At 70.2% G+C, this 114,425-nt stretch carries 99 protein-coding genes, 4 tRNA genes and 3 pseudogenes (1 of these 106 running past the window's edge); 25 read left to right on the top strand and 81 right to left on the bottom strand.

From position 1 onward, the window contains the following. A protein-coding gene (leuA, locus tag J7I97_RS02060; protein ID WP_214930580.1) for a 2-isopropylmalate synthase crosses the window boundary here: on the bottom strand, positions 1-1,648 show its 5' portion. Its footprint begins 125 nt before the window's first position; the window shows 1,648 of its 1,773 coding nt (coding positions 1-1,648); the start codon lies at positions 1,646-1,648; its stop codon lies off the left edge, out of view. Between the two features lie 364 nt (positions 1,649-2,012). Here leuA and J7I97_RS02055 point away from each other — a divergent pair, with 364 nt between their 5' ends. From J7I97_RS02055 to J7I97_RS02040, 4 genes are all read left to right on the top strand, one after another. Next, positions 2,013-3,095, top strand: coding sequence for a M4 family metallopeptidase (locus J7I97_RS02055; protein WP_214930579.1), 1,083 nt, complete (start codon positions 2,013-2,015; stop codon positions 3,093-3,095). 55 nt (positions 3,096-3,150) lie between these two features. After that, a complete protein-coding gene (locus J7I97_RS02050) occupies positions 3,151-3,420 on the top strand; it encodes a protealysin inhibitor emfourin (protein WP_214930578.1) in 270 nt (89 codons plus the stop codon). Positions 3,421-3,473: 53 nt separating this feature from the next. Beyond that, positions 3,474-4,280 (top strand): GNAT family N-acetyltransferase, encoded by an 807-nt coding sequence (locus tag J7I97_RS02045; RefSeq protein ID WP_214930577.1) that lies wholly within the window; start codon positions 3,474-3,476, stop codon positions 4,278-4,280. 105 nt (positions 4,281-4,385) lie between these two features. Next, positions 4,386-5,054 (top strand): cyclopropane-fatty-acyl-phospholipid synthase family protein, encoded by a 669-nt coding sequence (locus J7I97_RS02040; protein WP_214930576.1) that lies wholly within the window; start codon positions 4,386-4,388, stop codon positions 5,052-5,054. 30 nt (positions 5,055-5,084) lie between these two features. On the opposite strand, the gene era is transcribed toward J7I97_RS02040, so the two are convergent. The 4 genes and pseudogenes from era to J7I97_RS02025 form a co-directional block, all read right to left on the bottom strand. Continuing rightward, the gene (gene era, locus J7I97_RS02035) at positions 5,085-6,035 is read right to left on the bottom strand and encodes a GTPase Era (RefSeq protein WP_214930611.1); all 951 of its coding nucleotides are present in this window, start codon (positions 6,033-6,035) and stop codon (positions 5,085-5,087) included. Positions 6,036-6,536: 501 nt separating this feature from the next. Further along, positions 6,537-7,016, bottom strand: a pseudogene (locus tag J7I97_RS40140) (WxL protein peptidoglycan domain-containing protein); the annotation flags it as partial. Then, positions 7,013-8,344, bottom strand: coding sequence for a WxL domain-containing protein (locus J7I97_RS02030; RefSeq protein ID WP_214930610.1), 1,332 nt, complete (start codon positions 8,342-8,344; stop codon positions 7,013-7,015). The gene J7I97_RS02030 and the pseudogene J7I97_RS40140, both read right to left, overlap by 4 nt. Before the next feature lie 160 nt (positions 8,345-8,504). Further along, positions 8,505-9,521: a GlxA family transcriptional regulator gene (locus tag J7I97_RS02025; RefSeq protein WP_214930575.1), complete on the bottom strand. Its 1,017-nt coding sequence runs from the start codon at positions 9,519-9,521 to the stop codon at positions 8,505-8,507. A 44-nt stretch (positions 9,522-9,565) separates the two neighbouring features. Here J7I97_RS02025 and J7I97_RS02020 point away from each other — a divergent pair. After that, positions 9,566-9,787, top strand: a pseudogene (locus tag J7I97_RS02020) (MFS transporter); the annotation flags it as partial. 176 nt (positions 9,788-9,963) lie between these two features. Here J7I97_RS02020 and J7I97_RS02015 read toward each other — a convergent pair. Together J7I97_RS02015 and J7I97_RS02010 are read right to left on the bottom strand one after the other, a co-directional pair. Continuing rightward, positions 9,964-10,329, bottom strand: a complete 366-nt coding sequence (locus J7I97_RS02015) for a hypothetical protein (RefSeq protein WP_214930574.1) — start codon at positions 10,327-10,329, stop codon at positions 9,964-9,966. Between the two features lie 14 nt (positions 10,330-10,343). Beyond that, entirely contained in the window at positions 10,344-11,597 is a 1,254-nt protein-coding gene (locus J7I97_RS02010) for a helix-turn-helix domain-containing protein (RefSeq protein WP_214930573.1), read from the bottom strand. 603 nt (positions 11,598-12,200) lie between these two features. Here J7I97_RS02010 and J7I97_RS02005 point away from each other — a divergent pair. The 4 genes from J7I97_RS02005 to J7I97_RS01990 are packed head-to-tail and all read left to right on the top strand — an operon-like array spanning position 12,201 to position 15,277. After that, positions 12,201-12,338, top strand: a complete 138-nt coding sequence (locus tag J7I97_RS02005; protein WP_214930572.1) for a hypothetical protein — start codon at positions 12,201-12,203, stop codon at positions 12,336-12,338. Between the two features lie 14 nt (positions 12,339-12,352). Next, positions 12,353-13,540 (top strand): cupin domain-containing protein, encoded by a 1,188-nt coding sequence (locus J7I97_RS02000; protein WP_214930571.1) that lies wholly within the window; start codon positions 12,353-12,355, stop codon positions 13,538-13,540. Next, entirely contained in the window at positions 13,537-14,442 is a 906-nt protein-coding gene (locus tag J7I97_RS01995) for an aldo/keto reductase (protein ID WP_214930570.1), read from the top strand. The genes J7I97_RS02000 and J7I97_RS01995 overlap by 4 nt, the downstream gene beginning before the upstream one ends. After that, positions 14,423-15,277: a hypothetical protein gene (locus J7I97_RS01990; protein WP_214930569.1), complete on the top strand. Its 855-nt coding sequence runs from the start codon at positions 14,423-14,425 to the stop codon at positions 15,275-15,277. The genes J7I97_RS01995 and J7I97_RS01990 overlap by 20 nt, the downstream gene beginning before the upstream one ends. A 71-nt stretch (positions 15,278-15,348) precedes the next feature. Here the strand turns inward: J7I97_RS01990 and J7I97_RS01985 are convergent, their stop codons facing one another. Next, positions 15,349-16,182: a recombinase family protein gene (locus J7I97_RS01985; RefSeq protein WP_214930568.1), complete on the bottom strand. Its 834-nt coding sequence runs from the start codon at positions 16,180-16,182 to the stop codon at positions 15,349-15,351. A 292-nt stretch (positions 16,183-16,474) separates the two neighbouring features. Here J7I97_RS01985 and J7I97_RS01980 point away from each other — a divergent pair, with 292 nt between their 5' ends. Further along, on the top strand, positions 16,475-17,188 hold the full coding sequence (locus J7I97_RS01980; protein ID WP_251058389.1) for a hypothetical protein: 714 nt from the start codon (positions 16,475-16,477) through the stop codon (positions 17,186-17,188). A 732-nt stretch (positions 17,189-17,920) separates the two neighbouring features. On the opposite strand, the gene J7I97_RS01975 is transcribed toward J7I97_RS01980, so the two are convergent. Further along, a complete protein-coding gene (locus tag J7I97_RS01975) occupies positions 17,921-18,295 on the bottom strand; it encodes a hypothetical protein (protein ID WP_214930567.1) in 375 nt (124 codons plus the stop codon). Between the two features lie 292 nt (positions 18,296-18,587). Further along, a complete protein-coding gene (locus J7I97_RS01970) occupies positions 18,588-19,994 on the bottom strand; it encodes a recombinase family protein (protein ID WP_214930566.1) in 1,407 nt (468 codons plus the stop codon). On the opposite strand from J7I97_RS01970, the gene J7I97_RS01965 reads away from it, so the two are divergent. Next, positions 19,981-21,231, top strand: coding sequence for an MFS transporter (locus J7I97_RS01965; protein ID WP_374195430.1), 1,251 nt, complete (start codon positions 19,981-19,983; stop codon positions 21,229-21,231). The genes J7I97_RS01970 and J7I97_RS01965 overlap by 14 nt on opposite strands. Here the strand turns inward: J7I97_RS01965 and J7I97_RS01960 are convergent. The 13 genes from J7I97_RS01960 to hrcA all read right to left on the bottom strand — a co-directional run bounded on the left by J7I97_RS01960 (position 21,199) and on the right by hrcA (position 33,144). Beyond that, positions 21,199-21,801 (bottom strand): hypothetical protein, encoded by a 603-nt coding sequence (locus J7I97_RS01960; protein WP_214930564.1) that lies wholly within the window; start codon positions 21,799-21,801, stop codon positions 21,199-21,201. The genes J7I97_RS01965 and J7I97_RS01960 overlap by 33 nt on opposite strands. A gap of 139 nt (positions 21,802-21,940) precedes the next feature. Further along, positions 21,941-22,294 carry a cytidine deaminase gene (locus J7I97_RS01955; protein ID WP_214930563.1) on the bottom strand — a complete coding sequence of 118 codons (354 nt, stop codon included), beginning with the start codon at positions 22,292-22,294 and terminating at the stop codon, positions 21,941-21,943. A 93-nt stretch (positions 22,295-22,387) separates the two neighbouring features. Then, positions 22,388-22,741 carry an MmcQ/YjbR family DNA-binding protein gene (locus J7I97_RS01950; protein WP_214930562.1) on the bottom strand — a complete coding sequence of 118 codons (354 nt, stop codon included), beginning with the start codon at positions 22,739-22,741 and terminating at the stop codon, positions 22,388-22,390. After that, positions 22,738-24,045, bottom strand: coding sequence for a hemolysin family protein (locus J7I97_RS01945; protein ID WP_214930561.1), 1,308 nt, complete (start codon positions 24,043-24,045; stop codon positions 22,738-22,740). Before J7I97_RS01945 ends, J7I97_RS01950 begins: the two co-directional genes overlap by 4 nt. Further along, positions 24,042-24,539 (bottom strand): rRNA maturation RNase YbeY, encoded by a 498-nt coding sequence (gene ybeY, locus J7I97_RS01940; protein ID WP_214930560.1) that lies wholly within the window; start codon positions 24,537-24,539, stop codon positions 24,042-24,044. The genes J7I97_RS01945 and ybeY overlap by 4 nt, the downstream gene beginning before the upstream one ends. Positions 24,540-24,552: 13 nt before the next feature. Next, complete coding sequence (locus tag J7I97_RS01935) at positions 24,553-25,599, bottom strand: PhoH family protein (protein ID WP_214930559.1); 1,047 nt, start codon at positions 25,597-25,599, stop codon at positions 24,553-24,555. A gap of 564 nt (positions 25,600-26,163) precedes the next feature. After that, positions 26,164-27,255, bottom strand: coding sequence for a PfkB family carbohydrate kinase (locus J7I97_RS01930; RefSeq protein WP_214930558.1), 1,092 nt, complete (start codon positions 27,253-27,255; stop codon positions 26,164-26,166). Positions 27,256-27,578: 323 nt separating this feature from the next. Next, the gene (locus J7I97_RS01925) at positions 27,579-28,484 is read right to left on the bottom strand and encodes a ribonuclease Z (protein ID WP_214930557.1); all 906 of its coding nucleotides are present in this window, start codon (positions 28,482-28,484) and stop codon (positions 27,579-27,581) included. 3 nt (positions 28,485-28,487) lie between these two features. Next, positions 28,488-28,847, bottom strand: coding sequence for a histidine triad nucleotide-binding protein (locus tag J7I97_RS01920; protein WP_214930556.1), 360 nt, complete (start codon positions 28,845-28,847; stop codon positions 28,488-28,490). Between the two features lie 123 nt (positions 28,848-28,970). Beyond that, positions 28,971-29,714 (bottom strand): 16S rRNA (uracil(1498)-N(3))-methyltransferase, encoded by a 744-nt coding sequence (locus J7I97_RS01915; RefSeq protein ID WP_214930555.1) that lies wholly within the window; start codon positions 29,712-29,714, stop codon positions 28,971-28,973. After that, complete coding sequence (locus J7I97_RS01910) at positions 29,711-30,802, bottom strand: nitronate monooxygenase (RefSeq protein ID WP_214930554.1); 1,092 nt, start codon at positions 30,800-30,802, stop codon at positions 29,711-29,713. The genes J7I97_RS01915 and J7I97_RS01910 overlap by 4 nt, the downstream gene beginning before the upstream one ends. Positions 30,803-30,990: 188 nt before the next feature. Beyond that, positions 30,991-32,127 carry a molecular chaperone DnaJ gene (gene dnaJ / locus J7I97_RS01905; protein ID WP_214930553.1) on the bottom strand — a complete coding sequence of 379 codons (1,137 nt, stop codon included), beginning with the start codon at positions 32,125-32,127 and terminating at the stop codon, positions 30,991-30,993. Continuing rightward, a complete protein-coding gene (hrcA, locus tag J7I97_RS01900) occupies positions 32,128-33,144 on the bottom strand; it encodes a heat-inducible transcriptional repressor HrcA (RefSeq protein ID WP_214930552.1) in 1,017 nt (338 codons plus the stop codon). It lies immediately after the preceding gene. Positions 33,145-33,307: 163 nt separating this feature from the next. Here hrcA and J7I97_RS01895 point away from each other — a divergent pair, with 163 nt between their 5' ends. Both J7I97_RS01895 and J7I97_RS01890 read left to right on the top strand, forming a co-directional pair. Further along, positions 33,308-34,033, top strand: coding sequence for an MBL fold metallo-hydrolase (locus J7I97_RS01895; protein WP_214930551.1), 726 nt, complete (start codon positions 33,308-33,310; stop codon positions 34,031-34,033). 28 nt (positions 34,034-34,061) lie between these two features. After that, the gene (locus J7I97_RS01890) at positions 34,062-34,859 is read left to right on the top strand and encodes a DUF3097 domain-containing protein (protein ID WP_214930550.1); all 798 of its coding nucleotides are present in this window, start codon (positions 34,062-34,064) and stop codon (positions 34,857-34,859) included. Between the two features lie 170 nt (positions 34,860-35,029). Here the strand turns inward: J7I97_RS01890 and hemW are convergent, their stop codons facing one another. The 3 genes from hemW to lepA all read right to left on the bottom strand — a co-directional run bounded on the left by hemW (position 35,030) and on the right by lepA (position 40,265). Then, positions 35,030-36,262: a radical SAM family heme chaperone HemW gene (gene hemW, locus J7I97_RS01885; protein ID WP_214930549.1), complete on the bottom strand. Its 1,233-nt coding sequence runs from the start codon at positions 36,260-36,262 to the stop codon at positions 35,030-35,032. Between the two features lie 32 nt (positions 36,263-36,294). Beyond that, the gene (locus J7I97_RS01880; RefSeq protein WP_214930548.1) at positions 36,295-38,187 is read right to left on the bottom strand and encodes a long-chain fatty acid--CoA ligase; all 1,893 of its coding nucleotides are present in this window, start codon (positions 38,185-38,187) and stop codon (positions 36,295-36,297) included. A 212-nt stretch (positions 38,188-38,399) separates the two neighbouring features. Further along, positions 38,400-40,265 carry a translation elongation factor 4 gene (lepA, locus tag J7I97_RS01875; protein ID WP_214930547.1) on the bottom strand — a complete coding sequence of 622 codons (1,866 nt, stop codon included), beginning with the start codon at positions 40,263-40,265 and terminating at the stop codon, positions 38,400-38,402. Positions 40,266-40,521: 256 nt separating this feature from the next. On the opposite strand from lepA, the gene rpsT reads away from it, so the two are divergent. Continuing rightward, positions 40,522-40,788, top strand: a complete 267-nt coding sequence (gene rpsT, locus J7I97_RS01870) for a 30S ribosomal protein S20 (protein ID WP_109778829.1) — start codon at positions 40,522-40,524, stop codon at positions 40,786-40,788. A gap of 280 nt (positions 40,789-41,068) precedes the next feature. Here rpsT and J7I97_RS01865 read toward each other — a convergent pair whose 3' ends face one another. After that, entirely contained in the window at positions 41,069-41,680 is a 612-nt protein-coding gene (locus tag J7I97_RS01865) for a TetR/AcrR family transcriptional regulator (protein ID WP_214930546.1), read from the bottom strand. A gap of 95 nt (positions 41,681-41,775) precedes the next feature. Between J7I97_RS01865 and J7I97_RS01860 the strand changes: the two genes are divergently transcribed. Beyond that, positions 41,776-43,185, top strand: a complete 1,410-nt coding sequence (locus tag J7I97_RS01860) for an MFS transporter (protein WP_214930545.1) — start codon at positions 41,776-41,778, stop codon at positions 43,183-43,185. Positions 43,186-43,441: 256 nt separating this feature from the next. Here the strand turns inward: J7I97_RS01860 and holA are convergent, their stop codons facing one another. Further along, a complete protein-coding gene (holA, locus tag J7I97_RS01855; RefSeq protein ID WP_214930544.1) occupies positions 43,442-44,434 on the bottom strand; it encodes a DNA polymerase III subunit delta in 993 nt (330 codons plus the stop codon). 91 nt (positions 44,435-44,525) lie between these two features. Between holA and J7I97_RS01850 the strand changes: the two genes are divergently transcribed. Next, on the top strand, positions 44,526-44,768 hold the full coding sequence (locus tag J7I97_RS01850; RefSeq protein WP_214930543.1) for a hypothetical protein: 243 nt from the start codon (positions 44,526-44,528) through the stop codon (positions 44,766-44,768). A 32-nt stretch (positions 44,769-44,800) separates the two neighbouring features. On the opposite strand, the gene J7I97_RS01845 is transcribed toward J7I97_RS01850, so the two are convergent. The 14 genes and pseudogenes from J7I97_RS01845 to J7I97_RS01780 all read right to left on the bottom strand — a co-directional run bounded on the left by J7I97_RS01845 (position 44,801) and on the right by J7I97_RS01780 (position 59,052). Next, on the bottom strand, positions 44,801-45,682 hold the full coding sequence (locus J7I97_RS01845; RefSeq protein ID WP_214930542.1) for a YceI family protein: 882 nt from the start codon (positions 45,680-45,682) through the stop codon (positions 44,801-44,803). A 136-nt stretch (positions 45,683-45,818) separates the two neighbouring features. Then, positions 45,819-48,041: pseudogene (locus J7I97_RS01840) on the bottom strand (ComEC/Rec2 family competence protein); the annotation flags it as partial. Positions 48,042-48,187: 146 nt separating this feature from the next. Next, positions 48,188-49,222 carry a ComEA family DNA-binding protein gene (locus J7I97_RS01835; protein ID WP_214930541.1) on the bottom strand — a complete coding sequence of 345 codons (1,035 nt, stop codon included), beginning with the start codon at positions 49,220-49,222 and terminating at the stop codon, positions 48,188-48,190. Positions 49,223-49,320: 98 nt separating this feature from the next. Then, positions 49,321-50,166, bottom strand: coding sequence for a DegV family protein (locus tag J7I97_RS01830; protein WP_214930540.1), 846 nt, complete (start codon positions 50,164-50,166; stop codon positions 49,321-49,323). A gap of 145 nt (positions 50,167-50,311) precedes the next feature. Beyond that, the gene (locus J7I97_RS01825; RefSeq protein ID WP_214930539.1) at positions 50,312-51,058 is read right to left on the bottom strand and encodes a hypothetical protein; all 747 of its coding nucleotides are present in this window, start codon (positions 51,056-51,058) and stop codon (positions 50,312-50,314) included. A 130-nt stretch (positions 51,059-51,188) separates the two neighbouring features. Continuing rightward, entirely contained in the window at positions 51,189-54,071 is a 2,883-nt protein-coding gene (leuS, locus tag J7I97_RS01820; protein WP_214930538.1) for a leucine--tRNA ligase, read from the bottom strand. 340 nt (positions 54,072-54,411) lie between these two features. Then, positions 54,412-54,484: transfer RNA gene (locus tag J7I97_RS01815), tRNA-Ala, on the bottom strand. A gap of 160 nt (positions 54,485-54,644) precedes the next feature. Continuing rightward, the gene (locus tag J7I97_RS01810) at positions 54,645-54,878 is read right to left on the bottom strand and encodes a hypothetical protein (protein WP_008738908.1); all 234 of its coding nucleotides are present in this window, start codon (positions 54,876-54,878) and stop codon (positions 54,645-54,647) included. A 143-nt stretch (positions 54,879-55,021) separates the two neighbouring features. Beyond that, positions 55,022-55,094, bottom strand: a tRNA-Ala gene (locus J7I97_RS01805). Between the two features lie 112 nt (positions 55,095-55,206). Next, on the bottom strand, positions 55,207-55,827 hold the full coding sequence (locus tag J7I97_RS01800; protein WP_214930609.1) for a histidine phosphatase family protein: 621 nt from the start codon (positions 55,825-55,827) through the stop codon (positions 55,207-55,209). Between the two features lie 74 nt (positions 55,828-55,901). Continuing rightward, on the bottom strand, positions 55,902-56,348 hold the full coding sequence (rsfS, locus tag J7I97_RS01795; protein WP_030297201.1) for a ribosome silencing factor: 447 nt from the start codon (positions 56,346-56,348) through the stop codon (positions 55,902-55,904). A gap of 108 nt (positions 56,349-56,456) precedes the next feature. After that, complete coding sequence (locus tag J7I97_RS01790) at positions 56,457-58,175, bottom strand: LCP family protein (RefSeq protein WP_214930537.1); 1,719 nt, start codon at positions 58,173-58,175, stop codon at positions 56,457-56,459. Positions 58,176-58,199: 24 nt separating this feature from the next. Next, a complete protein-coding gene (nadD, locus tag J7I97_RS01785; RefSeq protein WP_214930536.1) occupies positions 58,200-58,817 on the bottom strand; it encodes a nicotinate-nucleotide adenylyltransferase in 618 nt (205 codons plus the stop codon). A gap of 67 nt (positions 58,818-58,884) precedes the next feature. Continuing rightward, the gene (locus tag J7I97_RS01780) at positions 58,885-59,052 is read right to left on the bottom strand and encodes a hypothetical protein (protein WP_214930535.1); all 168 of its coding nucleotides are present in this window, start codon (positions 59,050-59,052) and stop codon (positions 58,885-58,887) included. Positions 59,053-59,194: 142 nt separating this feature from the next. Between J7I97_RS01780 and J7I97_RS01775 the strand changes: the two genes are divergently transcribed. Beyond that, on the top strand, positions 59,195-60,307 hold the full coding sequence (locus J7I97_RS01775) for a M48 family metallopeptidase (RefSeq protein ID WP_214930534.1): 1,113 nt from the start codon (positions 59,195-59,197) through the stop codon (positions 60,305-60,307). Here the strand turns inward: J7I97_RS01775 and J7I97_RS01770 are convergent. The 7 genes from J7I97_RS01770 to J7I97_RS01740 all read right to left on the bottom strand — a co-directional run bounded on the left by J7I97_RS01770 (position 60,291) and on the right by J7I97_RS01740 (position 66,924). Further along, on the bottom strand, positions 60,291-61,430 hold the full coding sequence (locus tag J7I97_RS01770; RefSeq protein ID WP_214930533.1) for a hypothetical protein: 1,140 nt from the start codon (positions 61,428-61,430) through the stop codon (positions 60,291-60,293). The genes J7I97_RS01775 and J7I97_RS01770 overlap by 17 nt on opposite strands. A 68-nt stretch (positions 61,431-61,498) precedes the next feature. Continuing rightward, positions 61,499-62,041: a hypothetical protein gene (locus J7I97_RS01765; RefSeq protein ID WP_214930532.1), complete on the bottom strand. Its 543-nt coding sequence runs from the start codon at positions 62,039-62,041 to the stop codon at positions 61,499-61,501. Between the two features lie 76 nt (positions 62,042-62,117). Continuing rightward, entirely contained in the window at positions 62,118-63,407 is a 1,290-nt protein-coding gene (locus tag J7I97_RS01760) for a glutamate-5-semialdehyde dehydrogenase (protein WP_214930531.1), read from the bottom strand. Positions 63,408-63,771: 364 nt separating this feature from the next. Continuing rightward, positions 63,772-64,185: a hypothetical protein gene (locus J7I97_RS01755; RefSeq protein ID WP_214930608.1), complete on the bottom strand. Its 414-nt coding sequence runs from the start codon at positions 64,183-64,185 to the stop codon at positions 63,772-63,774. An 81-nt stretch (positions 64,186-64,266) separates the two neighbouring features. Next, positions 64,267-65,394 (bottom strand): glutamate 5-kinase, encoded by a 1,128-nt coding sequence (proB, locus tag J7I97_RS01750; RefSeq protein ID WP_214930530.1) that lies wholly within the window; start codon positions 65,392-65,394, stop codon positions 64,267-64,269. A gap of 76 nt (positions 65,395-65,470) precedes the next feature. After that, on the bottom strand, positions 65,471-65,950 hold the full coding sequence (locus J7I97_RS01745) for a GtrA family protein (RefSeq protein ID WP_251058388.1): 480 nt from the start codon (positions 65,948-65,950) through the stop codon (positions 65,471-65,473). Continuing rightward, complete coding sequence (locus J7I97_RS01740) at positions 65,947-66,924, bottom strand: glycosyltransferase family 2 protein (protein WP_214930529.1); 978 nt, start codon at positions 66,922-66,924, stop codon at positions 65,947-65,949. The genes J7I97_RS01745 and J7I97_RS01740 overlap by 4 nt, the downstream gene beginning before the upstream one ends. A 158-nt stretch (positions 66,925-67,082) precedes the next feature. Here J7I97_RS01740 and J7I97_RS01735 point away from each other — a divergent pair, with 158 nt between their 5' ends. Both J7I97_RS01735 and J7I97_RS01730 read left to right on the top strand, forming a co-directional pair. After that, positions 67,083-69,953, top strand: coding sequence for a bifunctional glycosyltransferase family 2 protein/CDP-glycerol:glycerophosphate glycerophosphotransferase (locus tag J7I97_RS01735; RefSeq protein WP_214930528.1), 2,871 nt, complete (start codon positions 67,083-67,085; stop codon positions 69,951-69,953). After that, positions 69,950-71,137: a glycosyltransferase gene (locus J7I97_RS01730; protein WP_214930527.1), complete on the top strand. Its 1,188-nt coding sequence runs from the start codon at positions 69,950-69,952 to the stop codon at positions 71,135-71,137. Before J7I97_RS01735 ends, J7I97_RS01730 begins: the two co-directional genes overlap by 4 nt. 124 nt (positions 71,138-71,261) lie before the next feature. On the opposite strand, the gene galE is transcribed toward J7I97_RS01730, so the two are convergent. The 19 genes from galE to J7I97_RS01635 all read right to left on the bottom strand — a co-directional run bounded on the left by galE (position 71,262) and on the right by J7I97_RS01635 (position 98,280). After that, on the bottom strand, positions 71,262-72,263 hold the full coding sequence (gene galE / locus J7I97_RS01725) for a UDP-glucose 4-epimerase GalE (RefSeq protein WP_214930526.1): 1,002 nt from the start codon (positions 72,261-72,263) through the stop codon (positions 71,262-71,264). Positions 72,264-72,372: 109 nt separating this feature from the next. Further along, the gene (locus tag J7I97_RS01720; RefSeq protein WP_308369218.1) at positions 72,373-73,989 is read right to left on the bottom strand and encodes a glycosyltransferase family 2 protein; all 1,617 of its coding nucleotides are present in this window, start codon (positions 73,987-73,989) and stop codon (positions 72,373-72,375) included. A 66-nt stretch (positions 73,990-74,055) separates the two neighbouring features. Beyond that, entirely contained in the window at positions 74,056-75,501 is a 1,446-nt protein-coding gene (obgE, locus tag J7I97_RS01715; protein WP_214930525.1) for a GTPase ObgE, read from the bottom strand. Between the two features lie 170 nt (positions 75,502-75,671). Then, positions 75,672-75,926 (bottom strand): 50S ribosomal protein L27, encoded by a 255-nt coding sequence (gene rpmA / locus J7I97_RS01710; protein ID WP_008738950.1) that lies wholly within the window; start codon positions 75,924-75,926, stop codon positions 75,672-75,674. A 13-nt stretch (positions 75,927-75,939) separates the two neighbouring features. Beyond that, positions 75,940-76,260 (bottom strand): 50S ribosomal protein L21, encoded by a 321-nt coding sequence (gene rplU / locus J7I97_RS01705; RefSeq protein ID WP_015033583.1) that lies wholly within the window; start codon positions 76,258-76,260, stop codon positions 75,940-75,942. 263 nt (positions 76,261-76,523) lie between these two features. Then, on the bottom strand, positions 76,524-80,528 hold the full coding sequence (locus tag J7I97_RS01700) for an Rne/Rng family ribonuclease (protein ID WP_214930524.1): 4,005 nt from the start codon (positions 80,526-80,528) through the stop codon (positions 76,524-76,526). Positions 80,529-80,764: 236 nt separating this feature from the next. After that, positions 80,765-81,544, bottom strand: a complete 780-nt coding sequence (locus tag J7I97_RS01695) for a TIGR03936 family radical SAM-associated protein (RefSeq protein ID WP_214930606.1) — start codon at positions 81,542-81,544, stop codon at positions 80,765-80,767. 250 nt (positions 81,545-81,794) lie between these two features. Further along, positions 81,795-82,697 (bottom strand): hypothetical protein, encoded by a 903-nt coding sequence (locus tag J7I97_RS01690; RefSeq protein WP_214930523.1) that lies wholly within the window; start codon positions 82,695-82,697, stop codon positions 81,795-81,797. 134 nt (positions 82,698-82,831) lie between these two features. Further along, the gene (locus J7I97_RS01685) at positions 82,832-84,772 is read right to left on the bottom strand and encodes a TIGR03960 family B12-binding radical SAM protein (protein ID WP_251058386.1); all 1,941 of its coding nucleotides are present in this window, start codon (positions 84,770-84,772) and stop codon (positions 82,832-82,834) included. 87 nt (positions 84,773-84,859) lie between these two features. Beyond that, positions 84,860-86,383, bottom strand: coding sequence for a CYTH and CHAD domain-containing protein (locus J7I97_RS01680; protein ID WP_214930521.1), 1,524 nt, complete (start codon positions 86,381-86,383; stop codon positions 84,860-84,862). A gap of 94 nt (positions 86,384-86,477) precedes the next feature. After that, positions 86,478-87,677, bottom strand: a complete 1,200-nt coding sequence (gene rodA / locus J7I97_RS01675) for a rod shape-determining protein RodA (RefSeq protein WP_214930520.1) — start codon at positions 87,675-87,677, stop codon at positions 86,478-86,480. Between the two features lie 7 nt (positions 87,678-87,684). Beyond that, positions 87,685-89,862 carry a penicillin-binding protein 2 gene (mrdA, locus tag J7I97_RS01670; protein WP_214930519.1) on the bottom strand — a complete coding sequence of 726 codons (2,178 nt, stop codon included), beginning with the start codon at positions 89,860-89,862 and terminating at the stop codon, positions 87,685-87,687. A 13-nt stretch (positions 89,863-89,875) separates the two neighbouring features. Next, positions 89,876-90,589 carry a rod shape-determining protein MreD gene (gene mreD / locus J7I97_RS01665; protein WP_214930518.1) on the bottom strand — a complete coding sequence of 238 codons (714 nt, stop codon included), beginning with the start codon at positions 90,587-90,589 and terminating at the stop codon, positions 89,876-89,878. A 12-nt stretch (positions 90,590-90,601) separates the two neighbouring features. After that, positions 90,602-91,543 (bottom strand): rod shape-determining protein MreC, encoded by a 942-nt coding sequence (gene mreC / locus J7I97_RS01660; RefSeq protein ID WP_214930517.1) that lies wholly within the window; start codon positions 91,541-91,543, stop codon positions 90,602-90,604. A gap of 173 nt (positions 91,544-91,716) precedes the next feature. Then, complete coding sequence (locus J7I97_RS01655) at positions 91,717-92,736, bottom strand: rod shape-determining protein (RefSeq protein ID WP_008738981.1); 1,020 nt, start codon at positions 92,734-92,736, stop codon at positions 91,717-91,719. A gap of 296 nt (positions 92,737-93,032) precedes the next feature. After that, complete coding sequence (gene ndk / locus J7I97_RS01650) at positions 93,033-93,443, bottom strand: nucleoside-diphosphate kinase (RefSeq protein ID WP_214930516.1); 411 nt, start codon at positions 93,441-93,443, stop codon at positions 93,033-93,035. Positions 93,444-93,508: 65 nt separating this feature from the next. Further along, on the bottom strand, positions 93,509-93,874 hold the full coding sequence (locus tag J7I97_RS01645; protein ID WP_214930515.1) for a DUF4233 domain-containing protein: 366 nt from the start codon (positions 93,872-93,874) through the stop codon (positions 93,509-93,511). A 7-nt stretch (positions 93,875-93,881) separates the two neighbouring features. Further along, entirely contained in the window at positions 93,882-95,396 is a 1,515-nt protein-coding gene (locus J7I97_RS01640; protein ID WP_214930514.1) for a folylpolyglutamate synthase/dihydrofolate synthase family protein, read from the bottom strand. A gap of 262 nt (positions 95,397-95,658) precedes the next feature. After that, complete coding sequence (locus tag J7I97_RS01635) at positions 95,659-98,280, bottom strand: valine--tRNA ligase (RefSeq protein ID WP_214930513.1); 2,622 nt, start codon at positions 98,278-98,280, stop codon at positions 95,659-95,661. Positions 98,281-98,408: 128 nt separating this feature from the next. Between J7I97_RS01635 and J7I97_RS01630 the strand changes: the two genes are divergently transcribed. Next, entirely contained in the window at positions 98,409-99,329 is a 921-nt protein-coding gene (locus J7I97_RS01630) for a hypothetical protein (protein ID WP_214930512.1), read from the top strand. 781 nt (positions 99,330-100,110) lie between these two features. Here J7I97_RS01630 and clpX read toward each other — a convergent pair. The 5 genes from clpX to J7I97_RS01605 form a co-directional block, all read right to left on the bottom strand. Next, complete coding sequence (gene clpX / locus J7I97_RS01625; protein WP_214930511.1) at positions 100,111-101,397, bottom strand: ATP-dependent Clp protease ATP-binding subunit ClpX; 1,287 nt, start codon at positions 101,395-101,397, stop codon at positions 100,111-100,113. Between the two features lie 153 nt (positions 101,398-101,550). Continuing rightward, positions 101,551-102,219 (bottom strand): ATP-dependent Clp protease proteolytic subunit, encoded by a 669-nt coding sequence (locus J7I97_RS01620; protein ID WP_285441056.1) that lies wholly within the window; start codon positions 102,217-102,219, stop codon positions 101,551-101,553. Positions 102,220-102,288: 69 nt separating this feature from the next. Beyond that, positions 102,289-102,906: an ATP-dependent Clp protease proteolytic subunit gene (locus J7I97_RS01615; RefSeq protein WP_308369219.1), complete on the bottom strand. Its 618-nt coding sequence runs from the start codon at positions 102,904-102,906 to the stop codon at positions 102,289-102,291. 285 nt (positions 102,907-103,191) lie between these two features. Then, entirely contained in the window at positions 103,192-104,595 is a 1,404-nt protein-coding gene (tig, locus tag J7I97_RS01610; protein ID WP_214930510.1) for a trigger factor, read from the bottom strand. 164 nt (positions 104,596-104,759) lie between these two features. Continuing rightward, positions 104,760-104,836: transfer RNA gene (locus J7I97_RS01605), tRNA-Pro, on the bottom strand. A 190-nt stretch (positions 104,837-105,026) separates the two neighbouring features. Between J7I97_RS01605 and J7I97_RS01600 the strand changes: the two genes are divergently transcribed. Next, positions 105,027-105,097, top strand: a tRNA-Gly gene (locus J7I97_RS01600). A 70-nt stretch (positions 105,098-105,167) separates the two neighbouring features. Here the strand turns inward: J7I97_RS01600 and J7I97_RS38050 are convergent. From J7I97_RS38050 to J7I97_RS01580, 4 genes are all read right to left on the bottom strand, one after another. Beyond that, positions 105,168-105,812, bottom strand: coding sequence for a site-specific integrase (locus J7I97_RS38050; protein WP_308369220.1), 645 nt, complete (start codon positions 105,810-105,812; stop codon positions 105,168-105,170). A gap of 489 nt (positions 105,813-106,301) precedes the next feature. Then, positions 106,302-106,502: an excisionase family DNA-binding protein gene (locus J7I97_RS01590; protein WP_214930509.1), complete on the bottom strand. Its 201-nt coding sequence runs from the start codon at positions 106,500-106,502 to the stop codon at positions 106,302-106,304. 279 nt (positions 106,503-106,781) lie between these two features. Next, complete coding sequence (locus J7I97_RS01585; protein WP_214930508.1) at positions 106,782-107,489, bottom strand: hypothetical protein; 708 nt, start codon at positions 107,487-107,489, stop codon at positions 106,782-106,784. A gap of 94 nt (positions 107,490-107,583) precedes the next feature. After that, positions 107,584-108,975, bottom strand: coding sequence for an RNA-directed DNA polymerase (locus tag J7I97_RS01580; RefSeq protein ID WP_308369221.1), 1,392 nt, complete (start codon positions 108,973-108,975; stop codon positions 107,584-107,586). Positions 108,976-109,212: 237 nt separating this feature from the next. Between J7I97_RS01580 and J7I97_RS01575 the strand changes: the two genes are divergently transcribed. Continuing rightward, complete coding sequence (locus tag J7I97_RS01575; RefSeq protein WP_214930507.1) at positions 109,213-109,707, top strand: hypothetical protein; 495 nt, start codon at positions 109,213-109,215, stop codon at positions 109,705-109,707. A 139-nt stretch (positions 109,708-109,846) separates the two neighbouring features. Further along, entirely contained in the window at positions 109,847-110,137 is a 291-nt protein-coding gene (locus J7I97_RS01570; RefSeq protein ID WP_214930506.1) for a hypothetical protein, read from the top strand. A 189-nt stretch (positions 110,138-110,326) separates the two neighbouring features. On the opposite strand, the gene J7I97_RS38045 is transcribed toward J7I97_RS01570, so the two are convergent. From J7I97_RS38045 to J7I97_RS38040, 4 genes are all read right to left on the bottom strand, one after another. Then, positions 110,327-110,671 carry a hypothetical protein gene (locus J7I97_RS38045; RefSeq protein WP_251058384.1) on the bottom strand — a complete coding sequence of 115 codons (345 nt, stop codon included), beginning with the start codon at positions 110,669-110,671 and terminating at the stop codon, positions 110,327-110,329. Beyond that, the gene (locus tag J7I97_RS01565) at positions 110,668-111,396 is read right to left on the bottom strand and encodes a GntR family transcriptional regulator (protein ID WP_214930505.1); all 729 of its coding nucleotides are present in this window, start codon (positions 111,394-111,396) and stop codon (positions 110,668-110,670) included. The genes J7I97_RS38045 and J7I97_RS01565 overlap by 4 nt, the downstream gene beginning before the upstream one ends. Further along, positions 111,393-111,617, bottom strand: a complete 225-nt coding sequence (locus tag J7I97_RS01560; protein ID WP_214930504.1) for a hypothetical protein — start codon at positions 111,615-111,617, stop codon at positions 111,393-111,395. The genes J7I97_RS01565 and J7I97_RS01560 overlap by 4 nt, the downstream gene beginning before the upstream one ends. Positions 111,618-111,868: 251 nt before the next feature. Continuing rightward, on the bottom strand, positions 111,869-112,147 hold the full coding sequence (locus J7I97_RS38040; protein ID WP_308369222.1) for a hypothetical protein: 279 nt from the start codon (positions 112,145-112,147) through the stop codon (positions 111,869-111,871). Positions 112,148-112,225: 78 nt separating this feature from the next. Here J7I97_RS38040 and J7I97_RS01555 point away from each other — a divergent pair, with 78 nt between their 5' ends. After that, positions 112,226-112,984, top strand: coding sequence for a GntR family transcriptional regulator (locus J7I97_RS01555; protein ID WP_214930503.1), 759 nt, complete (start codon positions 112,226-112,228; stop codon positions 112,982-112,984). A gap of 838 nt (positions 112,985-113,822) precedes the next feature. Next, positions 113,823-114,017 carry a hypothetical protein gene (locus tag J7I97_RS01550; protein WP_214930502.1) on the top strand — a complete coding sequence of 65 codons (195 nt, stop codon included), beginning with the start codon at positions 113,823-113,825 and terminating at the stop codon, positions 114,015-114,017. The last annotated feature ends 408 nt before the right edge of the window (positions 114,018-114,425 follow it).

Raw genomic sequence — 114,425 nt, 5'->3', positions numbered from 1 at the left:
CGGCCGAGGCGCCCTCGCTCATGGTGTGCTCGGTGTAGTCCAGCAGGCGGGCGTCGATGCCGATGCCGGCCAGGGCGTCGAAGAACGCCGAGATCGGACCGTTGCCGGTGCCGTTCAGGACCGTGTCCACGCCGTCCACGACCGCCTCGACGGTCAGCGTGTCCGTACCGTCCTTGTCGGTCGAGGTCTGACCGGAGCGCAGCTGGATGCGGCCCCATCGCGCCGCGGCGTTCTCGGGGTTGGGCAGGTACTCGTCCTGGAAGACGGACCAGATCGCCGTCGGCGTGACCTCGCCGCCCTCGGCGTCGGTCTTGGCCTGGATGATCTTCGAGAACTCGATCTGCATGCGGCGCGGCAGGTCCAGCTTGTGGTCGTTCTTCAGGACGTACGCGATACCGCCCTTGCCGGACTGCGAGTTGACCCGGATGACCGCCTCGTAGGAGCGGCCGACGTCCTTCGGGTCGATGGGCAGGTACGGGACCGCCCACTCGATGTCATCGACCGTCTTGCCCTGGGCGGCCGCGTCGGCCTCCATGGCGTCGAAGCCCTTCTTGATGGCGTCCTGGTGGGAGCCGGAGAAGGCGGTGTAGACCAGGTCGCCCGCGTAGGGGTGGCGCGGGTGGACCTCCATCTGGTTGCAGTACTCGCTGGTGCGGCGGATCTCGTCGATCTGGGAGAAGTCGATCTGCGGGTCGATGCCCTGCGAGAACAGGTTCATGCCCAGCGTGATCAGGTCGACGTTGCCGGTGCGCTCGCCCTGGCCGAACAGGCAGCCCTCGATGCGGTCGGCGCCGGCCATCAGGGCCAGCTCGGCGGCGGCGACGGCGGTGCCGCGGTCGTTGTGCGGGTGTACGGAGATGCAGATGTGCTCGCGGCGGGTCAGGTTGCGGGCCATCCACTCGAAGCGGTCCGCGTGGGTGGACGGCGTCGAACGCTCCACGGTGGCGGGCAGGTTCAGGATGATCTCGCGGCCCTCGGACGGCTGCCAGACGTCACAGACGGCCTCGCAGACCTCCAGGGCGAAGTCCAGCTCCGTGTCCGTGAAGATCTCCGGGCTGTACTGGTAGCCGAAGGTGGTCTCCGGGCCCAGCAGCTTGTCGGCGTACTCCATGACCAGGCGGGTGCCGTCGACGGCGATCTGCTTGATCTGCTCCTTGGAGCCGCGGAAGACGACCCGGCGGAAGGTCGGGGCGGTCGCGTTGTACAGGTGCACGGTGGCGCGCTTGGCGCCGACCAGGGACTCCACGGTCCGCTCGATCAGGTCCTCGCGGGCCTGGGTCAGTACGGAGATGGTGACGTCGTCCGGGATCGCGCCCTCTTCGATGATGGAGCGTACGAACGCGAAGTCGGTCTCACCGGAGGAGGGGAAGCCGACCTCGATCTCCTTGTAGCCCATGCGCACCAGCAGGTCGAACATCTCGCGCTTGCGGGCGGGGGTCATCGGGTCGATCAGCGACTGGTTGCCGTCGCGCAGGTCGGTTGACAGCCAGCGGGGAGCCTTTTTGACGCGGGCCTGGGGCCAGGTGCGGTCCGGGATGTCCACCTGCTCGTACGCGCCGTACTTGTGGATCGGCATCCCGGAGGGCTTCTGGGTGTGGGTCGCGTTCGTGATGGGCGTGGGGCGACCGACAAAAGTGTGCTGGCTCATGGCGTAGGGCTCCTCGCGTGTCCGCGTGTAGTTCGCTGGGACGGCCGACGGCGGTCGTAAATCCGCAACACCAAACTCCGCGGGGAGGGGGTCGGCCTACGACTACAGACCCTCGCCGCGGCAGCTAAGGAGAAGCAGCCCGAAACGCATGATGGGTCGAGCCTATCCGAGCCGCGCCGTATCGCGAGGACCTGTTTCAGTATGCAAGACCCTCCTGTCCGATTTGTACTGAATGTGAGCTACGCCTCTTTCGGTCCGGAGAGGTCGGGGCGATCCGTCAACGCGGCGCGACAGCTTTCAGACAACTGAATGAATCATGGTTGCAGCTAGTGACATTGGCATCACCCACTGCCACATTGCCGGGATGGATGCCTCCCACGCCCACGGCCACCCTCACCTTCACCCCGTCTTCTGCACCGTCGTGCCGCCCCACCTCCTCGACAAGATCGCCCAGTCCGAGGACACCCGGCGCGCCGACGCCGCGCAGCGGACCCTTGAGCAGGACTCCTTCCTCCGCACCCGGCGCCGGGTCACCACCGTCCGGGGAATCACCCCGGCGCTGGGAACCCCCGTCGCGGACGACCCCCGGCGGACCGTCTACGACGCCCAGCACCGCACCCGGCTGCCCGGGAAGAAGGTGCGCGGCGAGGGCGGCCCGGTGGACAAGGACGCCACCGTCAACCGCGCGTACGCCGGGCTCGGGGCGACGTACGAGCTGTTCCTCAAGAGCTTCGGACGCCATTCGATCGACGATGCCGGACTGCCGCTGGACGCGACCGTGCACTACAGCGAGGACTACAACAACGCCTTCTGGGACGGGCGGCAGATGGTCTTCGGCGACGGCGACGGCGACCTGTTCCTCGACTTCACGGTGTCGGTGGACGTGATCGGCCACGAGCTGACCCACGGGGTCACCCAGTACTCGGCCAACCTGGAGTACCGCGGCCAGTCGGGCGCGCTGAACGAGTCGATGTCGGACGTGTTCGGCTCGCTGATCAAGCAGTACTCCCTGGACCAGACGGCGCAGGAGGCCGACTGGCTGATCGGCGCCGGGCTGCTGGGGCCGAACGTGAGCGGGGTCGCGCTGCGCTCGATGAAGGCGCCGGGGACGGCGTACGACGACGACGAGCTCGGCAAGGACCCGCAGCCGGCCACGATGGACGGCTACGTGGAGACCCACAGCGACAACGGCGGGGTCCACATCAATTCCGGCATCCCGAACCACGCCTTCTACATCGCGGCGACGGAACTGGGCGGCAAGGCCTGGGAGCGGGCCGGGCAGATCTGGTACGACGCCCTGACCGGCGGAGAGCTGTCCTCGCAGGCGAGCTTCGCGGACTTCGCCCGCCTCTCGGTGGCGGCGGCCGTCGCGCGGTACGGGGACGGCGGCGCGGAGCACCAGGCTCTGCAGAAGGCGTGGTCGGCGGTGGGCGTGCCGAGCACCTAGGGGTTGTCCGACCCTGACCCACCGGACACCCCCTAGTGACGGGTAGACAGGCCCCATGCGGATTCAAGTGGTGCGGACGGGCGGTTTCGCGGGCATCGAGCGCCGGGCCGAGGTGGACACCTCGGGCCGGCCCGACGAGGACGAGTTGCGGGCGCTGGCCCAGCTGGCCCTGCGGCCGGCTCCGCCGGGGCACGGGGCGGACCGGGTGCGGGACGGGTTCTCGTACCGCATCACGGTCGACGGGCGGACGGTGTCCTGCCAGGAGCCGTCCTTGTCGGAGGCGCAGCGGACGCTGATCTCGCGGGTGCTGAAGGAGGGCGCCTGAGGGGCGTGCGAAACGGGGGTGCCCCGGCGGGGCGGCTTTGCTTGGATGACCGGATGACAAAGATCTTGGATGTGCTGGAGCGGTACTACGACGCGGTACCGCGTGTGGGCGGGGCGCGGGGCGAGGACTTCGGGCCGCTGACCCTGTTCGTGCAGGAGGGCGACGGGTGGCAGTACTACGCGCGCCCCGCGCTCGGGGGTACGCGGGCCTCCGCCGCCGATGTGAAGCGGGTGCTGGAGCGCCAGCGGGAGCTGAAGGTGCCGGAGTCCTTCGAATGGGTGGCCGAAACCAGCCCCTCGCTGCGGGCCGCGGCCGAGGCGGCGGGGCTGGAGGTCCACGAGCACCCGCTGATGGTGCTGGACCCGGCGGCGGGGCCGCTCACGCCGCATCCGGACGTCCGGCTGCTCGGTGCGGACGATCCGCTGCTGACGGCCGCGGTGACCGTGCCGATGCTGGCCTTCTCGGCTCCCGGGACCGCGCGGGGCGAGGCCGGTCCGGCCGAGCTGGCGACGGCGATGGCCGAGCCCGCGGCGGAGGCCGGCCGGGCGCGGGTGTCGGGAAAGCTCGCGGCGGGCACCACCGGCCTGGCGGCGGCCGTGCGGGACGGCGTGGTGCTGTGCGCCGGCCAGTACAACCCGGTCGGCGAGGTCGCCGAGATCGTCGGGGTCGGCACGCTGCCGGCCGCCCGGCGTCAGGGCCTGGCCGTCGGGGTGACGGCGGCGCTGGTCGCGGACGCCCTGGAGCGCGGGGCGAACACGGTGTTCCTGACGGCGGGCGACGAGGACGTGGCCCGGATATACGGGCGGGTCGGCTTCCGCCGGGTGGGCACGGCCCTGATCGCGGAGCCCCCGGCCGCGTAGGGCCTTTTCGGGGGGCGTTTTGCCGAAACGGCAATGCGGTTTGGCGCCGGCGGCGGCCCGGGCGGAGCATCGGCCGCACAGCCACCCGTCCCGCAGGAGACCCCGATGACCGACCAGCACGAGCACCAGCACCAGAAGCACCCCGAGTCCGATGCCGCCGTCGGCGCGGAGTACTGGGACGCCCGCTACCGCGAGAGCGAGCGGATCTGGAGCGGCAACGCCAACACCGTCCTGGTCCGCGAGGTCGAGGGCCTCACCCCCGGGCGGGCCCTCGACCTCGGCTGCGGCGAGGGCGCCGACGCCGTGTGGCTGGCCCGCCAGGGCTGGCGGGTCACCGCGACCGACATCTCCGGGGTCGCGCTGGAGCGGGCGGCCGCCCACGCGGACGAAGCGGGGGTCTCCGACCGGGTCGACTGGCAGCGCCACGACCTGGCGGAGTCCTTCCCGGCCGGCGAGTTCGACCTGGTCTCCGCCTGCTTCCTGCACACCTTCGGGGAGTTCCCCCGGGAGCGGATCCTGCGCACGGCCGCCGCCGCCGTCGCCCCGGGCGGGGTGCTGCTGGTCGTGGGGCACGCGGGCTGGGCGTCCTGGCACGAAGAGCCGGACCAGTCGGTCCGCTTCCCCACCCCCGAGCAGGTCGTCGCGGAGCTGGAGCTGCCCGAGGGTGCCTGGGAGGTCCTGCTCGCCGAGGAACACGAACGGGTCCAGAACCAGCCTGACGGCCGGCCCGGGACCCGGACGGACAACGCGGTGAAGGTGCAGCGGCTCGCCTAGGCGAGCCGTGCAGGCTGCCGCGCCGAGAAATCAGAAGCCGAGCTTGCGCAGCTGCTTGGGGTCGCGCTGCCAGTCCTTGGCGACCTTCACGTGCAGGTCGAGGAAGACCGGCGTGCCGAGCAGCGCCTCGATGTGCTTGCGCGACTTCATGCCGACCTCCTTCAGGCGGGAGCCCTTCGGGCCGATGATGATGCCCTTCTGGCTCGGCCGCTCGATGTAGACGTTGGCGTGGATGTCCAGCAGCGGGCGGTCGGCCGGCCGGTTCTCCCGCGGGATCATCTCCTCGACGACCACGGCGATGGAGTGCGGGAGCTCGTCCCGTACGCCCTCCAGCGCGGCCTCGCGGATCAGCTCCGCGACCATCACCATCTCGGGCTCGTCGGTGAGGTCGCCCTCGGGGTACAGCGGCGGGCTCTCCGGGAGCAGCGGGGCAATCAGGTCCGCAAGCAGCTGCACCTGGCTGTCGCCGACCGCCGAGACGGGGACGATCTCGGCCCACTCGAAGCCGAGCTCGGCGGCGAGCTGGTGGATGGCGAGGAGCTGCTCGGCCAGCTGCTTGGACTCGACCAGGTCGGTCTTCGTCACGATGGCGATCTTGGGGGTCTTCTTGATCCCCGCGAGTTCCTTCGCGATGAACTTGTCGCCGGGGCCGAGCTTCTGGTCGGCCGGCAGGCAGAAGCCGATGACGTCGACCTCGGCCCAGGTGGTCCGTACGACGTCGTTGAGCCGCTCACCGAGCAGCGTGCGCGGCTTGTGCAGACCCGGCGTGTCGACCAGCACGAGCTGGGCGTCGGGGCGGTGCACGATGCCGCGGACCGTGTGGCGGGTGGTCTGCGGCCGGTTGGAGGTGATCGCGACCTTGGTACCCACGAGCGCGTTGGTCAGGGTCGACTTCCCCGCGTTGGGGCGGCCGACGAAGCAGGCAAATCCCGCGCGGTGCGGGGCGGTGGGCTCGGGGGAACGATCGCTCATACGGGCCATTCTCCCCGATGCGGCTCCCAGCGCCGACCAAGCGGTGGCGATGAGGGCGAGAGCGCCGGCGAGCACGGCCGCCAGGCGGGGCCGCCCGGCGTAGTCGGCGGTGCCCTTGGCGGCCGCCTCCGCACCGCTGACCTGCACCGTTACCTCGGCCCACTCCACCGGGGGCGGGTCGCCCCACCGGGTGCTGAGGCGGACCCGCTGGCCGGGCAGCAGTTCGGCGGGCAGCCCGGTGAGCTCGCGGCCGAGCAGCCGGCGGCCGAGGGCGCCGGTGGCGGTGAGGGTGGCGCGGGGGCGGAGGGTGACGTTGCCGAGGTTGTGGAGCGTGTACGAGATCTCCGCGCCGGCGCCGTGCCGGGTGACGCGGACGCCGTCGACCGCGAGGGCGGGAGCGGTCGGACCGGTGACGCGCAGATAGATCCGGGCGGCGACGGCCTGCCGCACCCCGATCCCCTGCGCGGTGGCCGCGGCGGCCCGCTCCTCCAGCGCCACGATCGCCCCGGGATGGTCCCCGGGCTCCGCCCGCTCGGGAACGGCGACCGTGAACCCCACACTCGCCGCACCCCGGGCCGGGACGGTGATCCGCTCCTGCGCGAGCCTCGCCCAGGCGGCGGTGGCGCGGCGCGGCTCATCGGGGCCGCGGAGCGCGAAGCCGCCGTCGCGGGCGGTGTTGTAGGCGTCGGCGGCGTACAGCCGGAAGGTCCGGGGGCGGTCGGAGCGGTTGGCGACGGTGACGGAGTCGGCGACCGCGCCTCCGGGCGAGGCGGCGAGGTAGAAGTACGAGCGCTGCCCGATGCCATTGGCGACGGGCAACACGGACCACTGCCCGTTGTCGGCCGCCCGCCCCGCCCCGGCCCCGCAGAGCAGCAGGACCCACAGCCCGAGCCCGACGGCCACGACGCCGCGCGGCCGGCCCCTGCCCCGGCCGCGGCCCCGGCCCCGTGCGGCGGAGTCCCGGGGGCACCGGCCGAGGGTCCGGTTCATGACAGGGTCAGCGTCAGTACCGCCGTGTACGACCCCGGCGGGGTGTACGGCGGGACGTGGAGGGCGACCTCCGCGTCCACCGTGAACGTCCCGCCCACCAGCGGCGCATCCGCGGTGGACGCCAGCACCGCCCCCTCCGGCCCGACCACACCCGCACTGCCCGGGGTGCAGGTGCTCGGGCTGCCGGCCGCGGCTGTGCACGACGGCGTCCAGGTCAGAGACCGCCCCGGGATGCGGAGCCCGTTCCCGCCCCCGAAGTCCGTGACCTTGCCGATCAGCGACCACCCCGCCGGCCCGCCCCGCGCGTCCTTGACCGTGACCGTCCCGATCCGCCCGCGGGCCGCGCCGCCGTCCCCGTACGGGACCGCGCCCAGCACCACCGGCTCCCCCGCCTGGGTCATCGCCAGCGCGCCCGGTTCCACGACCGCCGTCACCGTCTGCGTGCCCGGGGGGAGGGGGGCGGGGTCGGTCTTATGCGTGCCTTGGGGGCGGGGGGCCGGGTCGATCACCGTGTACGCCGCCGGGCCCGAGCCCCGCTCGCCCGACCAGGCCGCGCCCTCGAAGGCCACCACCCCGGTCGTCGACCTGTCCGTGACCGCCAGCTCCGCCAGGACCGCGCCCAGCCCGTCCGCCGTGGCCGCCACCCGGTCCCCGGTCTCGGCGGCGCCCGCCCGCCCGGCCACCGTCACGGCCGCCCCCGGGGTGAACCCCGCGCCGCTGACCTTGACCCGCGCGCCCGGTTTCCCGTACGCCGTGCCGAGGGAGACGACGCGCAGGTCGGCCAGGGGCAGCGGGCTCGGGCTCGGGCTCGCGGTGAGCCGTTCGGAGACCGGCGTTCCGGTGGCGGTGCAGGCGGTGTCGAGGTCCAGCAGGTGGCTGGTGTGCAGGGTGTAGTCGCCCGGAGCCAGGGTGATCTCCCCGTGCGCGGTGACGGTGAACGTGCCGGTCATGGTCACCTCCGGCAGTGCCGCTCCCACCTCGACGGGGTCGTTCCGCTCGGCACCCACGACCGTGACCTCACCGGACTGCGCCCCCGCGAGCAGGATCCGCCCGGTCGGCGTCAGCACATCGGCGGGCAGCCCCGCGCCGACCGGGTTCACGGCGGGGGTCCTGGCCACCCGGTACGTCACGGTGACCGTGTCACCGACCCGCGGCGCCGGGTTGTCCACGGTGATCCGCGCCGTCGTCGGTCCGTCGGCGGGCGGCAGTCCGGCCTCCTGCGGCGGCAGGCAGTGGGTCGGGAACTCCACCTGCCCCGGGGGCGTTTCCCCCTCGGCGGCGGCCGGCGCGCTCAGCGCACCCCCGGTCGCGGCCGCGAGCACGGCCATGCCGACGGCCGCCGACCATCTCCTGCTGCCCACCCGGCCCGCCCTGCCCGCCCCTGTGCGCACTGCCCGCCCCCTGGGTTCCGTCCCGCCGACAGGGGGCCATTGACGAGCGGGCGACGGGAGAAGTCAATGCACGGGCCCGGCATTAACTGATGGCCCATCAGAAGCTGGCAGGGTGTTCGGCCGCCCCGCCCGTGGCCGTGTTCTCGCGGAAGGTCCGCCGGTACGCCGTCGGACTCACCCCCAGCGTCGCCTGCACGTGCTTGCGCAGCGACTGCGCCGTCCCGAACCCCGCCTCCCGCGCCACCTGTTCCATCGGCAGATCCGTCTGCTCCAGCAGCCGCCGGGCCCGTTCCACCCGCTGCCCGACGATCCACTCCCCGGGGCTGACGCCGGACTCCTCGCGGAACCGGCGCGTGAACGTCCGTACCGACATGGCCTCCTGCCGGGCCATGTCGACCAGCCGCAGCGGCTCGTGCAGCCGGTCCAGCACCCACGCGCGCGCCGCCGTGGTGCTGGCCAGCTGCGGCTCGGGCACCGGGCGTTCGATGAACTGGGCCTGCCCGCCGTCCCGGTGCGGTGGTACGACGGTCCGCCGGGCCACCTCGTTGGCGACGGCCGCGCCGTGGTCGCGGCGCACGATGTGCAGGCACAGGTCGATGCCCGCGGCGACTCCGGCGGAGGTCAGGACGTCCCCGTCGTCGGTGTAGAGCACGCCCGCGTCCACCTTCACCGCCGGGAACAGCCGCTGGAAATGCTCGGCGGAGGCCCAATGGGTCGTCGCCCGGCGGCCGTCCAGAAACCCCGCGGCGGCCAGCACGTAACCACCCGTACAGATGGAGACGAGCCGTGTGCCGGACCGGATGTACGCGAGGGCCGCGGCGAGCTCGGGCGTCAGCCGGGCCTCCTCGTACACGGGCCCCAGCTCGTACGAGGCGGGCACCACCACCGTGTCGGCCGTGGCCAGCAGCTCGGGGCCGTGCTCGACCTGGACCGCGAAATCGGCGTCCGTGCGCACCGGCCCGGGGGCGAGCCCGCAGGTGAGGATCTCGTACAGCGGCCGCCCGGCGGCGTCCTTGGCCCGGCCGAAGATCCGGTGCGGGATGCCCAGCTCGAAGGGCAGCAGCCCGGTGAGGGCGAGTACGACGACGCGATGCGCGTTCCGCTTCGACTCCATGGCCCGATCGTAGCGAACCATGTCGTTCAGGCCACTGTCGCCGGATGCCCCGCAGGCCGGAAGCTGACCGCGTGACCCAGCAGACAGCGCGGACAGCGCAGGCAGCGCCCTCACCCACCCCGACGGCCTCACCCACCCCCACGGCGCCGGCCGGCCGCGTCCACCGCGCCTGGTTCGTCGCGGCCGTCGCTTTCGTGACGATCATCGGCGCCGCAGCCTTCGCCTCCCTGCCCGGACTCCTCATCGAGCCCCTGCACCAGGAGTTCGCATGATGATGCTTTGGGGAACTTCCACTCCGGCAGAGGTGGGCACGTTGTCAAGGTAACGCCCGCCCAATCCGTCTCGGGCACTCCATGCAACAACGTGCATACCCACGACGCCCTGGCAACACAAAGCTCCCGGTTCACAGGTTGTGAGCCGGGAGCCTCTGCGTCACACAGGGTCAGGCGTGAGCCTTCTCGATGGCCTCGAAGATGTCGGCGTCGGTCTCCTGCTGCCACTTCTGGAGGTCGGGCCAGTCGGCCACGTAGCCGGGCTTCGGGTCCTCGAAGTGCTTGAACATCTGAGCGGTCCAGCAGGTCGCGACGAACCGGCCCTTCTGCTCCCGGGACAACCGGGCAGCGTGGCCACTGCTGATCTCGATGAACTGGCGGACTTGCTCGTAGACAGAGCCTGCGGCCTCGCGCTCCCACTGGGGGGTGTCGTCCCACGGGGTCACATAGCCGGGCTTGGGCTCACCCGGGAAGTGCTGGTGAACGCCTGCGATCCACGCTTCCCGGAACAGTCGTGCACCTTCGATCTGCGACATGCCATCCCCTCTCGTCACTGCGTGCTCAGCGTGGCGATCTCCGCCCCCAGCTCCGCTACGCGGTGGTCCCCGGCCAGGGGGCCGAACTCGCTGCACAGGGCTTGGAGTCTACGGGCGACGTAGCCCGAGGCTGAGGCTTGCGCCAACTGGACGGCTTCCCGCCCGTACACGATGACCTGTTCGGGGTCCCGTCGCTTGGCACCGATGGCGGCGAGATCAGTCAGCACAGCACCTCTGCGCCGGTAGGACTGCCCGGACGCGAGCGCGGTCTGTTGCAGCGCTTCCGTCAAGGTCTCCTCCGCCAGGTCGAGGCGACCGAGCTGCACGTAGCGCGCGCCCCGTTCCTCCGCCAGGCGCGTTCCGTCGAACCGGAGCCATCCGCCGTTGGTGCTGTCCGAGGTGAGGTCCTTGACCTCCTCTGCCTGGTCCAGCGCGCGCTCGCACGCCGCCAGGTCACCGAGACCCGCGTACGCCTCCGCCTGGACCGATGCGACCCAATGGCGGGTCGAGAGGCCGTTGTCCCCTCGTGCGGCCAGCCGCTCGGCCGCGCCAAGCATCTGCGCCGCCTGGCGGTAGCGGTGCTCGGACATGTCCACGTAGGCATGCCGTACGAGGGCGCAGGCCCACAGGTCGTAGGCCCCAGCATCCTTGCTGACCGAGGCCGCAAGCGAGTACGAGGCGGCGGCGTCGGTGTACCGGTTGCCGTCGAAGGCGACTTCGCCGGCCATCTGGAACAGGTCGGCCGCCGCGCTCAAGAGCGGGCGAGAGCTCCCTCGGCTGGTTGCCAGGGCCTCGTTCAACGTCGTCAACTGATCACGGATGACGGGGTAGACCGAGCCCTTCGAACGGGCCAGTTGGTAGACCTGCCACAGGTGGCTGTTCATCCGCTCAAAGTCGGCGGGCGTCCCTCTCAACACCCCGTCCGTGAGGGCTTCGGCCTCATCGACGGGCAGGGCGGTCAGCGCCCCACTGACGGTGAGGATGCGAAGGAATTCGCGGCGGATCATTTCGTCGGGATCTCCCGCGCTCGGGTGGTCATTGACCTGCTGCCCTGGTGCCTGCTGGCCTGTGGCCCGTAGCTCTGTCAGGAGGGCGTCCAGCTCTTGGAGGCTGACTTCGAGTGCGATTGCCAAGCCTCGCCGCTGGGGTGGTTGCGGTTCGATCCTGCCGCTCTCCCAGCGCCCGACCGTGGTGCGGTCCACACCGAGTAACCCGGCCAATTTCTCCTGACTGTAGCCCAGGGTCTTGCGCCGTTCGGCCAGTCCCATGACGACCCCATCCCGCGACTTTGAACTCTTCGGCACCCGTGCACGGATCTGCGTCAAGCCTGCCGCATTGATGCCGTGGAGTCCGCTGACTTCCAGCGCTTTCCTTGGAGTTGTCGCGAACGAGGCGGGCACGGAACGGCGGAAGGGTGCGAGATGGCAACGCAGAACGGCGCTGAGGGTCTGGCTCTGGACAAGGGTGACGAGCCCCGCGTTCTCATGACGTTTCGCGTATCCCGTGACTCGGGTCGCTCGTGGTCGCAGACGACACGTGTTCGGTCGAGTGACCCATACGTCATCTTGTCGGACCCGGGGCGCTATCCGCCCTGCGAGTGCGCCCGCTGCGTCGGTTCCTCGACCGTGTCGGCCCGTGAGCTGCGTCCGGCAGCGATCGAGCCGGGGGCGGCGTAGTGCACGGCTTAGGCAGGTGGGTACTCCGCCGGTTCGGGCGGTTTGCTGGCCCCTTGTACCTGGCGATGATCCTCGGCTCAGCGGTCCTGTACGCCGCCGGCATCATCGCCACCTCGTAGCCGCTCGGCTCGCCTGTTCGACCTCAGTCTTCCCGCCGGGTTTCCGGCGGGAGTTCCCCAGAGAAAGGGAAGTTCGATGGTGGAAGAGAACCAGGGTTCGGTCGCCCCCGAGGGGGGTGGCCTGCTCGTGGCGAAGCGCAAGATCGTCGCTGCGCGGACCCGCGCCGAGCAGGAGTCTGACGTCAGCAGCGGCCGTTCCGACGGCAACGACTGACGGGGCCGCCCACGATGGTTGATGCAGCCTCGTGGGCGGGGCGTCTGGGCGGGGACACGTTCCTCGCCCAGACGTACCACCGCTCCTACGCGTACTTCCCCGGCACCGCCGACACGGCGGGCCTGTTCTCCTGGGACGACCTGAACCGGATCATCGCCACGCAGCGACTGGAGCCGCCTCGGCTGCGCCTGTCGGCCGACGGCGAGATGGTCCCCCTTCACCGCTACGCGATCCCGACCACGAACCGCCGCGCGGTCACCTGGTCCCGCATCCAGCCGGCCGACTTCCACGCCCAGCTCAAGGACGGTGCGTCCCTGGTCCTGGACGCGGTCGAGAAGATCCACCCTGCGGTGGGTGCGGCTGCCGAAGGTCTTGAAAGGTTCCTCGGCACGTCCGTGCAGGCCAACGTATACGCGTCCTGGACCGATCGGGAGGGCTTCGGCCTGCACTGGGACGACCACGATGTCGTGGTGATGCAGGTTCACGGCTCGAAACGGTGGCGCTTGTACGGCTCCACCCGTGAGGCTCCGACCTTCCGGGACGTGGAGTCGCCGGAGAGGCCCGAGGGCGACCCGGTGGCGGACATCGTTCTCGCCCCTGGTGATGTGCTCTACCTGCCGCGCGGCTGGTGGCATGCGGTCACGGCTGACCAGGGGACGGAGTCGCTTCACCTGACGTTCGGCATGGTCCCGCACACGGGCGCGGACCTCATGCTCTGGGTCGTGGATCAGCTCCGGTCCTCCCTCGCGCTGCGGAAGGACATTCCCCGGTTCGCTTCGCTGCCCGAGCACTCCGACTTCATCGCCGCCCTACGTCGTGAGGTGCTGGACGAACTGGCGGACCCCCGGCTGGTGGAGCGGTGGGCGGAGTCGATCGACACGACCGACCTGGGGCACGCAATTCCCTCGCTGCCCTACGTGGACGGGCTGCCCGCACGGCCGGAGATCACGGTCAAGCTGACCGCCCCGCGGGGCCGTCTGACGGCGAACCCCGCACATGGCACGGTCACGTTCTCGGCGGCCGGTACCGCCTGGGACTTCGCCGAGTCCGCCGCGCCCGCCCTGGGCACACTGCTGACCGGTCAGCCGACCACGCTCGGCGATTTCGCCGACTCCGCCGGACTGGAGGTTAAGGACGTGGCCGAACTGGTCTCCGCCCTCATCGAGGGCCAAGCCGTCGCAGTCGTGGGGACGGCGCTGTGACTGCCGCGCTCTCCCTGGGGACATACCGCGTGCGTGCCGTCAGTCAGGCGGCACGCACCGCCCTGGCTGCGGGTAGTCCCTGGGTGGACACAGCACCCAACTACGCCCACGGCCGGGCGCATGAGGAGTTGCACCCGGTTCTCGGGGAGTACCCGACCGTTCGGGTGGCCACGAAGACGGGGTTCCTCACGGGAGAACAAGGCCGGGCTGCCCTGGCCGAGGGCGTGCTCCCCCGCGAAGAGGCGTTCAGCGGGCACAGCCTTGACCCGGGCTTCGTCCGATGGCAGACGGAGCGCTCGTTGGCCGTGCTCGGCCGCGTGGACCTGATCTTCGTCCACAACCCGGAGCACGATGGGCACGGCCTCGACCGTGCGGCTCTGCACTGGCGTGTGCGGGACGCCTTCACGGCGCTGGAAGAGTTCGCCCACGCGGGCAGGATCGGCGGGTACGGCGTCGCCACCTGGTCGGGCCTGCGCTCCGGAGCGTTCAGCGTGCCCGAGCTGCTCGCGCTGGCCCAACAGGCGGCGGGTTCTGCCGAGCATCACTTCACGGGCTTGCAGATGCCCGTCAGTCTGATCATGGACGATCCGATCAGACAGGCACTCAACGGCGGCGGACCTCTGGTGCAAGCGAAGGACGCTGGACTGATCACCTTCGGCTCCGCACCCCTGCACGGCGGCGAACTACTGGATGCCATGACACCCGAACTGGTGAACCTCATCCGCCCCGGCCTGTCGGCCTCAGCCGCTGCGCTCCTGGCTGCTGGATCATGCCCCAGCCTCGACGTCGTCCTGACTTCCACGAGCACCCGCGAACACTGGGACGATGCGGCTAAGGCTCTGGCTGCGCCGCTAACAGCCGAGGAACTAGGGAGGGTGACCGATGAACTCGCCGCCGACTGACGACGTACAGACCCTGATGGAGGCCGCCCACAACCGGGCGGCCAAGGCTCTGGGCCTCACGTGCAGGGGTCCGCTGGCGTGGGGCTTCCAAGGTGTCACCCTCGGACGCCGGGCAGGAAACCAGTGGCTACGGGTGAGCCGGTCTGCGAAGAGGAACGCGGGCAGGAAGCGGGGGGAGGGCATCGTAGGGGCCTCTCTGCTCGTGCCCGACGGCGTCCCGCGCCCGCGCCTGTACGAGGTGCACGACTGGACTGACGGCAAGTGGGCCTTCGAGGCTGAAGTCCTCGACTACGTCCGGCAACCCGTCGTGTCTCCGGACCGGGCCGATCTCGACCGCGACCCGGCGTTGCCCGATGAGTGGTGGACTGGCCTACGTCAGGCCCTTGACCTGATAAGTCAGGCGGAAGGTGTGAAGACAACCGTCCGGGACGGGTGGATCGAGCGTGCCTTCCCCCAGTTCCTCGGCATCCCGGCCCCTGCGAAGGTGGAGCGGGTGACCGGTCACGGTGACCTGCACTGGGGCAACCTCACGACCATGCCCCTGACTCTGCTGGACTGGGAGCGGTGGGGCCTGGTGCCCTTCGGCTACGACGCGGGCCTTCTCCACGCCAACAGCCTGCTCGTTCCCGACGTGGCCGACCGTATCCGGCTGGAGTTCGCTGCGGTCCTGGACACCCCAGCCGGCCGAGTCGGAGAGCTCACGGCCCTGGCGGAGATGCTGCAAGCCGTAGCCCGTGGCTGGTACCCGGACCTGGCCCCGGGCCTTCTCGCTCGCGCGGAGTCACTCACGGGCGTTCGGCCACCGGTCCCGCTGCACTCCGAGGTCAGCGCCTGACAGTCTCATCGTGTGCCGAGAACCCCGGCGTCAGCGATACGCCGGGGTCTCTGCCTCCGTGTGCGCCTGCCTCAGGCGCTCTCCCCAAGGTGGCGGTACAAAGTGGCACGGCCGATTCCCAGGGCCTTGGCGATGGCTGTGACGCTCTCTCCCTTGACGTGTCGGGCACGGGCTACGGCTAGCTTGTCGTCGTCCACGACGGACGGACGTCCACCGACGTTGCCCTTGCGGGCCGCAGCGTCCAGCCCTTCCAACGTCTTCTCTCGGATGCCCTCCCGCTCCACCTCCGCGCTCACGGCCAGGACGGCGAACACGATCGCGCCTGCCCCGTTCGGGTCGTAGACCCCCTGCAAGGGGCCGGACAGGAGTTCCAGTTGGATGCCGTCCGCCTGAAGGGTGGAAGACAGAGTCATCAGCTCTGCCGCACTGCGGGCAAGACGCTTCATCTCCACCACGGTCAGGATGACGGGCTGATTCGGTGCGGCTGCCTTGATCTCCCGTGCCAGCGTGAGCGCCTTCTCAAGTTCCGGCCGCTCCTTCACACGGGTGCTGATCTTCTCCGAGAACACGCGGGTGCAGTCAGCGCGGGCCAGCATGTCCAACTGCGACTGGAGTTCCTGTCCAACGGTTGAGCAACGGGCGTAGCCGAGTCGGATTGCTGCGCCCGGTATCGCGTCGGGCACCTGCGGAACGGGTGTGCCTGCCGTCCATGCCTTGCCGGGGTTGCGGTCGGCCGGAGTCTTCACGGTCAGTTCCGCCTTGAGCGCGGGCACCAGGGCGAAGCGGCCCGTGTGGTAGTTCGCCGCCACCTTGCCCGTGGTCGTGCGGCAGGGGCTACCGGCGGGGGCACCGCACTTCGGGCAGGCGTGACGCTCGACCTGTGCGGCCGGGGTGTTCGTGGTCATGACGAGACAGTCCCATAAACGTGTCCCGAAAGCCAGTGCTCAGGGAGATGCTTAGGGACGGGTTTCGGGACGGTCAAGGGGGAGCGAAGCGGACATCCCCCGAGACTGGCGAAGCCGTCCCGATAACGAAGGTTTTCGAGACGGCGACTTCAGGTGATCGCTGTGCTCGCCCGAGGGGCGGTCTCGGCTAGACCTCACCTTCCCCCATGGCTCGCGCGTCACCACGACGGGGGCGCTGTGCGATCGACTACCGCTAATCTGATGGGAGTTGACCTGGCGCCAGTAGCTTCCAATGGGGGACGACGTGACGGCTGGTAAGGACGGATCTCCCGACAAGGAGCAGGGCAAGATGGAGCCTGCCAGCGGGCAAGCGGAAGGGCCGGCTGTTCACTTTGGTGCGGTCAGTGGAGCCATCCACGTAAGTGGCCATAGCAACGTGTTCATCGGCGATAACCATGCAAACGTTCAGTCGGACGCAGCGCTGGGCGTTAGTTGGGGGCGGGAGCGAGAAAGCCTCGCCGAGCAGCGTCAACGCTTCTTCTTCGACTTCTTGAAGCACTCCCTCAAGCAAGCCGAGTGGACGTTCCGGTTGAGCGTTTGGTTCATGTCTGGCGGCGCGGCCGTCATCCTGGCTGGCGGTGTTCTGGCGCTGGTGCACGCGGGGAATCCGGACCTCAGCTATCTACCGATCGTGACGAGCTTGACGGGCGCCCTGATCACGGTCGGCGGTGGCGCGCTGGCAGTCCACGCGCGCCGCGCTCGCGCCCATGTCACGGAGCAGGCCGACCGCATGGACGTCAAGATCGACCTTGATCACAAGCTGGAGACGGCCACCACGCTGATCGACCGGGTTGAAGATCCGGTAACACGCGATCGCCTCAATGCGGCTGCCGCGATGAAGGCACTGGACATGCAGTCGAGTCCTGATGTGATGGTTGACCGCCTTCTGCCGGAGCAAGGATCCCGTCAGCCTGGCGAAATCGAGTCGGGTGGTTCCGCTCGCTGATGCCGACCGCAGCGGGAGGGGCAAGGTCTGACGCCCGCCAGAACGGCGGCGGAGCAGACAGCCACGAGGCGCGACGGCGACGCCAAGGGGTGGTGTATGACCCCCTGAGCCCTAACCGCCGACCGCCATGTCTTAGCCGCTCAGATCCTGCCACGGTTACAGACCTCGCCAAGGCCGCGGCGAAGCGAGGCGGCGGCGGAGAAGTAGCAGGTAGAGATGCTGCGCCGCACATGGCCAGCGCCGGGAACCTGCATGAGAGTGAAGCCTTTCGAGGCTTGCCATACGGGGCTTCCCTCTGTGGCCGCGTAGCGGCCCCTTGCCCGTGCGCCTTGCCTTGATGTGCTTCGCTGCTGGGAGCGCGCAGCGCCCCACATGGCTAGCTTGCTGGTCTTCCTGATGCTGGCCCCTTCGCGGCCCCTCGTACGAGGTGTCTTCAGGTTGTGCGGCCGGAGGCCGCCACTGCTGCTTACTGCTTACCTTTTCGCCGCTGACGTAAGTACGTAGGCGGCTTCGCTATGTCGGCCCGGGGCCGCAATGCCGTCTGCCCTGTGGCTTGCGTCTGCACGTCTTGCCATCGACGTACTCACGAGGCTTACCAAGAGAGAATAAGAGGGGGCCAGCACATAACCCCAGGTCACGCGGTTGCAGCGACACGCGACGTATGTCGCTGAGCCCTCGATCGACACACTTCCTGTGTCGCTTCTCCACTGAACGGCACGCCTCGTGTGTCGGCTACGGCCTGAAGCGCTTGGCCGGGCGCACGCCGTGCACGTCGCACGTGATGTCGCCGATGCCCTTCTGAAAGTGGTGCTCCGGCAGCACGAGACAGAGGCGACTCGACTCCGTCTTGACGAGGCCCCACTCCTTGGCTCGGCGCACGTGATTGTTCACGGCGTCCTTGCTCAGTACCGCTCCGTCCTTGCCCGCGAGGATCTTGTTCAGCTCATCCGGCGGGAACTCGGCGTGTCCTATCTGGTTCGCCCAACCCATGGCCGCGTACTCGACGCGGTGGCGGTAGTCGAAGCGCGGGTTCCTCGCGCGCTCCTTGTAGTGCTCCTGAGACACGGCGGCGAAGTCGCCTTCGAACTGGAACGGCGTACGGCCCACTGTGGTAGCCCCTTCCTGTGTGGCGCGGTGCGCCAGTGACCCCCGCCGGACGGCGGGACATGTGCCTCCCTTTCTTCGCGGGGGTGAGCCGGCCCACGGATGGCACGGTCTCTTCACAGGGCGCCCAGGCTTAAAGCCTGGACTCGGTCTCGTGCAGTCGGGAGAGACGGCGGCGACCTGGCCCGGAATGCTACAGCACTGCTGTGGCCGGGCCGACTTCGGACGCCCGCGAGGACACAACGTAGCCCCGCCCTCGAAAGGTGAGAGCGGGGCCGAAGTCGAACGGGGCAGGCTACGCGTTGTGTTCGTCGGAGGTGTGGTTCCACTCCACGGTCATGTAGTCGTCCACAGTCATCTTCGCCGCCTTCTTGAAGCCGTTCGGGCGCATGGTGATCGTGGTGATGAACTTGACCCATGCGCGACGGACGGGAAGCGGAGTGTGCGGCCAACCTTCGATCAGGCCTGCGATGCCCGAGACGGGGTCGAGCAGCGGAAGTCCAGTCACCCCGGACAGTTTCGACTCGACCTCTTCGAGCCTGGCCCGGATTGCTTCCGTACCGGCTGTCATCTGCGACAGGGTGATGGATCCCGAGGCGTAGACCAGCGCCAAGCCGTCGAGTCGTTCCCGCAGTGCCTGCGCTTCCTGGTGAAGGTGGGCTGAGTCGTCGCTCTGCTCCTTCTGCGTGGCCAGGATCGAGGGCAGGAAGTCGGGGAACACCAGTCGTGCGAGGACGGCGTTACCGGCTCTCTTGTCGGCGATTTCGCGGGGCACACGGACGTGCTTCTGGCCGCACCGGTAAACCGGGGTTCCCCGGTACATGCCGCCGCGTACCGTCTCGCCGCAGCGCTCGCACGTAGCCAAACCCGCCAAGAGCGTCTGTGGGGCGCTTCCAGTTCGAGCGCCACCCGTGAAGCGAGTGGGACTGTTCAGGATTGCCAGCAGCCCGTAATGGGTCTCCTCACTCAGGATGGCGGGCCACTGTCCCTTGCCGACCACTTCGCCACGGTAGGTGGCTTGTCCGATGTAGCGGGGCGAGATCAACACCTTCTTGACGCCGCCGACGCCCCACCCCTTTGCCGCCTCCTTTGCGTTGCCGGACGAGGAGCGCGGAGCGAGTAGACCAAGGTCGATCCAGTACCGGGCGACGGCCGCCAGGGTCTCGCCCTGAAGGATCATCTCCGCCCCTTTGCGGATCGCGTCCGCCTCGGCTTCGACCACGGTCACGTAGTCGTCGGCGTACCCAAATGTTCGAAGCCCTGCCTTGTGTGGCTTGCCTGCTTTCGCTGCCTGCAAGTTCGATGCCTTCTGTCGGAGCGCCTTCTGTTCGCCCTCGTACTCCGCCCACGCCGTAATCGTCTTGGCTGTTGCCCGACCGGCAGGGGTGCTCAGATCGAGGTGTCCGGCATGGATAGCGTGGACGTTCACACCGAGGGCGATCACCCTCAGCAGGTCTTCCGTCTTGCGGACGAGTCGGTCAGTGTGCCAGACCAGTATGGCTTTCGGCTTGGACATCAGCAGGGCTTCGAAGCCAGGGCGAGCCTTGCCCGACGTGGCGCTGATGTCGTTGTCGGACAGGACTTCAAGCACGGTCCAACCACGGGCTGCGGCGAATGCTCGACACTCGTCCTCTTGACGCTGAACGCCCAGCTGGTCGCCGTTCCGGTCCAAGCTGAGTCGTACGTAGATGGTGACGTCCACCTGTCCTGCGCTCCCCTTGCTCGTGCACGCTCTCGATGATGCCTGGAGGGGACCCCCCCTTAGTGCCCCAGAATTACACCACGAGTTCGACTGGTCGCGCGGCACGATCGGCTTCGCCGTCTCCGTGAACCTCGCGCTGTACGGTCTCACCGCGCCGTTCGCGGCCGCGATGATGGACCGCTTCGGCATCCGCCGGGTCGTGGCACTGGCCCTGCTGGTCATATCCGGCGGCTCGGTCGCCACGGTCTGGATGACCGCGTCCTGGCAACTGGTCCTGTTCTGGGGCGTACTGGTGGGCCTCGGCAGCGGTTCGATGGCACTGGCCTTCGCGGCCACGGTCACCAACCGCTGGTTCACCGCCCGCCGGGGCCTGGTCACCGGCATCCTGACCGCGGCCGGCGCCTCCGGCCAGCTGATCTTCCTGCCGCTGCTCTCCTGGCTGGTGGAGCACCACGGCTGGCGTCCGGCGGCCGTGACGGTCTCGCTGTCGGCCCTGGCCGTGGTCCCCTTCGTATGGCTGCTGCTGCGCGACCACCCGGCGGACGTAGGGGTCGCGCCGTACGGCGGCACCTACGCGGAGAAGCCCGCCCCCGCCCCCGGCGCGGCCCGCCGAGCCGTCACCGTGCTGTTCAAGGCGGCCCGGACCGGCCCGTTCTGGCTGCTCGCCGGCACCTTCGCGATCTGCGGCGCCTCGACGAACGGCCTGGTCAGGACCCACTTCGTGCCGGCGGCCCATGACCACGGCATGCCGGTGACGGCGGCGGCCGGGCTCCTGGCGGCGATCGGCGTGCTCGACGTGGTCGGCACGGTGGCCTCCGGCTGGTTCACGGACCGCTTCGAGGCGCGCCGCCTCCTCGCGGTCTACTACGCCCTGCGCGGGGTCTCCCTGCTCTTCCTCCCCATGCTGCTGGCGCCGTCGGTGCACCCGCCGATGGTCTTCTTCATCGTCTTCTACGGCCTGGACTGGGTCGCGACCGTCCCGCCGACCATCGCGCTGTGCCGCGAGCAGTACGGGGAGGACAGCGCGATCGTCTTCGGATGGGTCCTGGCCTCGCATCAGGTGGGCGCGGCGGTGGTGGCCTTCCTCGGGGGCATCGCGCGGGACGTCTTCGGCTCGTACGACCTCGTCTGGTACGCGTCGGGCGCGCTCTGCGCCGTGGCCGCGCTGATGGCGATGGTCATCCGCCGCCGCCAGGGCGTGGATTCAGGCGGTGAGGGCGCGCACGTGGCGGGGTGAGAGGTGCAGCTCGTACGGCGCCCAGCAGTCGGAGCTGAGCGTGGCGACCAGCGTCCCGCAGGCACAGAGCTGGTTCATCCCGCCGTCCGGGCTCGCCCCGCAGCAGGCGTACGCCGCGTGCTCCAGCTCCAGGCCGCGGGCGTCGTCGGGGTTGATGACGATGTTGCCGCGCGGCCCCTGGGAGACCAGGTACCGCCCCTCGGCGTCGATGTGGGCGCCGAAGCGCGGGTGCGCGGGCCCCGGCGTGTCGCAGGCCACCAAGGGCGCGCCGTACGGCTCGGGTTCGATGGCGTAGCACCCCGACGGCACGGTCGCCGGCAGCGGCCCCTCGGCCCCGCCCTCGGCCCCCAGGTACTCCCCGTACGGCGCCTCGGGGACGGCGGACAGCCGCCGCAACGGCCCCGTCAGCACGGCCCCGCACGCGGCACACGCGAACGCGAACACGGCGCCGACGTCAGCCCTGGCGGCCCGCCCGCAGCCGGGGTCGTCCTGCCCCGGGAGCCCCGGGTCCGGCGCGCCCTGGCCCGGTGAACCGCCGGGATGATCGCGGGGAAGGCGCCTCTCGTCCATGTCCCCGACCCTACCGAGCCGCGCCCGCCGCACCCCGGCCCGGGGCGGGGCGGCATCTCCCGGCGCCGGGCGGGGAGATGGCGGCGGCACGGCAGGGGGCCGCGGAAGCGGACGGCAGGGCCCGCGGAAGCGGAGGAGGTCAGCCCGCCGGGGTGGTGGACTTGAGGGTGCCGTCCGGGGCGGCCAGGAGGACCGGGGTGTCCGGGCCGCCGAGGTCACGGACGGCCGCGCGGTCGGCGTCCGCCGGGGCATCGGCCGCGCTCACCACGGCCGCGGCCTCCAGGGACCGCGCCCCGCTCGCCACCGCCATCGCCACCGCGGTCTGCAGCGCGCTGAGCTTCAGGGAGTCCAGTGCCACCGTCCCGGCGACATAGGTGCGGCCGGTCTCGTCCCGGACCGCCGCCCCCTCGGGCACGCCGTTGCGGGCCCGGGCGCTGCGCGCCAGCGTGATGATCTTGCTGTCCTCGGGGTCGATCCCGGTGCTGTCGGTCATGGGCGAAAGCATAGGGAGCGCCTCGGCGCAGCCGTGCAACGACCCCGCCGAGGCGCTCTCCCCGCTATCCGCCGGCCCCCGGACCCCGTGCGGTCAGGGCCGGTCCAGCCGCAGCCGCTCCGCCCGGGGCAGTCCCGCGACCACCAGGTCGTACGAGTCCTCCACCAGCTCCCGGACCATCGCGTCCGGCAACCCGCCCACCGTCACCGTGTTCCAGTGCCGCTTGTTCATGTGCCAGCCCGGCTCGATCGCCTCGCGCTCGGCCCGCAGCCGCACCGCCAGTTCCGGCTCGCACTTGAGGTTGACCTTCAGCGGCTCCGCGTCCAGCGCCGCCAGCGCGAACATCTTCCCCAGCACCTTGAACACCGAGGTCTCCGGGGTGAACGGGAACTCCTCCACCGCCGCGTTGAAGCTCAGGCAGAAGTCGCGCAGCTCCTTCGGGGTCACTCCCCGTCCTCACCCTCGGCCGCCTCCGCGATCACCGGCTCCACCAGCACCGTCACGATCTTGTTCCGCCGCCCCGCCGGGGATTCGGCGGTCAGCCGCAGCGGCCGCCCGTCCGGCAGCTCCACCACCGCGGACGCGCCCGCGATCGGGACCCGCCCCAGCGCCTTCGCCAGCAGCCCGCCGACCGTCTCGACGTCCTCGTCGTCGTAGTCCTCGACCTTGAAGAGCTCGCCGAGGTCGGTGATGTCCAGCCGCGCCGTCACCCGGTAGCGGTCCTCGCCCAGGTCCTCGACGGGCGCGAGCTCGCGGTCGTACTCGTCGGTGATCTCGCCGACGATCTCCTCGAGGATGTCCTCGATGGTGACGATGCCCGCCGTACCGCCGTACTCGTCGACGACGACGGCCACGTGGTTGCGTACCGACTGCATCTCGCGCAGCAGATCCCCCGCGTTCTTGGTGTCCGGTACGAAGACCGCCGGCCGCATCGCCGTCGAGACCAGGTCGGACTCCGCCTCGCGGTTGATGTGCGTCTTGCGGACGAGGTCCTTCAGGTACACGATCCCGACGATGTCGTCCTCGTTCTCCCCGGTCACCGGGATGCGCGAGAAACCCGACCGCAGCGCGAGCGTGGTCGCCTGACGGATCGTCTTGTACCGCTCGATGCAGACCAGATCCGTACGCGGCACCATCACCTCGCGCACGAGCGTGTCACCCAGCTCGAAGACCTGGTGCACCATCCGGCGCTCGTCGTCCTCGATCAGCGATTCCTTCTCCGCCAGGTCCACCATCGCGCGCAGCTCGGCCTCGGAGGCGAACGGCCCCTTGCGGAAGCCCTTCCCGGGCGTGAGCGCGTTGCCGATGAGGATCAGCAGCTGCGGGATGGGGCCCATGACCCTGGCCAGCGGTACCAGTACGTACGCGGCCGCCGTCGCCGTGTTCAACGGGTGCTGGCGGCCGATCGTACGAGGGGACACGCCGACGGCGACGAACGAGACGAGCACCATCACGGCGATGGCCACGAGCAGCGCGGTCCAGTTCTCGCCGAACTCGTCGAGGCAGACGTACGTGACGAGCACGCCCGCCGCCATCTCGCAGGTGACCCGGACCAGCAGGGCCACATTGACGTAGCGGGTGGGGTCGGCGGCGACCTGCGCGAGCTTCGCGCTGCCGCGCCGGCCTTCCCGTACGGCCTGTTCGGCGCGGAAGCTGGAGACCCGGGAGATCCCGGACTCGGCGCACGCCGCGAACCAGGCCACGACGACCAGCAGCACCGCGCCCGTGATCAGCTGGGGGGCGGCGGTCACGAGACGGTGGGGGCCGGTGACGGGCCGGTCATACCGCGCTCACCGCGCCAGCCGTCGACGATGGCCGCCTGCAGCCCGAACATCTCGGCCTTCTCGTCCGGCTCCTCGTGGTCGTAGCCGAGCAGGTGCAGCACCCCGTGGACGGTCAGGAGCTGGAGCTCCTCGTCCATGGAGTGCTGCGTCGGGGCGTCCTCGCCCTGCCTCTTGGCCACTTCCGGGCAGAGCACGATGTCGCCGAGGAGCCCCTGCGGGGGCTCCTCGTCGTCCTTCGCCGGCGGACGGAGCTCGTCCATCGGGAAGGACATGACGTCGGTGGGTCCGGGCAGATCCATCCACTGGATGTGGAGCTGCTCCATCGCCTCCTCGTCGATGACGATGACGGAGAGCTCGGACAGCGGGTGGATCCGCATCCGGGTGAGCGCGTAGCGGGCGATGTCGAGGATCGCCTGCTCGTCGACCTCGGTTCCGGACTCGTTGTTGACGTCGATCGACATGGTGCGCTGAGTTCTACTTCCCGTGTTGGCCGTTCCGGCCGTCCTGGATGTCCTCGTACTTTTCGTACGCGTCGACGATACGGCCGACCAGCTTGTGCCGGACGACATCCTCGGACGTGAGCCGCGAGAAGTGGATGTCCGGAACCCCTTCGAGGATCGACTGCACCTGCCGCAGGCCGCTCTTGGTACCACCCGGCAGCAGGTCGACCTGGGTGATGTCACCGGTGACGACGATCTTCGAGTCGAAGCCGAGCCGGGTCAGGAACATCTTCATCTGTTCCGGACTGGTGTTCTGCGCCTCGTCGAGGACGACGAACGCCTCATTGAGCGTCCTGCCGCGCATGTACGCCAGGGGGGCCACCTCGATGGTGCCGGCGGCCATGAGGCGCGGGATCGAGTCCGGGTCGATCATGTCGTGCAGTGCGTCGTAGAGCGGGCGCAGGTACGGGTCGATCTTGTCGAAGAGCGTGCCGGGCAGGAAGCCGAGCCGCTCCCCCGCCTCGACGGCGGGCCGGGTCAGGATGATCCGGCTGACCTGCTTGGACTGGAGGGCCTGGACCGCCTTGGCCATGGCGAGGTAGGTCTTGCCGGTACCGGCGGGGCCGATGCCGAAGACGATCGTGTTCTTGTCGATCGCGTCGACGTACCGCTTCTGGTTGAGGGTCTTGGGACGGATGGTGCGGCCGCGGCTGGAGAGGATATTCTGGGTGAGCACCTCGGCGGGCGTCTCCTCGGGCCCGTTTCCATTGCCGTTGCCGCTCGCCTTGAGCATGGCGATAGAGCGTTCCACTGCGTCCTCCGTCATCGGCTGCCCGGTGCGGAGCACCAGCATCATCTCGTCGAACAGGCGCTGGATCAGGGCGACTTCCACCGCATCGCCGATCGCGCTGACCTGATTGCCCCGAACATGGATGTCGGCCTTCGGGAAGGCCCTCTCGATCACGCGCAACAGGGCGTCGCCAGAGCCGAGCACGGTCACCATCGGGTGCGAGGCCGGGACGGTGAAGTGGGCTCGCGCCTGCCCGGGCGCGGGGGTGTGGGCTGTCGGTGTCTGAGTCATGGGCCGGCACTGTGGCCTGCGCATACCTCCCGCTGAGGGGCCGCGCCGATCGACGACCTCCGGACTACCAAGGGTACGACTCCGCCGCCGCATCCCCGAGGCCTTTTCCGCCACCGCTGGCCTGGCCGCCCGGCACACGGAAACCCCCTGCCGGCGCCCCCGCCGCCACCGCGGCCCCGGCCCCCGGACGCGGCCACCCAGAGGCACCCCCGGCCCGCCCCCAGGGCTCGGCGGCGCGGCGTCCCCGGTCGCGGATTCTTTCGGCGTGGGACGACCGGCCCCCGGTGTTGCCCGCGCCGGCCTGCCCTGGCCCCGCGAGGTCCCCGCCCGGGACGGGAGCGAGGAGGCGGGACCGCGCGGCACAGGGGCCCCCAGGGCCGGGGTAGCCCCAGGGCCGGGGGCAGCCCCAGGGCGGAGGGCAGACCCAGGGCGGGGGAAAGCCCCCAGGGCGGGGGGCAAGCCCCGGGCAGCGGGCCCCGGCGGTGGAGCCCCGGCGGTGGGGCCCCGGGCGGTGGGCCCCGGGCGGTGTGGCCGCCCCGGGGGTGTTCGATCGCCGGCCAGGCGTTACGCGGAGTGGCGGAAGCCGATCGTCGGGACCGCCCGGCGGCGGGCGGCCGGGGTTTCCGTCGGGGGGATCAGCTCGTCCAGGAAGGCGTAGCGGCCGCGCAACGCGTCCGGGGCCGTGCGCCACCAGTGGGACACCTCCGGCCAGCCCGGCGCCGAGAGGGAGCCGCCGAATTCCTGGACCGACAGCGCCGCCGTGAGGCCCGCGAAGGCGAGGCGGTCGGCCAGCGGCCACTCCGCCAGGGTGCCGGTGACGAAGCCCGCCACGTACACGTCCCCCGCCCCCGTCGGGTCCAGCGCGTCCACCGTGATCCCGGGGACCTCCGCCGTCTCGCCGGTCCGGCCGTCCACCGCGTACGAGCCCTCCGCGCCCATCGTCACCACCGCGATCGGTACCAGCTCCGCCAGCGCCCGGGCCGCCGCCCGAGGACAATCGGTCCGCGTGTACCGCATCGCCTCGCCCGCGTTCGGCAGGAACGCCTCGCAGTGCTCCAGGTCGGCCAGCGCCCCCAGGTCCCACCGCCCGCTCTCGTCCCACCCCACGTCCGCGAAGACCCGCGACCCCTGCCGCGCCGCCGTCCCGATCCACTCCTCCCCCTGCCCCGGCCCGAGGGAGGCCACGGCCGCGCGGGCGGCCGGCGGGCACTGCGGGAACCGGCCCGCCGGCGGTGGAGCCTCGTGGCCGTGCGACACCATCGTGCGCTCGCCCTCGTAGGCCATCGAGACCGTGACGGGGCTGTGCCAGCCGGGGATCGTCCGCGACATGGACAGGTCGATGCCCTCGCCCTGTTCCAGCGCGTCCCAGCAGTACTCGCCGTAGTGGTCGTCCCCGAAGGCCGCGGCCAGCGAGGTGCGCAGGCCGAGCCGGGCCAGGGCCGTGGCCATGTTGGCCACGCCTCCGGGGCTGGAGCCCATGCCGCGCGCCCAGGACTCCGTACCGCGCACCGGGGCCGAGTCGAGGCCGGTGAAGATGATGTCGAGGAAGACGGTGCCGGTCAGGAAGACGTCGCAGCCGGGTTCTTGGGGATCGCGCAGCGGACCGAGCGGATCCACTGCTGCGGTGCGGCTGGTGCGGCTTTCCCGACTGGTCACGGTGTACTCCCCGTTGCTGCCTATGCGGATCTGCGGGCCTGAAGGACTGAGGCGTCGTTTCTGTGAGTGGGTTTTCGATGGAAAGCCCCGAGCCCTGCCCACTCGGCACGACTCAAAACACAGTGTGGCCCAGATCACTCCCAGACGGCGCGGCACTGGGCGCGGGCCTGCTCGCCGACGCCGCCGGCTTCCCGGGCACGGGCCAGGCACGGGCCCGGCACAGGGCGGGCTCCCGCCGGCGGTGGCCGGGCGCGCGCCGGAGCCGGCGGTCGCGGAGATCTCCGTACGCCGCACCCCGCCCCGGGTGTTCCCGCCTTCGGCGGCTAGCCGCGCTTCGGCAAGGGAACGCGCGCGAGGTCCGCGGCGATCGCGAGCTCGCCCTCGAAGCCGGCCGCGCGGGCCTGGCGTCCGAACTCGGCGGGGTCGGTGTAGCGCTGCGAGAAGTGCGTCAGCACCAGGCTGCGCACCCCCGCGTCGCGCGCCGCGCGGGCCGCCTGGCCGACGGTGAGGTGCCCGTGGTCGGTGGCCAGCCGCTCGTCCTCGTCGAGGAACGTCGACTCGATCACCAGCATGTCGCAGCCCTCGGCGAGCGCGTGGACGCCGGGGCAGAGCCGGGTGTCCATGACGAAGGCGAACCGCTGCCCGGGCCGGTGCTCGCTGACGTCGTCGAGCGTCACGCCGCCCAGCTCCCCCTCGCGCTGGATCCGTCCCACGTCCGGCCCCTTGATCCCGTGCCGCGCGAGCAGTGCGGGGACCATGCGGCGCCCGTCGGGCTCGGTGATCCGGTAGCCGAAGGACTCGACCGGGTGGGAAAGCCGGCGGGCCTCCAGGAGGTACGAGTCCCCGCGCGCCAGCGTCCCGTCCCGCGTCACCGGTTCCTCGCGGAGCAGAACGGTCTCGCGGTAGGCGGTGGCGTAGCGGAGCCGGTCGAAGAACTTCTGCCCCGAGGCGGGATAGTGCGCGGTGACGGGGTGCGGGACCTGGTCGAGGTTGATCCGCTGGATCACCCCGGCGAGGCCGAGGCTGTGGTCGCCGTGGAAGTGGGTGACACAGATCCGGTTGATGTCGTGCGCGGCCACCCCGGCCCGGAGCATCTGGCGCTGGGTCCCCTCGCCCGGGTCGAAGAGGATGCCCTCGCCGTCCCACCGCAGGAGGTACCCGTTGTGGTTGCGGTGGCGGGTGGGCACCTGGCTGGCGGTGCCCAGCACCACGAACTCTCGTACGGACACGGATTATCCGGGGGGCCACTGGAGGCCGCGGCCCCCGAGGACGTGCGCGTGGGCGTGGAAGACGGTCTGGCCGGCGCCGGAGCCGGTGTTGAACACGACCCGGTAGCCGTGGTCGTCGACCTTCTCCTCAGCGGCGATCACGGCGGACTCGCGCAGCAGATCGGCGGCGATGGCGGGCTCCGCGGCGGCGAGGGTGGCGGCGTCGGGGTAGTGCACGCGTGGGATGACGAGCACGTGCGTGGGTGCCTGGGGGTTGATGTCCCGGAAGGCGACGGTCGTCTCGGTCTCCCGGACCACGGTCGCCGGGATGCTCCCCGCGACGATCTTGCAGAACAGGCAGTCGGCTTGCGGTTCCCCGGCCATTGCGTTCGCCTCCCGTGATGGTGGATCAGTCGGGGCATCGTATCCATCCCGCCCTTCCCCGGGAGCCGAGCCCCGGGGCAGGGGTGACCCGGAGCGCGCGGAACGCGCCCCGCCGGACCGGCGTCAGGACCAGCGGCCCGTGCGGGCGAGGAGAACCGCCGTCGCGGCCGTGCCGGCGGTGGAGGTGCGCAGCACCGAGGAGCCCAGGCGGTACGGGTGGGCGCCGACCGCCGCGAAGGCGGCCAGCTCCTCAGGGGAGACGCCGCCCTCCGGGCCGACCACCAGGACGATGGAGCCCGATGCGGGCAGCGGGGCCGCGGCCAGGGCCTGCGAGGGCGTGTCGCGGTCCTCGTGCAGAACCATCGCCAGGTCGGCATCGGCCAGCAGCGCCGCCACCTGCTTGGTGGACATGGCCTCCGCGACCTCCGGGAACCGGACCCGGCGGGACTGCTTGCCCGCCTCCCGGGCGGTGCTGCGCCACTTGGCCAGGGACTTGGCACCGCGGTCCCCGCGCCATTGCGTGATGCACCGCGAGGCCTGCCACGGCACGATCGCGTCCACGCCCGTCTCGGTCATCGTCTCGACGGCCACTTCGCCCCGGTCGCCCTTGGGGAGGGCCTGGACCACCGTGATGCGGACCGGGGGCTGCGGTTCCTGCCCGCTGGAGGACACCGCCACCACCAGGCGGTCCTTGCCCTCCGCCGACTTCACCACCGCCTCCGCCCAGCCGCCCCGGCCGTCCGCGAGGACCACCGCCTCGCCCGGGTTCAGCCGCTTCACGGACACCGCGTGCCGGCCCTCGGGGCCTTCCAGTACGAACTCCGGGCCCGCGGGGACCTCTTCGACCACGAACACCGGGGCGGTCATGACGCTCTCCTCATCTGCATTACCTTCAACGTGCTCTGTGCCTCGGCCAGTTCGGCCGCCAGCACCTCCACCAGCTCCCCCGCCGGCAGCATCCGCGCCAGCCGGTGCCCCTGCCCCGCCCACAGGGCCATGCCCTGCGGGTCCCCGGCCGCGGCGGCCGCCTTGCGCAGCCCCGAGGTCAGGTGGTGGACCTGCGGGTACGCGGCCGGGGCGTACGGCCCGTGCTCCCGCATGAAGCGGTTCACCAGCCCCCGCGCCGGCCGCCCGGAGAACGCCCTGGTCAGCTCGGTACGGACGAACAGCGGATCCGTCAGCGCCTTCTTGTGCAGCGGGTGCGCCCCCGACTCCGGACACCCCAGGAAGGCCGTGCCGAGCTGCGCCGCCTCCGCGCCCGCCGCCAGCAGCGCCGCGATCTGCGAGCCCCGCATCAGGCCGCCTGCCGCGATGATGGGGAGGGCCACGGCCTCTCGTACCTGCGCCACCAGCGCGAGCAGCCCGACGCCCTCCGTGCCGTCGGAGCGCGGGTCGTCGCGGTGGGTGCCCTGGTGGCCTCCCGCCTCGACGCCCTGCACACAGACCGCGTCGGCGCCCGCCTCCTGGGCGGCCCTGGCCTCCTCGACCGAGGTCACGGTGACGACGGTGTGCGTGCCGGCCTTGCGCAGCCGGGTGAGCGTCTCGGGCGGGGGGCAGCCGAAGGTGAACGAGACCACCGGGACGGGGTCTTCGACGAGGATGGCCAGCTTCGCCTCGTAGCCGTCGTCGCAGGTGCCGATGGTGTCCTCGGCGGCGAGCGAGATCTCGTACCAGCCGGCCTCGCCCGCCAGCTGCCCGCGGTACGCCTCGACGGCGGCCGGGTCGACGTAGCCGGTCTGCGGCATGAAGAGGTTCACGCCGAACGGGCGCCGGGTGAGTCCGCGGGTCCGTTTGATCTCCTGGTACATGCCGTCGGCGGTCTTGTAGCCGCCGGCCAGGAAGCCCAGTGCGCCCGCCTCGCACACGGCGGCGGCGAGCGGCGGACACGAGGCGCCGCCCGCCATGGGAGCCTGCACGATCGGGTACTGGTAGAGACCGTTCAGTGCGGTGGACATGGACTGCATCGTGCCATGTCCCGCTCACCGGGCCGAATCATGGCATTCGCCTGGCATAGTCCGCTTCCGCCTGCCGCCTGGATCCCGCCACGGCCCCGGAGCGGGCCTGCCCGGAAAGCGTCGAGCCCGACCCGGGTCATCCCCGGATCGGGCTCGGACGAGGTGGTACGAGGTACCGCGCGGCCGGGTCAGCGGCCGTTGAACGCGTCCTTCAGGCGGCTGAACAGCCCCTGCTGGCCCGGCGCGAACTGGCCCATCGGCCGTTCCTCGCCGCGCAGCTTCGCCAGCTGGCGCAGCAGGTCCTCCTGCGCCGCGTCCAGCTTGCCCGGAGTGGTGACCTCGACGTGGACGATCAGGTCGCCCCGCCCGCCGCCGCGCAGATGCGTGACGCCGCGCCCGTGCAGCGGGATCGACTGACCGGACCCGGTGCCGGGCCTGATGTCGATCTCCTCCAGGCCGTCCAGCGTCTCCAGCGGGCACTTGGTGCCCAGGGCCGCCGCCGTCATCGGGATGGTCACCGTGCAGTGCAGGTCGTCCCCGCGCCGCTGGAAGGTCGGGTGCGACAGCTCGTGGATCTCCACGTACAGGTCGCCGGCGGGGCCGCCGCCGGGGCCGACCTCGCCCTCGCCCGCCAGCTGGATCCGGGTGCCGTTCTCGACGCCGGCCGGGATCTTGACCGTGAGGCTGCGGCGGGAGCGGACCCGGCCGTCGCCCGCGCACTCGGGGCAGGGGGTCGGGACCACGGTGCCGAAGCCCTGGCACTGCGGGCAGGGGCGCGAGGTCATGACCTGGCCCAGGAAGGACCGGGTGACCTGCGAGACCTCACCGCGGCCGCGGCACATGTCACATGTCTGCGCCGAGGTACCGGGGGCCGCGCCCTCGCCGGAGCAGGTGTTGCAGACGACAGCCGTGTCGACCTGGATGTCCTTGGTCGTCCCGAAGGCCGCCTCGTCCAGCTCCAGGTCAAGGCGGATCATGGCGTCCTGGCCGCGCCGGGTCCGCGAGCGCGGGCCGCGCTGCGAGGCCTGGCCGAAGAAGGCGTCCATGATGTCGGAGAAGTTGCCGAAGCCACCCGCCCCGAAGCCGCCCGCGCCGCCGCCTCCCGAGGAGGAGAGCGGGTCGCCGCCGAGGTCGTGGACCTGCTTCTTCTGCGGGTCCGAGAGCACCTCGTAGGCCGCGTTGATCTCCTTGAAGCGCTCCTGCGTCTTCGGGTCCGGATTCACATCCGGGTGGAGTTCACGCGCGAGGCGGCGGAAGGCCTTCTTGATCTCGTCCTGGGATGCGTCGCGGCGCACGCCGAGAACGGCGTAATAGTCCGTGGCCACTTACGACTCCGCCAGGATCTGTCCGACGTAACGTGCCACTGCGCGTACCGCTCCCATCGTTCCGGGGTAGTCCATGCGGGTCGGTCCGACCACGCCGAGTTTGGCGACTGATTCGCCGCCCGAACCGTAGCCGACCGAGACGACGGACGTGGAGTTCAGTCCCTCGTAGGCATTCTCATGCCCGATCTTTACGGCCATCCCCGACTCGCTGGCCTCGCCCAGCAGCTTGAGGAGCACGACCTGCTCCTCCAGCGCTTCGAGCACCGGCCTGATCGTCAGGGGAAAATCGTGTCCGAAGCGGGTGAGATTGGCGGTGCCGCCGATCACCAGCCGCTCCTCGGCCTCCTCGACCAGGGTTTCGAGGAGGGTCGCGAGCACCGTGGAGACCGTGCCGCGGTCCTCCGCGTCGAAGGATTCGGGGAGGTCCTGCACCAGCTGCGGCACGTCGGTGAACCGACGGCCGACGACCCGGCTGTTGAGCCGCGCCCGCAGATCGGCGAGGGAGGTCTCGCCGAAGGGGACCTGGCAGTCGACGAGCCGCTGCTCGACCCGGCCGGTGTCCGTGATCAGTACGAGCATCAGCCGGGCCGGCGCCAGCAACAGCAGCTCGACGTGGCGCACGGTAGAGCGGGTCAGCGACGGGTACTGGACGACGGCGACCTGCCGGGTGAGCTGCGCGAGCAGCCGCACCGTGCGGCCGACGACGTCGTCGAGGTCGACGGCGCCGTCGAGGAAGTTCTGGATGGCCCGGCGCTCGGGCGTCGACAGCGGTTTGACCCCCGCCAGCTTGTCGACGAAGAGCCGGTAGCCCTTGTCCGTGGGGATCCGGCCGGCGCTGGTGTGGGGCTGGGCGATGTAGCCCTCGTCCTCCAGCACGGCCATGTCGTTGCGCACGGTGGCGGGCGAGACGCCGAGCCGGTGCCGCTCGGTGAGCGCCTTGGAGCCGACCGGCTCCTCCGTCCCGACGTAGTCCTGGACGATGGCGCGCAGCACCTCGAGTCTGCGTTCGCTGAGCATCGCGCACACCTCCAGTGATGCGTCGTCGTGATCGTGGTCCGTCGTGGCGTCTGTTGGCACTCAGAGCGTTCGAGTGCCAGAGATCCCCCGGTCAGTGTACGGCTGGGTAGTACGCCGGAGGCAAGGGCGGCCCGTCAGGGGTCGCCAGGGTAGCGTCACGGTTATGGACGTCCGATGGGAAGAGGCGGGCTGGGAGCAGTTGACCGGGCGGAGCGGCCGGCGCCGACTCCCGGTGTGGGACTGCACGGTGGGGCTGGTGGTGGGGGACGAGGGGATCCTCATGATCGACCCCGGCTCGTGCCTGCGGGAGGGCGCGCAGCTGCGGTCCGAGGCGGAGCGGCTGACGGGCCGAAGCGTGACCCATATCGCATTCACGCACGGACATTTCGACCACGTGCTGGGCGGGGCCGCCTTCGCGGGCACCGAGGTGTACGGGGCGGTCGGGCTGGACACGGAGCTCTCGACGGGCCGCGAGGAGCTGCGCGACGGTGCGGTGCGGCACGGGCTGGCCGCGGACGAGGCGGCCGAGGCCGCGGATCTGCTGGTGCTGCCCAAGCACCTGGTGTCGGGCGAGTGGACGCTGGAGCTGGGCGGGGTCCAGGTGCTGCTGGCGAACGTGGGGCCCGGGCACACCCGGCACGACCTGGCGGTCTTCGTGCCGGGCGAGCGCGAGGTGGTGTTCTGCGGGGACCTCGTGGAGGAGTCGGGCGAGCCGCAGGCGGGCCGCGACGCGGTGCCGGCGCGGTGGCCGGCGGCCATGGACCGGCTGCTCTCCCTGGGCGGGGACGACGCGCTGTACGTGCCGGGTCACGGAGCGGTGGTATCGGCGGACTTCGTCCGTGCGCAACGCGACACACTGCGGGGGCGGTTCGGCGTGTCGGACGCCTGAGGGCGGGGTCTCTTCTACTGTCGGCCGGATGCGTGAGTACTCCCCCGACCTGACCCCGCAGTGGAAGCGTGCCAAGCCCGCGCCGGAGGTGCCGGCGGATCCCGGCCTGGTGGTCGAGCTCGCCGGTACGGACTTCTGCGGCGCGGTGGTGGCCTGCGAGGCGGGCACGGTGACCCTGGAGGACCGCTTCGGCAAGCGGCGGGTGTTCCCGCTGGAACCGCGGGGCTTCCTGCTGGAGGGCGCGGTGGTCACCCTGACCCGCCCCACGCGCTCGCCGGCCGCCCCTGCCCGTACGGCCTCGGGCTCGGTCGCGGTCCCGGGGGCGCGGGCACGGGTGGCGCGGGCGGGGCGGATCTACGTCGAGGGCCGCCACGACGCCGAGCTGGTCGAGCGGGTGTGGGGTGACGACCTGCGGATTGAGGGCGTGGTGGTGGAGTACCTGGAGGGCATCGACGACCTCCCCGCCATCGTGGCGGACTTCGCCCCGGCCCCCGACGCCCGCCTGGGCATCCTGGTGGACCACCTGGTCCCGGGCTCGAAGGAATCCCGTATCGCGGCTTCGGTGACCTCGCCGGACGTCCTGATCGTGGGCCATCCGTACGTGGACGTCTGGCAGGCGGTGAAGCCGGCGGCGCTCGGCATCGAGGCGTGGCCGGTGGTCCCGCGGGGCGAGGACTGGAAGACGGGCGTCTGCCGGGCGCTGGGCTGGCCGGAGAACACCGGGGCGGCCTGGCAGCACATCCTGTCCCGCGTGACGTCTTACAAGGACCTGGAGCCCACCCTCCTGGGCGCGGTGGAACACCTCATCGACCACGTCACGGCCTGACCGGCCGGCCCGGCTCCGCCGGGCCGATCCAGCCCCGCCGGCGTTTGAGGCGCGGGTCTGGGGCGGAGCCCCTGGGGGTCCCCCCCGGACGGAGTCTGGGGGAGAAACGGTGAAAGGGCGGGGCGGGGAGAAGCTCCGCCGCAGCGGCACTCCGCACCACCCGGCCCGGATCAGTCCACCAGGTCCCGGACCACCGCGTCGGCCAGCAGCCGCCCCCGCAGGGTCAGGACGGCCCGGCCCGCCTCGTAGGGGCCGGGTTCCAGGAGGCCGTCGGCCAGGGCCCGCCCGGCGGCCGCCAGCCCCGCCGGCGCCAGCAGCGACAGCGGCGCCCCTTCCACCAGCCGCAGCTCCAGCAGGATCCGCTCGACCCGCCGGTCCTCCTCCGACAGCAGCTCCCGGCCCGCCCCCGGGGAGCGGCCCTCCGCCAGCGCGGCGGCGTACGCGCCGGGATGCTTCACGTTCCACCACCGCACCCCGCCCACGTGGGAGTGCGCCCCCGGCCCCGCGCCCCACCAGTCGGCGCCGCGCCAGTACAGCTCGTTGTGCAGGCACCGCCCCGCCTCCGAGGTGGCCCAGTTCGACACCTCGTACCAGGAGTACCCCGCCTCGGCCATCACCGAGTCCGCGATCAGATACCGGTCCGCGTGCACGTCGTCGTCCGTCATCGGGACCTCGCCCCGGCGGATCCGCCGCGCCAGCTGGGTGCCTTCCTCCACGATCAGCGCGTACGCCGAGATGTGGTCCGGCCCCGCCCCCAGCGCGGCCGACAGCGACTCCCGCCAGTCCTCGTCGGACTCGCCCGGCGTCCCGTAGATCAGGTCCAGGTTGACGTGCTCGAAGCCCGCCGCGCGCGCCTCCGCGACGCACGCCTCGGGCCGGCCCGGCGTGTGCGTGCGGTCCAGCACCTTCAGGACGTGCTGCTTCGCGCTCTGCATGCCGAAGGAGATCCGGTTGAAGCCCCCGGCCCGCAGCTCCGCCAGGTACTGCGGATTCACCGACTCCGGATTGGCCTCCGTGGTGATCTCGGCGTCCTCGGCCAGGCCGAACTCGTCACGGATCGCCGCGAGCATCCGTACGAGGTCCCCGGCCGGCAGCAGCGTCGGCGTGCCGCCGCCCACGAACACGGTCCGCACGGCGCGCGGGTCGTCCCCGAGCACCTTCCGGGCGAGGCGGACCTCGTCGATCAGGGTGTCGGCGTAGTTCTCCCGGGAGGCGAGCACACCGCCGGTGCCCCGCAGCTCGGTGGCCGTGTAGGTGTTGAAGTCGCAGTAGCCGCAGCGCGTGGCGCAGTACGGAACGTGCAGGTAGAACCCGAGCGGCCGGTCCCCGGCACCCGCCAGGGCGTGCGACGGCAGCGAGCCGTCTTCGGGCATGGGGTCACCGTCGGGCAGTGCGGAAGGCATGAGCCCATTGTCCCGCACTGCCCCAAGGTCGTTTACGCCTCGTTCGAGCCCGCGTACATCTCGTCGATGAGGTACTTGAACTCGCGCTCGACGACCGGCCGCTTCAGCTTCAGGCTGGGCGTCAGGTCCCCGTGCTCCACGTCGAGGTCGCGCGGCAGCAGCCGGAACTGCTTGATCGTCTGCCAGCGCTGCAAGCCCTCGTTGAGGGTCTGCACGTACGTCTCGATCAGCCGGTTCGTCTCGGGGGCCGCCACGACCTCGGCATACGTCTTCCCCTCCAGGCCGTTGTCGGCCGCCCAGCCCAGGATCGCCGGCCCGTCCAGCGCGATCAGCGCCGAGCAGAAGTTCCGGTCCGCGCCGTGCACCACGATGCTGGAGACATACGGGCAGATCGCCTTGAACTGCCCCTCCACCTCCGCCGGGGCCACGTACTTGCCGCCCGAGGTCTTGATCAGGTCCTTCTTGCGGTCGGTGATGCGCAGGTAGCCGTCGGCCGACAGCTCGCCGATGTCCCCAGTGTGCAGCCAGCCGTCCGCCTCCAGCACCTCGGCGGTCTTCTCGGGCAGCCCGTGGTAGCCCTGCATGATGCCGGGGCTGCGCAGCAGGATCTCACCGTCGTCGGCGATCCGGACCTCGGTGCCGGGGAGCGGCTTGCCGACGGTGCCGGTGCGGTAGGCCTCGCCCGGGTTGACGAAGGAGGCCGCGCTGGACTCGGTGAGCCCGTAGCCCTCCAGGACGTGGATGCCCGCGCCGGAGAAGAAGTAGCCGATCTCGGGGGCCAGGGCGGCGGAGCCGGAGACGGCGGCGCGCAGCTTCCCGCCGAAGGCCTCGCGGAGCTTGGAGTAGACGAGCGCGTCGGCGATCTTGTGCTGGGTGGCGAGGCCGAGGGGGACGCTCGCGTTGCCGGTGCGCCGGAAGTTGTCCTGCCTGACCTTGGCGTATTCGCGGGCGACCCCGGCCGCCCACTTGAAGATCTTGTACTTGGCGCCGCCGGCGGCCCGGGCCTTGCCCGCGGCCCCGTTGTAGACCTTCTCGAAGATGCGCGGGACGGCCGCCATGTACGTCGGCTGCACGATCGGCAGGTTCTCGATGATCTTGTCGATGCGGCCGTCGATCGCGGTGACGTGCCCGACCTCGATCTGGCCGGAGGTCAGCACCTTGCCGAAGACGTGCGCCAGCGGCAGCCACAGGTACTGGACGTCGTCCGAGTGGATCATGCCGGTCGCCACGGTGGCCTTGGCCATGTACGACCAGTTTCCGTGGGGCAGCCGTACGCCCTTGGGGCGGCCGGTGGTGCCGGACGTGTAGATCAGGGTGGCGAGCTGGTCGGCCGTGATGGCCGCGATGCGCTCCTTGACCGCCTCGGGGTGCTTGGCGAGGTGCTCCTTGCCGCGCGCCTCCAGGTCGGCGAGGGAGAGCACCCAGCCCTCGGGATCCCCTTCGACGGCGACCGCGTCGTCGGCGTTCAGGACCACGACGTGGGCCAGCCGGGGCAGCTCGGCGCGGTGCGCGCGGGCCTTCGCGAGCTGCTTGCCGTCCTCGGCGATCAGCACCCGGCTCTCCGAGTCGGCCAGGATGAAGGACGACTCCTCCGCGTTGGTGCTCGGGTAGATGGTGGTGGTCGCGGCGCCGGCGCACATGACGCCGAGGTCCGCGAGGATCCACTCCACCCGGGTGTTGGAGGCGAGCGCGACCCGGTCTTCCGCTTCCAGGCCGAGGTCGATCAGCCCGGCGGCGATGGCGAAGACCCGTTCGGCCGCCTGCCCCCAGCTGAGCGACTTCCAGTCGTCGGGGCCGCCCGCCCCGCCGGCCGCGGGAACCGGGAACCGGTAGGCCTCCGCGTTCGGCGTGGCCGCGACGCGGTCAAGGAAGAGGACCGCCACGCTGGGCGGGCGGTTCTCGATCAAGGTCTGTGTGTCGCTCACGACATCCTCCGGACCGGTCCACGCGGTAGTGCGTGGGCGTGGGGCGCTTGGGCTGGCGGGTTTGTAACTGGCGAGTAACCATCGAGCAGGTGATCAGAGTAGAGGGCGCCCCACCCGGTGCGTAAGAGCCAGCGAGCGGCCGCTTCATAACGAAACGGACCCCCATGCGTGTGCATGTGGGTCCGTTTCGTACGACTTGGGAGGCGAGGGTGCTACTTCTTCTTGCCGCCGGACTCGTCGCTGGAGAGGACGGCGATGAAGGCCTCCTGCGGAACCTCCACAGAACCGACCATCTTCATCCGCTTCTTGCCCTCCTTCTGCTTCTCCAGCAGCTTCCGCTTACGGGAGATGTCACCGCCGTAGCACTTGGCGAGGACGTCCTTGCGGATGGCGCGGATGGTCTCGCGGGCGATGACCCGCGAACCGACGGCCGCCTGGATCGGCACCTCGAAGGCCTGCCGCGGGATGAGCTCGCGCAGCTTGGCGACCAGGCGCACACCGTAGGCGTAGGCCGCGTCCTTGTGGGTGACGGCGGAGAAGGCGTCGACCTTGTCGCCGTGCAGCAGGATGTCGACCTTGACGAGCGAACCGCTCTGCTCGCCGGTGGGCTCGTAGTCGAGGGAGGCGTAGCCGCGCGTCTTGGACTTCAGCTGGTCGAAGAAGTCGAAGACGATCTCCGCGAGCGGGAGGGTGTAGCGGATCTCGACGCGGTCCTCGGAGAGGTAGTCCATGCCCAGCAGCGAGCCGCGGCGGGTCTGGCAGAGCTCCATGATCGCACCGATGAACTCGGTGGGCGCGAGCACGGTGGCCCGCACGACCGGCTCGAACACGTCCGAGATCTTGCCCTCGGGGAACTCGCTCGGGTTGGTGACGGTGACTTCCTTGCCGTCCTCCAGGACGACGCGGTAGACCACGTTCGGCGCGGTGGCGATCAGGTCGAGCCCGAACTCCCGCTCCAGGCGCTCGCGCACCACGTCCAGGTGGAGCAGGCCGAGGAAGCCGACGCGGAAGCCGAAGCCGAGCGCCGCCGAGGTCTCCGGCTCGTAGACGAGCGCGGCGTCGTTGAGCTGCAGCTTGTCCAGGGCCTCGCGCAGGTCCGGGTAGTCCGAGCCGTCGAGCGGGTACAGGCCCGAGAAGACCATCGGCCGCGGGTCCTTGTAGCCGCCGAGGGCCTCGGTGGCGCCGTTGTGCAGGCTGGTGATGGTGTCACCGACCTTGGACTGACGGACGTCCTTCACGCCGGTGATGATGTAGCCCACCTCGCCGACGCCGATGCCGTCGGCCGGGGTCATCTCCGGGGAGGAGACACCGATCTCCAGCAGCTCGTGGGTGGCACCGGTGGACATCATCCGGATGCGCTCGCGCTTGCTGAGCTGGCCGTCGACGACACGGACGTACGTGACGACGCCGCGGTACGAGTCGTAGACCGAGTCGAAGATCATCGCGCGGGCGGGGGCGTCCTTGACGCCGACCGGGGCCGGGACGGTCGCGACGACCTTGTCGAGCAGGGCCTCCACACCGAGACCGGTCTTGGCGGAGACCCGCAGGACGTCCTCGGGCTGGCAGCCGACGAGGTTCGCGAGCTCCTCGGCGAACTTCTCCGGCTGGGCGGCCGGCAGGTCGATCTTGTTCAGTACGGGGACGATCGCGAGGTCGTTCTCCATCGCCAGGTACAGGTTGGCGAGGGTCTGCGCCTCGATGCCCTGGGCGGCGTCCACCAGGAGGACCGTGCCCTCGCACGCGGCGAGGGAGCGGGAGACCTCGTAGGTGAAGTCGACGTGCCCGGGGGTGTCGATCATGTTGAGGATGTGGGTGCTGCCCTTGCCCTCGCCCTCGGTGGGCGCCCACGGCAGTCGGACCGCCTGGGACTTGATCGTGATGCCGCGCTCACGCTCGATGTCCATGCGGTCGAGGTACTGGGCGCGCATCTGCCGCTGGTCGACCACACCGGTGAGCTGGAGCATCCGGTCGGCAAGGGTCGACTTGCCGTGGTCGATGTGCGCGATGATGCAGAAATTGCGGATCAGCGCCGGGTCGGTACGGCTCGGCTCGGGCACGTGGCTGGGGATGGCGGGCACGCAGTGTCCTGATTCTCGGGTCGCAGTCGGAACGAAATCTGAGCATCGTCTGAGCGAGAGTCCGGATCTCGCCGGGCTCCTGCCGCGGCGATGTCGGATCTGTACGCAGACTCCCATGGTCCCATGGACGGGGACATGCGCTCGGTTTGGGCCGGTCGAACCGCGCCTGGTAGCCTGAGCAGCTGTGTCTCGTATGCCCTCTCAGCTGTCGGGACACAATCCGAAGATCAAACTCTGAACCTGAAAAGGCTCTTTCGTGGCGAACATCAAGTCCCAGATCAAGCGGAACAAGACGAACGAGAAGGCGCGCCTGCGCAACAAGGCCGTCAAGTCTTCGCTCAAGACCGCGATCCGCAAGGCCCGCGAGGCCGTCCTCGCCGGTGACGTCGAGAAGGCCACCGTGGCTTCCCGCGACGCCGCGCGTGCGCTCGACAAGGCTGTCTCGAAGGGTGTCATCCACAAGAACGCCGCCGCCAACAAGAAGTCGGCGCTGGCCACCAAGGTTGCCTCCCTTCAGGGCTGAGCTCCTGATGTGATCGCCGGATAGGGATCCAGCGGGCCCTCTCTCCCGCTCCTGACCGGCACCCCGCGCCGCACACGAAGCGTTCGCCACGCGGGTGCGGCGCAACCAAGAAGTATCCGAAGGCCCCGGCCTCCACCCTTCCCCAGGGCGGTGGCCGGGGCCTTCGTCTTGCCCGGGCGGCTCTCGCCCGGGCGACTCACGCCCCGGGCGGCTCTCGCCCCGGGCGACTCACGCTCAGGCGACTCTCCCCCGGGCGACTCTCGCCCCGGGCCGCTCTCGCTCAGGCGGCGACAGCGGCGAGCACCGTGGCCGTCAGCGTCCGCGGCGCGTCCTCCGGGGCCATCCGGCCGGCCTTCACCTCGGCTGCGGCCGCGTCGACGAGGCTGTAGACGACGGTCACCAGCCAGTCGGCGGACAGATCGGCGCGCAGCTCACCGGCCTCCTGGCCGCGGACGATCAGGCGGCGGACGGGGGCCAGGACCCGGCCGTGGCGCTCGCGGAGCCGCTCGGGCGGGAGCGCGGCGGAGACGGCGGCGAAGACGGCGGCGTGCCGGTCGAGCAGCCGCCAGGAGGTGTGCACCAGCCGTTCGAGTCCGGCGACGGCCCCCTCCGCACCCGCGGGACCCGCCGCCCCCTCCGCCTCGGCCGCGTCGGGGACTTCAAGGGCGGCGGCGGCCTCGGTGACGGCGCGCTCCAGGGCGGCGTCGAGGAGCGCCTCGCGGGTCGGGAAGTGCGAGTAGAGCGTGACGCGGCTGACTCCCGCGGCGCGGGCGATGGCGGTCATGCTCGCCTGCGGATCAGCGAGGAAGCAGTCCAGGCCGGCATCGATGATCGCGGCGGTGTTGCGCTCCGCGTCGGCGCGGCGGCGGGGTCGGTTGGCGTCGGTGCCCATGCACTCAAACCTAACACCCCTGTTCACATTCCAGCACCGAGCCCGCATACTCGATCCGATCCCTAACGCGACTGTAAAGGTTAAGGCGGCTCGCCATGTCCCCAGACGGCCACACCCACACCCACACCCACGCCCAGACTCACACCCACGCCCACACCCACGCCCACACCCACGCCCACACCCACGCCCACCGCTGGCGGCTCCTCGCCCTCCTCTGCCTGGCCCAGTTCATGCTCATCGCCGACGTGACGGTGGTGAACGTGGCCCTCCCCGCCATCGGATCCGACCTCGGCCTCTCCCCGTCCGGACTCACCTGGGTGGTGACCGCGTACACCCTCTTCTTCGGCAGCCTGCTGCTGGTCGGCGGAAGGCTGGCCGACCGGTTCGGGGCGCGCCGGATGTTCCTGACCGGGCTGACGCTGTTCACCGCGGCCTCGGCGGCGTCCGGCCTCGCGGCGGAGGGCGGGACCCTGATCGCGGCCCGCTCAGCCCAGGGAGTGGCGGCGGCGCTGCTCTCACCGGCGGCGATGGCCCTGGTCACGGCGTTGTTCCAGGGCCCGGAGCGACACCGCGCCCTCGGTGTCTGGGCGGCGATCGGCGGCGCCGGCGCGGCCATCGGCGTCCTCCTCGGCGGGGTACTCACCGACGGGCCCGGCTGGCGTTGGATCTTCTACGTCAACCTGCCGGCCGGGGTGTGCGCACTGATCGCCGTCCCGCTGCTGCTTGGGCCGTCCCTTCGCGCCCCCGGCGCACGCGACGCGCGGCGGCGCCCCCTGAACGTATCGGGGTCCCTCCTGCTGACCGGGACTTCCGCCGGGCTGGTCTACGGCCTGACCGCGGGCTCCTGGCCCTGGCTGACCGGGGCCGCGGCGGCCGGCGGCCTGCTCGTGCTGACACAACGCCGGACCCGGAACCCGCTGGTGCCGCCCTCCCTGCGGGGCCGCCGCGCCCTGCTGGGCGGGAGCGCGGTGATGCTGGGGGCGGCGGGGCTGCTGGTGGCGGGCTTCTACCTGAGCTCCCTGCACATCCAGCACACCCTGGGGCGAAGCCCCCTGGTCACTGGGCTGGCCTTCCTCCCGGTGGCGGTGGCGGTCACTGCGGGCGCGCACCTCGGCAGCCGGGCCGTTGTCCGCCTCGGCTGGCGCCCGACCGGCGCCGCGGCGTTCACCCTGGCCGCGGCCGGCGCGGCCGTGACCTCGGCCGGCGGGCTCTGGACGGACCTGGTCCCGGGCTTCGCCCTGCTGGCCCTCGGCCTCGGCGCGGCCTTCGTCTGCGCCACGACGGCCGCCCTCGGCAACGTCGACCCGGACCACACCGGCCTGGCCTCCGGGCTGATCGGCACCTCACACGAACTCGGCGCCGCCGTCGGCGTAGCCGCCCTCACCTCCGGCAGCTTCACCACCCTCACCCTCCCAGCCCTGGCCCTGGCCCTCGCCCTGTCCGCCCCCCTCCTCCTCCCCAAAGGCCACCCCTCCCCCTCAACAACCCACACCCTGTCCCACTGACTCCCCGCCGAAGCCCCTGCCCCAAGCCGGCCGAACCCACCAGACCACGACCCACCGAGGCCGGCCAGCACATCCGAAGCGTTGTCCCGGAGCGCCGGAGCCCGGCGGAGCCCGGCGGAGCCCCCGGGTCCCGACGGAGCCCGACCGAGCCCGACGGCGCCCAGCGGAGTCCGACGGACCCGGCGGAGCCCGGCGGAGCCCAGGCGAGCGCCCGAGTGCCGACGGAGCCCGGCCGAGCCCTCGAGTTCCGGCGGAGCTACCGGTGTTGGGGGCGGGCCGCGCGGGCTACTGCCACGACCGCCTTTTCGAGCGCGTACTCGGGGTCGTCGCCCCCGCCCTTGACCCCGGCGTCAGCCGCGGCCACGGCGCGCAGGGCCTCGGAGACGGCGTCCGCCGACCAGCCCCGCATCTGCTGCCGGACCCGGTCGATCTTCCACGGCGGCATCCCGAGGTCCCTGGCGAGGTCGCCCGGGCGGGCCCCGCGCGGCGCGGAAGCCAGCTTGCCGATCGCACGGACCGCCTGGGCCAGCGCGCTGGTGATCAGAACCGGCGCCACCCCCGTCGACAGGGACCAGCGCAGGGCTTCGAGGGCCTCGGCCGCCCGCCCCTCGACCGCGCGGTCGGCGACGGTGAAGCTGGAGGCCTCCGCCCGGCCGGTGTAGTAACGGCCGACCACGGCCTCGTCGATGGTGCCCTCGACATCCGCGCACAGCTGCGCCGCCGCACTCGCCAGCTCCCGCAGGTCGCTGCCGATCGCATCGACCAGGCTCTGGCATGCCTCGGGCGTCGCCGACCGGCCCAGGGTGCGGAACTCGCCCCGCACGAACGAAAGCCGGTCCGCCGCCTTCGTCATCTTCGGGCAGGCGATCTCGCGGGCACCCGCCTTCCGCGCCGCGTCCAGCAGGCCCTTGCCCTTGACGCCGCCGGCGTGGAGGAGGACGAGGGCGATCTCCTCGAACGGCGCCGCGAGGTACGCCTTCACCTCCTTGACGGTGTCCGCGGACAGGTCCTGCGCGTTGCGCACGACCAGGACCTTGCGCTCGGAGAAGAGGGAGGGGCTCGTCAGCTCGGCCAGCGTGCCGGGCTGGAGCTGCTCGGACGCGAGGTCCCGCACGTCCGTGTCGGCGTCGGCGGCGCGGGCGGCCGCCACCACCTCCCGTACGGCGCGGTCGAGCAGCAGGTCCTCCTGCCCCACCGCGAGGGTGAGCGGGGCGAGGGGATCGTCGGTGGAGTTCTTCCTGGTGGCCATCGCCTCCAGCATCCCACGGCGTACTGACAGTCCCCCGCGCCCCGGCGCCCCTCACCACGGCCCCCCTCACCCCATACCTGAGAATGGTCCGGTGAACGTGCGACATGTACTGGTCCTGCCCGACCGCGACGCCGCCGAGGAGGTGGCGCAGGAGGTCGTCGACCGCTTCGGCCTGCCGGAGGAACCGCAGCTGGTCCGCGACGCCCTGGCCGGTGAGGACGACGCCGAGGACGCCCAGTGGCTGGTGGTCGTGGAGGACCCGCGGGAACGCCTGGACTCCACCTCCCTGGACACCCTCGCCGCCGAGTACGAGGGCTGGCTGGAGGCCCCGTAGACCCTGCCGAGCCCCAGGGCGCGCCGGTACGCCTAGGCCTTGTGGACGATCTGGATGTCCAGTTCCACTTCCACGCTCGAACCGATCGCCGCGATCCCGTGGGCCAGCATCGACTGCCAGTTCAGGGTGAAGTCCTCCCGTTGCAGTTCGGCCGTCGCGCGGCAGACGGCGCGGGGTTCGCCCTCCAGGCCCGTGCCGAGACCCAGGTACTGGGTGTCCAGGGTGACGGAACGGCTGACGCCGTGGAGGGTGAGGGCTCCCGCGACGGCCCAGCGGCTGCCGCTGCGGTGGATGAACCGTTCGCTGTAGAACTCCACCGTCGGGTGGTGGGCGGAGTCCAGGAAGTCGGCGGAGCGCAGGTGGTCGTCCCGCATCCGCAGCCCGGTGTCGATGCTCGCCGCATCGATGATGACGTGCATGGAGGAGTCCTCCATGCGCTCGGCTATCCGTACCGCCCCGGCGAAGGTGTTGAACCTGCCGTGGATCCGGGCGAAGCCGATGTGCCGCGCCGTGAAGGCGATCGACGAGTGCGCGGGGTCGAGTTCCCAGTGCCCGGGCTGCGGCAGCAGAGGCGGCTCCACCGCGTCGAGGATGATCTCCCCGGTGCCGGGTTGCGCCGGGTCCCCCACCAGCGTCGCCCCGTGGAACGGCGCGTAGCCCTCCGCGGTGACCGAAAGCCGGTACTCCCCCTCCGGCATGGCCGCGGTGAACCCGCCGAACGGGTCCGTCTCGCCGCTGACGACCCGTCGGCCGATCGGGTCGGTGACCTCGAACTTGGCCTGCCGGACCGGCTGGTGGACCGTGTCGAGGACACGGCAGCTGAGCAGCCGCGCAGAAGGCGGCAGGGTCAATGTCGCGGATGTGTGTGAGCTGGCACTTCCGGCCGTCTCCATCCCCCGTCGGCGTCCGAACATGGTTGATGCACCCCCGTGCTGTGTGGACTTGGACCGCTCTGGCGAAAACGCATTCGATCATGCTGTCGGGTTGTGGGCAAACAGAATGGTCGCGCCCGGTATGGCCGCGCCTGCCCCGACGTCGTCCGGCTGGAAATGCCCGCATCCGCGAGCCGCTTCCGGAGACGGCCACAGAGCCGTCGGTGTCGGTGCGCAGTACGGTCGCCCCCATCGCCCGCAGCCGCGCGAGCGTACCCGCTGCGGGATGCCCGTAGCGGTTGGCCGCGCCGACCGGGACGATCGCGATACGGGGCCGGACGCGCGCCTGGAGGCCGGGGTCCTGATGCGCCGAGCCGTGGTGGGCGACCTTGAGCACATCGACCGGCCCCAGCTCCGGATGCGTCCTCAGCAGGGCTTGCTGGGCGGGCGGTTCGAGGTCGCCGAGCAGAAGCAGGGTCAGGCCGGAAGCATGGACCAGCAGGGCGACGCTCGCATCGTTGGGCCCGTCCGGCGGCGGGCCGGCGGACGGCGGCCAGAGCACCTCCCACTCCAGCGGTCCGGCCCGGCGCCGCTCCCCCGACGGCGCCGGCACGACGGGCACACCTGCGGAAGCGGCGGTCCGGCGCACCGACTCGGCCTGCCCGGGCGGCTCCTCCAAGGTGGTGGTCTGAATCACACCCACTGCCCGGCCGCGCAGCACCCCCGACAGGCCGCCCACATGGTCGGCGTGAAAGTGCGTCAGCAGGAGCAGCGGCACCCGGCGCACCCCCAAGGCGCGCAAGCAGTCGTCCACCGGCCCTGGATCGGGACCCGTGTCGACCACCACGGCCGTGCCCGGGCCGACGGCCAGCACCGCGGCGTCGCCCTGGCCCACGGCGCACTGGACGTAACTCCAGTCGGGCGGCGGCCAGCCGGTGAGGGTCCGCGTCAGCTGCGGCGGCCGCAACACCGCGAGGAGCAGCAGAACGGCCACCACCGCACAGGCCCACCGATGCCTGCCGAGCCGCGACCCGAGGCCTACGACGGCCAGCGTGGCGGCGGCCAGCAGCAGGCCGCCGGTGAGTCCGCCCGGCCACGGCAGCTCCGCACCCGGCAGCCGCGCCCCGGCCCGGGCCACCGCGGCGATCCAGCCGGCCGGTACCCCCGCGCACCACGCGAGCAGCTCCGCGGCGGGCATCCACAACGGGGCGGCCGCCAGCGCCGCGAAGCCCAGCACCGTCGCCGGGCCCGCCGCGAGCTCGGCCAGCAGGTTGCACGGCACCGCCACCAGGCTCACCCGGGCCGAGAGCACGGCGACCACCGGCGCACACACCGCCTGGGCGGCCGCCGCGGCCCCCAGCGCCTCGGCGAGCCGGGGCCGGATCCCGCGCCGCCGCAGGGCCTCGCTCCACCGCGGGCCGAGGGTCAGCAGGGCCCCGGTGGCCAGCACGGAGAGCAGGAAGCCGTAACTGCGGGCCAGCCAGGGGTCGTACAGCACCAGCAGCAGGACGGCGGCGGCCAGGGCGGGGATCAGGGATCTACGCCGCCCGGTGGCGATGGCCAGCAGGGTGATCGCCCCGCAGGCAGCGGCCCGCAGCACGCTCGGATCGGGCCGGCACACCACCACGAACGCCAGCGTCAGGGCCGCCCCGCACAGCGCGGTCGCCCGCAGCGAGAGCCCGAGACGGGGTGCCAGCCCGCGCCGCTCCGCGTGCTGTGCGGCGGCGGGGGGCCCGATGAGCAGGAACAGCACCACGGTGAGGTTGGATCCGGACACCGCCAGCAGATGCAGCAGATCGGTGGCCCGGAAGGCCTCGTGCAGGTCGGGCGGGACCCTGGAGGTGTCTCCGACCACCAGCCCCGGCAGCAGCGCCCTGGCGTCCCGCGGCAGCCCCTCAGTGGCCTGCCGCAGCCCGGCCCGCAGGCTCCCCGCGATGCGCTGCGCGATGTCCGGGCCGCCCGTCACCCCGGGCGGGGTGTCGCCCGCCGGGCGGAGCAGTGCGACGGCCTGCTCCCCGTCCCGGGCCGGGGCCAGCCGGGCGACCACCGCCACCCGGGTCGAGGGTTGCAGCCGGGCCCAGTCCGGGTGCCCGGCCAGCACCCGCACCGGGGTGGCGACCCGTGTCCGCACCCCGTCGGGCCCGGTCACCCGGTCCACCACCGCGTCCAGCACCACCACGGGAGGCCCGCTCCCGCCGCGGACGGTTCGAGGATCGGAGCCGACGGTGAGCTCCGCGAACACCCGGGCGTGCTCCCGGGCCAGCCCCACGACCGGCCCGGCCCGCGCCTCCGCCCGCTGGAGCCCCGCCACCCCGGCCCCGGCGGCAGCGCACAGCAGGGCTGCGGCAGCGGCCGTGCCGGCCTTCCACAACGGCCCCGGACGACGGCAGCCTGCCAGCATGAGCAGCCCCGCGCAGGCCACCCCCAGCCCCACCCCGGCGGCAGTCCAGCCACCCGGTGCGTCAAGCGCCAGGGCGGCCGCCACCCACGCGGCCAGGGCCGGCGCCACAAGCCGCAGATCCACCGGGCCCGGACCCTCGGGGCGGCTCACGGCCGTACCAAGGTGCGCAAATCGGCGAACCGCCGCTCACCGATGCCGTTGACCTGGCGGAGGTCCTCCACGGAACGGAAGCCCCCGCGCGCCGTGCGGAAGTCCACGATGTGCTGCGCCAGCACCGGCCCCACTCCGGGCAGACCGTCCAGCTGCTCCACGGTGGCGCTGCCCAGGCTCAGCGGGCCCCGACTCGGCCCGGCCCCGCCCGGGAGAACCGGCGCCGGAGCGCCCACCAGCACCTGCTCCCCGTCCATCAGGACCCGGGCCCGGTTCAGCCCGGTGGTGTCCGCACCCGGGCGCACTCCCCCGGCAGCGGCCAGCGCGTCCTCGACCCGCGAACCGGCGGGCAGCCGCCGGATGCCGGGATCCCGGACCTTGCCGCTGACGTCGACCACGATGCGGGCGCTTCCGGCGGCGGGTGGCCCGGCAGGCGCTCCGGGCGAGGGCGGGGGCAAGGGGGCCGACGCGGTCGCAATGGCGGATACAGGTGCCGGCGCGACCACCGCCGGGGCGGTCACCGGCTGCGGCCGGCCCGACCAGTACTGCTGCGCGGCGAAACCGACGGCGGCGAGCAGCACCACCCCCACTGCGGCCACCGTGCGCGGCTCCACCCCGCACCGGGCCTGCAGCCACACCGGCAGCCGCTCCCGTACGGCCAGACTCCGGGATGCCGTCCCGCCCAACGCGGCCTCCTCCCCCGGCGGGCTCCCGGCAGGGGAATCGTCCGGCGGCACAGGCGGCGGCGCGGGCCAGGCCTCGCTCGTCACCCCCGCATCCGGCGGCAGCGATGGCGGCGCCGCAGGCCGGGCCTCGCTGATCACCCCCGTATCCGGTGACGGCGACGGCGACGGCGCCTCCGGCGGGCTGCTGCCCCCGAGCAGGGCTTCGGCCCGGCGGCGGACCGCGACGGGATCGGGGTGGGTACCCCGGTGCCCCCGGCGGTGCCGGAAACGGCCGTCGGAGAGGCGGGAACGGCCGGGGCCGCTGGTGGCGCCGGACGGGTGCGAAGTACGCGTTCGAGTCGTCATGCCACGACGGTAGGGGCGGACCCCGACCACCGTGCGGAGGCATCAATTCCGGTGCAAAACAGCCGCGTTGTGGATATCCCCGCCACCCGTTCCGGTGATCAGCGGGGAGAGATCACCGCTGCCAGCAGTCCCGGCCCGGTGTGCGCGCCGATCACCGCTCCGACCTCGCTGACGTGCAGTTCGATCAGGCCCGGGATGCGCTCCCGGAGCCGCTGCGCCAGCTTCTCCGCCCGTTCCGGGGCCGCCAGGTGGTGCACGGCCACGTCGACACTGGCGGAGCCTGCCCGCTCGACGGCCAGCTCCTCCAGCCGGGCGATCGCCTTGGAGGCCGTACGCACCTTCTCCAGCATCTCGATCCGGCCGCCGTCCAGTGTCAGCAGCGGCTTTACGGCGAGGGCAGACCCGAGGAGTGCCTGCGCGGCGCCGATCCGCCCGCCGCGGCGGAGGTAGTCCAGGGTGTCGACGTAGAAGTACGCCGACATGTCCGCCGCGCGCTTCTCGGCGGCGGCCACGGCCTCGTCGACGGAGCCGCCTGCCTCGGCCGCCTCGGCGGCGGCCAGGGCGCAGAAGCCGAGGGCCATGGCGACCATGCCGGTGTCCACGACGCGGACGGGGACGGGGGCGGTCTTGGCCGCGACCACGGCGGCGTCGTAGGTTCCGGAGAACTCGGCGGACAGGTGAAGGCTGACGATGCCGGTCGCACCGGCGTCCGCGGCCGCCTGGTAGGCCCGGACGAACTCCTCCGGGCTGGGACGGGACGTGGTGACCGGCCGACGCTTCTGCAGGGCCAGCGCGAGGCTGCGGGCCGAGATCTCGGTGCCCTCTTCGAGTGCCTCGTCTCCGAGTACCACGGTCAGGGGGACGGAGGTGATCCCGTGCCGTGCCATCGCCGGTTGGGGCAGGTAGGCCGTGGAATCGGTGACGATCGCGACATGGCGGGACATGAGCCGGAGGTTACCGCCAGAGGGGGTGGTCCGGCAGCTTGGGGCCCTCGTCGGGCCGACTCGTCGGGTAGCGGGGGAACACCCCGGGCCGGCGAGGACACGAGGCTTGGTCGGGCTCAGCGCCCCGCGGCGGACCGTACCCGACTCACGTCGTCGTTTCCGGTCGGGTCGACTTCTGCCACGGGTACCGGGGTGCCGCGGCGGCCGGGTTCAGCGCCGGGGGCGCCTGTCCCCAGTCGGCCGGGGCCGAGGGAGGTGCTGCTGCGGGAGGCGCCTGGGCCGGCGGCGGCTGACTGGCGTCCCACGCCGCGGCGGCAGCGGTCAGGTCGTCCACCGACTCCCGCGACCAGTCCCGCAGCGCCCCGGACTCGACCTCGATCTGTGCCGACAGCGCCGACAGGTCGTCCTCCGCGAAACGGCGGGCGCGGTCGCGGGCGGCCCATCGCAGGGAGTCCGCCGACTCGGTGATCTTGGCGGTCCGTTCCCGCAGGTCAGGCAGACGGTCGGCTATCCGCTTGCGATCCGGCTCCTGCTCCAGCCGCTTCAGCTCGTCGTCCAGCTCGCGCCCGTGCGCGCTCAGCCGCTCGAACAGCCCGATCGACTCCTTCAGCGAGGGGTCCGCCTGCACCCCCTGGTACAGCGCCTGCTGCGTGGCCCGCATCGACCCCCGCAGGTCCAGCCGCAGCTGCGCCAGCGCCGCCGTGACCCCGACCTGGCCGAAGCTCTTCGCCTTCAAGGTGGTGTCCTCCACGGCCCGGCGGGCCTGCGTGACGGTCCGGTCCACGCCGCGCTTCGCCGCGCCGACCACCTTCACCGTGGCCCACACCCCCAGCCCCAAGAGGGCGATCAGCACCAACAGGGCAAAGACAAGAACCACCGCGCCCGCCTCCATGAGGCTCCCTTCCCCTGCTTTTTCCGTCCCCTCCACCGTAAACGCCACGGGCAGGTCAGGGGTTCCAATCGAACCCCCAACCTGCCCGTACGGGAATACCCCTAGCCGTCAGACAGCCGTCAGACAGCCGTCAGACGACGATGTTCACCAGCTTCGGCGCGCGCACGATCACCTTGCGGATCTCCGCGCCGCCCAGCGCCGCCACGACCGCCTCGTCGGCCAGCGCCAGCTGCTCCAGGTCACCCTCGGAGATCGCCGGCGGGACCTCCAGCCGGGCCTTGACCTTGCCCTTGATCTGAACGACACACGTCACGCTCTCGTCCACGACGAACGCCGGGTCCGCGACCGGGAAGTCCTGGTGGACGACCGAGTCGGTGTGGCCCAGGCGGTGCCACAGCTCCTCCGCGATGTGCGGGGCCAGCGGCGCGACCAGCAGCACCAGCCGCTCGGCCACCGAGCGCTCCAGCGGGCGGCCCGCCTTCGTCAGCGCGTTGTTCAGCTCGGTGATCTTCGCGATGGCGGTGTTGAAGCGCAGCCCCGCCAGGTCCGCGCCGGCCCCGTCGATCGCCTTGTGCAGCGCGCGCAGGGTGTCCTCGCCGGGCTCGGCGTCGACGACCGTCACCGCGCCCGACTCCTCGTCCACGATGTTGCGCCACAGACGCTGCAGCAGCCGGTACTGGCCGACGACGGCGCGGGTGTCCCACGGACGCGAGACGTCCAGCGGACCCATCGCCATCTCGTACAGGCGCAGGGTGTCCGCGCCGTACTCCTCGCAGATCTCGTCCGGCGTGACGGCGTTCTTCAGGGACTTGCCCATCTTGCCGTGCTCACGCTTGACGGGCTCGCCCTGGTAGAAGTAGCCGCCGTCGCGCTCCTCGACCTCGGCCGCCGGGACGTACACACCGCGCGAGTCGGTGTACGCATACGCCTGGATCATGCCCTGGTTGAACAGCTTGTGGAACGGCTCGGCCGACGAGACGTGACCCAGGTCGAACAGCACCTTCGACCAGAAGCGCGCGTACAGCAGGTGCAGCACCGCGTGCTCGGCGCCGCCCACGTACAGGTCGACACCGCCGTGCGGCGCGCCCTCGCGCGGGCCCATCCAGTACTGCTCGATCTCCGGGTCCACCAGGGCCGACGCGTTGTTCGGGTCCAGGTAGCGCAGCTCGTACCAGCAGGAGCCGGCCCAGTTCGGCATGGTGTTGGTCTCGCGGCGGTAGCGCTTGACGCCCTCGCCACGGCCCAGGTCCAGCTCCACGTTGACCCAGTCCCCCTTGCGGGACAGCGGGGTCTCGGGCTGCGACAGCGCGTCGTCCGGCTCGAAGGTGCGCGGCGAGTAGTCCTCGACCTCGGGCAGCTCCAGCGGCAGCATCGACTCGGGCAGCGAGTGCGCGACGCCGTCCTCGTCGTAGACGATCGGGAAGGGCTCGCCCCAGTAGCGCTGACGGCTGAACAGCCAGTCGCGCAGGCGGAAGTTGACCGTCCCCTCGCCGATGCCCTGCTCGGCCAGCCACGAGGTGATCGCGGCCTTCGCCTCGACGACGCCCAGGCCGTCCAGCGAGATGCCCTCGCCCGTCGAGTTCACGATGGTGCCGTCGTACGAGGAGAACGCGTCGTCCCACTCGGCCGGGTCGGCGTCGCGGTCGTCCGAGGGTTCCACGACACAGCGCATCGGCAGCTCGAAGGCCTGCGCGAACGCGAAGTCACGGGTGTCGTGCGCCGGGACGGCCATGATCGCGCCGGTGCCGTAGCCCATCAGCACGTAGTCCGCGATGAAGACCGGGACCTGGTCACCGCTGACCGGGTTGGTCGCGTACGCGCCGGTGAAGACGCCGGTCTTGTCCTTGGCCTCGGCCTGGCGCTCGACGTCCGACTTCGAGGCGGCCTGCTTGCGGTACTCGTTGACGGCTTCACCCGGGGTGGCGGCGCCACCGGTCCACACCTGGCGCGTGCCGCTCGGCCACTCGGCCGGGACGATCTTCTCGACCAGCTCGTGCTCCGGCGCCAGCACCATGTACGTGGCGCCGAACAGCGTGTCGGGGCGCGTGGTGAACACCGTGATGGCGTCGTCGCCGACCGCGAAGTCGACGCGCGCGCCCTCGCTGCGCCCGATCCAGTTGCGCTGCTGCAGCTTGATGGCGTCGGGCCAGTCCAGCCCGTCCAGGTCGTCCAGCAGGCGGTCGGCGTAGGCCGTGATCCGCATGTTCCACTGGCTCAGCTTGGCCTTGAACACCGGGAAGTTGCCGCGCTCGGACCGGCCGTCCGCGGTGACCTCCTCGTTGGCCAGTACGGTGCCCAGCCCCGGGCACCAGTTCACCGGCGCGTCCGAGGCGTACGCCAGCCGGTGCTCGTTCAGTACGTCGGCCCGCTCGCCCGCGGTCAGCTCGGCCCAGGCACGCCCGTCCGCGACGCCACCGGGAACCTCACGGGAGCCGTCCTCGAAGGCGGCGACCAGCTCGGCGATCGGCCGGGCCTTCTTCGCGTCCGCGTCGTACCAGGAGTTGTAGATCTGCAGGAAGATCCACTGGGTCCACTTGTAGTAGTCCGGGTCGATCGTCGCGAACGACCGGCGCTTGTCGTGGCCCAGGCCCAGCCGGCGCAGCTGGACCTTCATGTTCTCGATGTTCGCCTCGGTCGACACGCGCGGGTGTGTACCGGTCTGCACGGCGTACTGCTCGGCCGGCAGGCCGAAGGCGTCGAAGCCCAGGGTGTGCAGGACGTTGTGGCCGGTCATCCGCTGGTGGCGGGCGAAGACATCGGTGGCGATGTACCCGAGCGGGTGGCCGACGTGCAGCCCCGCGCCGGACGGGTACGGGAACATGTCCATGATGAACTTCTTGGGCCGCGCGACGACCGCCGCGTCCCCGGCCAGGTCACCGGTCGGGTTCGGGGCCTCGTACGTGCCCTCCGCGTCCCATACGTCCTGCCAGCGTGCCTCGATGTCGGCGGCCATGGCAGCCGTGTAGCGGTGCGCCTCGGCCGCCTCGGGGGCCGGGGTGTTCGTCTCGCTCATGATTTCTGAAGCTCCATCGATCGTCTTCGCCGTCTCTGCCTGCCCAAACGAAAAAACCCCTCGCACAGGAGGGGACGCCGCGCCGATGCCGACCGTCTCGAAGGTCGGCTCTGATCAGCGCGGCTCGGTAAGCAGAAGGCGTACGGCACGCATGGCGTCAGGGTACCGCAGCGGCCCCTACAGCCGCTCGGCCGTTCCACGCAACGAGAAGCACCCACGAGCCCGAGCGCCACACACGAGCACGAGCGGCACACACGGGGCACGAAGCGGCACTCTCGAGCGCGAAGCGGCACAACGAGAAGCGGGCCACCCGATCCGGGTGGCCCGCTTCTCTTCACTGTGGAGCTAAGGAGAATTGAACTCCTGACCTCCTGCATGCCATGCAGGCGCTCTACCAACTGAGCTATAGCCCCTTGTCTTGCCTGCCGCCTGGTTTCCTTGCCGGTTCCCCTTGGCGACGTCCCAAACATTACACGGTCATGGCCCTTGTCCAAAAATCGGTTTCCACCGACCAAGGACCATGCCCGCTTCGTCCTGTTGCGCCCCGTAGGTCACGCTCTCGCGAACGTCAGGTCACGCTCTCGCGAACTGGTAGAACCGCTTGAGCGTGCAGTGCTCGTCGAGCAGGCGGCCGTAGATCGGCTCCCCCTCCAGCTCGCGGTAGGTCTCGATCGGGTCGCCTTTTATGATCAGCGCCCGCGCGCATTCCTCGCACCAGTACTGGTAGTCGGGGTTGACCGGGTCCATGTCCCGCACGATCGGCGTGCCGTTGTTGCACCAGTCGCACCGCCGCCGGTGTGCACCCATCCGTCAGCGACTCCCTCCCGCGTCGGGCCGTCGTGTCCCCCTCCGGCCGTCCGATTCTGCCATGCCGGTACGGGCCGGGTCAGCAAGCACAAAGGGAACAAACACAAGGATCCCGCCCCCTATTGGGGACGGGATCCTGATTGTGGAGCTAAGGAGAATTGAACTCCTGACCTCCTGCATGCCATGCAGGCGCTCTACCAACTGAGCTATAGCCCCGCTCTCCGCGACGCTCCCCCCGTTTCCGGCGTTCTGCGCTGCGAACAAGAAGAACTCTAGCCTGTGACCAGCCGGAAAGTGAAATCCGGGTGGGAGCCGCACTGAGGCGGGCTCAGTCGTCGTCGCCGAGCACCGGCTCCGGCAGCGTGCCGGCGTTGTGCTCCATCAGACGCCAGCCGCGCGCGCCCTCGCCGAGGACGGACCAGCAGCAGTTGGACAGCCCGCCGAGGCCCTCCCAGTAGTACGACTCCAGGCCCAGCAGGCGGCCGATGGTCGTACGGATGGTCCCGCCGTGGCTGACCACCACGAGCGTGCCACCCTCCGGCAGCCGGCCGGCGTGCATCAGCACCACCGGAGCGGCCCGGTCGGCGACCTCGGTCTCCAGCTCGCCGCCGCCGCGGCGCACGGGCTCGCCGCGCTTCCACGCCGCGTACTGCTCGCCGTACTTCTCGAGGATCTCGTCGTGCGTCAGGCCCTGCCACTCACCCGCGTACGTCTCGCGCAGCGACTCGTCGTGCTCCACGGGCAGGCCCGTGATGGCGGCGAGCTCGGCGGCCGTGGCGGAGGCCCGCTGGAGATCGGAGGCCACGATGGCGTCCGGCTTCAGCGAGGCGAGCAGCCGAGCGGCGCGGCGCGCCTGCGCCACACCCGTCTCGGTCAGCGCGATGTCCGTGGAGCCCTGGAAGCGGCGCTCCAGGTTCCAGGAGGTCTGGCCGTGCCGCCAGAGGACGATCTTCCTGCCGTTCTTGCCGGACGCGCGGGTCGCGCCGGACGCACGGGACGCGCCGGTGCTGCTGTTGGTCGCGCTCAGAACAGATCACCGTCCAGTTCGTCGTCCCCCGCCGCCTCACGCAGCTTGGCGTGCTCCTCCGCCTTGCCCTTGGTGAGCTTGGCGTCCTCGGGGAGCTCGATCTCGGGGCAGTCCTTCCACAGGCGCTCCAGCGCGTAGAAGACCCGCTCCTCGCTGTGCTGGACGTGCACAACGATGTCGATGTAGTCGAGCAGGATCCAGCGGGCGTCGCGGTCGCCCTCGCGGCGCACCGGCTTGGCGCCGAGCTCCTTGAGCAGGCGCTCCTCGATCTCGTCCACGATCGACTTGACCTGGCGGTCGTTGGGGGCCGAGGCGAGCAGGAAGGCGTCGGTGATCGACAGCACGTCGCTGACGTCGTAGGCGATGATGTCGTGCGCGAGCCGGTCGGCCGCGGCCTGGGCGGCGGCGGTGATGAGCTCGATGGAGCGGTCCGTGGCGGTCACTGGCCATGCTTTCGGGTTGGCGGGCAGATCCTTACAAGGGTCTCATGTACCGCCGACACCGCCCGCGCGGAACGTTCCGCGCGGGCGGAGGCACTGCTGAAGGCCGTGTCAGGACGGTTTGTAGTCCTTGCCCAGGGTCACCACGACGTCCGCGTTGACGGCGTTCTCGGCCTTCTTCACGACCGTCTCGGCCAGCCCCAGCGTCTTGGCGACCTCGATGGCCTTGTCCCGCTGGACGTCGTCCTGGTACGTGATCTGCGAGGCGGCCTGGGTCTTGTCGGCCTTGCCGCCGTCCACGAAGGTGTAGCCGCCGTTCAGCAGCGCCGCCTTCGCCGCGACCTGCGTCTTCGCGTCGCCGGTGGCGTCCTTGAGACCGACCCTGGGCGCGCCCGTGGCCTGCGCCGCGGTGAAGGAGCCGCCGAGGATCTCCTTGACGACCTTCTTGTTCGCGTCGTCGGTGAGGCCGCCGTCCGCCTTCACCGCGAGCAGCTCGGTGCGGTACGCGCCCACCTTGGCGTGCTCGCCGATCTTGGACAGCAGGGCGCCGAGGGTCTGGGCGTTCAGCGCGGGGTCCAGGATCTGGCCCATGCTCTCGATCGTCACCGCCGCGGACTTCGGATCGGCGGGGATCTTGCGCAGTACGGCGTACAGCACCTTGCCCATCCGCTCCAGCTGCTTGGCCTCCGGCTCGCCCTGGGCGCGGTGGGTGGCGTACGCGACGGCCATGGCCCCGCTCAGGCTCTGCTTCTGGCCCTGGGCCACGGCCGGGGTCCTGGCCTGCTCGTCGGCCGGGACCGCGGTGTCGGTGTCCACCTCGATGCCGCCGACGAGCTCGACCAGGCGCTCCAGGAAGGGGGTGTCCAGGCGCCAGGTGCCGCCGATGCTGGTGCCGAGCACCGTGTCGAGGGACTCCCGGGTGCCTAGGCCGCCCTCCTCGACCGCCTTGCCGAGGGCGAGGCCGGAGCCGTCCTGCTGGGGGACGGCGAGGGTGTTGGGCAGCAGCACGGTGGCGCCCTGCTGGGTGGTGACGTTGTCGACGAGCAGCGCCGTGGAGGTGCCGCCCTTCTTGGTGTTGTGCAGGTGGACGACGATCATGTCGCGCTTCTGCGGGCCGTCCGCGGCGGCGGCGCCGCCCTTCTTCTGCGCGGGGCCCGCGAGGAAAGGCAGCTTGTCGGCGTACCAGAGGTATCCGGCGCCTCCGACGACGAACAGGGCGAGTACGACGATCAGCGCGACCACCCGGTTGCGGCCGCGGCGGCGGGCCTCCTCGCGGCGTTCGGTGCGGCTCTCGGTGAACGCGAGCCAGTCGATGACGTCTTCGGAGTCCTCGTCGGGCTGATCGATGAAGGCGAACTGCTCGGTGCGGTAGTCGCCGCCGCCGGCCGCCGGTTCGGGCCGGCGCGGCTCGGGGACCCGCGCGGCCGGCCGCCGGGACTCCGGTTCCGGTTCCGCCGCCGGGGCTGGGGCCTGGGCTCGGGCCTGGGCAGCCGGGGCCTCCGGGGCGGGCTGCTGAGGGATCCACTGCTGGTTCTGCCGCGTGTCGTACCCGTAGCCGGGGCCCTGGGCGTACTGCTGCTGCCCATACGCCTGGGCGGGGGGCTGCGGCGCGTAGTACTGCTGCTGCGGCGGCTGCTGTGGCTGCGGCTGCTGTGGCTGCTGGTCGTACCCCTGGTAGTCGTAGCCGTACTGCTGCTCGTACTGGGGGGCAGGCGCGGGGGCAGGCCGGGCGGGCACCTGGCCGTACACCGGCCGCCCGTACACGTCGTAGCCGATGAGCTGCTGCTCCTGTGCGGCGTACGGGTCGTACGGCTCCTGTCGGTCGTTCACCGCGGGGCCCCTCTCTCCGGAAGCTCAGGCTCCCCGGTACAGCTCACGCTTGTCGATGTAGCGCACCACACCGTCCGGTACCAGGTACCAGACAGGCTCTCCCGTGGCCACCCGAGCGCGGCAGTCCGTGGACGAGATCGCCAGCGCGGGCACCTCGACGAGGGAGACGCCGCCCTTGGGCAGTCCGTCGTCGGTGAGCACATGGCCCGGCCGGGTGACTCCGATGAAGTGGGCGAGCGAGAAGAGCTCGTCGGCGTTGCGCCAGGTCAGGATCTGCGCGAGGGCGTCGGCACCCGTGATGAAGAACAGGTCGGAGTCGGGGTTGAGTGTGCTCAGATCCCGCAGGGTGTCGATCGTGTACGTCGGCCCGCCGCGGTCGATGTCGATGCGGCTCACCGAGAACTGGGGGTTCGAGGCCGTCGCGATGACCGTCATGAGGTAGCGGTCCTCGGCGGGTGACACGGCGCGCTGCGACTTCTGCCACGGCTCGCCGGTCGGTACGAACACCACCTCGTCGAGGTGGAAAAGGGCGGCCACCTCACTGGCGGCCACCAGGTGTCCGTGGTGGATCGGGTCGAATGTCCCGCCCATCACGCCGAGCCGGCGCTTGACCGGGCCGGTAGGCACTTCCTGCTCTCCCATGAGCGCAGAGCCTACTGGCCCGGCGGAGCGGTCCGGACCCGCATTCGAGCACGTGCGCGAGAGCGGCTCAGCGGTCGCGGTTCAGGCGCGTGGTCACCCACAGCAGCAGGAGCAGGACGAAGAACGCGCCGCCGCCGGTCAGGTACGGGCTGAGGCTGTCATGGTTGCCGCCGTGCTGCTCGGCCCCCTCCGAGGCGAGGACGACCAGATTGTGGGCGGTGGAGGAGAGGCTCATCAGGCAGGTACCTATCGAGTCGGGGAGCGAGCGGAGACTTCGCTCACATCGTATGCGGGGGCCTGGGGCACGCTCACGCCGACTCAGGCGTTGGAGAGGATAGACGCAAGAGCAAGGCAGGCCGATCAAGGGGGAGGGCGCAATGACGGGCACGGGATTCGAGAAGGCACCGGCGCGGGACCGCAGGAGGTTCCCCGGTATTTCCTCGCGGGCGTACGAGCACCCGGCGGACCGCTCGGCGCTGGTGGCGCTGCGGAAGCTGAGCGGTTTCGACACGGCGTTCAAGGCCCTGAGCGGCCTGCTCCCGGAGCGCAGCCTGCGGCTGCTGTTCCTGTCGGACTCGGTGCGGGTGGGCGAGACCCAGTTCCCGCACCTGTACGCGATGCTCCGCGACGCCTGTTACATCCTGGACCTGGAGAAGGTCCCGCAGATGTACGTGCAGCAGGACCCGAAGCCGAACGCCATGTGCATCGGGCTGGACGAGCCGATCATCGTGGTGACGACGGGGCTGGTCGAGCTGCTCGACGAGGAGGAGATGCGGGCGGTCGTGGGCCACGAGGTGGGCCACGCGCTGTCCGGGCACTCCGTGTACCGCACGGTGCTGCTGTTCCTGACGAATCTGGCGCTGAAGGTGGCGTGGATCCCGCTGGGCAATGTGGCGATCATGGCGATCGTGACCGCGCTGCGGGAGTGGTTCCGTAAGTCGGAGCTGTCGGCGGACCGGGCCGGACTGCTGGTGGGGCAGGATGTGAACGCCTCGATGCGCGGGCTGATGAAGATCGCGGGCGGCAACCACCTGCACGAGATGAATGTGGACGCCTTCCTCGCCCAGGCCGATGAGTACGAGTCGAGCGGCGACCTGCGCGACTCCGTGCTGAAGATCCTCAACGTGCTGCCTCGTACGCACCCCTTCACCACGGTCCGGGCGGCCGAGCTGAGGAAGTGGTCGCAGAACCGGGACTACCAGCGGATCATGGACGGCCACTACCCGCGCCGGGACGAGGACAAGGACACCTCGGTGAGCGACTCCTTCCGGGAGTCCGCCTCGCACTACGCCGACACGGTGCGCACCAGCAAGGACCCGCTGATGAAGCTGGTGGGCGACATCGCGGGCGGCGCGGGCGACCTGGGCGGCAGGCTCCGCGAGAAGTTCACGGGAGCGGCCACCACCGGAGCCGCGGGCAGCGGGGGCGGCGGCGGCACCGGCGGCGGCTCGGGTACCGAGGGCAAGGGCGGGGCTACGGAGCAGGGCTGACGGAGTTCACCGGGGGCTGCGGCGTCGCCAGTACGCCGCACAGTCCGGCCGTGCGCCTCGGGTGGCCGCTGGCGTACGGGTCGCTCGCGGCCGGGCCCACGGTGGTGGGGCCGGCCCCGGCCGGCAGCGGGCGGAAGCCTTCGGCGGGCTCGACGGAGCAGTCCAGCGGCCCGGCCATCACATAGGCCGAGGCCAGCTCCGCCCGGCGGGCCGTGAGGTCGTCCCGGTCGAAGCGCAGCCGCAGCTCGCGGCGGACGGTGAACAGCGAGGCCCCGTCGGCGGCGGCCGGGGACCCGGTGGCGGGGCGTACCGCGTAGACGAAGGTGTGGTCGGTGGTCACTTGCAGCACGTCCGGGGCCACCTCCTCGTAGGCGAGGGTGCCGCTGACCCGGACCCGCGAGTCGGCGACGACGGTGGTCGCCGGGTCGAAGCGGACCAGCCAGCCGGTGGCCGCGTGGCGGCCGTCACCGGAGGGCGAGGTCATGCTGCTGTCGAACTGGGCCAGCTGGTCGGGGTCGAGCAGCACCCGCACGGGCCGGGAGGCGGCGCCGGCCAGGACGTCCGGGTCGAGCGAGGACTGCACCAGGTAGTCCTTGGCGATGGACAGTGCGGTCAGGACCTGGCTGTCGGTGTAGTGGTGGGTGCGGCGCACGGCGGGCAGGATGATCCCGGCCGCCCCGATGCGGTACTCGGCGGCGGGGCTCTGCGCGTACAGGTCGGCGGGCCGCCCGCCGGGCACGGTGCCGGCCGGCGCGAGCGGGACGACCGTGCTGCTGAGCGGCTCGGCGTGGCCGACGGGCGGGGGCACGTAGGGGTTGCGCAGCCCCATGTAGACGGCGGCGGCGAAGGCCGTGGCGATGAGCAGCACGAGCAGCATGCCCTGCCGGGCGCCCCGGCCGGGGGAGCCTGCGCGGGTCCCCGCGGAGCCGGACCAGATGGAGCGGCTGCGCACGGCCCGGGCGTGCTCGCCCATGCGTTCCTGCGCGGAGTACTCCTGGAGCCGGGCAGCCCGGACGAAGTCCTCGTCGAACACCACCGACCGGTACTCGTCCGACCGGAACTCGTCGTCGCCCCCGCCGATGCCCTCGGGGGTGCCGTTGGGTGGATCTCCTGGCACGGCCATTGCTTCTCCCCGCTGTCCCCGCTTCAGAGAAGCCCCCAGCTCCGACGTATGCGAGTGGGGTCGTACCTTCAGGGTTGGCGGCCGACGGGGTAGGTAAACGCTCCGGCGCCGGTGACTTCCCTGAGCGGGGTGCTGGCGGGCGCCGGAGCGGGGTCCGCCGCCCCCGAGGCACTGCGGTAGACGGCGCTGAAGGCGAGCGCGACCATGCCGAGGCCCATCACGAAGGCGAGTACCCAGGCGACGGGGCGCAGCCAGGGCGAGCGGCCGCGGTAGGGGCGCAGGCTGCCGCCGTAGGCCCCGTACGGGCCGTCCGGGTAGTCGTGGGCGCGGTCGCGTTCCCAGCCGTGGTCGTCGAGGCCGTACGCGTACCCGTAGGTGTCGTAGTCGTCGTCGCCCGGCCAGGCACCCGCGACGGCGCGGGCGGCCTCGGCCTCCGCGCGCGCCCGGTCGGCGGCCCGCTGGCGTTCCGCCGCGCTCGGTTCATGGATCTCGGCGTTCCGGACGAAGTCCTCGTCGAATACCACGGAGGCGAAGTCATTTTCCGCGCCTCCGCGGTCGTCGTCGGGCTCCCCGTCGTCCGGGAACGGCTTGCCCCCCACGTCGTCCGGCACAGCACCAGGGTAGACCTGGGGGGCTGCTTTGGGCAGCCGATGGCCGAAATCCGGCCACACGGTGTTCAGTCAGTGGCTACCGGATGTGACCGTCGCCGGTGACGATGTACTTGGTGGAGGTGAGCTCCGGAAGGCCCATGGGGCCGCGGGCGTGCAGCTTCTGGGTGGAGATCCCGATCTCGGCACCGAAGCCGAACTGGCCACCGTCCGTGAACCGGGTGGACGCATTCACGGCAACCGTGGTCGAGTCGACCAGCTGGGTGAAGCGGCGGGCGGCGGCCTGCGAGGTGGTGACGATCGCCTCGGTGTGGCCGGAGGTCCAGCGGCGGATGTGGGCGACGGCTTCGTCGAGCGAGTCGACGACGGCTGCGGCGATGTCGTAGGAGAGGTATTCGGCGGCCCAGTCCTCGTCGGTGGCGCGGAGGGCGGCCACCTTGGAGTTCTCGGCCGCGGCGAGGACGCGGTCGTCGCCGTGGACGGTGACGCCGGCGTCGGCGAGCGCGTCGAGGGCGAGCGGCAGGAAGGTGTCGGCGATGTCGCGGTGGACCAGGAGGGTCTCGGCGGAGTTGCAGACGGAGGGCCGCTGGGCCTTGGAGTTGATGAGGATGTCCACGGCCATGTGGAGGTCGGCCTGCGCGTCGACGTAGACGTGGCAGTTGCCGGTACCGGTCTCGATGACCGGGACGGTGGATTCCTCGACCACGGTCTTGATGAGGGAGGCGCCGCCGCGGGGGATGAGTACGTCGACCAGGCCGCGGGCGCGCATCAGTTCGCGGACGGAGTCGCGGGACTCGCCGGGGACGAGCTGGATCGCGTCGGCGGGGATGCCGGCGGACTCGACGGCGTCGCGGAGGATGGCGACGAGGGCGGTGTTGGAGGCGTAGGCGGAGGAGCTGCCGCGCAGGAGGACGGCGTTGCCGGACTTGAGGCAGAGCGCGGCGGCGTCGACGGTGACGTTGGGGCGGGCCTCGTAGATGATGCCGACGACGCCGAGCGGGACGCGGATCTGGCGGAGGTCGATGCCGTTGGGGAGGGTGGAGCCGCGGACGACTTCGCCGACGGGGTCGGGGAGGGCGGCGACGTCGCGGACGTCCGAGGCGATGGCTTTCACCCGCTCGGGGGTGAGGGTGAGGCGGTCGATGACGGTCTCACTGGTGCCGGCCGCGGCTGCCTTGGCGGTGTCGATGGCGTTGGCCTCGATGATCTCGGCCGTACGGGCCTCCAGCGCGTCCGCGATGGCCAGGAGGGCGGTGTCCTTGGCGGACCGCGGGAGCGGGGCGATGGCCGCCGCGGCGGTGCGGGCGGCTTGCGCGGTGGCGGTGACGGGGGAGGTGCCGGTGGTGCCGGTGGCGTCGAGCGAGGTCATGCGGCCAGGGTAGTCCCCGGCCCGTCCCCGGCCGATGGGGTTTCACCCCGCGAGACGTTTGCGCTTGACGGCGGACTCCGTCCGGCGGGGGCTGGTCGGCGGGGCCGCCATCGCCATCGCCGTCTGGGGGGCGGTGCCGGCGGGCCGGGTGCGGCTGGTTCGACCCTGCGGGGCTTGTCCCCTACCCGCCCTTCCACCGTTCCCCGGGCGCTGCCCGGACCCGCGCCTCAAACGCCGGCGAGGCTGGGTGGTCCCGGCGAGGCTAAGCGGTGCTGGTGGGGATGGGTGGTCCCGGCGGGGATGGGTGGTCCCGGTGGGGATGGGTGGTGCCGGCGGGGATGGGATGTGGAAGGGCTTAGTTCGGTCAGTACGGGTGGACGCCGACCGGGTGGGCCGGGGGTGGGCCGTAGCCCTCTGCGACTCGTTGGTGGTACGTGGCGCGGTCGATGACCTCCAGGCCGACGATCTCCCACGGCGGGAGCTGCGCCGAAGAGCGGTGTTCGCCCCACAGCCGCAGGGCGACGGCCGCCGCGTCATGGAGGTCGCGGGCCTCCTCCCAGTACCGGATCTCCGCGTGGTCGTCGGCGTACCGGCTCGTCAGCAGGAAGGGGTGGTCGTAGGCCAGCTGCTCCAGCCCGCGCCGCACCTCGGACAGTGGCGCCGGCTTGCCGGAGACGCTCAGGGTGATGTGCCAGAGGCGGGAGGCGCCGTGCTCTTCGCCGCTTCCGCCGCCGTCACCGTCCCCGGTACCGACGCTGGTCAGCGCTCGTCTCACCAGCCGCCTCCTGTCTGCGCTACGCGTGTCCGCCCCTCACAGTTGACCAGTCCCCGGGCCACCGCGCGGCGGTTTTACCGAACCTCAGCCCTGCAGCAGGACCAGATCGTCGCGGTGGACGACCTCCCGCTCGTACGCGGGTCCGAGTTCCCGGGCGAGCTCGCGGGTGGAGCGGCCCAGGAGCTGCGGGAGCTCCTTCGCGTCGAAGCTGACCAGGCCCCTGGCCACGGCGCGGCCGTCGGTGGAGCGCAGTTCCACCGGGTCCCCGGCGACGAAGTCACCCTCGACCGCCGCGATACCGGCGGCCAGCAGCGAGCTGCCGCGCTCGGTCACCGCGCGCACCGCGCCGTCGTCCAGTACGAGGTGCCCCTGCGGGGTGGACGCGTGCTGGAGCCACAGCAGCCGGTCCGCGGAGCGGCGTCCCGTGGCGTGGAAGTGGGTGCCGGTCCGGCGCCCGGCCAGGGCGTCGGCCGCCTGGCTCGCCGAGGTCAGGACCACCGGGATGCCCGCCGCCGCCGCGATCCGCGCCGCCTCGACCTTGGTGACCATGCCGCCGGTGCCCACGCCCGCCTTGCCGGCGCTGCCGATCGAGACGTGCGCGATGTCCTCGGGGCCGCGCACCTCGTCGATGCGGGTGGTGCCGGGGAGGGAGGGGTCGCCGTCGTAGAGGCCGTCCACATCGGACAGCAGGACGAGGAGGTCGGCGCGGACCAGGTGCGCGACCAGGGCGGCGAGCCGGTCGTTGTCGCCGAAGCGGATCTCGTCGGTGGCGACGGTGTCGTTCTCGTTGACGACCGGCAGGGCGCCCATGGCGAGCAGCTGGTCCAGGGTCCGGTACGCGTTGCGGTAGTGCGCGCGCCGGCTGGTGTCGTCGGTGGTCAGCAGCACCTGGCCGACGCGGACTCCGTAGCGGGCGAAGGAGGCGGTGTACCGGGCGACGAGCAGGCCCTGCCCGACGCTGGCAGCGGCCTGCTGCCTGGCCAGGTCCTTGGGGCGGCGGCGCAGGCCGAGCGGGGAGAGCCCGGCGGCGATGGCGCCGCTGGAGACCAGGACGATCTCCTTCTCACCGCCGCTGCGGGCCTTGGCCAGTACGTCGACCAGCGCGTCCACCCGGTCGGCGTCGAGCCCGCCCGCCGCGGTGGTCAAGGAGGAGGAGCCGACCTTGACCACGATCCTGCGGGCGTCCACGACACCTTGCCTAGCCGCTGACACTTCTGTCCCCTTGCCCCTTGCCGGAAAGCCTGCCCGCTCAATCTAAGGGGTGGCCCGGAAGGTCCGCCCTCCGGTTTCAGACCGTGGACGAGCTGGGCCTGCGCTCCGGTTCGCCGCCCCCGTCCTCGGCCCCGCCTGCGGCCCCACCCCCGGCCCCGGCGCGGCCGCCGGGGACGAGGATCTTGCGGGACAGCAGGAAGGTGAACGGGATGGCCACGACGGCCGCTACCAGCGGCGCGATCCGGGTGTCCGTCCCGGCCCACGTCACCAGGGCGTAGAGACCGACCGACTGGATCACGTAGTTCGTGATGTTCGTCAGCGGGAAGAGCAGGAACTTCTTCCACGTCGGACGCGTGCGGTAGGTGAAGTAGGTGTTCATGAAGAACGAGCCGACCATCGACAGCACGAAAGCGAGGGTGTACGCGGCGAAGTACGGCATCCACGGGTGCAGGAGCAGGTAGATGCCGAAGAAGGTGCCGGTGTTGACCCCGCCCACGAGGGCGAACCGGACGATCTGGCGGAGCTGCTCGTGCCCGCCCTTCCTGTTCTTCGTCATCGGCGGCTGTGCTCCGCGATCACCGCGTCGGTCTCGCCGGGCAGCGGCGCCGCCCCGTGCGCCTCCTTGACCAGGAAGTGCGGGCGGCGCTTCGTCTCGTAGTAGATGCGTCCGATGTACTCGCCGATCAGACCCAGCATGATCATCTGGACGCCGCCGATGCCCGTGATGATCGCGACGAGGGTGACGTAACCCGGCGAGTCGACGCCGTTGGTCATCGCCATGACGGTGATCCACAGGGCGTACAGGCCGGTCAGGGCGACCAGCGACACGCCGAACCAGATGCCGATGCGCAGCGGCCGGTTGTTGAAGGAGATCAGGCCGTCCATGCCGTAGTTCAGCAGGGAGCCGAACTTCCACTTCGTCTCGCCCGCCTCGCGCTGGGCGTTGCGGTAGTCGAAGTGGACGGTGTCGAAGCCGATCCAGGAGAAGAGCCCCTTGGAGAAGCGGTTGTACTCGGGCAGCGACAGCAGCGCGTCCACGGCCGGACGGGACAGCAGGCGGAAGTCGCCGACACCGTCGGCGAGTTCCACGTCGACCCAGCGGTTGATGCCCCGGTAGTAGAGGCGGCTGAGGGCGGTGCGGAGCTTCTTGTCGCCGTCGCGGGTGCGGCGGGCGATGATCTGGTCGTGGCCCTGCTGGTAGTAGTCGAGCATGGTCGCGATGAGCTCCGGCGGGTGCTGGAGGTCCGCGTCCATGATCACGACCGCGTCGCCGGTGGCTTCGCGCAAGCCGGCGAGCATGCCGGCCTCCTTGCCGAAGTTCCGGCTGAAGGACACGTACCGGGTCTGCTCCCCGTACACCGCGGCGATCTTGCGGAGCTTTCCGAGGGTGCCGTCGCGGCTTCCGTCGTCGACGTAGCAGACCTCGTACTCGACAGGGAGGGCGTCCAGAACCTTGCGGATCTCGACGTCGAAGCTATCGATGACGGCTTCTTCGTTGTAGCAAGGGACGACTACAGACAGCTTCGTCATGAACACATCCTGCTGGGTCCGATCGGGTGATTGTCGGCGACCAGACGTGTCACTCACCTCTTCATTAGAAGTATGCACGGCGAGGTTCAGCCTTCCTGGGTCGTCCGCGGCGCACGGTAGCTTTGACGGGTTAAGAGCAATGAAACAAAGGGATCGAGGTGCACGTGCCTGACGTCTCCGTGGTCGTCATCGTCTACAACGACGCAGAGCGTCTGCCGACAGCCGTCCAGTCGGTTTTGGACCAGACCCTGCACGGCGTCGAAGTCGTGATCGTCGATGACTGCAGCAAGGACGGGTCCTACGCGATCGCCCAGGAACTGGAGAAGGCGCATCCGGGGAGAGTGCGCGCGTACCAACTGCCGGAGAACAGCGGCGGCTGCGGAGCCCCGCGCAATCACGGCATCCAGCAGGCCACCGGCGCGTACGTCATGTTCCTCGACAGCGACGACGTGCTGGAGCGCAACGCCTGCCGGAACATGCTGGCCGCCGCCGAGCGGACCGGCTCCGACCTGGTTTCGGGCATGTGCGTGCGCGTGCACCTCGACAACCGGTGGAACAAGACCACCGAGTGGTACCCCTGGATCTATTCGCGCACGCGTACGCTGGAATCGATCACCGAGTACCCCGACCTGCTGGTTTACGACACCCTCTCCACGAACAAGTGCTATCGGCGCGCATTCCTGCTCGAACAGGGTCTGCAATTCCCGGTCGGGATCCATTACGAGGACCTTCTGTTCTCCGCACAGGCGTACGTAGCCGCCCGCCGCATCACGCTGATCCCGAACCACGTCTACTTCTGGAACGTGATCGAGAAGGCCGCGGCGAAGTCGATCAGCAACCGCCGCCACGAGATCGAGAACTTCGTCCACCGGATGGAGATCCACCGTCGCGTCGACGACCTGCTGGCCGCCAAGGGCCACACCGCGATCAAGTCGGCCAAGGACGCCAAGTTCCTCAAGCACGACCTGGTGTTGCACCTGCGTGACCTGCCACTTCTGGGCGACGCGTACCGCCAGGAGTTCGCCCGGCTCGCGAACGGCTACCTGGCCGGCATCGACCCGGTCGCGTACGAGAGTGTCAACCACCTCCAGGCGATCTGCGCCTACCTGCTGGGCAAGGAGGACTGGGACAACCTGCTGCCGGCCGCCGACGCGATGGCCAACAAGGGCCGGCTGTCCTCCCCGCTGGCCGAGCGCGACGGCCGGGTTTACTGGTGCGCCGAGCATCTCGACGACGCCGAGGGCCGCCGGATACTGGACGTCACCGAGCAGGGCTTCCACACCGCCCCGCTCTCCTCCCTCCAGCTCGGCAACCGCCTGACCTCCTACGCCGACGACGGGCGCGGGACGGTCACGCTGTCCGGCGCCGTGGTGAATCCGCTGGGCCGGATCCAGCCCGACGCGGAGCTCAAGGCCGCGCTCGAATTCCGGGCCCGCCGGCAGATCGGCGTGCGGTCGTTCAGCTTTCCGGTGGCAACCGTGCGCCACGCCGGTGACACGATCGAGTGGACTGCGACGGCCGACGTCGGCAGTACCGTCCGCCCGCTCGGGATCATCGACGCCGTCTGGGACGTCCGCCTGAAGTTGACGGCGGGCGGCGACCGGATCACCACCCGCGTCGCGGTCGGCGGCGTCGATCTGGAGAACGCGGCCCGCCTGCGCGTACGCCCGCGGCTGACCCGGCTGGTCTCCGACCGCTTCGAGCCGGAGATGACCAAGAAGGGCAACCTCTCCTACGTTCTGACGGCCGAGGGCGCCGCCGCGGTACGCACCCAGGCGCTGATCAACAACGCGATGCACGGCAAGGCCGCGGGCGTGGTCAAGCGGAGTCTGCGCCGGGCGCTGAAGGCCCGCCGGAACCTCGGCTCAGGTGAACAGAAGGTGAAGGTCTACCACGAGGTCTTCTCGAAACTGCCCGTCAAGAAGGGCACGGTCGTCTTCGAGAGCCACATGGGCAAGCAGTACAGCGACAGCCCGAAGGCCATCTACGAGGAGATGGTGCGCCAGGGCGTGCCCTTCCAGGCGATCTGGTCGTACGCGGGCGGCAGGCCCACCGGCTTCCCCACGGAGGCGACCCTCGTCAGACGCTGGGGCTGGGCGTACCTGCGGGCGCTGGCGCAGGCCGAGTACTGGGTCGACAACCAGGGCTTCCCGCTGGCCCTGGCCAAGCGCCCGGGGACCACGTACATCCAGACCTGGCACGGCTCCGCGCTCAAGCGGATGGGCTTCCACGAGCCCCGCACCAAGGCGCAGGGCAAGGCGGGACAGGACCGTTTCCAGGCGGCCGTCAACCGCTTCGACCACTTCCTGATCCGCTCCGAGCACGACGCGCGCACCCTCGCCAAGGCCTTCCGGCTGCGCGACGAGGTGCTGCTGCGCACGGGGTACCCGCGCAACGACGCCCTGGTCGCGGCGCACCGCGCCGAGTCGGCCAGCGGGGAGCGGGTCCGCGGACCGCTCGCCGCCGAGCTGGGCATCGACCCGGAGAAGAGGGTGCTGCTGTACGCGCCCACCTTCCGAGCGGGTACGGACGGCGCGGTCGAGGGCTTCGAGTTCCCCTTCGACGTGGAGGAGTTCGCGGACCGGCTCGGCGACCGCTTCACGCTGCTGGTGCGGACGCACTACCTCAACAGCGTCTCGCTGCCGCCGTCGGTAGCGGGCCGGGTGATCGACGTGTCCCGGTACCACGACATCACCCCGCTGCTGGCGCTCGCCGACGGGCTGATCACCGACTACTCGTCCGTGATGTTCGACTACGCGGTGCTGGACCGGCCGATGCTGTTCTTCGCGTACGACTACGACGCGTACTCGACCGACATCCGCGGCACCTACTTCGACCTGAAGGACAAGGCCCCGGGACCGGTGGTGGCCACGGCCTACGAACTCCTCCAGGCCGTCGCCGCCTTCGAGGAGGCGGACGCCAAATACGCGGAGGCCCGGCAGCGTTTCCTCACCGAGTTCGGCGAGTACGACCGCGGGGACGCGGCGCGCCAGATCGTCGAGAAGTTCTTCACCAGGAGCTGCAAGTGAGCCAGCAGACCGCCACCGAGCCGGGCGCCCCGTCCGGCGGCCGTGACATCTTCCTCGTCTCCAACAGCGTGGACGAGCTCGGCGGCGTGACCACCTGGTCGCACCAGATGGCGAGGCTGTTCACCGACCGCGGGCACCGGGTGCACATCGTCGGCATCGCGCCGGTCGCCGAGGAGCTCCGGCAGAAGCTCCCGCAGGACCTGCCCTACGCGACGACCACCCTCTACGACGCCCACCCGCCGCAGGCCCGGCAGCTGCACGGGATCAAGGGCCGGCTGAACGCTCCCGAGCGCCGTCGCCAGGCTTCCCGGCGGGCCGGGATGCGGGCGCAGGCGGAGAAACTGAGCGCGATGTTCCGGGCGGCCGGGCCGGGGGCCGTCGTGATCGTCACCCAGGTGTGGGCGATGGAGTGGGTGGCGCTCTCCGACACCAAAGGCCTCAGCGTCATCGGCATGAGCCACGAATCGTACGAGGCCAGCCACAAGTCCTCGCGCGCCGCCCGGGTCCGGCGCCACTACCGGGAGGTCGACCGGCTACTGGCGCTGACCCCCGAGGACGCGGACCTGTGGATCCGCTCCGGCATGGAGAACGTGGCGAGCATGCCGAACCCGCTGCCGTTCATGCCGGACTCCCCCGCTCCGCGCACCGGGAAGGTCGTGGCGAGCGTCGGCCGGCTGTCGTTCGAGAAGGGGGTGGACCTGCTGCTCGACGCTTGGGCGGACGCCGCCCCGCACCACCCCGACTGGGTCCTGCGGATCTACGGGGCGGGCCTGGAGGAGCCGACGCTGCGGGCGCACTGCACCTCGCTCGGGCTGGACGACTCGGTCGAGTGGATGGGCCGGACCGACGATGTGCTGGGCGCACTGCGCAAGGCCTCGGTCTTCGCGCAGGCCTCACGGGCCGAGGGGTTCCCGATCACGCTGCTGGAGGCGATGGCGGCGGGCCTTCCGGTGGTCGCCTTCGACTGCGCGCCGGGCGTACGGGAGATCGTGGACCACGGGCAGGACGGGCTGCTGGCCCGGCTGGGCAACACGATGGAGCTCGCCGGTCACCTGGAGGCGCTGATGTCGGACGGCGCGTTGCGCGACCGGCTCGGCGACACCGCCTTCCGCGCGGTGCAGCGGTACTCCAGCGACGAGATCACCGACCGCTGGGAAGAGCTGATGGCCTTCCTGGAGCGGTGATCCCCCTCGCCGCACACATGAGGCCGCACACATGAAGTCACACACATGAAGCCGCCCGCCCCGGTCGTGTCCGGGGCGGGCGGCTTCATGGAGCAAAAATGTGTCGAATGCAGCCGAATGGCGCCTAGCGCTCCACGTGGTGGAGAACGCCCTTGCGGTTGGCCTCCCAGCCCGCCCAGGCCGAGGTGATCATCTCGCGGACGTCGTGGCGGGCCTTCCAGCCCAGCTCGGCGGCGATCCGGTCGGCCGAGGCCACGACCTTCGCCGGGTCGCCGGGCCGGCGCGGGGTGACCACGGGGGCGTAGGTGTGCCCGGTGTTCTCGTTCAACAGCTCGACCATCTCGCGGACGGAGACGCCCTCACCGCGGCCGATGTTGACGGTGAGGTCCTTGTACTCCCCCGCCGCACCCCACTCGGCGAGCTTGCGGGCCGCCACCACGTGGGCGTCCGCCAGGTCCTCGACATGGATGTAGTCGCGGATGCAGGTGCCGTCCGGGGTCGGGTAGTCGTCGCCGAAGATTCGTGCGCCCTCACCCTTGTCGTAGCGCTCGAAGACCATCGGGACCAGATTGAAGACGCCGGTGTCCGCGAGCTCGGGGGTCGCGGCGCCCGCCACGTTGAAGTAGCGCAGGCAGGCGGTGGAGATGCCGTGCGCCCTGCCGGCGGCGCGGACCAGCCACTCGCCGGCCAGCTTGGTCTCGCCGTAGGGGCTCAGCGGCGCGCACGGGGTCTCCTCGGTGACCGAGTCCACGTCGGGCATCCCGTACACGGAGGCGGAGGAGGAGAAGAGGAAGTTGCGGATGCCGGCGGCGGCCACCGCGCCCAGCAGGACCTGAAGCCCCTCCACGTTCTCGTGGTAGTAGTACATCGGCTTCTCGACGGACTCGCCGACCTGCTTCTTGCCCGCGAGGTGCACCACGCCGGTGATCTTGTGGCGGGCAATGGTCTCGTCCAGGATCAGCCGGTCCAGGACGGAGCCGACCACCAGCGGGACGCCCTCCGGAACGCGGTCCTCGTTGCCCGTGGACAGGTCGTCCAGGACGACGACCTTTTCGCCTGCGAGCAGCATCGCGCGGACGACGTGTGCGCCGATGTAGCCGGCGCCACCGGTGATCAGAAACGTCATGCGTATCTCCCTGGGGTCCCCCCGGACGAAGTCTGGGGGACAGTCCTGTATCTCTGTATCTCTGTTCGCGATCATCTATAGCTGTAGCGCGGTCGCCGTAAGGCGACCGTCAACCAGGCCCGCAACCCGCCCGGACCCGGTCGAATCGGCTGCGTACGAGGGCCAGCACGCCCTTCACACCGGGCGCGAGGCGCACCGCCAGCGACCCGGCCGCCGTGCGGTACGGCTGCACCAGCAGAACACCGTACCGGCTGCTGAGCCGGACCCGGCGGCCGAGCAGGCCGCCGAAGGGGCGCAGGGCGGTCTCCAGCGAGGTCCCGTCCGCGCACCGCACGCCCACCCGGACGTCCCAGGCCTGCATCCCTCGCAGCCCCCGGCGGCGCCCGGCGACGGCCAGGGCGGGGAGGCGCAGCGGCAGTTCGGCCTCCCAGCCGTCGGCCGCCGCGGGCCGCAGCGGCACCGGCCGGGCGAGCACCGGCTCACCGCCCTCGCGGGGCAGGAAGCGCAGCTGCGCGGTGTCCGCCCCGGCGGCGGCGAGGCGCCCGTACAGATCGTGTACGCGGATCCGGACCGCGGCGCGGCCGGCCTTCTCGACGTCGACGGTGACGGGCAGCTGGTGGAGCGGCAGTTCGGCCAGCCCGTCCAGCTCGACCGGGAGTTCCCGGCTCCACACGGGCACCCCGTCGGCGCCGGTCGCGTACGGGGGCAGCAGGCACGGCGGGTCGAAGGCGAACCGGGTGAGCCGGTCCATGTCGGCGGGCGGTGTTGCACTGGCCCGCAGCAACCGGACGATCCAGCGGGCGTGTGCCCCGGCCGCCTTGATGTCGGCCTCGGCGAAGCCGTCGAGGCTGTCCCGGGTCAGGGTCCACCACGCGGCCTGGTACCCGGGGTCCTTGACCAGCTCGCGCAGGTACATGCGCAGGTCGTACTCCAGGAACTTGACCTGGCAGGCGCGGCCTAGCTCCGGTGAGGCCCCGCCGATGATCCGGGTGGCCTCGCGGTGGGCCTCGATACGGGAGCGCCAGTTGCCGACGTCCTTGCGGTCCAGGGAGATCGACACCTGGGCGGCGGCGCGGCGCACGTTCCACACGTAGACGAGGTCGCCCACGACGGCGATGCGCGGGGAGGCGGCAAGGACCTGGGCCGTGAAGACGAAATCCTCGTAGACGAACGGCCCATCCGGAAAGCGGATCGAATGTTTGTCCAGGAAGTAGCGGTCGTACAGCTTGTTGACACAGAGGGTGTCCCGGACCAGTGCGGGCCGGTCGGCAGGCTGCTCGATGACTTCGCCCGGCGTGTAGAGCCCGGGTACCCACGGCACGTCGTGGCCCTGCGGCAGCTCACGCCGGACACACGCGCCGACCGCGACCGGAGCCTTGTGCTGCTCGGCGGCGCGCACCAGGGCGTCGGCCGCGCCCGGCGGCAGGACGTCGTCACTGTCCAGGAACATGACGTAGGGGGCGGTCGCAGCCGCTATCCCGTCGTTGCGCGGCGTTCCGCAGCCACCGCTGTTCTCCGCCCGGTGCACCACCTTGAGGCGCGGGTGGACGGCCGCCAGCCCGTCCAGTACCCGCGTGGTGCCGTCCGTGGAGGCGTCGTCCACCGCGACGACCTCGGCGACCACCGGGCCCTGGGCGAGAGCCGACGAGACGGCCTCGCCCACGAGCCCGGCGTCGTTGAACGCGATCACCACAACGGTGACCGAGGGGGAAGGGCAGCTGCTCACCCGGTGGATCCTAGGCGACCTGGCTGTGGACGGATCCAAGGCGAAGGGACGATGACATGGACAGGATTAGAACGGACGGAACTCGTCGTACTCCTGCTGAGCCGAGTCGCCGCGCTTGGCGTCCTTCTCCTTGCGGCGCTGCGTGGCCGGGCGCGGAGCCTCCATACGGTGGTCCTCACCGCGGCGGCCCAGCATCTCGGCGCCGGCCATCATGGTCGGCTCCCAGTCGAATACGACGGCGTTCTCGTCGGAGCCGATGGCCACGCCGTCACCCGCACGGGCGCCCGCCTTCTTCAGCGCGTCCTCGACACCGAGGCGGTTGAGGCGGTCGGCGAGGTAGCCGACGGCCTCGTCGTTGTTGAAGTCGGTCTGGCGGACCCAGCGCTCCGGCTTCTCGCCGCGCACGTTGTAGACGTCCTCGACCTCGTCGTAGGTGACGGTGAAGCCGGCGTCGTCCACGGCCTTCGGGCGGATGACGATCCGGGTCGCCTCCTCCTTCGGCTTGCGGGCGCGCGCCTTGGCGACGACCTCGGCGAGGAAGTACGAGAGCTCCTTGAGGCCCGTACGGGCGACCGCGGAGACCTCGAAGACCTTGTAGCCACGGGCCTCCAGGTCGGGGCGGACCATATCGGCGAGGTCCTGGCCGTCCGGGATGTCGACCTTGTTGAGGACGACCAGGCGCGGGCGCTTCTCCAGACCGCCGCCGTAGATCTTGAGCTCCTCCTCGATCACGTCGAGGTCGGCCACCGGGTCGCGGTCGGACTCCAAGGTGGCGGTGTCCAGGACGTGCACGAGCACCGAACAGCGCTCGACGTGGCGCAGGAACTCCAGGCCGAGGCCCTTGCCCTGGCTGGCGCCGGGGATCAGACCCGGGACGTCGGCGATCGTGTAGACGGTCGAGCCGGCGGTGACCACGCCCAGGTTCGGGACCAGCGTGGTGAAGGGGTAGTCCGCGATCTTCGGCTTGGCGGCGGAGAGCACCGAGATCAGCGAGGACTTGCCGGCGCTCGGGAAGCCGACCAGCGCCACGTCGGCGACGGTCTTGAGCTCCAGGACGATGTCGCCGGTGGTGCCGGGGACGCCGAGCAGGGCGAAGCCGGGCGCCTTGCGGCGGGCGGAGGACAGCGCGGCGTTGCCGAGACCGCCACGGCCGCCTTCGGCCGCGACGTAGGTGGTGCCCTGGCCGACGAGGTCGGCGAGGACGTTGCCCTCCTTGTCGAGGACGACGGTGCCGTCCGGGACCGGCAGGACCAGGTCCTGGCCGTCCTTGCCGGAGCGGTTGCCGCCCTCGCCGGGCTTGCCGTTGGTGGCCTTGCGGTGCGGGCTGTGGTGGTAGTCGAGCAGGGTGGTGATCGCCTGCTCCACCACCAGGATCACGTCGCCGCCACGGCCGCCGTTGCCGCCGTCGGGGCCGCCGAGCGGCTTGAACTTCTCCCGGTGAACGGAGGCGCAGCCGTGGCCTCCGTTACCCGCGGCGACATGCAGCTCGACGCGGTCCACGAAGGTGGTCATGGTTGTTCCTCCAGTTACATGCGGGAATGTCCCGGGCAGGCCTTGCTGCCCATTAAACGTCTGTACGTGCAAACGCGCCGAGGGCGGACCTCTCTTCCCGGCTTGCGCCGGGAAGAGCTGAGATCCGCCCTCGGGAAGTTACGAACGCCTGAGAATCAGCAGAAGCTGAATCAGGCGGCCGGAACGATGTTGACGACCTTGCGGCCACGGTGCGTGCCGAACTGCACGGCACCGGCCTGCAGCGCGAACAGCGTGTCGTCGCCGCCACGGCCGACGCCCGCGCCCGGGTGGAAGTGCGTGCCGCGCTGGCGGACGAGGATCTCACCAGCGGAAACGACCTGACCGCCGAAGCGCTTCACGCCGAGCCGCTGGGCATTGGAGTCGCGCCCGTTCCGGGTGGACGATGCGCCCTTCTTGTGTGCCATGTCTCAGTCCCTCTTACTTCGCAGCCGCGGGGATACCGGTGACCTTGATCGCCGTGTACTGCTGGCGGTGACCCTGGCGACGGCGGTAGCCGGTCTTGTTCTTGTAGCGCAGGATGTCGATCTTGGCGCCCTTGTGGTGGTCCACGACCTCAGCCGTGACCTTGATACCGGCCAGGACCCACGGGTCGCTGGTCACGGCGTCGCCGTCGACAACGAGCAGGGTCGAGAGCTCGACCGTGTCGCCAACCTTGGCAGTGGAAATCTTGTCAACCTCAACGATGTCACCAACAGCAACCTTGTGCTGGCGACCACCGCTGCGCACGATGGCGTACACGCGGATCTCTCTCTCACTCGGGACGGATGCTCCTGAAGCCAGCCGCTCACACGGGCCGGGGCCCACGGTGATCCGGAATGGACGAGCGGCCTCTCCCGCACGCGAACGAGGCGGGAGGAAGGTGCTCAGGAGCGCGACGCGCACTAAGACACGCCGACGGTCTAGGTTACGGGGCCGGTTGCAGGGGGTCAAACCGGGTCCCGCTGGGCCGTGGGCCCCGTCTCTCGGCGGGGCCCACGGTCATGCTTCTTCAGGTGCGGCGATCAGGCTTCGGTCGGAGCCGAGACGGACGGGAGCGCCTGCTGCTCCGCCGCCGCGGTCTTCTTCGTAGCCCGCTTGGCCGGCGCCTTCTTGGCCGGGGCGGCCTTCTTGGCGACGGTCTTCTTCGCGGCCGTCTTGGCAGCCGCCGCCTTCTTGGCCGGGGCCTTCTTCGCCGTGGTGGCCGCCTTCTTGGCCGGAGCCTTGCGGGCGGCCTTCTTGACCGGCGCCTCGGTCTCGGCCTCGGCCGTCTCCGCCTCGGCCGGGGCCGCCTCGGGCTGCGGCTCCGCCGCCGGGGCCGACTCGACGACCAGGATGGCCGCCTCGGCCGCGCCCGCCGGGGAACCGGCGGGTGCGGTGGCCTTACGGGTGGCACGGCGACGCGGGCGGGCCGGGGCGGCCTCCGCGACGGGCTCGGCCGGGGTCTCGACGACGACCGGCGCGGGCTCGGGCTCGGGCTCGACGACAGCCGGCGCGGCCTCGACGACGACCGGCGCAGCCTCGACGACGGGCTCCGGCTCCGGGGCCACCTCGGCCGCAGGGGCCGGGGCGCCCGCCGGGGCGGTGGCCTTACGGGTGGCACGGCGACGCGTACGGCCCTTGGGGGCCGCCTCGACGGTCTCCGCGGCCTCGATGGCCTCGGAGACGACCTCGGCGGCCGGCTCCAGGACCGTTTCGGCGGGCTCGGTGACCGGCTCGGCCTCGACCACGGGGGTCGGCGCTGGCGCCTCGGCGGCAGCCGCACCGCGCGGGGCGCCCGCCGGAGCGGTCGCCTTGCGGGTGGCACGGCGCCGGTTGCGGCGGCCGCTCAGACCGGCAGCGGCTTCCGCCTCCGCCGGGCTGCTGTACAGCTCCTCGTCCGGGACGAACTCCGGCTCGGGCAGCGCCACCGGCGCGGCGGCCTCGGCGGCCACCTCCGCCTCGGTCTCGGCCTCGACCTCGTAGGCCTCGGTCTCGACGCCCTCGATCTCGTGCTCGTGCTCCTGGGCACGGCCACCGCGGCGCTTGGCGCGCTTGCCGTTGCCGCCACCGCCGATCACGGTCGGGGTCTCCATGTGCACGATGACGCCACGCCCGTTGCAGTGGACACAGCTCTCGGAGAAGGACTCCAGCAGACCCTGGCCCACCCGCTTGCGGGTCATCTGGACCAGGCCCAGCGAGGTGACCTCGGCCACCTGGTGCTTGGTGCGGTCACGGCCCAGGCACTCCAGCATGCGCCGCAGGACCAGGTCGCGGTTGGACTCCAGGACCATGTCGATGAAGTCGATGACGACGATGCCGCCCAGGTCGCGCAGCCGCAGCTGGCGCACGATCTCCTCGGCCGCCTCCAGGTTGTTCCTGGTGACGGTCTCCTCGAGGTTGCCGCCCTGACCGGTGAACTTGCCGGTGTTGACGTCGATGACGATCATCGCCTCGGTCTTGTCGATCACAAGCGAGCCGCCCGAGGGCAGCCACACCTTGCGGTCGAGCGCCTTGGCGAGCTGCTCGTCGATCCGGTACGTCGCGAAGACGTCGACCTCGGAGGTCCAGCGCGACAGCCGGCCGCCCAGGTCCGGGGCGACGTGGTTCACGTAGCCGTGGATGGTCTCCCAGGCACCGTCACCGCTCACGATGACCTTCGAGAAGTCCTCGTTGAAGATGTCGCGCACGACGCGGACGGTCATGTCCGGCTCGCCGTACAGGAGGCTCGGCGAAGAGGTCGAGATCTGCTTCGACTTCTTCTGGATGTCCTCCCACTGGGCCTGCAGACGCTCGACGTCGCGGCGCAGCTCGTCCTCGCTCGCGCCCTCGGCGGCGGTGCGCACGATGACGCCCGCGTCCTCGGGGACGATCTTCTTGAGGATGGTCTTCAGGCGCGCGCGCTCGGTGTCGGGCAACTTGCGGCTGATACCGGTCATCGAGCCCTCGGGCACGTAGACCAGGTAGCGGCCGGGCAGCGAGACCTGGCTGGTCAGGCGGGCACCCTTGTGGCCGATCGGGTCCTTGGTGACCTGCACCAGGACCGACTGGCCGGACTTGAGGGCGGACTCGATGCGGCGCGGCCCGTTGGCCATGCCGAGCGCCTCGAAGTTGACCTCACCGGCGTACAGGACCGCGTTGCGGCCCTTGCCGATGTCGATGAAGGCGGCCTCCATCGACGGCAGCACGTTCTGGACCTTGCCCAGGTAGACGTTGCCGACGTACGAGGTGGCCTCTTCCTTGTTGACGTAGTGCTCGACGAGCACGTCGTCCTCAAGGACGCCGATCTGCGTGCGCTCGCCGCTCTGGCGGACGACCATCACGCGCTCGACGGCCTCGCGGCGGGCCAGGAACTCGGCCTCGGTGATGATCGGCACGCGGCGGCGGCCCTGCTCGCGGCCCTCGCGGCGGCGCTGCTTCTTCGCCTCCAGACGGGTCGAGCCCTTGATGGACTGCACCTCGTCGGACGGCTCGGCCTTCTCGCGCGCCGGGCGCGGCTCGCGGACCTTGACGACGGTGCGTACACCGTCCTCCTCGCCCGCTTCGCCCTCGGCACCGGAGTCACCGCTGCGGCGGCGACGGCGACGGCGACGACGGCTGGAGCTGGAGCCGAGGGCCCCGTCCTCCTCTTCCTCGTCGGCCTCTTCCTCTTCGGCCTCCTGCTCGGCGGCCTCGGCCTCGGCCTCCTCCTCGGCGGACTCGTCGAGGTCGGCGGCCTCACCGCGGCGGCGACGACGGCCACCGCGACGACGGCGACGGGAGGGACGCTCGCCCGACTCGTCGGCCTCTTCCTCTTCCAGCTCGGCCTCGGCCTCTTCCTCTACGAGCTCCACGTCGGCCAGCGACACGGGCGCGGACGGCGCGGCCTCGGCGACGGGCGCGGGCTCTACGGCGCCACGGCCGCGGCGGCGGCGACGGCCGGCCGGCTGCGGGGCCGGGGTCTGCACGACCTCGGCCTCCAGCTCGGCCTCTTCCTCTTCCTCGGCCTCTTCGGCCTGCCCGGCTGCGGCAGCGGCCGCGGCGGCCATGGCGGCCGTCTCCGGGGTCTGGAACATCGGCTCGGCGAAGACCGGGGCCTGGAACACGGCCACGGCGGGACGCGCGGCGCGGCGGCCCCGAACCGGGGCGGCAGGCGCCTCGGCCTCGGCGGCGGGCGCGGCAGGCTGCGCGGCGGCCGGGGCGGCCGGGGCAGCGGAGCGGGTGGCACGGCGGCGGCCGCCGCGCTTCGGGGAGTCCACGGCGTCGGCGACCGTGACGGTGGCCTTCGCGGGCTCCTCCACGACGGCCGGAGCCTCGGCGGCCTCCGCGGCCGGAGCGGCCACGGCGCGGGTGGCACGACGACGGGCACGCGGAGCCGCAGCGGCCGGAGCCTCCTCGGCCACGGCAGCGGCCGGGGTCTCCACGACGACCTCGGCGGCGGCCTCGGCGGCCGGAGCGGCGACGGCGCGGGTGGCACGGCGACGGGCACGCGGGGCCGGAGCGGCCGGAGCCTCCTCCTCGACCACGGGGGACGCGGGCTCAGCGGCGGCCGGGGCCTCGGCGGCGGCCTCGGCGGCCGGAGCGGCGACGGCGCGGGTGGCGCGACGGCGGGCACGCGGAGCGGGAGCGGCCGGAGCCTCCTCCTCGACCACGGGGGACGCGGGCTCAGCGGCGGCCGGGGCCTCCGCGGCAGCCGGAGCCTCCGGAGCGGCGACGGCGCGGGTGGCGCGACGGCGGGCACGCGGGGCAGGAGCGGCCGGAGCCTCCTCGGCCGCAGCAGCGGCGGGGGCCTCTACGACGAGGGCCTCGGCGGCCTCGGCGGCCGGAGCGGCCACGGCGCGGGTCGCGCGACGGCGGGCACGGGCCGGAGCGGCAGCCGGAGCCGCCTCCTCGACCGGAGCGGCGGCGGGGGCCTCTTCAGATGCAGCGGAGGCAGCGGAAACGGCGGCGGTCGCACCGGGCGGACCGGCGGGCCGGGAAGCCGCACGGCGACGCCTGCGCGGAGGCAGGTTGTCGCTGGGGCTGCTGCCGGCGGCAGTGGTGTCGGGGTTTTCGATTTCGTTGTTGGGCATTGCGGGCGGTTCTCCCGTCACGCCCCCGGGCGCCGCGGCTGACATCCGGTCCGGCACGGCTCCGCGTAATGAGCGCGGAACCGGCCTCCGGGGCGCGTTCGCCACACGGGAGCTGTAGTCCATGGCCGCCGGTTCCGTACGTATGGTCCGTACGGCCTGGCGGAAGTCTTCAGGTCAGTTGCGCTGCCCGACCCAGGTGGCTCCCGAGTGCCAGGGCGGCGCTGCAACGACGATCCCTACGCGGCGGGACCTTCCGGCGCCTTCGCGTCGGCGGCTACGGCGGCCGTGGGTGGGGCGGCCGTGACAGCCTCGCGGTCGGGCGCGAGCGGGTCGGTCACCGTGCCGGACTCCTCGTCGAAGAGCCCCTGCGCCAGCCTGGTCACCGCTGCGGGGACCGGCGGCGCCAGGTCGGCCACAGCTCGGAGACCGGACAGGACGTCGTCGGGTCGCACGGCAGGTGTCAAATGCCGAACAACCAGCCGCAGTATCGCACAGGCATTGTCCAGGGGCCTATCAGCCGGAGCAGGAAGCGCCTCCAGACTGACTACAGCGGCCCGTGTGTCGAAGGTCCGCATGCCGTTCTTGGTGCGGCGCTGGACCTCCACGGTCTCGGCGGCGAGGAACGCCGCCACGGCCCGCTCGGCGTCGGCGGGCTCCACGCCGTCCAGGCGCAGCTCCCACACGGAGGCGGTGAGCCGCTCGGCGAGCCCGGACGTCCGGGCCTCGACGGCGTCGACGATATCGAGGCCCACCGGCATCGACTCGTCGAGCAGATCACGGAGCTTCGCGGGGTCGCGGGGCTCCGAGAGGGCGATCTCCAGGTACTCGGCCTCGCTGCCGGTCCCGGTCGGGGCGGCGTTCGCGTACGAGACGCGCGGGTGCGGGGTGAAGCCCGCCGAGTACGCCATGGGCACCTCGGAGCGGCGCAGTGCCCGCTCGAACGCGCGCTGGAAGTCTCGGTGGCTGGTGAACCGGAGGCGGCCGCGCTTGGTGTAGCGCAGTCGGATGCGCTGCACCACCGGTGCGGGGGGCGGGCCTTCGGGCTGTCGCTTGCCCAGTGGTTCTTCTCCTTGTGCGGGGCTCCGCGGCTCGCGCGTCGCCCTGAGGTCTGTGGGGCCTGCGGGCCATACGCGCCCGTCGGCTCACCCCTGCCGCTGGGGCAGGGGGCTCTCCGGGGAGGGCTCGGCGGGCGCGTTGCCTGCGGCTGTCGTACTACCCAGAGTACGCGCCCGTGACCTCGCCGGTTCCCGCGGCGGCCTCCCCCGCCTACCGCTGCGCCGCACCGAACAACACCCGCCGCACCTCACCCCGCACCTCCCGCACCGCGGCGCGTGCGGTACGCCACGCCTCGCGGGCGGCGTGCCCGACGGGGGTGGCGACGTGCCGGTAGACCCACGCGGCCGGCCGCGCGACGAGCCCGCGCCACAGCCAGAGGATTCCGCGCCCGAGGGCCCTGCTGATCCGGCCGGCCACGCGCCAGGCGCCGAGCAGCAGATGCCCGAGGGGCGTGAGCACGTACACGTACAGCTCACGCGCGAGCCACAGGACGCCGAGGCCGAGCGGCCGGAGCAGGTAGCGGTACGCGGCGAACGCGACCGGCGTGACGACGTACCGCCACAAACCGACCCACGGCCACACGAAAAGCGCCCTGGCCGACCACGCGAGCACGGCCGCGACCCCGCGACCCAGCCAGGCCAGACCGCGCCCTATGGGCGTGAGCACCATCCCCAGCACACGGCCGACCCGGAGAATGCCCTCGGCCAGCGGGACAAGCACGTACCGCAGGAGCCAGGCGACCGCCTCGCACACCGGGCGGAAGAGGTACGTGTGCGCCCAGCGCCCCAGCCATGCCAGCCCCCGTCCGACAGGCGTCAGCACGTACCGCCACAGCCCCACCCACGGCCAGACGAACACCAGCTTCAGCAGCGCCGCCGCTACCCACCCGAGCCCGCGCAGCACAGGCCGCACGGCCCGCGCGTAGAACCAGAGCAGCCCCTGCCCCACCGGACGGAGCACCCGCCGGTTCAGCATCCGCCCGAAGGTGACAAGCAGGTCCCAAACCACCCGTACGGGCAATATGACGAGAACAGCCATGATCTTCACGGGGATCCGCACGACCCCCACGAGGCATCCCTCACCCTGCGGTGGCTGCGGCTTGTCGAGTTCCATGCCCGTAAGGACACCCGGAAGTCCCCCGCCGTTGCAGCGGTCTCCGACCCGTGACGAGGGGAGACGAGTTCGCCGTCGGCCTCCGGAGACGCGAATGTCCCCCCGCCTTCCGACGAGGGGACATGCGCACTACGTCACGCCTTCTGGGGGCCGCCGCCAACCACACTCAGCGGAAGCAGCTTCTTGCCCGTCGGGCCGATCTGAATATCCAGGCCGAGCTGCGGGCACACGCCGCAGTCGAAGCACGGGGTCCAGCGGCAGTCGTCGACCTCGGTCTCGTCGAGGGCGTCCTGCCAGTCCTCCCAGAGCCAGTCCTTGTCGAGACCGGAGTCCAGGTGGTCCCAGGGGAGGACCTCCTCGTACGTGCGCTCACGCGTCGTGTACCAGGCCACGTCCACGCCGTAGGCGGGGAGCGTCTTCTCCGCTGCCTGCATCCAGCGGTCGTACGAGAAGTGCTCGCGCCAGCCGTCGAAGCGGCCGCCGGACTCGTACACCGCGCGGATGACGTCGCCGATGCGGCGGTCGCCGCGGGAGAGCAGGCCCTCGACGATGCCCGGCTTGCCGTCGTGGTAGCGGAAGCCGATGGAGCGGCCGTACTTCTTGTCGCCGCGGATCTTGTCGCGCAGCTTCGTCAGACGGGCGTCCGTCTCCTCGGCCGACAGCTGCGGCGCCCACTGGAAGGGGGTGTGCGGCTTGGGGACGAAGCCGCCGATCGACACCGTGCAGCGGATGTCGTTCTGGCCCGAGACCTCGCGGCCCTTGGCGATGACGTTGACCGCCATGTCGCCGATCTGGAGGACGTCCTCGTCGGTCTCGGTCGGCAGGCCGCACATGAAGTACAGCTTCACCTGGCGCCAGCCGTTGCCGTACGCGGTGGCGACGGTGCGGATCAGGTCCTCTTCCGAGACCATCTTGTTGATGACCTTGCGCATGCGCTCGGAGCCGCCCTCGGGGGCGAAGGTCAGGCCCGAGCGACGGCCGTTGCGGGTCAGCTCGTTGGCCAGGTCCACGTTGAACGCGTCCACGCGGGTGGAGGGCAGGGACAGGCCCACCTTGTCGTCCGCGTAGCGGTCGGCCAGGCCCTTGGCGATGTCCGCGATCTCCGTGTGGTCCGCGGAGGAGAGGGAGAGGAGGCCGACCTCCTCGAAGCCCGTCGCCTTGAGACCCTTCTCGACCATCTCGCCGATGCCGGTGATGCTTCGCTCCCGCACGGGGCGCGTGATCATGCCGGCCTGGCAGAAACGGCAGCCGCGGGTGCAGCCGCGGAAGATCTCGACGGACATCCGCTCGTGGACGGTCTCGGCGAGCGGGACCAGCGGCTGCTTGGGGTACGGCCACTCGTCGAGGTCCATGACGGTGTGCTTGGACACGCGCCACGGCACACCGGAGCGGTTCGGCACGACACGGCCGATGCGGCCGTCCGGCAGGTACTCGACGTCGTAGAAGCCCGGCACGTAGACGCCGCCGGTCTTCGCGAGGCGCAGGAGGACCTCCTCGCGGCCGCCCGGCCGGCCCTCCGCCTTCCAGGCGCGGATGATCTCGGTCATGTCGAGCACGGCCTGCTCGCCGTCGCCGATGACCGCGCAGTCGATGAACTCCGCGATCGGCTCGGGGTTGAAGGCCGCGTGGCCGCCCGCGAGGACGATCGGGTGGTCGACGGTACGGTTGCGGGCCTCCAGCGGGATGCCCGCGAGGTCCAGCGCCGTGAGCATGTTGGTGTAGCCGAGCTCGGTGGAGAAGGAGAGCCCGAACACGTCGAAGTCGCCGACGGGGCGGTGGCTGTCGACGGTGAACTGCGGGACCTTGTGCTCACGCATGAGCTCTTCGAGGTCCGGCCACACGCTGTAGGTACGCTCGGCGAGCACGCCCTCGCGCTCGTTGAGCACCTCGTACAGGATCATGACGCCCTGGTTGGGCAGCCCGACCTCGTACGCGTCCGGGTACATGAGCGCCCAGCGGACGTCCGCGCTCTCCCACGGCTTCACGGTGGAGTTGAGCTCACCACCGACGTACTGGATGGGCTTCTGCACATGCGGGAGCAGAGCTTCGAGCTGTGGGAAGACCGACTCGGACATCACGCGACTTTCGTGAAGCGGGCAGGGGGCAGCTCTCAAGCGTACCCCGAGGCTCAGGCGCCCCCCGCCGCCGAGATCACCGGCTAATTAGCCGCCGAGCGGCGCCCTCAGCCCAGGAGCCGAGGTCTTCGCCCATACGTCGACGAGCTCCCGTTCGCGCCGCTCCGCCAGCGCCTCCTCGCGGGCGTAGAGCACGCCCCAGGTGAAGGCCGACTCGTCCGCCCCGTGCGCCTGGATGGCGAGGCCGCGCAGGGCTTCGCGGGCCACCACGCTGTCCTGGTGGTCGCCGAGCAGGGTCTGGACCGCCTTCACGGCCTTGCCCAGGCGTTTGGCGGGCTTCCCGAGGGCCGGTACGGCCGCTTCCGCCGCGTAGCGGGCCCGCTTGGCGGCCTTGCGGGCGTCGTGCATGGCCAGGTCGCGCTCCTCGCCCGGCTCCAGGGCCAGCGCGCCCTCGACCCGCCCGGCGAGGCGCTCGTAGTCGTGCAGCACCGCCTTCGGCAGGACGTCCTCGGCGGGGTCGGCGGCGGCTTCCAGCAGCGGGGGCCCGGCCAGCAGGGCGTCGAGGGAGTCCAGCAGGGTGAGGTAGCGCTTGCTGTCGAGTACGGCGAGGGCGCGCCGCCGGGAGCTGGAACGGCGGGTGGCGTTCCACACCTTCAGCCGGCGGCGGACCGGGCCCAGCGCCAGCGTGCCGGGGATCTCGGCGAGCCGGGTCTGGAGCCGCTCCATCAGGACCTCCTGGTCTCGGTCGACGCCGAGTTCGCCGGCCAGCCAGCGCAGTTCCTCGCCGATCGGGTCGGTGACGTCCCGGTCCAGCACCCGGCGGTAGGTCTTGAAGGCGCTGCGCATCCGGCGGGTGGCGACCCGCAGCTGGTGGACGGAGTCCGGCAGGTTCCGGCGTACGGCGGGGTCCTGCGCGATCACGGCGTCGCGCTGTTCGCGCAGGTACGAGAGGACGTGCGTACCCGCCGTGCCGTCGGCGGGGCCGGGCCCGGGGCGGGCCGGCGGCTCGGCGTCCGTCTCCGCGAGTGCCCGGGCGAGTTTCGAGGGGGCGTCGGAAACCCGGAGCCCGGCTTTGCGGAAGGTCTTCTCGACGGCGTCGAGCAGCTCGGGGTCCACCCCGTCGGCGAGTTCCACCTCGACCTCGGTCCAGCCGGCGGTGGCCTCCTCCCGCTCGGCCCGGACGGTGTCGGTGGACAGCTCCGCGAGCAGGGCCCCGTCGGCGTCGAGGAGGTGACTGATCCGGCGCGAGGAGAGCAGCCGTACCTGGGGCTGGAGGCCGGTGTCCCTGATCCGGGAGCGGAGCAGCGCGGTGAGGGAGCGCGGGACGGTGTCGCTCAGGTCGGCCTGGATCTCGTCGCGGACGCCCGGGGAGACGGGCAGTTTGAGGTGCCAGCCCGCGTCCTTGCCGCCGGTCCTGCGCCGCAGGGTCAGGCCGTCGGCGGCGAGCCGCTGGTCGGGGGTGTCGTAGTAGACGGCGTCGAGGTCGACGGTGCCCTGGTCGAGGACGGCCGCGATCGCGGCCGTGCCCGTCAGGTCCGGCACCCCGCGCCGGGTCGCTTTGGCCTTAGTGAACTCGAATTTCCGCTCGATCTCGCGCTTCGTGTCCGCCATAGACCGAACTTAGTCCTGAACGGATCACGAAGGCAGGGTGAACGACGAATCGACTGTGGATCGGTCACGGCCAAGGGGTGTCCGCGGACACCCCCTAAGCCGACATCGGCCGTTGCACCCTGATCGACTGCAACAGCCCGACGGCCACCCAGACCGCGAACATCGAGGACCCTCCGTAGGACACGAACGGCAGCGGCAGCCCCGCCACCGGCATGATCCCCAGCGTCATCCCGATGTTCTCGAAGGCCTGGAAGGCGAACCAGGCGATGATCCCGGCGCACACGATCGTCCCGTACAGCTCGGTGGTCTCGCGGGCGATCATGCAGGCCCGCCACAGCACCACGCCTAGCAGTACGAGGATCAGCCCGGCCCCAACGAAGCCCAGCTCCTCCCCCGCGACCGTGAAGACGAAGTCGGTCTGCTGCTCCGGCACGAACTGGCCGGTGGTCTGCGAGCCCTTGAAGAGCCCGGAACCGGTCAGTCCGCCGGAACCGATCGCGATGCGCGCCTGATTGGTGTTGTAGCCGACGCCGGCCGGGTCGAGTTCGGGGTTGGCGAAGGCCGCGAACCGGTTGATCTGGTACTCGTCGAGGATGCCGAGCTGCCAGATCAGGATGGCGCCGCCCGCGCCCGAGCCCAGCAGTCCGAGCACCCAGCGGTTGGAGGCGCCGGAGGCCAGCAGTACGCCGAGCACGATGATGACCATGACCATGACGGAGCCGAGGTCGGGCATCAGCATGACGATGCCCATCGGGGCGGCCGCCAGGCACAGCGCCTTGACCACGGTGCGGTGGTCGGGGTGGGTGAGGTCGCCCGCGTCCACCCGGGCCGCCAGCAGCATGGCCATGCCCAGGATGATCGTGATCTTCACGAACTCGGAGGGCTGGAGCGAGAATCCGCCGCCGATCACGATCCACGCGTGGGCGCCGTTGATGGTGGCGCCGAGCGGGGTGAGCACGGCCAGGATCAGCAGGAGCGAGAGCCCGTACAGGATCGGCACCGCACCGCGCAGGGTGCGGTGGCCGAGCCAGATGGTGCCGATCATCAGCACCAGGCCGATGCCGGTGTTCATGGCGTGCCGGAACAGGAAGTAGTACGGGTCGCCCTGGTTCAGGGAGGTCCGGTTGCGGGTCGCCGACCACACCAGCAGGCAGCCGATGCCGGACAGCGCGAGCGCGGACAGCAATATCGGCCAGTCGAGCCGGCGCACCACCGAGTCGCGGGAGGTGAGCCTGGCGATGGGCCCGCGCTGGGGGGTGTAGCGGGATACGGAGAATTTGTTCGCGGTCTGCATCAGTGCATCAGTCCTGCCGCGCGGCGGGCGGTGCGGGCGGACCGGCGAGCGCGGGCGGCGCCGATTCCTCCGGGGACGGGGGTACGTACCGCTTGACGTCGGGGGCGTCGATGGAGCCGTCGGGCTGGATGGTGGGCAGTTTCGCCTCCGGCTTGAGCAGCAGGGCCTTCTTGACGTCCTGCTTGCCGGCCATGTCGAGGCCGTAGATGGCGTTGTAGACGTTGCGGACGGCGGGGCCGGAGGCTCCGGAGCCGGTGCCGCCCTGGGAGATCGTCATCACGATCGTGTAGTCCTCGGTGAATGTGGCGAACCAGGAGGTCGTCTGCTTGCCGTAGACCTCGGCGGTGCCGGTCTTGGCGTGCATCGGGATCTGCTTCTGCGGCCAGCCGCCGAAGCGCCAGGCGGCGGTACCGCGGGTGGCGACACCCTCCAGCGCCCCGACCATCTTCCGCCTGGTGGTCTCGTCCATGGGCAGCCGGCCGTGGGCCTGCGGCTTGATCTCCTCGATCCGCTTGCCGTCGGCGCTGATGACGGCCTTGCCGATGGTGGGGTTCCACATGGTGCCGCCGTTGCAGATGGCCGCGTAGATGGTGGCCATCTGGATCGGGGTGACCAGCGTGTCGCCCTGGCCGATGGAGTAGTTGACGGCGTCACCGGCGCGCAGGAGGTTGCCTTCGAGGCAATTCTCGTAGGCGAGCAGCTCCAGGTAGGTGCCGCCCTTCTTGCCGGTCTTGCACCACGAGTCCTTGTTGGCCGCCCAGAACCGCTGCTTCCACTGGCGGTCGGGGACGCGGCCCTTCTCCTCGCCCGGCAGGTCCACTTGGGTCTCGGCGCCGAGGCCGAAGAGGTGGGCGGTCTTGAAGAAGATGTCTCCCGGGTTCTTCACCGGCTTGAGAGCGCCGTCCTTCAGCCACTGCTGGTGGGCCAGGGCGTAGAAGACGGTGTCGCAGGAGACCTCCAGGGCCTGGCCGAGGGTGATGGAACCGTGGCCCTGGGATTCGAAGTTCTTGAAGACCTGGCCGCCGATGGAGTACGAGCTGGGGCAGGGGTATTCGCCGTCGAACTCGTACCCGGCGTTCACCGCTGCCGTGGTCGGGATGACCTTGAAGATGGAGCCCGGGGCCGCCTGGCCCTGGATCGCCCGGTTCATCAGCGGGACGTTGGATTCCTTGGCGGTGAGCTTGGCGTAGTCCTTGCCGGAGATCCCGCCGACCCAGACGTTCGGGTCGTACGTCGGATTGGAGGCCATCGCCACGACGCGGCCGGTCTTGGATTCCAGGACGACGATGGCGCCGGCGTCGGCCTTGTAGGGGACGCCGGTGTTGCGGTCGATCTGCTTGCGCGCCTCGACCATGGCCGCGTTCAGTTCGTACTCGGCCACGCCCTGGACGCGGGCGTCGATGCTGGTGACGAGGTTGGAACCGGGGACGGCCGGGTCGTTGGCGGCCTGGCCGATGACCCGGCCGAGGTTGTCCACCTCGTAGCGGGTGACGCCGGACTTGCCGCGCAGCTCCTTGTCGTAGGTGCGCTCCAGGCCGAAGCGGCCGACCTGGTCGGAGCGCAGGAAGGGCGAGTTGGTGTCCTTCGCCTTGGTGATCTCCTCGTCGGTGACCGGGGAGAGGTAGCCGAGCACCTGGCCGGTGTTGGCGCCGGCGGGTGCCGGGTAGCGGCGTACGGCGGTGGGCTCGGCGGTGATGCCGGGGAATTCCTCGGGACGCTCGCGGATCTGCAGGGCCTGCTGGGTGGTGGCTTCGGCGGTGACCGGGATGGGCTGGTACGGGGAGCCGTTCCAACAGGGCTTGGGAGTCTGGGAGTCGCAGATGCGGACCTTGTCCCCGACCTCCTGCGGCTTCATGTCCAGCACCACGGCGAGCCGGGCCAGGACGCCCTTGCCTTTGTCCTTTATCTTCATCAGCGCCGTGCGGCTGGCGGAGACGACGAGGCGGGTCTCGTTGTCCGCGAGCGGGACTCCGCGGGCGTCCAGGATCGAGCCGCGCACGGCGGGCTGGACGACCTGCTGGACGTGGTTGTTCTTGGCCTCGTCGGAGTACTCGTCGCCGTTGCGGATCTGGAGGTACCACAGGCGCCCGCCGAGGGTGAACAGCAGTGAGAAGACGAGCACCTGGATGATGACGAGCCGGATCTGCACCCGGGAGGTGCGGCCGGTCTCCGGAATGTTGGTCACGCCCGCTCCCCCTTCACAGCTTCTTGATGCTCTTCACACCTTTTACACCTTTGACTCCTTTGACACCCTTTATCCGGCCGGCCCGGTTTGCCCGCCCGCGTGCGGTCTTCAGCCGCAGGCCGCCGCGCTGGCTGCCGATCCGCAGGCCCGTGCCGCCGGCCAGCCAGCCGGAGGCGACGTCCTTGCCCTGCGGGGCGCCGCCGTTGGCATCGACGGCCATCGGGTCGTTCTCGGCGCGCCGGGCCAGGGCCATGATGAACGGCACGGTGAACGGCGCGAGCAGCAGGTCGTAGAGGGTCGCCGTGAACAGCAGGCCGGACAGGCCCACGTGGCGGGCGGCGGTGTCGCCGACGAGGGCGCCCACGCCGGCGTACAGCAGGGTGGAGCCGATCGCGGCGGCGACGACGGTGAGCATCGGGCCCCAGGCGGAGCGGAACCGCCCGCCGTCGGGCCGGGCCAGGCCGACGAGGTAGCCGATGAGGCACAGCACGAGGGCGTACCGCCCGGCGGCGTGGTCGGCGGGCGGGGCCAGGTCGGCGAGCAGGCCGGCGCCGAACCCGATGAGGGCGCCGCTGAGGTGCCCGTACACGAGGGCGAGGGCGACGACGGTGAGCAGCACCAGGTCGGGCACGGCGCCGGGCAGCTGGAGCCGGCCCAGGATGGTGACCTGGACGACGAGGGCGACCACGACCAGCGTGGCCGAGAGCAGGATCCGGTTGAAGCGCATGACGGTCAGCTCCTACTCGTCGGCCGGCTTGCCGGACACGCTCGCGGACGGGGTGACCGTGACGGTGACCGTCGGGGTGGGCTTGGCGGGCTCGGGCTTGGGCGGCAGGACGGCGTCCCGCGGGTCGTCGCGCGGCGGCATGACCACGACGCCGACGATGTCCAGGCGGGAGAAGCCGACGAAGGGACGGACCCACACGGTGCGGGTGAGGTCGCCGCGGGAGGGGTCGACCTTGACCACCTCGCCGATGGGGACGCCGGGCACGAAGGGCTTGTTGCCGCGCGAGCCGAAGGTGACGAGCCGGTCCCCGGGGTTGATCTTGGCCTTGCCGTTGAGCATCTGGACGGACAGGGCGCGGTCGCCCTGACCGGTGGCGAAGCCGAGTTCGCCGGTCTTCTCCAGGCGGGTGCCGACGGTGAAGTCGGGGTCGTTGGCCAGCACCACGGTGGCGGTGTCCGGGCCGACGGTGGCGACCCGGCCGACGAGGCCGTCGCCGTTGAGGACGGTCATGTCGCGCTCGATGCCGTCCTTGCTGCCGGCGTCGATGGTCACGGTCCAGGAGAAGCCCTGGGCCGCTCCTATGGCGATGACCTCGGCGCCTTTGATGCCGTACTGTCCGGCGCCGGCCCGCTTGAGCATCTCGTCGAGCTCGCGGATCCGGCTGCGGGTCTGGTCGTCGCTGCCCAGCTTGGCTTTCAGGGCCGCGTTCTCGCGCTCCAGGACGGCGATGCGGTTGTGGCGCTCGCCCGAGTCCCGTACCGCCCCTATGGCGTTGGCGACGGGATCGACCGCAGTCGACACGCCCTTCTCGACCGGGCCGAAGACCGCTGCGGCGGCCTGTCGGGCACCGTCGACCGGTGACTCCTCGCCCGTTCTGATGTCCACCGTGATCAGTGCGAACGCGATGGCGATCAGAAGCACCAGGAGCAGCCGGCTCTCTCGTGTGTCCCTCACGTGCGGCGGCCGTGCCTTCCTCGTAGAGATTCGCGCGGCGCGAGCCCGCGCTCCGGTGGAGCCGCGGCTCACACCGGACTGTGCCTGTATATCAACGATCCGCCGCACGGGCTCGGTAGCACCCGTACGGCGGATCCTTGTGTTCCGCATGGCCCCCTGGCAGGGGGTCTTTATCAGCGCCGGGGCTGGGCGTCCAGCACCTGCTGGAGCGCCTCGAACTCCTCCACGCACTTGCCGGAGCCGAGCGCGACGGAGTCGAGCGGGTCCTCGGCGATGTGGATCGGCATGCCGGTCTCGCGGCGCAGCCGCTCGTCGAGGCCGCGCAGCAGGGCGCCGCCGCCGGTCAGGACGATGCCGCGGTCCATGATGTCGCCGGAGAGCTCCGGCGGGCACTTGTCGAGCGTGGTCTTGACCGCGTCGACGATGGCGTTGACCGGCTCCTCGATCGCCTTGCGGACCTCGGCGGCGGAGATGACGACGGTCTTCGGCAGACCGGACACCAGATCCCGGCCGCGGATCTCGGTGTGCTCGTCCTTGTCGAGGTCGTACGCCGACCCGATGGTGATCTTGATCTGCTCGGCGGTCCGCTCGCCGAGGAGGAGCGAGTACTCCTTCTTGATGTGCTGGATGATCGCGTTGTCGAGCTCGTCGCCGGCCACCCGGATGGACTGTGCCGTGACGATTCCGCCGAGGGAAATGACGGCGACCTCGGTGGTGCCGCCGCCGATGTCCACGACCATGTTGCCGGTGGCCTCGTGGACGGGCAGGCCCGAGCCGATGGCGGCGGCCATGGGCTCCTCGATGATGTGCACCTGGCGGGCGCCGGCCTGCGTGGACGCCTCGATGACGGCGCGCCGCTCCACTCCGGTGATGCCGGAGGGTACGCAGACCACGACGCGCGGCCGGGCCAGGTAGCGGCGCTTGTGAATCTTGAGGATGAAGTACCGGAGCATCCGCTCGGTGATCTCGAAGTCGGCGATCACGCCGTCCTTGAGGGGCCGTACGGCGACGATGTTGCCGGGCGTCCGGCCGATCATCTTCTTCGCCTCGGAGCCGACCGCCAGGATGCCACCGGTGTTCGTGTTGATGGCGACCACGGACGGCTCGTTCAGGACGATCCCCCGGCCCCTCACGTACACCAGCGTGTTGGCGGTCCCGAGGTCGATCGCCATGTCACGGCCGATGAACGACATGTTGTTCCCCTTGTTCCCCATGAGGAGCGTCTGGCCTTCCAGTTGATAGCGGCTGCTGTCAGGTCGGCGAGGTGGGTGTGTGGGTGGAGGCCCCATCGTAGTGCCGCAGGTACGGACACCGCGCGACGGGACTCCGGTAATCCCGCCGGAACGGATACCCGCCCCCATAGTGGTGACGTTTTGTCCTGTCCTTGCGTTCCCTCAAGTACCCAGAAATACCGAAGGGCGACCGAAATTACTTCGGTCGCCCCAGGTCATGAGCGCTATTTGGCTGATGTTACGTCAGGAAGGAGTCATCAGAGGGAGGGGAAGAACAGCTTCAGCTCACGCTCGGCGGACTCCTCGGAGTCCGAGGCGTGGATCAGGTTCTCCCGGGTGATGGACCCGAAGTCACCCCGAATGGAGCCGGGCGCCGCGGCGATCGGGTCAGTGGGTCCGGCCAGCTGGCGGACACCCTCGATCACGCGTTCCCCTTCCACGACCAGGACCACGACCGGGCCGCTGGCCATGAAGCCCATGAGGGGCTCGTAGAACGGCTTGCCCTTGTGCTCGCCGTAGTGGGTCTCCAGGGTCTCCTGGTCCAGCGTGCGCAGCTCCAGCGCGGGAACGGTCCAGCCGGCCTTCCGCTCGATACGGCCGATGATCTCGCCGATCAGGCCGCGACGGACGGCGTCGGGCTTGAGGATGACGAGCGTGCGCTGGGTCATGTGGTAACTCCTTGCGGCAAACGGGTGCGGTAGGACGAATCTACAGGGCTGCTACGGGGACCCCGTCACGCAGCGTCAGGGGCAGCGGCCGCCTCGGCCTCGGCCTGGGCGGCCCACCGGGCCTTGATGGCGTCACCCTTGCGGCCGAAGTGCACCGAGGACCACCACAGCCCCGCGAACATCACACCCAGGAAGAACATCGTCGGGACCACGAACCCGCTCGCGATCAGGCCGATCTGCAGCGCCCAGCCGAGCTGCACCGCGCCCGGGCGCGACAGCATCCCGCACAGCAGCACCGCCAGCAGCATGGTCACCCCGCAGACGCTCCAGACCTGGGCCTGGGTCAGATCCGGGTTCTTCATGGCCACCAGGCCCGCGAAGCCGACGATGAAGAATTCACCGATCAGCGTGCTCGCGCAGAGCGTGCGCATCGATCCCTCAGCCCCTCTTGAACAGCAGGCGAGCCTCGCCCACCGTGATCACGGACCCGGTCACCAGGACCCCGGCCCCTCCGTACTCGGCCTCTTCCTCCGCCAGGGTGATCGCCGCCTCCAGGGCGTCGTCCAGCCGCGGCTCCACCTGCACCCGGTCCGGGCCGAAGACCTCGACCGCGATGGCCGCCAGCTCGTCCGCGCCCATGGCCCGGTGGCTGGAGTTCTCCGTGACGACGACCTCCGCGAAGATCGGCTCGAAGGCCTCGAAGACCCCCTTCACGTCCTTGCCGTCGCTCGCGCCCACGACCCCGATCAGCCGGCTGAACCCGAAGGCCTCGGTGACCGCCTCCGCGGTGGCCTGCGCCCCCGCCGGGTTGTGCGCGGCGTCCAGGACCACGGTCGGGCTGCGCCGGACGACCTCCATCCGGCCCGGCGAGGTCACCGAGGCGAAGGCCTTGCGCACGGTGTCCGCGTCCAGCATCCGGGCCTGCTGCCCGCCGATGCCGAAGAAGGCCTCGACCGCCGCCAGGGCCACCGCCGCGTTGTGCGCCATGTGGGCCCCGTACAGCGGCAGGAAGATGCCGTCGTACTCGCCGCCCACACCGCGCAGCGTCAGCATCTGCCCGCCGACCGCCACCTCGCGGGAGACGACGCCGAACTCCATGCCCTCGCGGGCCACGGTCGCGTCGACCTCGACGGCCTTCTTCAACAGCACCTGCGCCGCGTCCACCGGCTGCTGCGCCAGGATGACGGTGGCGTCCTGCTTGATGACGCCGCCCTTCTCCTGGGCGATCTCGGCGGGCGTGGAGCCGAGCCGGTCCGTGTGGTCCAGGCTGATCGGGGTGACCACCGCGACCACGGCGTCGATCACGTTGGTCGCGTCCCAGCTGCCGCCCATGCCGACCTCGACCACGGCCACGTCGACCGGGGCATCCGCGAAGGCCGCGTAGGCCATCCCGGTGAGCACCTCGAAGAAGGACAGCCGGTACTCCTCGGCGGCGTCGACCATCTCCACGTACGGCTTGACGTCGTGGTACGTCTCGATGAAACGCTCGGCGCTGATCGGCGCCCCGTCCAGGCTGATTCGCTCGGTGATCGACTGCACGTGGGGGCTGGTGTAGCGGCCGGTACGCAGCTCGAAGGCGTTCAGCAGCGCCTCGATCATGCGGGCGGTGCTGGTCTTGCCGTTGGTGCCGGTGATGTGGATGGAGGGGTACGCGCGCTGCGGCTCGCCCAGTACGTCCATCAGCGCGGCGATCCGCGCGACGGACGGCTCCAGCTTGGTCTCGCCCCAGCGGGTGGCGAGCTCCTGCTCCACCTCGCGCAGCGCCTTCGCCACCTCCGGATCGGTGGGGACGGCGGGCACCTGGTCGGCCTGCGGGGCTCCGCCGTGTGCGCGCAGGGTGCGGCTGCCGGCCTCGATCACCGCCAGGTCGGGGTCGCGGTCGGACTCTTCGGCCACGATCTGGTCGAACTCGTCGAAGCGGTCATCGTGACTCTCGGGCTGCTGCTCACTCACACGCCCAGTCTACGGACGAGGGCCCGGAGGTCTTCCGGCACGGCCGTTTCAGGACCTTCGGCGTGAAAGTCCACCGGATCGTTATGCAGTCTTGCGGGCAGGAGATCGCGGAACAAATGCCGCAGGCCAGTACGAATGAGCCCCAGTGGGCTCCCCGTGCGCTCCTGCGGCGAAGGCCCCCACACCGGAAACCGACGGTGTGGGGGCCTTCGCCTGTGGCACCCGGCGCTGCCAGGTGCCGGATGCCGTGTGTCAGATGCCGCTAGGCGGCGGGCAGCGCGTCCAGCTGGGCCTGGATCCGGGCGATGTCCGCCTCGGCCTTGGCCAGACGGCCCTTGATCTTGTCCACGACGTTGTCGGGAGCCTTGGCGAGGAACGCCTCGTTGCCCAGCTTGGCCTCGGCCTGCTGCTTCTCCTTCTCGGCGGCGCCGAGGTCCTTGGAGAGCCGCTTGCGCTCGGCGGCCACGTCGATCGTGCCCGACAGGTCCAGCGCGACCGTGGCCCCGGCGACCGGGAGGGTCGCGGTGGCGCTGAAGGAGTCGCCCTCCGGCTGGAGGCGAAGCAGCTGCCGGATGGCCCCCTCGTGCGCCGCCAGCGGCGTACCGGCCAGGTCCAGGCGGGCCGGGACCTTCTGGCCGGGCTGCAGCCCCTGGTCGGCGCGGAAGCGGCGGACCTCGGTGACGACCGCCTGGAGGTTCTCGATCTCGGCCTCGGCGGCCTCGTCGCGGAAACCGCTGTCCTTCGGCCACTCGGCGATGACCACGGACTCACGGCCGGTCAGCGTGGTCCACAGCGTCTCGGTGACGAAGGGGACCACCGGGTGCAGCAGCCGCAGGGTGGTGTCCAGGACCTCGCCCAGGACCCGGCCGGAGACCTTGGCGCCCTCGCCGCCCGCGAAGAACGTCGTCTTCGACAGCTCGACGTACCAGTCGAAGACCTCGTCCCACGCGAAGTGGTAGAGGGAGTCCGACAGCTTCGAGAACTGGTAGTCCTCGTAGAACGCGTCGACCTCGGCCACGGTCTTGTTGAGCCGCGACAGGATCCACCGGTCGGTCGCCGACATCTGCTCGGGGGCCGGCAGCTCGCCCTCGATCGTGGCGCCGTTCATCAGCGCGAAGCGGGTGGCGTTCCAGATCTTGTTGGCGAAGTTCCGGGAAGCCTGGACCCAGTCCTCGCCGATCGGGACGTCGACGCCCGGGTTGGCGCCGCGCGCCAGGGTGAAGCGGACCGCGTCGGAACCGTACTTGTCCATCCAGTCCAGCGGGTTGACCGCGTTGCCGAAGGACTTGGACATCTTCTTGCCGCGCTCGTCGCGGACCATGCCGTGCAGGGCGATGGTGTGGAACGGCGGGGTGCCGTCCATCGCGTAGAGCCCGAACATCATCATCCGGGCGACCCAGAAGAAGAGGATGTCGTAGCCCGTGACCAGGACGGAGTTCGGGTAGAACTTCGCCAGGCTCTCGGTCTGCCGCGGCCAGCCGAGCGTGGAGAACGGCCACAGGCCGGAGGAGAACCAGGTGTCCAGGACGTCCGTGTCCTGGGTCCAGCCCTCGCCGCTCGGCGGCTGCTCGTCCGGGCCGACGCAGACGATCTCGCCGTTCGGGCCGTACCAGACCGGGATGCGGTGACCCCACCACAGCTGGCGCGAGATGCACCAGTCGTGGAGGTTGTCGACCCAGTCGAAGTACCGCTTCTCCATCTCCTGCGGGTGGATCTTGACCTTGCCGTCGCGGACCGCGTCACCGGCGGCCTTGGCGAGCGGGCCGACCTTGACCCACCACTGCATGGACAGGCGCGGCTCGATGGTGGTCTTGCAGCGCGAGCAGTGGCCGACCGAGTGCGTGTACGGGCGCTTCTCGGCGACGATCCGGCCGTCGGCGCGCAGCGCCCCGACGATGGCGGAGCGGGCCTCCAGCCGGTCCAGGCCCTGGAAGGGGCCGTGGGCGGTGATGATCGCGTGCTCGTCCATGACGGCGAGGTTCGGCAGGTTGTGGCGCTGGCCGATCTCGAAGTCGTTCGGGTCGTGCGCCGGGGTCACCTTGACGGCGCCGGTGCCGAACTCGGGGTCGACGTGCTCGTCGGCGACGACCGGGATGCGGCGGCCGGTGAGCGGCAGCTCGATCTCGGTGCCGACGAGGTGCTTGTAGCGCTCGTCCTCGGGGTGGACGGCGACGGCCGTGTCACCCAGCATCGTCTCGGCGCGGGTCGTCGCGACGACGATGGAGGCGTCGCCCTCGCCGTACCGGATCGAGACGAGCTCGCCGTCGTCGTCCTGGTACTCGACCTCGATGTCGGAGATGGCCGTCAGGCAGCGCGGGCACCAGTTGATGATGCGCTCGGCGCGGTAGATCAGCTCGTCGTCGTAGAGCTTCTTGAAGATGGTCTGGACGGCCTCGGAGAGTCCCTCGTCCATGGTGAAGCGCTCGCGCGACCAGTCGACGCCGTCGCCGAGACGGCGCATCTGGCCGGAGATCTGCCCGCCGGACTCGCCCTTCCACTGCCAGACGCGCTCGACGAACGCCTCACGGCCCAGGTCGTGGCGGGACTTGCCCTCCTTGGCGAGCTCGCGCTCGACGACGTTCTGGGTGGCGATGCCCGCGTGGTCCATGCCGGGCTGCCACAGGGTCTCGTAGCCCTGCATGCGCTTGCGGCGGGTGAGGGCGTCGATCAGCGTGTGCTCGAAGGCGTGCCCCAGGTGGAGGCTTCCGGTGACGTTCGGCGGCGGGATGACGATGGTGTACGGAGGCTTCTCGCTCTTCTCATCCGCCTCGAAGTACCCACGCTCTACCCAACGCTCGTAGAGCTTCCCCTCTACCTCGGCCGGCGCGTACTGGGTCGGCAGTTCGGAGTTGGGGCTGCTGGGTGTCTGCGTGTTCTCGGTCACGGGCCACAGTTTAGAGCGGTAACAGTCCAGTCATGAAACCGGTAATCAGGGGACCCAGCGCCACCCGGCCGACGGGCTTCCGCCAGGATGTCTGGAACGCATAAGGATTCCTGAAGGGGGACGCGGGCATGAGTTACAACCAGCCGGGACCGTACGGGCAGCAGCCGCAGCAGCCGGGGCCCTACGGAGGGCCGCAGCCGGGACCGTACGGGCAGCAGCCGCAGCCCGGGTACGGCTACCCGCAGCAGCCCCCGCAGGGCGTCCCGCCGCAGGGCTACCCCCAGCAGCCCCCGCAGCCGGGCTACTACCAGCAGCAGCCGGGCATGCCCCAGCAGGCCCCGTACGGCGGAATGCCCCAGCAGCCGAAGAAGTCGAAGGCCGGAGTCGTCATCGCCGTGGTCGTGGCGGTCGCGGTGATCGCGGGCGGCGGCTGGTACTTCATGAACGGCGGCGCCGGCGGCAGCGTCTCCGCGGACACCAAGGGCTACAAGCTGGTCTTCCCGGCGACGGTCGATGCGTATGCACAGAAGGAGGGCGCGAAGCCGTCGCCCGAAACCCCGCTGGACGGGGAAGCAAAGACGAAGGCCGAGGCCATCGGGGTGAAGAACTCGCACAACTCGACCGCTTCGTACTCGAATTCCCCGGACCGCAAGGGCAAGATTCTCAGCGCCAACGGACTGTGGGGCGAGATCGCCGACCCAGAGAAGGCCGTCGACACGTACTACGCCAGCATCGGCCTGAACAAGGACGCTGAGAAGCTCGGCTTCAAGTACGAGCTGGTCGGCACGCCGAAGGCATTCACCCCGAGTGGCTTCAAGGGCGCCGTGATGAAGTGCGCCGAGATCAAGATGACCTTGATCAAGGAAGCCAAGCCCGGGATGCCGAAGGAGATGAAGATCCCGAGCTGCGCCTGGGGTGACTACTCCACCATGACCGGAATCAACGTCATCGACCAGGTCGCAGGCCTCACCGGCGGCAGCAGCGGCAGTCTTGAGGACGTGTCCAAGGTGGCCGCGAAGCTCTACAACACCTCGCGCACCAAGGCCTGATCAACCGGTGGGGGCTCAGTGTGCACTGGGCCCCCGGGGCATTTGACGTCAGCTACGCGAGGCCTGATATCACGCCTCACGGGCGTCATCCCACTTCACGGACACCTGTATCACCGAGGCGCGCGGGACCCACGCCGCCGGCTCGCAATCACCACCCGCTTGAACTTGCCGCCTGAGCGTACCTAGCGGTTCCCGCCACCTATCGCGCGCGGTCTCAGCGAATCAGCCATCCAGGCCGCAGCGACTGGCCCCTTTAATCGATCATGTGATCTAATGCGACCCGCTCGACCACTCTTGATCAACAATTCACCGGGGGCACCTGTGGCGCATGTAAAGACCAAACGACTCGTTGCATCATTTTTCTTGACGGCGGCAGTCGTCATCACGCCGCTGGCCGCTGCAGCGCCCGCATCGGCAGAGGCAAAGGACTGCGTGGCGATGGCGAAGGCGCTGAACTACGCAGTCGGACCCAAGGTAAAGCTCGCCTGCACTTTCTCGGCGTACTCGCCCAGCTTCCCCTCTATTCCTGGTCCCAAGCCCAGCCCTGGGTGCATGAACCGCCTTGAAAGCGCTGGCATCAGCAACTGGAACCACCGGTACGGTATTTGCCTCCAGGCGTGACAATCAGGCATTGCTGAAGACCGCCTAGCGCAAGTCGTTGCCTGGATGGCGGGTGTGTGCCCAGAAAGTTGGCCGCGTACCGCTCGCTTGTTCCAGCCATCTTGCGCAGAAGGGGCGCCCCCGACCGGGGGCGCCCCTTCTGCGTGTTTGTGTGCTGCGGCTACGCCGACTTCTCCTGCGGGCCCTGGTCCTTCGGGACGATGCGGGGGACCAGTGTCGGGTTGACGTTGGAGCGGACCACGTCCGAGGTGATGACCACGCGGGCCACGTCCTTGCGAGACGGCACCTCGTACATCACCGACATCAGGACCTCCTCCATAATGGCGCGCAGGCCGCGCGCGCCCGTCTGGCGGAGGATCGCCTGGTCCGCGATGGCTTCAAGGGCCTCGCGCTCGAAGTCCAGCTCGACACCGTCGAGTTCGAACAGCCGCTGGTACTGCTTCACCAGCGCGTTACGCGGCTCGATGAGGATCTGGAGCAGGGCCTCGCGGTCCAGGTTGTGCACGGAGGTGATGACGGGGAGGCGGCCGATGAACTCGGGGATCATCCCGAACTTCACCAGGTCCTCCGGCATGACCTCCTGGAACTGGTCGCTCGCCTCGATCTCGCGCTTCGAGCGGATCGTCGCCCCGAAGCCGATGCCCTTGGCGCCCGCCCGCGACTCGATGATCTTCTCCAGGCCGGCGAAGGCGCCGCCCACGATGAAGAGCACGTTCGTCGTGTCGATCTGGATGAACTCCTGGTGAGGGTGCTTCCGGCCGCCCTGCGGCGGTACGGAGGCCGTGGTGCCTTCCAGGATCTTCAACAAGGCCTGCTGGACGCCCTCGCCGCTCACATCGCGGGTGATCGACGGGTTCTCGCTCTTGCGGGCGACCTTGTCGATCTCGTCGATGTAGATGATCCCGGTCTCGGCCTTCTTGACGTCGTAGTCGGCCGCCTGGATCAGCTTGAGCAGGATGTTCTCGACGTCCTCGCCGACATACCCGGCCTCCGTCAGCGCCGTCGCGTCGGCGATGGCGAACGGGACGTTCAGCATGCGGGCGAGCGTCTGCGCGAGGAGGGTCTTGCCGGAGCCCGTCGGGCCCAGCAGCAGGATGTTGGACTTCGCGAGCTCGATCGCGTCGTCCCGGCCCTGCGCGCCGCCGTTCTCGCCGGCCTGGACCCGCTTGTAGTGGTTGTACACCGCTACGGAGAGCGCCTTCTTCGCCGGCTCCTGGCCGACGACGTAGCTCTCCAGGAACTCGTAGATCTCGCGAGGCTTGGGGAGTTCCTCCCACCGCACCTCGGAGGTCTCCGCGAGTTCCTCTTCGATGATCTCGTTGCAGAGGTCGATGCACTCGTCGCAGATGTACACACCGGGTCCTGCGATGAGCTTCTTCACCTGCTTCTGGCTCTTTCCGCAGAACGAGCACTTGAGCAGGTCGCCGCCGTCACCGATGCGTGCCACGAGGTGCTTCCCCTTCGCCTGGGAGACGCCTGGTTCAGCGCTCCTGGTGCCTCATATCCGACGGTACCTTGCCGGGGGCCCCGTGCGGGGCCCCCTTGACGTGGTTCACATCGCTCAATGCGGCGACGTGCCCACGCCAACTGGCGGCAAGGATCAGACCGTGCTGTTCTTGCGGGTCGAGACGATCTGGTCGATCAGGCCGTACGCGAGCGCGTCCTCGGCCGTCAGGATCTTGTCGCGCTCGATGTCGTCGCGGATCTTCTCGATCGGCGTCGTCGAGTGCTTGGCCAGCATGGTCTCCAGCTGGTCGCGCATGCGCAGGATCTCGTTGGCCGCGATCTCCAGGTCGGAGAGCTGCTCACGGCCCGTGCCGCCGGACGGCTGGTGGATCAGCACGCGGGCGTTCGGCAGGGCCATGCGCTTGCCGGGGGTGCCGGCGGCGAGCAGGACCGCGGCGGCGGAGGCCGCCTGGCCCATGCAGACCGTCTGGATGTCCGGCTTCACGAACTGCATCGTGTCGTAGATCGCCGTCAGCGCGGTGAAGGAGCCGCCGGGGCTGTTGATGTAGATGGAGATGTCGCGGTCCGGGTCCATCGACTCCAGGCACAGCAGCTGCGCCATGACGTCGTTGGCCGAGGCGTCGTCGATCTGCACGCCGAGGAAGATCACGCGCTCCTCGAAGAGCTTCGCGTACGGGTCGTACTCGCGCACGCCCTGCGACGTGCGCTCGACGAAGCGCGGGATGACGTAGCGGTTGTCCACCTGCGGGCCGGTGTAGAGGCCGCTAGCGGAGAAGTTGTTCTGCATCTGGGTGTTCACCATCCTGGTGGCGTTCTGCGTGCTGAGGCTTGCCCGGTACGGGCGGGCGCTACGGGAGGTCGCTCGCCGGGATCAGGCCCCGGTGCCGCCGCCGCCGGGAACCAGCGACGCGGCGGAGATGATCTCGTCGATGAGGCCGTACCCCTTGGCCTCCTCCGCCGTGAACCAGCGGTCGCGGTCGCCGTCGCGGATGATCGCCTCCACGGTCTGGCCGGAGTGGTGGGCCGTGATCTCGGCCATGCGCTGCTTCGTGCGCAGCAGGTACTGGGCCTGGATCTTGATGTCCGAGGCGGTGCCGCCGATGCCGGCGGAGCCCTGGTGCATCAGGATGTCGGTGTTCGGGAGCGCGAAGCGCTTGCCGGCGGTGCCGCCGGTGAGCAGGAACTGGCCCATCGAGGCGGCCATGCCCATACCGATGGTGACGACGTCGTTCTTGATGTACTGCATGGTGTCGTAGACCGCCATGCCGGCCGTCACGGAGCCACCGGGGCTGTTGATGTACAGGTAGATGTCCTTCTCCGGCTCGGCGGCCAGGAGGAGGAGCTGCGCCGTGATCTTGTTCGCGATGTCGTCGTCGACCGGCTGGCCGAGGAAGATGATGCGCTCGCCGAGCAGCCGGTTGTAGACATGGTCGCCGAGGCCGCCACCGATGGACGGCTCACCCGCGGCGTAAGGCATCAGATTCGTCACGTATCCACCTGCTCGTCTCCGACGGCCACATGCCGTCTCAGCGTCTCGTTCTGGGGCGCGGACCAGCCGTGCGGGCGAAGCCCACCGGCGTCGGGTACTCCCGTGCCCTCGTATTCATGGACCCTAACGCGCAGGTCGGACAACGCCATCCCGCTTCCCGAACTGTTCGCTCGGAGCGCAAGGTACGAAGCCCCGGTACGAGCACGGCGCGACTGCCGCGAAGGGCCCGGACGCGGCTGCGTCCGGGCCCTTCGGGGCATTGCTCAGTGGGCGTTGCCCGGGGTGTTACTTGGCCTCGTCGGCCTTCGCCTCGTCCTCGTCGGCGGCGCCTTCGACTGCCGCCTCGACGGTCTCGGCGGCGATCTCCAGCTCGTCCTCGTCGTCGGAGAGGTCCACGACGTCACCGTTGGTGTCGACGACCTTGGCCTTCTCGACGACGACCGCGAGGGCCTTGCCGCGAGCGACCTCGCCGACCAGCATCGGGACCTGGCCGCCCTCGACGACCGCCTGGGCGAACTGGTCGGGGGACATGCCGGAGGACTGCGCGCGGCGCATGAGGTGCTCGGTGAGCTCCTCCTGGTTGACGCCCAGCTTCTCCTTGTTGACCAGGGCGTCCAGCAGGAACTGGGTCTTGATGCCCTTGATCGCCTGCTCGGAGGTCTCGGCGTCGAACTCCTCGACCGTCTTGCCCTGGAACTCCAGGTACTTCTCGATGGTCAGACCCATCTGGCCGAGCTGGTGGTGCTCCAGGTTGTGCTTGCGGGTCTGGACCTCGTCCGCGAGCAGCTTCTCGGGGACGGGGATCTCCGCGAGCTCCAGGAACTTCTCCAGGACGCGCTCCTGGGCCTGGGTGGCCTGGTCGTACTGCTTCATGTTCTCGAGGCGCTTGCGGCTGTCCGCCTTGAGGTCCTCAAGGGTGTCGAACTCGCTCGCCATCTGCGCGAACTCGTCGTCCAGCTCCGGCAGCTCGCGGGCGGAGACCTTGGTGACCTTGACGGTGACCTCGGCGTCCTTGCCCTCGGCGGAGCCGCCCTTCAGCTGGGAGGTGAAGGTGGCCTCGCCACCGGCCTCCAGGCCCTTGACGGCCTCGTCGATGCCCTCGAGGAGCTCGCCCGAGCCGATGGTGTAGGAGACGTCGGAGGCGACGCCGTCGGGCAGCACCTCGCCGTCGACCTTGGCCTCGAGGTCGATGGTGACGACGTCGCCGTCCTCGGCCGCGCGCTCGACGTCCTTGGTGGACGCGAAGCGGGCGCGCAGCTGCTCGACCGACTTCTCGACGTCCTCGTCCGAGACCTCGATGGCGTCGACCTCGACCTCGATGCCGGAGTAGTCCGGGATCTCGATCTCGGGGCGGACGTCCACCTCGGCGGTGAAGGCGAGCAGCTCGCCGTCCTTCAGCTCCGTGATGTCGACCTCGGGCTGGCCCAGCGGGTTCAGGTCGGCCTCGTTGACCGCCTCGGTGTAGAACTTCGGGAGGGCGTCGTTGACGGCCTCCTCCAGCACCGCACCGCGGCCGAAGCGCTGGTCGATGACGCGGGCCGGGATCTTGCCCTTGCGGAAGCCCTTCACCGTGACCTGCTGGTTGATCTTCTTGTACGCCGCGTCGAGGCTGTCCTTGAGCTCCTCGAAGGGCACCTCAACAGTGAGCCGAACCCGAGTCGGGTTCAGGGTCTCCACGGCGCTCTTCACGGTTCGGTCTCCTTGTGGCTGACTGCTGGGGGTTCTGCCGTCACGCTGCGGTTCAGCGGTTCAGCGGACTTCGGCCCGGTACATCAGACACACGGGCACGCAGCTTGCATAGTAACCGCAAGCGGCAATCAGCCCACAACGCGATCTTCGTGGAAGAAGGCTGGTGGTCGGGGTGGCCGGATTCGAACCGACGACCTTCCGCTCCCAAAGCGGACGCGCTACCAAGCTGCGCCACACCCCGTCGGTGCGACACGTAGGGTACATGCCCGAACGCCCTCCGACATGCCGCGGCCGCGCGCGAATCCCGGGAGTGCGGGGACGGGCATACGAACCGGATCCGCGCGGCGGCCTCGAATGTGGTGTGCACTCCCCCGGCGCGACCCGCTAGGATGCTGTCCGTGCCGCGGTCTTCGACCTGCGGCGCGCGTGTTGCGGGTGTAGCTCAATGGTAGAGCACTAGTCTTCCAAACTAGCTACGCGGGTTCGATTCCCGTCACCCGCTCTGAAGCACAAAGGGCCAGGTCAGAGGACGTTTCCTCCGCCTGGCCCTTAGTCGTTCCCGGGACCCGTGATCAGGTTCCCGTGCCCCCCGCGTGCCCCTTGCCCTTCCGCGTGCCCTTCTCCACGAGCGCGCTGAGCGCGTCGGTGATCAGCCGATCCCGGTCGGCACTGGCGTGCTGGTAGATCAGCGCGGCGCGGGCGGTGCGGTGGCCCATCCGCGCCATCAACTCGCGGGTGCTGGCGCCCGTCGACGCGGCCAGGGTGTTGCCCGTGTGCCGAAGATCATGAAAGTGCAGCCCCTTGATCCCCACCTCCCGACACGCCTTGTGCCACAGCCGGTTGAAGTGATTCCGGCGCGGAGTCGCCCCCTTGGCCCCGATGAAGATCCGCCCGTCCGGACCCGGCTCGGAGTAGACCTTCAGATGGGCCCGGATCTCCGAGACGATCACGCCCGGAATCGTGACGGTGCGCTTGCCGGCGGCGCTCTTGGGCGCCTTGATCTCCCGCTGCCCGTTGCTCAGCTCGGCAACGGCCCGGCGGACGCGCACGGCCTGGTGGTCGAGGTCGATGTCCCGGCGATGGAGACCGATCAGCTCCCCCCAGCGCAGACCGAGCAGGCCTGCCATCAACACGAGCGCCCTGTACCGGGGCTGGACCGCCGCCGCCAGGGCGTAGACCTCCTCGACCGTGGCGGTCGGCCGCTCCGGGGTGTGCACGGTGCTCGCACCCTTCACCTGACACGGATTGCGCCTGATCATCTGGTCAGACAGCGCCGTACCCAGGATGGCCCGCAGCAAGGCGTACGCCTTGGCGACCGTGGTGGGCCCGGTGCCGGCGGCGAGCTTGTCAGCACGCCAGCGCCGAACGAGAGGGTCGAAATCTCCGCCACGTTGACGGCGCCGAAGTTGGGCTCCAAGTGGTGCTTGAGGAGCGAGGAGTAGAGCTGCCGAGTGGTGCTGGTCAGCTCGCGCTCCTTGATCCACGCAACGGCGTACGGACCGAACCGAACCTTCCCGGCGTCCGGGTCGTGCCAGTCCCCGCGCCGCATCTCGGTCTGCCTGTCGGCGAGCCAGTCATCCGCGTCCCGCTTGGTCCGGAAGGTCTCCGGTGCGGGACGGAGCTGCCCGTCAGGTCCGACGTACCGCGCCTGATAGCGCCGGAGGGCAGCTTCCGCACCCGTCCGAACGGGCGACGCTTACCGGCCATCAGGCAGCCACCCCCAGGCGGCGACGCGGCTCGACGGTGTGGGCGGCGATGAACGCCTGCACGGCGCTCTCCGGGATGCGCACGTGCCGACCGACCTTCACATAGGTGATCCGCCGCTCCTCGACGAGGCGTCGGGGGAACCGCACGGTGGTGCCAAGCAGTTCGGCAACCTGGACGACGCTGAGGAAACGCTCATTCATGCTGCTCTCCTTGCAGGGCTTCGCGGGCGGTCTGGCGGTTCAGCTGAATGTCCCGGGAGATGCTGGCGGCGAGTACCGACTCGTTGTGGTTGAGGTGGGCTGTCATCCCGCCTGCCGTCGTCCCAGGGCAAGCCGTAGCAGACCAGCCGCCAGGGGCCCAGGTCGTTCGTCCAGCGGGGCGCTCCACCTGGGCCCCTGGCGACTGCCCTGCTACCACTCCGTGTGGGACGACGGCAGACGGGATGACAGAAGGGCCACGTCGGCTGTCGATCTTTCGCCTTACAGGATTCTGCGAGCGTGCGCCGCGATTTCGATGACCTGCTCCTGTCCCGGAGTAGCACCTCTCCGTCGAATCTGTTGGGCGGATACCCATACCAAGTCGGGATTCCCTGCGGCCGCTAGCCGCCTCAACTCATTCAGCTGATCCTGATTGGGTACGAGTTCATATATGTCAGCAACTAGAATTTCAAGGGAATCCGCATATTCGCTAAATCGAATTACGTCAACTTCCCGCCGAAGATAATTATGCATGATGTGCGGAAAATTCACCACCGACACAATCCCTGTGGCCACCAACTCCTCCTGGAACTCCCTCCAAGGAGAGTCTTCGCGACCTTCCCTTGATTCAAACCAGTGAAAGAATTTGGCAATCATCTTGCCAGGTACGCGCACGCGAATATCTCCATACCTAGCAGGATCCACGGGAATCAGATCGTCGTCAGTAACCCCCATTGCCGATAGCACGCTGCTTCCCTGCGGGGAAACCTTATGCACCCCCCCGACAGGTTGAAATTGATTCACATATCGAGATCCGCGAATTAGAAGGTACTTGCCGTCGACGAGTATGCGAAAAAGATACGACGTGGAGACTCTAATGGACTTTCTTCGGTATCGAATCGAGTACCAGACGTGCCGAAGTTGACCCCAATTCTTCGCGACCTCATCAAGAATTGGAATCAGCAGCCCAACACTAAGTCCTGCTGTCATGTTGATGATTGTGGAATTCGTAATGAAGAAGCTAGCCACTCCGGCAGTGAGCGCCAGCGCCAAGTAGGCAACGAGCCGAGACAACCGTTTGCTCCTATCGCGGAAGCGGGACGAGGGGGTCTTTGAGCAGATACCGACTGATCAATGACAGTCGAGAATCAGACGTGGCCAGATTCGTGAGCATCGGTCTCGAAATTGACCTAGCTTCATACATGGCCACCAGCAGGGCGCGGCGCACGTTAACATTCGACTCGTTTTCAAACTCGCGGCGGAGAAGCTGGCCATCCGCAACCGTGCTCACTCGCCCTAGATACCTTGCGGCAAACTCCCTCGGCAAGTTCGACTTGTTCTTATTCTGCAAAATACCCCATGCAAGGTCGCGAATCTGAATCGATCGAATCTCCTGCCTGGTAGCAGCTTGAAGTATCCGCTGCTCAAGGTGGTCATATTTGTGGCCTGAAACCAATCGTAGGATCGACACATACGACCGCTCCACGGCCAAGTGGCGCTCAGGGAAGCACTCCAGGTACTGAAGGAGCTGACTGGCTAGGTGATGACTTTCCTTGAGGTTGTTGATCACCCAAGGAATGGCACGATCATCCTTCAATCTCCCCATTCTAAAAAGGGAAAACTTCACATCGCGATCCCGCTGGACTTCGTGCACCGCTTCCGTGAATAGCTTGTAGAGCCTCTCCTCAGCCCCGGACTCGCCCACCCGTATGCCGTAGTTGATTGCATCCTTTTCGAGATCTTCTAGCTGAGATAGAGAATGCGCGTGGTCATAAATCTCGGTCTTTATGGAGGACATCGACAGGCGGCGAGATCGAAGTATCGCATTAACTTCCAGGAGGGCGTTACGGAGAGCCTCTCGCTCTGTATCGAACAGCATCATGTCGTCCGAGTAGCGCAAGTAATGCATACCGGATCGGTGAATGAATTCATCGACGGGGAGCAGGTAGAGGTTTGCGAGGATTGCCGAAGCATCGGGACCTTGAGGTATTCCCCACGCGTGACTAGAATTCTGGAACATACGGAGATAGGTAATCAACCGCTCGGCTACGTGTCGGTTGGCTCCCACGGATTCGATGTCTATAGCGAGCGTGTTCACGTCTATGTGCTCATAGAAGGAGACGACGTCAGTGCGTGCTAGCTGAAAATCGGCTTCACCCATGAGTTCCACGCCGCGCTTCTGCATCGAGACCCAGGAATTGACTGGGCTCCAGAACCCTTTTCCCTTATTGTTCCAGCGAGCACTATAGACGCTACTCTGAAGTTGAGGTTCTATGAGCTCGGCGATAGAGAATACGAGCGTGTCGTACACCAGGCGGTCGTGTACTGATAGACGGGATATTGGCCGAACGGCAACGGAATTCTTTGGGGTATCTAGAATCTCAACGTAGTCTGGGCCTACATGCCCACTTCTAATAGCCGTGACCACCCCGGATCGGACGTCCATCCATGATGCATTGATGTCTGCGAAGTTCACGATGTCCGGAACTTCAGACTGGCCGCGACCGCTAAACAGGCGGCGCCAGGCCATGTCTAGGTGCCTGAAGAATCTTTGAGTCATCCCCTGCCGCCCCCCTGCCGGCATCCTCCCAAGAGTCTGAGGCTACTTAGAGTAGTCACAAGGGGTGTCGCACGCACTTGCTTCGGAGCTCTGGTCGTCTTCTCTTCCCCCGGAAGAGCCTCCCTGTCACCGAATCGAGGAACGATGGGTGACATGACAGTCGTTGGTGGCAAGAAGGCGGCGCGACGCTTGGCCGGTCAGGCCCATGAGGTAGGACGTGTGTCCGGGCGAGAGCCTTTGCGTGAGCTGGTGCTGTGGATGAGCGGAGGTCGTCTCGGCCGACGGCATCGCATACCTGACGTGCCGGAGTTGGACACGCCCTGGCAGGACACGATCTCAGCGGAGCGGATTGGCTGGCGTCAGCGCGCGGCCAACCTAGACGGCGAGTTCGCGTTCAGCGTCGACTATCAGCTCTGCCGCCGCTGCCGACTCGGCTGGGTCGAGCAGCCGTACACCATGCCGGAGTACGAGCGATGCGGCCTGGCTTCGGCCGGCCTCGCAGCGCTGCGGATCGAGCACCCCGACATGGCATGGCACACCCCTGGCGGACACCTCGCAGAGTCCAAGGCATTTTGGGCCGCGGTCGGTGCGGCCGTGCCCGGCGGCTACCAACAACGCCGTCTCTGCTCTCACATCAGCGCAGGGTGACCAGGATCGTCATCCTAGAGCCACGGCCTATTCGTGGACTGACGGCCGGTCGACCGGTCTCTAATCCGTTGACCTGCTGAAACGTGTGAGACGCACGGGGCCTCCGGAGCCGTGTGAGCAGGGCGGCATGATGGCCCCCATGACCTCTGAATCCAGCAGCGCCCCCGTTGAGAGCACCCAAGTTGCGGCCGTGACCGATGGCGTCGCGCAGGTCTACACGTGGGAGGCGGACGCGCGGATCAAGGTGCGGGGCCTGGGCGGAGAGGTCGTGATCGAGGCGAACGCTGCGGGTCTCAGGACGCTCGCCGGTCATCTGCTGGTGCTTGCCGGGGAAGGTGTTCCCGATGGGAGTCATCTGCACCTCGAAGACAGCAACGGGCTGGAGGACGGGTCTCTCAGCCTGGTTTTGGAGCGGTGCGACGACGAGTGAAAGTGGCCGGCGGTCGTATTGAAGCTGGGCCTAGAGCTGACATCCACGGCTGATCAAAGACGGCGCCCTTGACCAGCCGACCTGCGTGAGCCGGGGCCTCCGGAGCCGTTTGTCAGCAGCAGTCGCGCATGAGCAGCGAAGCCCCCAGAGATCGTCTGGGGGCCTGCTGTCGTTGGGGGGTAGATGTCGCTAGCCGGAGATCATTGGCGAAGGAGGGGCAACGTCGCGTGTTCCGGGCACGGATACAGCTGGTGTCTCCAGACGGTGGCCTCGGCTGGTTGCTACGCGGACTGCGTCTCGCAGTGCTCCGGCCAGGTCTGCGGCCAAGAGGCGGAGTTCATCCGGCTCGGCTTCCTTGTCCGCGAGCAATTCGAGGGCATGGTCCAAGAGCTCGTTCCCCCAGGCAAGCTGAACCGCTTCGGCGTTGTCAGCGATCCTGGAGAGGTAGCCGGCGTTGTCGTCGGCGCTCAAGTAGCAGGGCTTGTCGTCCGGGCCCGACCATGGCAGGAGTCGTAGCTCGCTGTGCGGTGTCATCGTTCCGCCCCCATGGCTCCGGTCGTGTAGCGGGTGGTGAACACGGCATCAGCGCGGTCAGCCGGCAACACCAGGAGGGCCGCCTCGACTACGCGGCCGGTGGGGTCGGTTGCCACGCGCGTGATCGAGAGGACGGCCAAGGTCGAGCTGATTCGAAGTGCCGTCGCTTCGTCTGGGGTTGGGAGGCGGGCACTGACCCTTTCCTGGACCTCGGCCAGTGGTGGGCTCAGCACTGCCAGCCGTGCGGCTAACAGCCTTTCGGGGATGTCGGCTGGCGTCAGGTCGCGGGGGACGTAGATGCGGGCCAGGCTGTGCGGCGACCTCCCCTCGTGACTGAGGCAGAGGAATTCCGTCAGGGGGCTTCGGGGCGAGACTTTCAGCAGCACGGTCAGGTGGCCGTGTGCTTGCAGGTTGGCTGTACGGACGGTGACGCGGAGGGCCTCTTCGGTTGGGGATTGCGCCTCCAGCATCCATCCGCCGTCGGCGTACGTGATTCTGCGGAGGGGGTGACGCACGAAGTTACCGCTGCCGTGGATCTTCTCCACGAGGCCTTCGCCCTGGAGGAGCGCGAGGGCGTTCCGCAGCGTTGGCGTGCTGACCTTGTAGCGGGCGGAGAGTTGGGCCTCAGAGGGGAGCCGTTCGCCGGCCTTCAAACGGCCCGTCGAGATCTGGCTCCGAAGGTCATCGGCGATGGTGTGCCGGCGGGAAGGCGCGGGATGAGTCACCACTGCCTCCGCACCCGAAGGGCCACGAGGCGAGTCCGGGCGTGCATGGTCAGCTGCTCACCTGATTCGAAGCACAGTCGCTTGGCGCTGGTGGGCAGTTGGATCAGGTCAACGACGCGGCACGGCTGGCCGCCGATCTGGATGACGTCGCCGCGCTGCACGCTGGTCGAGGTGATCTCGATGTTCGTGGCGAGGGCTCCGCTGGGTGTCCATGCCTTCACTGGGTCACCTGCTGCGGCTCGGATGCGTCCGCCGTGTGGCAGGTACAGTCGCAGGCCTCGTAGATCACGGGCACTCCGACCGGTGCCGTGGCGGGAGACGACTGCGCGCACTCGTGGTGGGTGCCGATCGCGCACGAGCTCGACCGGTAAGGGGTGGTGACCGCGACGGGTGGTGGGGACGGCGGCCGGAGGGGGCGCCCACTGGTGCGGGCGGCGGTGGGGACCATACGGTTCAACACGCTGATCAGCTCCTATCGCTGACGGCCAGGTCCCCGGACGTCGCCCGTCGCGGGGACCGCTTTACGTACGGCGGCCCAGAGGGTGCGGCCGGTCAAGCTGCTGGCGAGGAGTCCGAATCGGTCGGCCTCCGCAACTACCTCCAGGACCTCCCGCCACGATTCGGCGGGCAGCGCTTCCGGTACCTCCGCTTCGATCGACATGTATCGGGCGTGTTCCTCCACCCGCGTGGTCAGTCCCAAGGCGGACAGGCGGGCGGCGATGTCCTCAGCCCTTGCTTTCGAAGCGGGCACAGAGGACCTCCGTCGCCGGACGAACACGTTGAGTGAAGCTAGTTAACTAGATTAGAGCTAGTGGACTAGATTTTCTACATGCCTGAGCAGCCGCCTTATCTCCGGATCGCCGACGTACTGCGGCAGCGGATCGCGGAGCATGAGTGGACCGTTGGCGACCGGCTCCCCTCGCGGGCCCAGATCGCCGAGGAGTGCGGCGTCGGCGAGAACGTGGTGCGCCGAGCGCAAGAGCTGCTGATCTCTCAGGGCGTGTTGGAAGGACGCACGGGTTCAGGGACGTACGTCGCGGAGCCCCGTCAGCGCGTACGAGTGGTCCGTTCATCGGCTCGGGAGCAGCCGGGCGGTTCTCCTTTCCGAGCGGACATGCATGCCCTGGGCAGGCAGGGGAACTGGGAGAGCCGGACCGAGGCGAAGGTTCCCGCGCCGGTCGAGATCGCGGCGCGTCTCGGTATCGCCGTTGGCGAGCTGTGCGTGCGCACGGTGTACGAGTTCCTCGCCGATGGCAGGCCGGTGCAGTTGTCGACGAGTTGGGAGCCGTACGAGCTCACCGCCGGCACGCTCGTCATCCTCCCTGAGGGCGGGCCGCACGCCGGGGCTGGCGTCGTGAACCGCATGGCCGAGATCGGCATCACGGTCAGCCATGCCGTGGAACAGCCGGAACCGCGGCAGGCGACGACCGAGGAGGCCTCGCTCCTGGGGGTCCAGAAGGCGGCCCTGGTGACCCACATCCGGAGGACCTACTACAGCGACCAGGGGCAGCCCGTGGAGACGGCGGACATCGTCGTTCCTGTCGCGCTCTGCGAGATCGTCTACGAGGTCCCGATCAGTCGCCAGTGAGCGACTCCCCGACCAGGCCAGCTCTCCCGTCTATAGGCTCGGCTGATGACGAACGAGGCTCCGACGTGCCCTGACTGCAGCCAGGACCTGAAGTTCGGCGGGTTCGTGCTCCTCAGGCGGGAAGACGACGACCAGCGGACGTGCCGCTCTCTGTGGAAGTGCCCGGGGAAGCAGCACATGTGGTGGCACTGGGCTGACCGGCCGGACGAACCGTTGGAGGTCTGTCCTGTGCCGCACCTGTTCCGCTGACATCCAGACCTGACATCAACAGGCACGAACAGACGCAGCGTTTGGTGGTTGGTGGCGGCCGGAGCGAGTTGGTGTCCGACGGTCTGGTCGTGTCGATGTACCGCGTCAATGAGGTCACACGAGCCCGGTCCCCGTGATCACATCAAGGTGTCTTGCCCTTTCCCCAAGCAGGCCTCCCACGGGTCCGCAGCAAGGGATGATCTGGTCCATGGACCCCGCCGTGGCAGCCGCTCTTATATCCAGCCCCGTTGCCCTCCTGGCAGCCACAGCCGCATTCAGCGCTGGCCGCGTTCAGGGGCGAGGTGCCCACCGGGGCCCAGTGGACGCCGTGCGGCGCCAGCACCAACGTGACGCGTATGCCGACTTCCTTGCAGCAGCCAACAGCTACGTACGTCAAACCATGTGGGGGGAGTGCTCGGTACAGGCTTGTGCCCGACTAGGAATCTCCTACCCCCCGGGGGAGAGGCGAGAAGAAGCCGACCGACAAGCCTGTCGCATCCAAGCCGAGGTGTCGACTGAACCGCTGCGCCTTGCAGCAGCCGTCGTCCAGCTTGAAGGGCCCGAGCACATCGCAGAGATAGCTCAGCGGATGGAGAGCTATGCCCACAACGTGCATGTAAATGCGCTCCGGGGCGAGGCTCCGTACACCCTCTTCGACGCGCTCGAGGGGCGGCCTCTGCGTGAACGCCACAACCACGAACTAGATCTCCTGAACGCGACTCGTGCGTTCACCGAAGCCGCCCGGGCCCACCTCAATGACGACAAGAAGCCGAGTCGAGCCTAGGCGGTGCCCTTTGTCCCGCACCCCGTGCTGAACGTGCCAGATATCGTGCCCAGCATGTCTAGCGGCCCTCCCGTATGCCCAAAGTGCGGTCAGCTGATGAAGACCCGCGGCCTCGCCCTATGCCTACGGGAGGAGGACGGCCAGCGAGTCTGGCGGGCGTTGTGGCGATGCGCCGAGAAGCTGATCTGGTGGCACTGGGCGGATCGGCCCGAGGAGCCGATGGAGCTGTGCCCGACGCCGCATCTCTTCGGCGGGTGGCGCTACCTCCGGCCTCCGGTGCGTGTCCCCCGCGTGCCCGGTTGGGTGGGAGTGGGTGGGGAGTCTCGGGGAACTGCGGGGCTGCGGCTGGGGACGTGCAGGTCAGGGGCTTGGCCGGTCAAGGGGTGGGTCAACACCGTTGCGTTTGGC

It is taken from the genome of Streptomyces sp. ISL-87 (assembly GCF_018614095.1).
Classification (GTDB): domain Bacteria; phylum Actinomycetota; class Actinomycetes; order Streptomycetales; family Streptomycetaceae; genus Streptomyces.
Note: the sequence above shows the minus strand (reverse complement) of the source record. Positions and strands in the feature narration are given on the sequence as shown.

Bases quoted from the DNA above. Each gene is read 5' to 3' on its own strand.
- J7I97_RS02055 (WP_214930579.1), top strand. From the start codon at position 2,013: ATGGATGCCTCCCACGCCCACGGCCACCCTCACCTTCACCCCGTCTTC.
- J7I97_RS02050 (WP_214930578.1), top strand. From the start codon at position 3,151: ATGCGGATTCAAGTGGTGCGGACGGGCGGTTTCGCGGGCATCGAGCGC.
- J7I97_RS02045 (WP_214930577.1), top strand. From the start codon at position 3,474: ATGACAAAGATCTTGGATGTGCTGGAGCGGTACTACGACGCGGTACCG.
- J7I97_RS02040 (WP_214930576.1), top strand. From the start codon at position 4,386: ATGACCGACCAGCACGAGCACCAGCACCAGAAGCACCCCGAGTCCGAT.
- era (WP_214930611.1), bottom strand. From the start codon at position 6,035: ATGGCCCGTATGAGCGATCGTTCCCCCGAGCCCACCGCCCCGCACCGC.
- J7I97_RS02030 (WP_214930610.1), bottom strand. From the start codon at position 8,344: ATGGCCGTGCTCGCGGCCGCGACCGGGGGTGCGCTGAGCGCGCCGGCC.
- J7I97_RS02025 (WP_214930575.1), bottom strand. From the start codon at position 9,521: ATGGAGTCGAAGCGGAACGCGCATCGCGTCGTCGTACTCGCCCTCACC.
- J7I97_RS02015 (WP_214930574.1), bottom strand. From the start codon at position 10,329: ATGTCGCAGATCGAAGGTGCACGACTGTTCCGGGAAGCGTGGATCGCA.
- J7I97_RS02010 (WP_214930573.1), bottom strand. From the start codon at position 11,597: ATGGGACTGGCCGAACGGCGCAAGACCCTGGGCTACAGTCAGGAGAAA.
- J7I97_RS02005 (WP_214930572.1), top strand. From the start codon at position 12,201: ATGGTGGAAGAGAACCAGGGTTCGGTCGCCCCCGAGGGGGGTGGCCTG.
- J7I97_RS02000 (WP_214930571.1), top strand. From the start codon at position 12,353: ATGGTTGATGCAGCCTCGTGGGCGGGGCGTCTGGGCGGGGACACGTTC.
- J7I97_RS01990 (WP_214930569.1), top strand. From the start codon at position 14,423: ATGAACTCGCCGCCGACTGACGACGTACAGACCCTGATGGAGGCCGCC.
- J7I97_RS01985 (WP_214930568.1), bottom strand. From the start codon at position 16,182: ATGACCACGAACACCCCGGCCGCACAGGTCGAGCGTCACGCCTGCCCG.
- J7I97_RS01980 (WP_251058389.1), top strand. From the start codon at position 16,475: ATGGGGGACGACGTGACGGCTGGTAAGGACGGATCTCCCGACAAGGAG.
- J7I97_RS01965 (WP_374195430.1), top strand. From the start codon at position 19,981: ATGGTGACGTCCACCTGTCCTGCGCTCCCCTTGCTCGTGCACGCTCTC.
- J7I97_RS01960 (WP_214930564.1), bottom strand. From the start codon at position 21,801: ATGGACGAGAGGCGCCTTCCCCGCGATCATCCCGGCGGTTCACCGGGC.
- J7I97_RS01955 (WP_214930563.1), bottom strand. From the start codon at position 22,294: ATGACCGACAGCACCGGGATCGACCCCGAGGACAGCAAGATCATCACG.
- ybeY (WP_214930560.1), bottom strand. From the start codon at position 24,539: ATGTCGATCGACGTCAACAACGAGTCCGGAACCGAGGTCGACGAGCAG.
- J7I97_RS01935 (WP_214930559.1), bottom strand. From the start codon at position 25,599: ATGACTCAGACACCGACAGCCCACACCCCCGCGCCCGGGCAGGCGCGA.
- J7I97_RS01920 (WP_214930556.1), bottom strand. From the start codon at position 28,847: ATGGCCGGGGAACCGCAAGCCGACTGCCTGTTCTGCAAGATCGTCGCG.
- J7I97_RS01915 (WP_214930555.1), bottom strand. From the start codon at position 29,714: ATGACCGCCCCGGTGTTCGTGGTCGAAGAGGTCCCCGCGGGCCCGGAG.
- J7I97_RS01910 (WP_214930554.1), bottom strand. From the start codon at position 30,802: ATGTCCACCGCACTGAACGGTCTCTACCAGTACCCGATCGTGCAGGCT.
- hrcA (WP_214930552.1), bottom strand. From the start codon at position 33,144: ATGCTCAGCGAACGCAGACTCGAGGTGCTGCGCGCCATCGTCCAGGAC.
- J7I97_RS01895 (WP_214930551.1), top strand. From the start codon at position 33,308: ATGGACGTCCGATGGGAAGAGGCGGGCTGGGAGCAGTTGACCGGGCGG.
- J7I97_RS01890 (WP_214930550.1), top strand. From the start codon at position 34,062: ATGCGTGAGTACTCCCCCGACCTGACCCCGCAGTGGAAGCGTGCCAAG.
- hemW (WP_214930549.1), bottom strand. From the start codon at position 36,262: ATGCCTTCCGCACTGCCCGACGGTGACCCCATGCCCGAAGACGGCTCG.
- J7I97_RS01865 (WP_214930546.1), bottom strand. From the start codon at position 41,680: ATGGGCACCGACGCCAACCGACCCCGCCGCCGCGCCGACGCGGAGCGC.
- J7I97_RS01860 (WP_214930545.1), top strand. From the start codon at position 41,776: ATGTCCCCAGACGGCCACACCCACACCCACACCCACGCCCAGACTCAC.
- holA (WP_214930544.1), bottom strand. From the start codon at position 44,434: ATGGCCACCAGGAAGAACTCCACCGACGATCCCCTCGCCCCGCTCACC.
- J7I97_RS01845 (WP_214930542.1), bottom strand. From the start codon at position 45,682: ATGTTCGGACGCCGACGGGGGATGGAGACGGCCGGAAGTGCCAGCTCA.
- J7I97_RS01835 (WP_214930541.1), bottom strand. From the start codon at position 49,222: ATGACGACTCGAACGCGTACTTCGCACCCGTCCGGCGCCACCAGCGGC.
- J7I97_RS01830 (WP_214930540.1), bottom strand. From the start codon at position 50,166: ATGTCCCGCCATGTCGCGATCGTCACCGATTCCACGGCCTACCTGCCC.
- J7I97_RS01825 (WP_214930539.1), bottom strand. From the start codon at position 51,058: ATGGAGGCGGGCGCGGTGGTTCTTGTCTTTGCCCTGTTGGTGCTGATC.
- leuS (WP_214930538.1), bottom strand. From the start codon at position 54,071: ATGAGCGAGACGAACACCCCGGCCCCCGAGGCGGCCGAGGCGCACCGC.
- J7I97_RS01810 (WP_008738908.1), bottom strand. From the start codon at position 54,878: ATGGGTGCACACCGGCGGCGGTGCGACTGGTGCAACAACGGCACGCCG.
- nadD (WP_214930536.1), bottom strand. From the start codon at position 58,817: ATGGGAGAGCAGGAAGTGCCTACCGGCCCGGTCAAGCGCCGGCTCGGC.
- J7I97_RS01780 (WP_214930535.1), bottom strand. From the start codon at position 59,052: ATGAGCCTCTCCTCCACCGCCCACAATCTGGTCGTCCTCGCCTCGGAG.
- J7I97_RS01775 (WP_214930534.1), top strand. From the start codon at position 59,195: ATGACGGGCACGGGATTCGAGAAGGCACCGGCGCGGGACCGCAGGAGG.
- J7I97_RS01770 (WP_214930533.1), bottom strand. From the start codon at position 61,430: ATGGCCGTGCCAGGAGATCCACCCAACGGCACCCCCGAGGGCATCGGC.
- J7I97_RS01760 (WP_214930531.1), bottom strand. From the start codon at position 63,407: ATGACCTCGCTCGACGCCACCGGCACCACCGGCACCTCCCCCGTCACC.
- J7I97_RS01745 (WP_251058388.1), bottom strand. From the start codon at position 65,950: ATGACGAAGAACAGGAAGGGCGGGCACGAGCAGCTCCGCCAGATCGTC.
- J7I97_RS01740 (WP_214930529.1), bottom strand. From the start codon at position 66,924: ATGACGAAGCTGTCTGTAGTCGTCCCTTGCTACAACGAAGAAGCCGTC.
- galE (WP_214930526.1), bottom strand. From the start codon at position 72,263: ATGACGTTTCTGATCACCGGTGGCGCCGGCTACATCGGCGCACACGTC.
- obgE (WP_214930525.1), bottom strand. From the start codon at position 75,501: ATGACCACCTTCGTGGACCGCGTCGAGCTGCATGTCGCCGCGGGTAAC.
- rpmA (WP_008738950.1), bottom strand. From the start codon at position 75,926: ATGGCACACAAGAAGGGCGCATCGTCCACCCGGAACGGGCGCGACTCC.
- J7I97_RS01700 (WP_214930524.1), bottom strand. From the start codon at position 80,528: ATGCCCAACAACGAAATCGAAAACCCCGACACCACTGCCGCCGGCAGC.
- J7I97_RS01690 (WP_214930523.1), bottom strand. From the start codon at position 82,697: ATGGAACTCGACAAGCCGCAGCCACCGCAGGGTGAGGGATGCCTCGTG.
- J7I97_RS01685 (WP_251058386.1), bottom strand. From the start codon at position 84,772: ATGTCCGAGTCGGTCTTCCCACAGCTCGAAGCTCTGCTCCCGCATGTG.
- J7I97_RS01680 (WP_214930521.1), bottom strand. From the start codon at position 86,383: ATGGCGGACACGAAGCGCGAGATCGAGCGGAAATTCGAGTTCACTAAG.
- rodA (WP_214930520.1), bottom strand. From the start codon at position 87,677: ATGCAGACCGCGAACAAATTCTCCGTATCCCGCTACACCCCCCAGCGC.
- mreD (WP_214930518.1), bottom strand. From the start codon at position 90,589: ATGCGCTTCAACCGGATCCTGCTCTCGGCCACGCTGGTCGTGGTCGCC.
- J7I97_RS01655 (WP_008738981.1), bottom strand. From the start codon at position 92,736: ATGTCGTTCATCGGCCGTGACATGGCGATCGACCTCGGGACCGCCAAC.
- ndk (WP_214930516.1), bottom strand. From the start codon at position 93,443: ATGACCCAGCGCACGCTCGTCATCCTCAAGCCCGACGCCGTCCGTCGC.
- J7I97_RS01645 (WP_214930515.1), bottom strand. From the start codon at position 93,874: ATGCGCACGCTCTGCGCGAGCACGCTGATCGGTGAATTCTTCATCGTC.
- J7I97_RS01630 (WP_214930512.1), top strand. From the start codon at position 98,409: ATGAGTTACAACCAGCCGGGACCGTACGGGCAGCAGCCGCAGCAGCCG.
- J7I97_RS01620 (WP_285441056.1), bottom strand. From the start codon at position 102,219: ATGGTGAACACCCAGATGCAGAACAACTTCTCCGCTAGCGGCCTCTAC.
- J7I97_RS01590 (WP_214930509.1), bottom strand. From the start codon at position 106,502: ATGAATGAGCGTTTCCTCAGCGTCGTCCAGGTTGCCGAACTGCTTGGC.
- J7I97_RS01585 (WP_214930508.1), bottom strand. From the start codon at position 107,489: ATGACAGCAGGACTTAGTGTTGGGCTGCTGATTCCAATTCTTGATGAG.
- J7I97_RS01575 (WP_214930507.1), top strand. From the start codon at position 109,213: ATGACAGTCGTTGGTGGCAAGAAGGCGGCGCGACGCTTGGCCGGTCAG.
- J7I97_RS01570 (WP_214930506.1), top strand. From the start codon at position 109,847: ATGACCTCTGAATCCAGCAGCGCCCCCGTTGAGAGCACCCAAGTTGCG.
- J7I97_RS38045 (WP_251058384.1), bottom strand. From the start codon at position 110,671: ATGACACCGCACAGCGAGCTACGACTCCTGCCATGGTCGGGCCCGGAC.
- J7I97_RS01555 (WP_214930503.1), top strand. From the start codon at position 112,226: ATGCCTGAGCAGCCGCCTTATCTCCGGATCGCCGACGTACTGCGGCAG.
- J7I97_RS01550 (WP_214930502.1), top strand. From the start codon at position 113,823: ATGGAGAGCTATGCCCACAACGTGCATGTAAATGCGCTCCGGGGCGAG.